General features: G+C 41.2%; 97 protein-coding genes and 3 pseudogenes (2 of these 100 cut by a window edge). 65 read left to right on the forward strand and 35 right to left on the reverse strand.

Going from position 1 to position 115,343, the window contains the following annotated elements; genetic code table 11:
• From VRK_RS00515 to VRK_RS20540, 20 genes and pseudogenes are all read left to right on the forward strand, one after another.
• Positions 1-188, forward strand: partial view of a polysaccharide deacetylase family protein gene (locus VRK_RS00515; RefSeq protein WP_059119609.1) — the 3' portion only. 1,387 nt of this gene lie to the left of the window's left edge; 188 of the gene's 1,575 nt are visible here — the last part of the coding sequence; the start codon falls outside the window, past its left edge; the stop codon is at positions 186-188.
• Positions 185-1,369 carry a glycosyltransferase gene (locus tag VRK_RS00520; RefSeq protein WP_059119610.1) on the forward strand — a complete coding sequence of 395 codons (1,185 nt, stop codon included), beginning with the start codon at positions 185-187 and terminating at the stop codon, positions 1,367-1,369. Before VRK_RS00515 ends, VRK_RS00520 begins: the two co-directional genes overlap by 4 nt.
• Positions 1,370-1,372: 3 nt before the next feature.
• The gene (locus VRK_RS00525; RefSeq protein ID WP_059119611.1) at positions 1,373-2,359 is read left to right on the forward strand and encodes a glycosyltransferase family 4 protein; all 987 of its coding nucleotides are present in this window, start codon (positions 1,373-1,375) and stop codon (positions 2,357-2,359) included.
• 49 nt (positions 2,360-2,408) lie between these two features.
• On the forward strand, positions 2,409-4,565 hold the full coding sequence (locus VRK_RS00530) for a glycosyltransferase (RefSeq protein WP_059119612.1): 2,157 nt from the start codon (positions 2,409-2,411) through the stop codon (positions 4,563-4,565).
• A gap of 4 nt (positions 4,566-4,569) precedes the next feature.
• The gene (locus VRK_RS00535) at positions 4,570-6,225 is read left to right on the forward strand and encodes a glycosyltransferase (protein WP_059119613.1); all 1,656 of its coding nucleotides are present in this window, start codon (positions 4,570-4,572) and stop codon (positions 6,223-6,225) included.
• Between the two features lie 49 nt (positions 6,226-6,274).
• Positions 6,275-7,408, forward strand: a complete 1,134-nt coding sequence (locus tag VRK_RS00540) for a glycosyltransferase (RefSeq protein WP_197413042.1) — start codon at positions 6,275-6,277, stop codon at positions 7,406-7,408.
• Between the two features lie 128 nt (positions 7,409-7,536).
• On the forward strand, positions 7,537-8,511 hold the full coding sequence (locus VRK_RS00545; protein ID WP_157371821.1) for an FAD-binding oxidoreductase: 975 nt from the start codon (positions 7,537-7,539) through the stop codon (positions 8,509-8,511).
• A gap of 412 nt (positions 8,512-8,923) precedes the next feature.
• Positions 8,924-9,694, forward strand: coding sequence for a glucose-1-phosphate cytidylyltransferase (rfbF, locus tag VRK_RS00550; RefSeq protein WP_059119615.1), 771 nt, complete (start codon positions 8,924-8,926; stop codon positions 9,692-9,694).
• Between the two features lie 11 nt (positions 9,695-9,705).
• Complete coding sequence (gene rfbG, locus VRK_RS00555; RefSeq protein WP_059122580.1) at positions 9,706-10,791, forward strand: CDP-glucose 4,6-dehydratase; 1,086 nt, start codon at positions 9,706-9,708, stop codon at positions 10,789-10,791.
• Positions 10,791-12,104 (forward strand): lipopolysaccharide biosynthesis protein RfbH, encoded by a 1,314-nt coding sequence (gene rfbH / locus VRK_RS00560; protein ID WP_059119616.1) that lies wholly within the window; start codon positions 10,791-10,793, stop codon positions 12,102-12,104. Before rfbG ends, rfbH begins: the two co-directional genes overlap by 1 nt.
• A gap of 10 nt (positions 12,105-12,114) precedes the next feature.
• Positions 12,115-12,927 (forward strand): transketolase, encoded by an 813-nt coding sequence (locus tag VRK_RS00565; RefSeq protein ID WP_059119617.1) that lies wholly within the window; start codon positions 12,115-12,117, stop codon positions 12,925-12,927.
• Positions 12,917-13,819 carry a transketolase family protein gene (locus tag VRK_RS00570; RefSeq protein ID WP_059119618.1) on the forward strand — a complete coding sequence of 301 codons (903 nt, stop codon included), beginning with the start codon at positions 12,917-12,919 and terminating at the stop codon, positions 13,817-13,819. The genes VRK_RS00565 and VRK_RS00570 overlap by 11 nt, the downstream gene beginning before the upstream one ends.
• A 1-nt stretch (position 13,820) precedes the next feature.
• Positions 13,821-14,459: a GNAT family N-acetyltransferase gene (locus VRK_RS00575; RefSeq protein ID WP_059119619.1), complete on the forward strand. Its 639-nt coding sequence runs from the start codon at positions 13,821-13,823 to the stop codon at positions 14,457-14,459.
• Positions 14,460-14,464: 5 nt separating this feature from the next.
• Complete coding sequence (locus tag VRK_RS00580; RefSeq protein ID WP_059119620.1) at positions 14,465-15,565, forward strand: DegT/DnrJ/EryC1/StrS family aminotransferase; 1,101 nt, start codon at positions 14,465-14,467, stop codon at positions 15,563-15,565.
• Positions 15,566-15,640: 75 nt separating this feature from the next.
• Entirely contained in the window at positions 15,641-16,024 is a 384-nt protein-coding gene (locus VRK_RS21650) for a GtrA family protein (RefSeq protein WP_059119621.1), read from the forward strand.
• Between the two features lie 23 nt (positions 16,025-16,047).
• A complete protein-coding gene (locus VRK_RS00590) occupies positions 16,048-16,989 on the forward strand; it encodes a glycosyltransferase family 2 protein (RefSeq protein ID WP_059119622.1) in 942 nt (313 codons plus the stop codon).
• A gap of 17 nt (positions 16,990-17,006) precedes the next feature.
• Positions 17,007-19,322, forward strand: a complete 2,316-nt coding sequence (locus tag VRK_RS00595; protein ID WP_059119623.1) for a DUF7024 domain-containing protein — start codon at positions 17,007-17,009, stop codon at positions 19,320-19,322.
• A 151-nt stretch (positions 19,323-19,473) separates the two neighbouring features.
• Positions 19,474-19,566 (forward strand): annotated as a pseudogene (locus tag VRK_RS20530) (IS200/IS605 family transposase); the annotation flags it as partial.
• Between the two features lie 21 nt (positions 19,567-19,587).
• Positions 19,588-19,794: pseudogene (locus VRK_RS20535) on the forward strand (IS66 family transposase); the annotation flags it as partial.
• Positions 19,795-19,839: 45 nt separating this feature from the next.
• Positions 19,840-19,984 (forward strand): annotated as a pseudogene (locus tag VRK_RS20540) (transposase); the annotation flags it as partial.
• Between the two features lie 90 nt (positions 19,985-20,074).
• Here the strand turns inward: VRK_RS20540 and VRK_RS00600 are convergent.
• The 4 genes from VRK_RS00600 to VRK_RS00615 form a co-directional block, all read right to left on the reverse strand.
• Positions 20,075-21,475: a class I SAM-dependent methyltransferase gene (locus tag VRK_RS00600; protein ID WP_059119624.1), complete on the reverse strand. Its 1,401-nt coding sequence runs from the start codon at positions 21,473-21,475 to the stop codon at positions 20,075-20,077.
• 12 nt (positions 21,476-21,487) lie between these two features.
• Positions 21,488-22,858: a hypothetical protein gene (locus VRK_RS00605; RefSeq protein ID WP_059119625.1), complete on the reverse strand. Its 1,371-nt coding sequence runs from the start codon at positions 22,856-22,858 to the stop codon at positions 21,488-21,490.
• A 267-nt stretch (positions 22,859-23,125) separates the two neighbouring features.
• Positions 23,126-24,256, reverse strand: coding sequence for a non-hydrolyzing UDP-N-acetylglucosamine 2-epimerase (gene wecB, locus VRK_RS00610; protein WP_197413043.1), 1,131 nt, complete (start codon positions 24,254-24,256; stop codon positions 23,126-23,128).
• A 5-nt stretch (positions 24,257-24,261) separates the two neighbouring features.
• Positions 24,262-26,136, reverse strand: coding sequence for a polysaccharide biosynthesis protein (locus tag VRK_RS00615; RefSeq protein ID WP_059119626.1), 1,875 nt, complete (start codon positions 26,134-26,136; stop codon positions 24,262-24,264).
• Between the two features lie 196 nt (positions 26,137-26,332).
• Between VRK_RS00615 and VRK_RS00620 the strand changes: the two genes are divergently transcribed.
• Both VRK_RS00620 and VRK_RS00625 read left to right on the forward strand, forming a co-directional pair.
• Entirely contained in the window at positions 26,333-27,286 is a 954-nt protein-coding gene (locus VRK_RS00620) for a UDP-glucose 4-epimerase family protein (protein ID WP_059119627.1), read from the forward strand.
• Positions 27,283-27,828, forward strand: coding sequence for a sugar transferase (locus VRK_RS00625; RefSeq protein ID WP_059119628.1), 546 nt, complete (start codon positions 27,283-27,285; stop codon positions 27,826-27,828). The genes VRK_RS00620 and VRK_RS00625 overlap by 4 nt, the downstream gene beginning before the upstream one ends.
• Before the next feature lie 68 nt (positions 27,829-27,896).
• Here the strand turns inward: VRK_RS00625 and VRK_RS00630 are convergent, their stop codons facing one another.
• The 5 genes from VRK_RS00630 to VRK_RS00650 all read right to left on the reverse strand — a co-directional run bounded on the left by VRK_RS00630 (position 27,897) and on the right by VRK_RS00650 (position 33,041).
• Positions 27,897-28,865 carry a hypothetical protein gene (locus VRK_RS00630; RefSeq protein ID WP_059119629.1) on the reverse strand — a complete coding sequence of 323 codons (969 nt, stop codon included), beginning with the start codon at positions 28,863-28,865 and terminating at the stop codon, positions 27,897-27,899.
• An 83-nt stretch (positions 28,866-28,948) separates the two neighbouring features.
• Positions 28,949-31,159, reverse strand: coding sequence for a YjbH domain-containing protein (locus VRK_RS00635; protein WP_059119630.1), 2,211 nt, complete (start codon positions 31,157-31,159; stop codon positions 28,949-28,951).
• Positions 31,156-31,941 carry a capsule biosynthesis GfcC family protein gene (locus VRK_RS00640; RefSeq protein ID WP_059119631.1) on the reverse strand — a complete coding sequence of 262 codons (786 nt, stop codon included), beginning with the start codon at positions 31,939-31,941 and terminating at the stop codon, positions 31,156-31,158. The genes VRK_RS00635 and VRK_RS00640 overlap by 4 nt, the downstream gene beginning before the upstream one ends.
• A complete protein-coding gene (locus VRK_RS00645; RefSeq protein ID WP_231735719.1) occupies positions 31,938-32,555 on the reverse strand; it encodes a YjbF family lipoprotein in 618 nt (205 codons plus the stop codon). The genes VRK_RS00640 and VRK_RS00645 overlap by 4 nt, the downstream gene beginning before the upstream one ends.
• 174 nt (positions 32,556-32,729) lie before the next feature.
• Positions 32,730-33,041, reverse strand: a complete 312-nt coding sequence (locus VRK_RS00650; protein ID WP_059119633.1) for a hypothetical protein — start codon at positions 33,039-33,041, stop codon at positions 32,730-32,732.
• 892 nt (positions 33,042-33,933) lie between these two features.
• Here VRK_RS00650 and VRK_RS00655 point away from each other — a divergent pair.
• The 17 genes from VRK_RS00655 (at position 33,934) to wbaP (ending at position 53,769) form a co-directional block, all read left to right on the forward strand.
• On the forward strand, positions 33,934-35,307 hold the full coding sequence (locus tag VRK_RS00655; RefSeq protein ID WP_157371822.1) for a capsule assembly Wzi family protein: 1,374 nt from the start codon (positions 33,934-33,936) through the stop codon (positions 35,305-35,307).
• Positions 35,308-35,346: 39 nt separating this feature from the next.
• The gene (locus VRK_RS00660) at positions 35,347-37,995 is read left to right on the forward strand and encodes an SLBB domain-containing protein (protein ID WP_059119635.1); all 2,649 of its coding nucleotides are present in this window, start codon (positions 35,347-35,349) and stop codon (positions 37,993-37,995) included.
• A gap of 42 nt (positions 37,996-38,037) precedes the next feature.
• A complete protein-coding gene (locus VRK_RS00665) occupies positions 38,038-39,006 on the forward strand; it encodes a Wzz/FepE/Etk N-terminal domain-containing protein (RefSeq protein ID WP_082671277.1) in 969 nt (322 codons plus the stop codon).
• Positions 39,007-39,175: 169 nt separating this feature from the next.
• Positions 39,176-40,696 (forward strand): B12-binding domain-containing radical SAM protein, encoded by a 1,521-nt coding sequence (locus VRK_RS00670; RefSeq protein WP_059119636.1) that lies wholly within the window; start codon positions 39,176-39,178, stop codon positions 40,694-40,696.
• Between the two features lie 79 nt (positions 40,697-40,775).
• Positions 40,776-41,765, forward strand: coding sequence for a GHMP family kinase ATP-binding protein (locus tag VRK_RS00675; protein ID WP_059119637.1), 990 nt, complete (start codon positions 40,776-40,778; stop codon positions 41,763-41,765).
• A gap of 2 nt (positions 41,766-41,767) precedes the next feature.
• Positions 41,768-42,715, forward strand: coding sequence for a GDP-L-fucose synthase family protein (locus tag VRK_RS00680; protein ID WP_059119638.1), 948 nt, complete (start codon positions 41,768-41,770; stop codon positions 42,713-42,715).
• On the forward strand, positions 42,702-43,529 hold the full coding sequence (locus VRK_RS00685) for a transketolase (RefSeq protein ID WP_059119639.1): 828 nt from the start codon (positions 42,702-42,704) through the stop codon (positions 43,527-43,529). Before VRK_RS00680 ends, VRK_RS00685 begins: the two co-directional genes overlap by 14 nt.
• On the forward strand, positions 43,522-44,508 hold the full coding sequence (locus VRK_RS00690; protein ID WP_059119640.1) for a transketolase family protein: 987 nt from the start codon (positions 43,522-43,524) through the stop codon (positions 44,506-44,508). Before VRK_RS00685 ends, VRK_RS00690 begins: the two co-directional genes overlap by 8 nt.
• Positions 44,501-45,673, forward strand: a complete 1,173-nt coding sequence (locus tag VRK_RS00695) for a DegT/DnrJ/EryC1/StrS family aminotransferase (RefSeq protein ID WP_082671278.1) — start codon at positions 44,501-44,503, stop codon at positions 45,671-45,673. The genes VRK_RS00690 and VRK_RS00695 overlap by 8 nt, the downstream gene beginning before the upstream one ends.
• Positions 45,674-45,711: 38 nt before the next feature.
• Positions 45,712-46,431 (forward strand): nucleotidyltransferase family protein, encoded by a 720-nt coding sequence (locus tag VRK_RS00700; RefSeq protein ID WP_059119641.1) that lies wholly within the window; start codon positions 45,712-45,714, stop codon positions 46,429-46,431.
• A 3-nt stretch (positions 46,432-46,434) separates the two neighbouring features.
• A complete protein-coding gene (locus VRK_RS00705) occupies positions 46,435-47,019 on the forward strand; it encodes a D-sedoheptulose-7-phosphate isomerase (RefSeq protein WP_059119642.1) in 585 nt (194 codons plus the stop codon).
• 23 nt (positions 47,020-47,042) lie between these two features.
• Positions 47,043-47,981, forward strand: coding sequence for an NAD-dependent epimerase/dehydratase family protein (locus VRK_RS00710; RefSeq protein ID WP_059119643.1), 939 nt, complete (start codon positions 47,043-47,045; stop codon positions 47,979-47,981).
• A gap of 129 nt (positions 47,982-48,110) precedes the next feature.
• Positions 48,111-48,953: a glycosyltransferase family 2 protein gene (locus VRK_RS00715; RefSeq protein WP_059119644.1), complete on the forward strand. Its 843-nt coding sequence runs from the start codon at positions 48,111-48,113 to the stop codon at positions 48,951-48,953.
• Between the two features lie 17 nt (positions 48,954-48,970).
• The gene (locus VRK_RS00720; RefSeq protein ID WP_197413044.1) at positions 48,971-50,221 is read left to right on the forward strand and encodes a lipopolysaccharide biosynthesis protein; all 1,251 of its coding nucleotides are present in this window, start codon (positions 48,971-48,973) and stop codon (positions 50,219-50,221) included.
• Positions 50,193-51,368, forward strand: a complete 1,176-nt coding sequence (locus VRK_RS00725) for an O-antigen ligase family protein (RefSeq protein ID WP_082671279.1) — start codon at positions 50,193-50,195, stop codon at positions 51,366-51,368. Before VRK_RS00720 ends, VRK_RS00725 begins: the two co-directional genes overlap by 29 nt.
• Positions 51,349-52,173, forward strand: coding sequence for a glycosyltransferase (locus tag VRK_RS00730; RefSeq protein ID WP_059119647.1), 825 nt, complete (start codon positions 51,349-51,351; stop codon positions 52,171-52,173). Before VRK_RS00725 ends, VRK_RS00730 begins: the two co-directional genes overlap by 20 nt.
• A 150-nt stretch (positions 52,174-52,323) precedes the next feature.
• Complete coding sequence (gene wbaP / locus VRK_RS00735) at positions 52,324-53,769, forward strand: undecaprenyl-phosphate galactose phosphotransferase WbaP (RefSeq protein ID WP_059119648.1); 1,446 nt, start codon at positions 52,324-52,326, stop codon at positions 53,767-53,769.
• Between the two features lie 50 nt (positions 53,770-53,819).
• Here the strand turns inward: wbaP and VRK_RS00740 are convergent, their stop codons facing one another.
• The gene (locus VRK_RS00740; RefSeq protein WP_059119649.1) at positions 53,820-54,407 is read right to left on the reverse strand and encodes a YjaG family protein; all 588 of its coding nucleotides are present in this window, start codon (positions 54,405-54,407) and stop codon (positions 53,820-53,822) included.
• Positions 54,408-54,633: 226 nt separating this feature from the next.
• On the opposite strand from VRK_RS00740, the gene VRK_RS00745 reads away from it, so the two are divergent.
• From VRK_RS00745 to VRK_RS00760, 4 genes are all read left to right on the forward strand, one after another.
• Positions 54,634-55,551 (forward strand): D-2-hydroxyacid dehydrogenase, encoded by a 918-nt coding sequence (locus tag VRK_RS00745; RefSeq protein ID WP_059119650.1) that lies wholly within the window; start codon positions 54,634-54,636, stop codon positions 55,549-55,551.
• Positions 55,551-56,141, forward strand: a complete 591-nt coding sequence (locus VRK_RS00750; RefSeq protein WP_059119651.1) for a uracil-DNA glycosylase family protein — start codon at positions 55,551-55,553, stop codon at positions 56,139-56,141. Before VRK_RS00745 ends, VRK_RS00750 begins: the two co-directional genes overlap by 1 nt.
• Positions 56,142-56,377: 236 nt before the next feature.
• Positions 56,378-56,650: a nucleoid-associated protein HU-alpha gene (gene hupA / locus VRK_RS00755; protein WP_038178786.1), complete on the forward strand. Its 273-nt coding sequence runs from the start codon at positions 56,378-56,380 to the stop codon at positions 56,648-56,650.
• Between the two features lie 47 nt (positions 56,651-56,697).
• Positions 56,698-57,402: a DUF1481 domain-containing protein gene (locus VRK_RS00760; protein ID WP_059119652.1), complete on the forward strand. Its 705-nt coding sequence runs from the start codon at positions 56,698-56,700 to the stop codon at positions 57,400-57,402.
• A gap of 137 nt (positions 57,403-57,539) precedes the next feature.
• Here the strand turns inward: VRK_RS00760 and VRK_RS00765 are convergent, their stop codons facing one another.
• Positions 57,540-59,186: an RICIN domain-containing protein gene (locus VRK_RS00765; protein ID WP_059119653.1), complete on the reverse strand. Its 1,647-nt coding sequence runs from the start codon at positions 59,184-59,186 to the stop codon at positions 57,540-57,542.
• 389 nt (positions 59,187-59,575) lie between these two features.
• The gene (locus VRK_RS00770) at positions 59,576-60,919 is read right to left on the reverse strand and encodes an aminotransferase-like domain-containing protein (RefSeq protein ID WP_059119654.1); all 1,344 of its coding nucleotides are present in this window, start codon (positions 60,917-60,919) and stop codon (positions 59,576-59,578) included.
• Between the two features lie 195 nt (positions 60,920-61,114).
• On the opposite strand from VRK_RS00770, the gene ompR reads away from it, so the two are divergent.
• Together ompR and envZ are read left to right on the forward strand one after the other, a co-directional pair.
• Complete coding sequence (ompR, locus tag VRK_RS00775) at positions 61,115-61,834, forward strand: osmolarity response regulator transcription factor OmpR (RefSeq protein ID WP_059119655.1); 720 nt, start codon at positions 61,115-61,117, stop codon at positions 61,832-61,834.
• Positions 61,835-61,904: 70 nt separating this feature from the next.
• Complete coding sequence (envZ, locus tag VRK_RS00780; protein ID WP_059122584.1) at positions 61,905-63,224, forward strand: two-component system sensor histidine kinase EnvZ; 1,320 nt, start codon at positions 61,905-61,907, stop codon at positions 63,222-63,224.
• A gap of 23 nt (positions 63,225-63,247) precedes the next feature.
• Here the strand turns inward: envZ and VRK_RS00785 are convergent, their stop codons facing one another.
• From VRK_RS00785 to gmk, 8 genes are all read right to left on the reverse strand, one after another.
• Positions 63,248-64,747: a DHA2 family efflux MFS transporter permease subunit gene (locus VRK_RS00785; RefSeq protein ID WP_059119656.1), complete on the reverse strand. Its 1,500-nt coding sequence runs from the start codon at positions 64,745-64,747 to the stop codon at positions 63,248-63,250.
• Positions 64,748-64,759: 12 nt separating this feature from the next.
• Positions 64,760-65,950 (reverse strand): HlyD family secretion protein, encoded by a 1,191-nt coding sequence (locus VRK_RS00790; protein WP_059122585.1) that lies wholly within the window; start codon positions 65,948-65,950, stop codon positions 64,760-64,762.
• A gap of 21 nt (positions 65,951-65,971) precedes the next feature.
• Positions 65,972-67,420 carry an efflux transporter outer membrane subunit gene (locus VRK_RS00795; RefSeq protein ID WP_059119657.1) on the reverse strand — a complete coding sequence of 483 codons (1,449 nt, stop codon included), beginning with the start codon at positions 67,418-67,420 and terminating at the stop codon, positions 65,972-65,974.
• On the reverse strand, positions 67,417-67,893 hold the full coding sequence (locus tag VRK_RS00800) for a MarR family winged helix-turn-helix transcriptional regulator (protein ID WP_059119658.1): 477 nt from the start codon (positions 67,891-67,893) through the stop codon (positions 67,417-67,419). The genes VRK_RS00795 and VRK_RS00800 overlap by 4 nt, the downstream gene beginning before the upstream one ends.
• 278 nt (positions 67,894-68,171) lie before the next feature.
• Positions 68,172-70,250, reverse strand: a complete 2,079-nt coding sequence (recG, locus tag VRK_RS00805) for an ATP-dependent DNA helicase RecG (RefSeq protein WP_059122586.1) — start codon at positions 70,248-70,250, stop codon at positions 68,172-68,174.
• A gap of 197 nt (positions 70,251-70,447) precedes the next feature.
• Positions 70,448-72,562, reverse strand: coding sequence for a bifunctional GTP diphosphokinase/guanosine-3',5'-bis pyrophosphate 3'-pyrophosphohydrolase (gene spoT, locus VRK_RS00810; RefSeq protein WP_059119659.1), 2,115 nt, complete (start codon positions 72,560-72,562; stop codon positions 70,448-70,450).
• A 34-nt stretch (positions 72,563-72,596) separates the two neighbouring features.
• Positions 72,597-72,869, reverse strand: coding sequence for a DNA-directed RNA polymerase subunit omega (gene rpoZ, locus VRK_RS00815; protein WP_059119660.1), 273 nt, complete (start codon positions 72,867-72,869; stop codon positions 72,597-72,599).
• Positions 72,870-72,965: 96 nt separating this feature from the next.
• The gene (gmk, locus tag VRK_RS00820; RefSeq protein WP_059122587.1) at positions 72,966-73,607 is read right to left on the reverse strand and encodes a guanylate kinase; all 642 of its coding nucleotides are present in this window, start codon (positions 73,605-73,607) and stop codon (positions 72,966-72,968) included.
• Between the two features lie 436 nt (positions 73,608-74,043).
• Between gmk and VRK_RS00825 the strand changes: the two genes are divergently transcribed.
• Positions 74,044-75,327 carry a dicarboxylate/amino acid:cation symporter gene (locus VRK_RS00825; protein ID WP_231735720.1) on the forward strand — a complete coding sequence of 428 codons (1,284 nt, stop codon included), beginning with the start codon at positions 74,044-74,046 and terminating at the stop codon, positions 75,325-75,327.
• Positions 75,328-75,650: 323 nt separating this feature from the next.
• Entirely contained in the window at positions 75,651-76,322 is a 672-nt protein-coding gene (locus VRK_RS00830) for a 7-cyano-7-deazaguanine/7-aminomethyl-7-deazaguanine transporter (RefSeq protein WP_059119661.1), read from the forward strand.
• A gap of 134 nt (positions 76,323-76,456) precedes the next feature.
• On the opposite strand, the gene VRK_RS00835 is transcribed toward VRK_RS00830, so the two are convergent.
• The 6 genes from VRK_RS00835 to VRK_RS00870 form a co-directional block, all read right to left on the reverse strand.
• Complete coding sequence (locus VRK_RS00835; RefSeq protein ID WP_059119662.1) at positions 76,457-78,160, reverse strand: sodium:solute symporter family protein; 1,704 nt, start codon at positions 78,158-78,160, stop codon at positions 76,457-76,459.
• 14 nt (positions 78,161-78,174) lie between these two features.
• Positions 78,175-78,441, reverse strand: a complete 267-nt coding sequence (locus tag VRK_RS00840; RefSeq protein WP_059119663.1) for a DUF4212 domain-containing protein — start codon at positions 78,439-78,441, stop codon at positions 78,175-78,177.
• A gap of 320 nt (positions 78,442-78,761) precedes the next feature.
• Complete coding sequence (locus VRK_RS00850) at positions 78,762-79,391, reverse strand: response regulator (RefSeq protein WP_059119665.1); 630 nt, start codon at positions 79,389-79,391, stop codon at positions 78,762-78,764.
• Positions 79,392-79,629: 238 nt separating this feature from the next.
• On the reverse strand, positions 79,630-81,432 hold the full coding sequence (locus VRK_RS00855; protein WP_082671431.1) for a protein-disulfide reductase DsbD: 1,803 nt from the start codon (positions 81,430-81,432) through the stop codon (positions 79,630-79,632).
• 288 nt (positions 81,433-81,720) lie between these two features.
• Positions 81,721-83,166, reverse strand: a complete 1,446-nt coding sequence (aspA, locus tag VRK_RS00865) for an aspartate ammonia-lyase (RefSeq protein WP_059119668.1) — start codon at positions 83,164-83,166, stop codon at positions 81,721-81,723.
• Between the two features lie 189 nt (positions 83,167-83,355).
• Positions 83,356-85,200, reverse strand: a complete 1,845-nt coding sequence (locus tag VRK_RS00870) for a sensor domain-containing diguanylate cyclase (RefSeq protein ID WP_231735721.1) — start codon at positions 85,198-85,200, stop codon at positions 83,356-83,358.
• A gap of 356 nt (positions 85,201-85,556) precedes the next feature.
• Here VRK_RS00870 and VRK_RS00875 point away from each other — a divergent pair, with 356 nt between their 5' ends.
• From VRK_RS00875 to VRK_RS00905, 7 genes are all read left to right on the forward strand, one after another.
• Complete coding sequence (locus VRK_RS00875) at positions 85,557-86,036, forward strand: FxsA family protein (RefSeq protein WP_059119670.1); 480 nt, start codon at positions 85,557-85,559, stop codon at positions 86,034-86,036.
• Positions 86,037-86,090: 54 nt separating this feature from the next.
• Positions 86,091-86,555 carry a tRNA (cytidine(34)-2'-O)-methyltransferase gene (locus VRK_RS00880; protein WP_059119671.1) on the forward strand — a complete coding sequence of 155 codons (465 nt, stop codon included), beginning with the start codon at positions 86,091-86,093 and terminating at the stop codon, positions 86,553-86,555.
• Positions 86,556-87,204: 649 nt separating this feature from the next.
• The gene (locus VRK_RS00885; protein ID WP_059119672.1) at positions 87,205-87,882 is read left to right on the forward strand and encodes a hypothetical protein; all 678 of its coding nucleotides are present in this window, start codon (positions 87,205-87,207) and stop codon (positions 87,880-87,882) included.
• 26 nt (positions 87,883-87,908) lie between these two features.
• A complete protein-coding gene (locus VRK_RS00890; protein ID WP_059119673.1) occupies positions 87,909-88,790 on the forward strand; it encodes a hypothetical protein in 882 nt (293 codons plus the stop codon).
• A gap of 12 nt (positions 88,791-88,802) precedes the next feature.
• Positions 88,803-90,020: an ATP-grasp domain-containing protein gene (locus VRK_RS00895; RefSeq protein WP_059119674.1), complete on the forward strand. Its 1,218-nt coding sequence runs from the start codon at positions 88,803-88,805 to the stop codon at positions 90,018-90,020.
• Complete coding sequence (locus VRK_RS00900; RefSeq protein WP_059119675.1) at positions 90,017-91,204, forward strand: ATP-grasp domain-containing protein; 1,188 nt, start codon at positions 90,017-90,019, stop codon at positions 91,202-91,204. The genes VRK_RS00895 and VRK_RS00900 overlap by 4 nt, the downstream gene beginning before the upstream one ends.
• On the forward strand, positions 91,197-92,114 hold the full coding sequence (locus tag VRK_RS00905) for a DMT family transporter (RefSeq protein ID WP_059119676.1): 918 nt from the start codon (positions 91,197-91,199) through the stop codon (positions 92,112-92,114). Before VRK_RS00900 ends, VRK_RS00905 begins: the two co-directional genes overlap by 8 nt.
• A 61-nt stretch (positions 92,115-92,175) precedes the next feature.
• Here the strand turns inward: VRK_RS00905 and cpxA are convergent, their stop codons facing one another.
• Positions 92,176-93,597, reverse strand: a complete 1,422-nt coding sequence (cpxA, locus tag VRK_RS00910) for an envelope stress sensor histidine kinase CpxA (RefSeq protein ID WP_059119677.1) — start codon at positions 93,595-93,597, stop codon at positions 92,176-92,178.
• On the reverse strand, positions 93,597-94,292 hold the full coding sequence (locus VRK_RS00915) for a response regulator (protein WP_059119678.1): 696 nt from the start codon (positions 94,290-94,292) through the stop codon (positions 93,597-93,599). Before VRK_RS00915 ends, cpxA begins: the two co-directional genes overlap by 1 nt.
• Positions 94,293-94,512: 220 nt before the next feature.
• Between VRK_RS00915 and VRK_RS00920 the strand changes: the two genes are divergently transcribed.
• A complete protein-coding gene (locus tag VRK_RS00920; protein ID WP_197413046.1) occupies positions 94,513-95,025 on the forward strand; it encodes a Spy/CpxP family protein refolding chaperone in 513 nt (170 codons plus the stop codon).
• Between the two features lie 260 nt (positions 95,026-95,285).
• On the forward strand, positions 95,286-96,197 hold the full coding sequence (gene fieF / locus VRK_RS00925) for a CDF family cation-efflux transporter FieF (protein ID WP_059119680.1): 912 nt from the start codon (positions 95,286-95,288) through the stop codon (positions 96,195-96,197).
• Between the two features lie 113 nt (positions 96,198-96,310).
• Here fieF and VRK_RS00930 read toward each other — a convergent pair whose 3' ends face one another.
• Positions 96,311-97,840, reverse strand: coding sequence for a M28 family metallopeptidase (locus VRK_RS00930; protein WP_059119681.1), 1,530 nt, complete (start codon positions 97,838-97,840; stop codon positions 96,311-96,313).
• Between the two features lie 522 nt (positions 97,841-98,362).
• Here VRK_RS00930 and pfkA point away from each other — a divergent pair.
• Positions 98,363-99,325, forward strand: coding sequence for a 6-phosphofructokinase (gene pfkA, locus VRK_RS00935; protein WP_059119682.1), 963 nt, complete (start codon positions 98,363-98,365; stop codon positions 99,323-99,325).
• A 121-nt stretch (positions 99,326-99,446) separates the two neighbouring features.
• Here the strand turns inward: pfkA and glpX are convergent, their stop codons facing one another.
• A complete protein-coding gene (gene glpX / locus VRK_RS00940; protein WP_059119683.1) occupies positions 99,447-100,454 on the reverse strand; it encodes a class II fructose-bisphosphatase in 1,008 nt (335 codons plus the stop codon).
• A 318-nt stretch (positions 100,455-100,772) separates the two neighbouring features.
• Between glpX and zapB the strand changes: the two genes are divergently transcribed.
• Positions 100,773-101,015, forward strand: coding sequence for a cell division protein ZapB (gene zapB, locus VRK_RS00945; protein WP_038178743.1), 243 nt, complete (start codon positions 100,773-100,775; stop codon positions 101,013-101,015).
• A gap of 131 nt (positions 101,016-101,146) precedes the next feature.
• Here zapB and metF read toward each other — a convergent pair whose 3' ends face one another.
• The 3 genes from metF to VRK_RS00960 form a co-directional block, all read right to left on the reverse strand.
• Positions 101,147-102,037, reverse strand: a complete 891-nt coding sequence (metF, locus tag VRK_RS00950; protein WP_059119684.1) for a methylenetetrahydrofolate reductase — start codon at positions 102,035-102,037, stop codon at positions 101,147-101,149.
• Between the two features lie 229 nt (positions 102,038-102,266).
• On the reverse strand, positions 102,267-104,678 hold the full coding sequence (locus VRK_RS00955; RefSeq protein WP_059119685.1) for a bifunctional aspartate kinase/homoserine dehydrogenase II: 2,412 nt from the start codon (positions 104,676-104,678) through the stop codon (positions 102,267-102,269).
• Complete coding sequence (locus VRK_RS00960) at positions 104,678-105,844, reverse strand: O-succinylhomoserine (thiol)-lyase (protein ID WP_059119686.1); 1,167 nt, start codon at positions 105,842-105,844, stop codon at positions 104,678-104,680. The genes VRK_RS00955 and VRK_RS00960 overlap by 1 nt, the downstream gene beginning before the upstream one ends.
• 214 nt (positions 105,845-106,058) lie before the next feature.
• Here VRK_RS00960 and metJ point away from each other — a divergent pair, with 214 nt between their 5' ends.
• On the forward strand, positions 106,059-106,376 hold the full coding sequence (gene metJ, locus VRK_RS00965) for a met regulon transcriptional regulator MetJ (protein WP_059119687.1): 318 nt from the start codon (positions 106,059-106,061) through the stop codon (positions 106,374-106,376).
• Between the two features lie 166 nt (positions 106,377-106,542).
• Entirely contained in the window at positions 106,543-107,181 is a 639-nt protein-coding gene (locus tag VRK_RS00970) for a glutathione S-transferase (RefSeq protein ID WP_059119688.1), read from the forward strand.
• A 74-nt stretch (positions 107,182-107,255) separates the two neighbouring features.
• On the opposite strand, the gene VRK_RS00975 is transcribed toward VRK_RS00970, so the two are convergent.
• Positions 107,256-108,533 carry a malic enzyme-like NAD(P)-binding protein gene (locus tag VRK_RS00975; protein WP_059119689.1) on the reverse strand — a complete coding sequence of 426 codons (1,278 nt, stop codon included), beginning with the start codon at positions 108,531-108,533 and terminating at the stop codon, positions 107,256-107,258.
• Positions 108,534-108,856: 323 nt separating this feature from the next.
• On the reverse strand, positions 108,857-109,078 hold the full coding sequence (gene rpmE, locus VRK_RS00980; RefSeq protein WP_059119690.1) for a 50S ribosomal protein L31: 222 nt from the start codon (positions 109,076-109,078) through the stop codon (positions 108,857-108,859).
• Between the two features lie 250 nt (positions 109,079-109,328).
• Here rpmE and priA point away from each other — a divergent pair, with 250 nt between their 5' ends.
• From priA to hslU, 5 genes are all read left to right on the forward strand, one after another.
• Positions 109,329-111,533, forward strand: coding sequence for a primosomal protein N' (gene priA / locus VRK_RS00990; protein WP_059122589.1), 2,205 nt, complete (start codon positions 109,329-109,331; stop codon positions 111,531-111,533).
• Between the two features lie 250 nt (positions 111,534-111,783).
• Positions 111,784-112,788, forward strand: coding sequence for a DNA-binding transcriptional regulator CytR (gene cytR / locus VRK_RS00995; RefSeq protein WP_059119692.1), 1,005 nt, complete (start codon positions 111,784-111,786; stop codon positions 112,786-112,788).
• Between the two features lie 105 nt (positions 112,789-112,893).
• Complete coding sequence (locus VRK_RS01000) at positions 112,894-113,442, forward strand: SPOR domain-containing protein (RefSeq protein ID WP_059119693.1); 549 nt, start codon at positions 112,894-112,896, stop codon at positions 113,440-113,442.
• A gap of 142 nt (positions 113,443-113,584) precedes the next feature.
• On the forward strand, positions 113,585-114,124 hold the full coding sequence (gene hslV / locus VRK_RS01005) for an ATP-dependent protease subunit HslV (RefSeq protein WP_038178732.1): 540 nt from the start codon (positions 113,585-113,587) through the stop codon (positions 114,122-114,124).
• 44 nt (positions 114,125-114,168) lie between these two features.
• Positions 114,169-115,343: the 5' portion of an HslU--HslV peptidase ATPase subunit gene (gene hslU / locus VRK_RS01010; protein ID WP_059119694.1), read on the forward strand. The gene runs 157 nt beyond the window's last position; only the first 1,175 of its 1,332 coding nucleotides appear in the window; its start codon is at positions 114,169-114,171; its stop codon lies beyond the right edge, outside the window.

Raw genomic sequence — 115,343 nt, forward strand, 5'->3', positions numbered from 1 at the left:
AAAATGTTTGTTTTCTTAATGAAATAGAAGCAATGAATTTTATCTATGATAGATCTAATATAAGTATGATTCTTGAGAATAATCAGATAAAAATTTCCTATCCTAAAAACTATATTCCTAAATCTATTTATATCCCATCTATAAGATATAAAAAATCTATAATATTAATGGATATAGATAATAAATGAATAATTGTATAATTTTATTTTCAACAGCAGATTGGGATGAACCATACTGGACGAATAAGCAACATACAGCAAAAAATTTAGCTGAGAATGGTTTTGATATTATATATGTTGAAAGTATAGGTTTGAGAGGACCTAAATTAAATAGTTCAAAAGACATTAATCGCATACTGGGGCGTATAAAAACAGGTTTGAAGTGTTTGATGTTTGGTAGTAGAAAAGTGGATGATAAAATTCGTATTATTTCACCGTTATCTATTCCAAATCCCAAAAATAATATTGTATTGAAAAAATTAAATGAGTTAATGATCACTTTTATTCTCAAAAGAGAAAAGAGAAAAATTCAATTTAGTAATATTATTTTGTGGTCTTATCATCCTTATGTCTCATATCTTATTGATAAGATAAGATTTGATAAGGTTATTTATCATTGCGTAGATGACTTATCCCAAGTTCCCGGTATTGAACCTATATCATTTAGAAGAACAGAGGACTTTTTTCTAGAAAAATGTGACAGAATATTTGTAACCACTAAGTCTCTATTAGAACGCTGTGTTTGTATAAACGAAAATACTGAGTATTACTCAAATGTAGTTGATTATAATCATTTTTCTCTACCCAAGAAAATTACTAATAAAAATATACAGTTAATTGAATCATCAGATAAACCTAAAATTGTCTATCATGGAGTGTTATCGGATTTTAAAATTGATTTAGAACTCTTATATGATGTTATGAAGCAATGCAATATCTATGATTTTTTTATCATTGGTGAAGAACGGGAAGGACAGAAGAGTCATATAATTGATATGATGAGAGAATTAGATAATGTCCATTTTCTTGGCTATATATCATATGAAGATATTCCGTCTTACCTACATTTCATGGATGTTGGTATTCTCCCAAGCTTACTTAATAAATATACATATTCTATGTTCCCGATGAAATATTATGAATATGTTGCAGCTAAATTACCTGTTGTATCAACACCTTTAGGGTTTACTGCGTACACAGAAGGCTCTTGGTTAAGAGTGGCAGAAAAAACAGATGATTTTAAAAAAGCTATTAGACAATCTATTATTGCTGGCAAATTAAGTGATGAAGAGTCTAGAAATGCAGTAGGTGATAATACTTGGCAAGGTAGAACTCAAAAAATGTTAGAATCTATATATTCTGGTTCATAAAATATGAAAATATTATTTATAACTTATCCTATGGCTTTTCATACACCTGGTGGTGGTGAAATCCAGTTATTAGCATATAAAGAAGCACTTGAGAAAAAGGGAATTCATGTGGATTTTTTTGATCCATGGAATCCTAGGTTTACTGATTATGATGTAGTTCACTATTTTTCATGTGTTGGTGGCTCTATTCATATCTGTAATTTTGTTAAACAATTAAATATTCCATTAGTCGTAACATCTAGTTTATGGATGACTGAAGAAACAAAAGAATTGTATCCTCTGGGTGAAATAGTTGATCAATTTAATATCGCTGATTTTATTGTGGCTAACTCCGATATTGAATGTAATCAATTATCCAAAATACTTAATATAAATATTAATAAATTTAAAACAGTATATAATGGGATCGATGATACATTTACAAATAAAATTGATGAAAGTTTATTTTTTGAAAAATTTCATATAAAAAATAAATATATATTATCAGTTGCAAACATTGAAGAGAGAAAGAATCAGTTACATTTAGCTGAAGCTATGAAATCGTTTCCTGACTATAAATTAGTTTTAATCGGTCATATTCGAAACAATGATTATTATGAAAATATTAGAGATTTACTTGGTGACCAACTTATTTATATTGGCTCTATAGATCATTCTGATCCTATATTTCGTTCAGCATATTGTGGTGCTAGTGCTTTTGTCTTACCAAGCATTTTGGAAACTCCGGGATTAGCAGCATTAGAAGCTGCAGCAATGGAGATACCTGTGGTTGTTACTGAGGTTGGTTCAACAACAGAGTATTTTTTGAATGATGTATCTTATTCAAAACCTGATGATGTTTCTTCAATTGTATCTGCAATCGATAATGCTTTAAACAATACAAAAGAAGAGAGTTTACGTAATCTTTCACAACGTATTAAAAAATCATTCTCATGGAGTTCTGCAGCAGAGAAATTAATCTCTATATATAATGAGGTAATGATTAAATAATGAAAACATGTTTGTTTTTATGTTAAGTTAAATTATAAAGAAAATGTCTATGAAGAAAATAAATAAATTGAAAAAAGCTAAAATGAATATGGGTATTGTTATCCCACTTTTAGAAAAATATGGTGGTGCAGAGCGATATTTAATAGAGTGTGTCTTTAGATGGCAACATAGGCATGATATTACTATATATTCAACTAGTTTTAACCAGAAGCTATTGGATGAGCATGGAATTTCTAAGGATGTAAGTCTTGTTGAAATATCACCTTATTTTGAAGGTGAAAATTCTATGGTGCTTAATGCATTATTGTTACCAAAGATCTGGAAAGAAGAGATAGGTAATCATGATATATATCATACACACCTTTGGCCGACACATATTATTGATCTGCACCCTATGGTTTGGTACCCGCATGAACCTTTGCGAGTTCTTTATGACTTAAGATATGAGCAAAATGTCGAAGCCGTCGGAAAAAATGCTTCTAGGAATATTCATATATATCCTAAATATAATTATGACCGTATTGGTGATTCTATTTACAATGCGACATTATCTACAATAGATGTTATGGATAAAGCATCTAGACCTGATCATATTGTTGCTAATAGTAAATATACTGCCAGATATTTAGAAGATGTATATAATTGTCCTGTTAAAGATATTGTATATCCAGGAGTTGAACCTGAGAGTTTTATAGAGCTTCCAGTTGATAGAAATTTATTTGTTACAATTAGTCAATTATGGCCTCATAAACGAGTCAATCTATTGCTTGAGTCTATAGCATTAACAGATGAGGCTCAGTTAATGGTTATTGGCAATGGTCCAGAGAAAGAAAGGCTGATAGAAATAGCTGAGAAACTTGGTATCGAAGACCGTGTTTTCTTTTTAAGTGGTTTATCAAACAAAGAATTAAGCTTAGTCTTGGCGAGAGCATGTGCATTTTTGTTCTCACCGATTAAAGAACCTTTCGGTATCGTTGTTCTTGAGGCGATGGCTGCCGGCAAACCTATCATTGCTGTTAATGAAGGCGGTTATACAGAAGTATGCAATGAAAATAACGCCTTCCTAGTTCCAGCTTATCCGTCTGCATTTGCAGAGAAAATATCATTTCTGCAAGAAAATCCTGATATTGCTAGACAGATGGGTGAACATGGTCGAAAAACAGTTCCTTATTACACTTGGTCTAAAGCTGCTGATGAGTTAGAGGATATACTTATTAAAGTTTGGGAAGAGGATAAAGCGAATCAGCAGGTAGATACATTTACAATTGAAGATACATTAGTTGGTATCCAATATTACATGTGGTTTGGAGAAGGTTTTGGGGCTGCTCATTGGAATGATAATCTTAAGAGTGGTCATGTTTCTGATAAACCATATCTTGGCTACTATAGTTCCACAAAAGGGCAAATTATTGAAAAGCATCTCGATTTATTTGAATACATGGGGTTAGACTATATTACAGTTAATCTTCATATTGATGAACAAGGTGTTAATAGTATTGAATTAATGGGTATACAACATTTATTTGATATAATAAAAATTCAGAATAAAAACATAAAAATTGCAATTCAAATCGCCCCTTATAGTAGTAATATGGATGAATTGTCTAAAACAATTAAAATGATTAGTAAGTTGTACTCTGATCATCCAAATTATTTGAGGATAGATGATAAACCGATACTGTTTTGGTTTTGGACGAGTGTTTATGATGGTGAGAAAAATTTAATTGGTGATATTAAAATCGAGACAGAAAAATTCTCAAATATTGCAGTTAGCTTACGTCTTCCCGATGGTGATAAGGAAAAAAATAGTACCTTTGGTTTATTTGATGGATTCACACCATTTTCACCATTAGAGCTATGTGGTGAAGCTAAGTGGAATGAAGTTTGGACTGAAGCATATCATGGTTCTCAAAAGTCAAAAATGAAATATAAAATTGTAACTGTATCTCCTGGTTACGATGATTCTGGAATGGATGATGATATAAGAAACAACAATCCTTATAGAGTCATTAATAGGAAGGATGGTGATACTTATCAAAAAGGGTTTGACTTCATTTTGGGATTAGAAGATAAACCAGATATGGTTATGATATCTACTTTTAATGAGTTTCATGAGAATTCTCATATTGAACCCTCGTTGAAAAATGGAAATTTATATATAGATATGACTAAAGATTTTGTTTCTGAATTAAAAAAAGGTATATAAAGATATGAGTTTAGCATACGGAATAAAAAATGATATCAAGTATAGCTTAGTTCAGAAAAATCTGGTTATACAAGACGAAACAAAATTAAATATTAACCTATCTGATGGATGTGTTAATAAAAATATATCATTAGTTATAGATATTTATGATATGGATAACCCAGTTCACCCTGAAGGACATATAGGTTGGTGGTCTTTCGATATCAGTGAATTAAGTAAAAATGAGTTAGAAGTAGAATTTGATTTAGATTTTGATGCTTGTGAAGTTAACGCTATAGGACGTAATTATAATAACAAATGGTTGAATTTTGAAACTGTAGATTGTAAACGCTATTTAGTGAGTGTTGTTATTCGGGATAACATTACTAACGGGATCATTTTTATTAATAAAGTTCCTGTTTTTACAAAAAAAAGTGATTATTTAAAATATAAGAAAGAATATGTAATAGATGTTTATTCTGAAAAATATGCTACAGTAAAAAATTTATTCTTATCGACTAGTAAAATCCACATAGTATCTAGAAATATTTTTTATGGTGATGCTGTAGGTAATCTATGTATTGATCTTTACAAAATGTTGAAACAGAATGGAATTCAGTGTGAACTTCATGCAGAAGAATATGATATCCATTTAAATGATACGATTAATCATGTTTCAGGTATTAAAGATATAGTTCATCCAGATGATAAGATTTTATATTTTTATTCAACATACGACCCTTATCTTGATACTATTGTTGATTTAGATGTAGAAGAGAAAATTGCTTACTATCATGGCATCACTGATCCCCACTTATTGCAGGTTTTTGATCCTGAATTAAGTATTATATGTAAAAAAGCATATGCGCAATTAGGTAGTTTAAATGTATTTGATTCATTTGCCTCAAATTCTTATGATTCTGCAAAGGTCTTAGTTGAGGCTTGTCATTCCAAATTATTAGCTATGTCAAAACAAGAGAATGATTTGCTTTCTAGTTGTTCTGATACTACTACTCATGAGTCAGAGACTGAGCAAGAACATGGAATTGATCTGCTCAAACTTGAACAGATTAAAATTATTCCGCCTAAGCTTATTGGTAAAAAATCTATTTCATTTGAATTTGATACTATTAATAATGATAAGTTGAAATTTTTATATGTAGGTCGTATTAAAAGTCATAAAAAAATAGAAGATATTTTAGAATTATTTCATGAATACTATAAAATAAACTCTAATTCTCAATTATTAATTGTGGGATCTGGTTCTGATAAGGCTTATAAAGATTACCTTGAGTGGGTTGAAAATAAAGGCCTTAGGCTAAAGAAAGACACTGTGAAATGGCTCGGTAAAATTGATGATGATACTTTGAAGTCAATTTATGAAAAATCTGATATATATATTTCTATGAGCGAACATGAAGGTTTTTGTTTGCCAATTTTAGAAGCTATGCTATCAAATACTCTTGTTTTTAGTTATGATTTAGCGGCTATTCGTGAAGTAACTAATAATTCTGTTGCAATGTTTTCACAGAAGAACTTGCCGGAGTTAGCACAGCATATTCATAGAATTGTGCTAGATCCTGAAAGAGTTAGTTCACTTTTATCTTCTCAGTCAAAGAATGCTGAAGAATTACTCTTAAAAATGGATGGTTCTTCTTTTATTGAATTATTAATTCCATAACTTCATATGCTTCTCTATTTTTTTATAGGGAAGCTATATTTAATTGCTTATGAGTCATATTAAAGTATTACACGTATATAGAACCTTCTTTCCAGATCCTCCTGGGGGTCTACAGGAAGCTATTCGACAAATTTGTATTAATACAAGGCCACATTCCATTATCTCTAAGGTTTTTACACTTTCTCCTGACCCTAGCCCTGAATCTATATTCTTTGATGGTATAGAGGTTATAAGAGCCAAGTCGCATTTAGCTCCGGCATCGTGTGATATATCTGGGATAGATGGAATAAAGAAATTTAAAGAATTATCAGAATGGGCAGATATAATTAATTATCATTATCCTTGGCCGTTTAGTGATGTATTGAATTTTTTTTCTTCTAAAAATAAAATTAAAGTAATTACATATCATTCTGATATTGTTAGGCAAAAATATATACTCCATTTTTACCAGCCGCTGATGTCAAAAATGCTTAGAGAAATGGATAAAGTTATTGTCACCTCAGATAATTATGCAAAAACTAGTAAAACTATTATTAATTATGTTAGTGAAGAGCAATTGAGAACTATTCCCTTAGGGATAAAAGACTTTTCTATTGATTATAATAGTTCTTTGAAGAATGATACTCTCGAAAAATTTGGCTTATATGATACAGAATATGTTCTTTACTTAGGAGTTCTTCGTTATTATAAGGGATTACATGTAGTTATTGATGCTGCTAAAAAGACAGATAAGATTATAGTTATCGCTGGAGCTGGTCCCGAAGAAGAACGTTTAAAGGCTAAAGCTAGAGGAATAAAAAATATAATTTTTACAGGACGAGTTACAGAGCAGCAAAAATTAGATCTTGTAGCCAACTGTAAACTAATGGTTTTAGCATCTCATCTTCGCTCGGAAGCTTTTGGCATGGTTTTGGTTGAAGGTTTAATGTTCTCTAAGCCTTTAATTTCTTGCGAAATAGGAACAGGAACCTCTTATGTTAATGTCGACGGACTCACTGGTGAAGTTATTCCCCCAAATGATTATCAAGCTTTAGCTAAAGCAATAGATAAAATTTCGAATGATCAAGACTTGTATAATGAATATTCAAATAATGCAAGAGCTAGATATCTAAAACTCTTTAGTGATGTTTCATTAGGTAAGTTATATTCTAATCTCTATCTGGAAATTTTAGGAAATAAATGAATTGTGCCATTTGTTTCTGATGAATGATGATCATTGGATATGTAAAGGATATGAGATTGTATTATATTCATGAATTGTATGTTTAAATATTTTTTCTATTGTGAATGATTAAAGGTATTGGATTAAACGTGTCAAATGTTATAACTATTCATCCATCGATGGTAACTTTTGAAAGTGACGATAATATACTCAAAGATGCTCTTCTTAAATCTATTCCTCTTGAACATAGTTGCAAGACAGGAGGATGTGGATTATGTAAGGCTGAAGTTATCTCTGGGACAGCATTAAACGAAGATATGAAGGAAGTTTCGACAGGATCTTATATTCTTACCTGTCAATCTAAGGCCTTGTCTAATTTAAGTTTAAAAGTTAATTATTTTCCAGAATTAGCTAATATAGAGTCTAAAATTATTCCTTGCAAGGTATCTAGTTTAGAACAGGTAACTGAAGACATCGTGATTATTAAGTTACGTTTGCCACCTAATAAAACACTGAATTATATGCCAGGTCAATATATTGATTTAATTTTTAAAGGTATTAGTAGAAGTTATTCAATAGCAAATTTTTCCCCAGATAAAAATGAATTAGAACTTCATATACGTAGGGTTCCTAATGGAAAAATGTCAGGCTTGATTTTTGAACCAATTCATTTAGAACAACTAATGAGGATAGAAGGACCAAAAGGTACTTTCTTTGTCAGAGATGATAATAAAGATCTCATTTTTCTAGCAACAGGTACAGGAATTGCTCCTATAAAATCTATGATTCATGGGCTGATTGAGAAAAAAGACACAAGGAAAAAATACATATATTGGGGGGGGAGATATGATAACGAGATATATTGTAAAGACTTTTATAAATTTGATGCTGATTTTGATAATATAACTTTTGTACCAGTATTGTCTAGAGAGAGTAGTGATATTCGATATGTTCAGCACGCTGTTGATAGAGATTTTGATTCACTGTCAAATGTTAGTGTTTATGCATGTGGTTCATTAAGTATGATCAATGATGCTAGAGAATTATTAGTAGATAAGAATATGTCACTAGATTCATTTTATTATGATGCTTTTATTCCTTCAATAAATAAAAATGCATATTGATAACATGTGAGTATAAATTTGGTTGATATTAGTTTAAATAATATTTTTAGTTAAAAATATTCTAGAATTAAAATAAATTACTAATTCTCATTTCTCTATATATTATTATATAGCTAATTTTTTCTGAAAAATATGTAGACAACATTGTAAAGAAAAACGTGATATTGATTGTAAGTACTGAATATTATGTTTGATTTATGTTTTCATTAATTCAAAATATTACAGAAATTAGTATGAATTTTATATTCAATAAATAATCAAGTAATAGTTCGGTGTTAATGCTATTTATTAGCTCAGCTAAATATGACTGAGATATGAAACAAGATCTTTTCTTCAAGCTTAAGCGAGATAGCGTAGTCCACAGATCTAAATAGATTTAATAAACAAAGCCATTAGGAAATGGAGAACACTAATGAAAGCTGTAATTTTAGCTGGTGGTTTAGGTACTCGTTTGAGCGAGGAAACATCTCTAAAACCTAAACCAATGGTAGAAATTGGAGGTAAGCCAATTCTATGGCATATCATGAAACACTATTCAGTTCATGGCATTAATGATTTTATCATTTGTTGTGGTCATAAAGGTATTATTATTAAGGAGTATTTTGCAAACTATTTTTTGCATATGTCAGATGTAACCTTTGATATGAAATCTAACCAGATGGAAGTTCATCGTAAAAGGGCTGAGCCATGGAGTGTGACACTGGTTGATACTGGTGAGCATTCGATGACTGGTGGCCGTATGAGAAGAGTTGCTGATTATATAAAGAATGATGAAGCTTTTTGTTTTACATACGGTGATGGTGTTAGTGATGTTGACATCACTAAAGCGCTCTCTTTTCATCGTTCTCATGGGAAAATGGCCACATTGACGGGTATCTATCCTCCTGGAAGGTTCGGAGCACTTGAAATTTCTCATGGACAGGTTACAAAGTTTCGAGAAAAGCCTCGAGGGGATGGTGCAATGATTAATGGTGGATTCTTTGTTTTGTCACCAAAAGTACTTGATTATATTGATAATGATCAGTGTGTTTGGGAACAATCACCATTAAATCAATTAGCTAGTGATGGAGAGTTAATGGTTTATGAGCATAGTGGTTTTTGGCAAGCAATGGATACATTGAGAGATAAAAATTATCTCGAGAAGTTATGGGAAACGGGTGAAGCTCCTTGGAAGCTATGGTAGTTGGAGGATATATGGAACCAAGTTTCTGGAAAAGTAAGAGAGTATTAGTAACAGGCAATACTGGTTTTAAGGGAAGCTGGTTGTCTCTATGGTTACATGACTTAGGAGCAAATGTTAGAGGATATTCACTATCAGCAGTACCCACAAGTCCAAGTTTGTTCCAAGAAGCTCGAATTGGTGATGACATACCTACGACTGCACATGATATAAGAGATTTCGATAATCTCTATCGTACGATTAAAGAGTTTAGGCCAGAAATTATCTTTCATATGGCTGCTCAACCGCTAGTTCGTTTATCATATATACAACCTGTCGAAACTTATTCAACAAATGTTATGGGGACGGTTCATTTATTTGAAGCTGTACGGCGAGTTGGTGGAGTAAAAGCCGTTATCAACATTACATCTGATAAGTGCTATGAAAACCGAGAATGGATCTGGGGATATAGAGAAGATGAATCGTTAGGTGGCCATGACCCATATAGTAATAGTAAAGGTTGTGCTGAGTTGGTCACATCATCTTATCGGAACTCATTTTTTAGCCCAGAAAGATACGCTGAACATGAATGTGCTATTGCATCTGTTCGAGCTGGTAATGTAATCGGTGGTGGCGATTGGGCACAAGATCGGCTTATTCCTGATATTTTAAGTGCTTTTGCAGAGAAGTCTGAAGTTAGTATTAGAAATCCGAATGCCATTAGACCATGGCAACATGTCTTAGAACCATTGTCAGGATATATAAGGTTAGCCGAGTTGTTATATGAAAAAGGTTCTGAGTTTGCCGAAGCATGGAATTTTGGCCCCAAAGACGATGATGCAAGACCTGTTAAGTTTTTAATTGAGCGGTTAGCCGATCTGTGGGAAGGCGATGTTCGTTGGCGTATACATGAAGATGCTCAGTATCATGAAGCTCACCATCTCAAATTGGATTGTTCAAAAGCGAAGAGTCGATTGGGATGGCAACCTATTTGGGATTTGGATACGACCCTAGGAAAAATTATTCAGTGGTATAAAGCATGGCTTAACCACGAAGATATGAAGCAGTATACTCTAAATGAAATCCGAGAGTACATAGCAGCAATTAAGAAGGTTAGATAATGTTGAAAGATCAAATAAGAGGACAAATAGCTGATCTTGTTGAGAAATATTCAGATTTAGCTTTTGAACAGAAACCCTTTGTCGCAGGGGAAACACCTGTACCGCCTTCTGGTAAAGTGATTGGCTCTGATGAGTTGAAAATGATGGTAGAGGCGTCTTTAGATGGGTGGTTGACTACGGGACGTTTTAATTCGTTATTTGAAAAAGCATTAGGGAACTATTTGGGTGTGCCCTATGTACTCACAACAACCTCTGGTTCATCTGCAAACTTGTTAGCATTATCGGCTCTGACTTCTCCGAAATTAGGTGACAGAAGATTAAAGCCTGGAGATGAAATCATTACAGTAGCAGCAGGATTTCCAACAACAGTTAATCCCTCGATACAAAATGGATTGATTCCTGTGTTTGTTGATGTCGATATTCCAACATATCAGATAAAACCAGAAATGATAGAAGCTGCAGTTTCTGAAAAAACTAAAGCAATCATGATTGCACATACGCTAGGTAATACTTTCGATTTGACAGAGGTGTGCCGTGTTGCTGATAAGTATAACTTATGGTTAATTGAAGATTGCTGTGATGCTTTAGGATCTACATATAATGGCCAAATGGTTGGTACCTTTGGTGATATTGCAACAGTAAGCTTTTATCCTGCACATCACATTACAATGGGTGAAGGTGGTGCAGTATTTACTAAAAATAAAGAATTGAACAAACTGGTTGAGTCATTTAGAGACTGGGGACGAGACTGCTATTGCGCACCTGGTTGTGATAACACATGTGGTAAGCGCTTTGAACAACAATTAGGTTCTTTACCGTATGGTTATGATCATAAATATACATACTCCCATTTAGGGTATAATTTAAAAATTACTGATATGCAAGCAGCTTGTGGGCTTGCTCAAATGAACCGTGTTGAGGATCTAGTCCAAGCAAGAAAAGATAATTTCGTCTATTTACATGAAGGTCTAAAATCTTGTGAAGAGTTTTTAATTCTTCCTGAAGCAACTAATAATTCAGAACCTTCATGGTTTGGTTTCCCGATTACAATTCGCACTGATTCTGGTATTGAACGTGTAGAGCTATTGAAGTTTCTAGATCAAAATAAAATTGGCACACGTCTTCTATTCGCAGGAAATTTAACTCGCCAGCCGTATTTTGAAAATATTCAATATCGTATTGTTGGGGATTTAACTAATACTGATATTATCATGCATAATACTTTTTGGATTGGAGTATACCCAGGATTACATCGAGAGCATCTAGACTTTGTTATTGAAAAATTCGAAGAGTTCTTTGGATTAAATTTTTAGGTGTAATTATATGGATTCGATATCTCTTGCAAAAAAAGTTAGAGAACATTCAGTTAAAATGGTTCATCGGGGAAGAAGTTCTCACATAGGTTCAGCATTATCAATTGTTGATATTTTAGCTGTCTTATATACCGATATTTTAAATATCTCTCCTGAGACAGTTAATGACCCAGAGAGAGATATTTTTATATTGAGTAAGGGACATGCTGGAGCATCCTTATATGCGACGTTAGCTGAACGAGGTTTTTTCCCAATCAGTAATCTAGACCAGCATTATCAGAATGGTTCTTTATATAGTGGTCATGTATCTCACAAAGGAATACCAGGAGTGGAATTTTCCACAGGTTCATTAGGACATGGTTTACCTGTTGCCGTAGGCATAGCTTTAGCTGCAAAGCTTGATGGGTTAAAGAATAAGGTCTTTGTCTTATTGGGTGATGGTGAAATCCTAGAAGGTTCTAACTGGGAGTCATTAGCTTTTGCATCACATCATAAGCTTGATAACTTATGTATTATTATTGACAGAAATAACTTACAGAGTTTTAAAAATACAGAAGCTACTATAGCTTTGGAACCGATGGTCGATAAGTTCTTAGCTTTTGGTGTTGGATGTCAAAGGATTCATGGACACGATCATATAAAATTGAGAGCTGAATTCTCTTCAATGGAAGATGACAGACCCAAAGTTATTATTGCTGATACCATTAAAGGTAAGGGTGTTTCCTATATGGAAAATCAGGTTGTATGGCATTATAAGTATCCTGATGAAGAACAGCTAAAATTAGCCTTGGAAGAAATCTCTGGAGGTATGAATGAGAGCTAATTTCGTTCAGGCAATTACAGATCTAGCTGAAAAAGACAAGAATGTTATTTTGTTGACTGGTGATCTAGGATTTGGTTCATTTGAAGTATTCGAAGAAAAATTTCCTAATCAATATTTTAATGTAGGTATTGCCGAACAGTCTATGATCGGTATTGCTGCTGGTCTGGCAAAGTCAGGAAAGACAGTTTTTGTTTATTCTATCGGAAACTTTGTGACATTAAGATGCTTAGAGCAAATTAGAAATGATGCTTGCTATCATCATCTCAATATTAATCTTGTGTCTCAGGGAGGAGGGTTTACATATGGTCCGGCAGGAATGTCTCATCATGCTACCGAAGATATTGGTATTATGAGAGTTTTACCATATGTGACTATTTGTGTCCCTTCAAATGGTCATAACTGTTACGAGGCTGTTCATCAGTTAGCTGATTTATCTGGCGTTGGATATCTTCGATTAGAAAAAAGTAATAATATTAATGAAATTAATAATATTTCTTTGAATATCGGTAAGCCAAATATTATACGTGAAGGAAAGGACGCTTTAATTATTAGTATTGGTGGCATTTTATCTGAGGTTTTAAAGGCTGTAGATGAATCAAGTAAAGACATTGCAGTAATAGATTTTCACACCGCGAAACCAATAGATAACACATGGATAGCAGAACAACTGAAATTATTTCCATTAATTATAAGTGTGGAAGAACATCAGAAAACTGGTGGTTTGGGAACTATTTTGTCTGAAGTTATTGCAGATAAACAAATATCTACTAAGTTAGTGAAACTTGGTATTAGTGATGAGATTGTTTCTATTGTTGGCAGTCAGGAATATCTAAGAGAAAAATGTTTAATTGATTCAAAAATGATTAAACATATTTTAAATATGGAATTGTAAAATGAACTCAAGACAATCTTTTTTTGAAAAAAAAAGTAAAGATGTTATCTATAATTTAAAATATAATATTTTAAATTCTAAGATAGAAACAGACAAAGATGATGTATTTTTACAAGTAGTTACTAGTGATTATATAAATGATGATAACATCATAAATTTACTTTCTTATTGGAGAAGTAAATCACAACATGCTTTCTTGAAGATATTCCCTGTTACAGATGAAGGGACAAAGCGATGGCTGAAACACGGTGTAATAGAAAGAGAAGACCGGATATTATTTCTTGTATCTAGGAGAAATGGAGATTTTATTGGTCATATTGGACTTTCTAGCTTTGATTTTTCTCATAACACATGTGAAATAGATAATGTAATAAAATCTCCAGAGTGTGATGATAAAGGAATATTTACTGATGTTACAAATTTCTTATTGAAATGGACTAAAGAAAATTTAGGGCCAGACAAAATAAAATTAAGAGTATTTTCAGATAATGCCAAAGCATTAGCTTTATATACTAGAGTTGGATTTATACCCACAAATTTAATTACATTTAAGAAAGTTATTGATGGTGAAATTATTGAATGGATTGAATCTGACTCAAATGTAGATAGATGTTTTCTAGTTATGGAAAAAAGGATTTAATAAATATGATTAACGAACTTATATTAACGGCTGGACCTAGTGTTACTGATAAAGAAATTAACTATGTTAATGATGCCGTAAGAAATGGTTGGAATAATGATTGGAATAAATATATTGTCCAGTTCGAACACCTAATGGAAGAATATATAGGTGTAAAACACGCGGTTACTACATCCAGTTGTACAGGTGCGCTACATTTATCTTTACTGTCCTGTGGTATTGGACCTGGTGATGAGGTTATTGTTCCTGATATTACATGGGTTGCTTCAGCATCTGCAGTCATGTACGTTGGTGCCACACCTGTCTTTTGTGATATTGAAGAGACAAGTTGGTGTTTAGATATTCGTTCAGCTGAGAAATTATTAAGCCCCAAGACAAAAGCAATTATCCCTGTTCATTTATATGGACACCCAGCTAATATGCCCGCTATTGTCGAATTTGCGAAAAAGAATAATTTAAAAATTATTGAAGATGCCGCACCATCAATTGGAGCTGAAATTGATGGTAAAAAAACGGGATCTTTTGGGGATGCTGCTGCATTTAGTTTTCAAGGAGCTAAGATCTTATCTACTGGTGAAGGTGGTATGTTCTTATGTAATAATGATGAAATCTTTAAGAGGTTCAAATCATTAAGTGATCATGGTAGAGATCCTGAAAAACCATTAGCTGCTGTAGAAGTTGGCTATAAATATAAGATGTCTAATTTACAGGCAGCTATGGGATTAGCACAGTTAGAACGGGTAGATGAACTAGTTAACAGAAAAATTGAGATTAACTCTATTTATCGTGATTTATTAAATGATTGTAAGAAAATTCGTGTCTCTAAAGAGCTATCAGGATGCAAAAGTATACATTGGATGACATCAATTGAGTTAGTTGGGGCTAGCTATGAACAGCGTGCAGATTTCATGGCAAAACTGAAAGGAAATTTAGTTGATTCTCGACCGGTTTTTTCTCCATTGAGCCATTTACCCATGTTTACTCGTACTTTAGAGAATCCTGTTGCTGATAGAATTGGACAGAGCTCTATTAATTTACCAAGTGGACATAATTTAACACTTGAACAGATCGAACATGTAGCTAAGGCTATTAAGTCCCTCATTTAAACTTTTATTCAGTCTATCTATATAAATTAAAATAGATAGACTGAATTTTATTTCAAATTAACGTGATTAATTTTGATGTATAAAGATAATTTAAAAATAATCTTTCAATTTGAATTTATTAAATATTTATTTATTGGTTTAGTTAATACAATTTTTGGATATTCCGTCTATTCTATATTTATTTATATCGGCTTAGATTACTCTATTGCTTTAATGATGGCTACTGTTATAGGTGTTATTTTTAATTATAACACTTATAGACAAATTTTATTTAATAAGAAAAGTAAAAAAACTATTTTTATTAAATTTTTAAGTAGTTATATAATTGTATATTTTGTCAATTTGATTTTGCTAGACCATCTGAATTTACTATTTAATGAATATATTTCTCAAATAATTTGTATACCACCAGTTGTAATATTTAACTGGGTTATATTTAAATATTGGGTTTTTAAGTGAAATATTAATGTAGAAGTATCATTATGAAGAAGATAAGTATTGTTACTCCCTGTTACAATGAAGAAGATAACGTAGAAGAATTATATCGAAGAGTTAAAATTCAGTTTGATGAATTGAAAAATTATAGCTATGAACATATATTTATAGATAATGCATCAGGTGATAAAACAGTAGAAATACTCAAATCTATAGCAGAAAATGACCCAAATGTGAAAATTATTGTAAATAGTAGAAACTTTGGCCCAATAAGATCTCCTCACTATGGATTATTACAAGGCTCTGGTGATGCAACTATGTTAATGGTCGCTGATCTCCAAGACCCTCCGGAGTTAATTCCTGAATTTATACAGAAATGGGAACAAGGTAATGAGTTAGTTATTGGAGTTAAGAATGAAAGTGATGAGTCCCCAGCAATGTATTTTATTAGAAAAATATATTATACCCTTACAGCTAAACTCTCTGAGACAAAGTTGGTAAAAAATTTTTATGGGTTTGGTTTATATGATAAGAAAATTATTGAAATAATTAGAAATATACCTGATCCATATCCTTATTCGCGAGGAATATTAGTTGATTTAGGTTTCAATATAACAAAAATTTACTATCGTCAACCTGTCAGACATCGAGGGGTTACTTCAACAAATTTCTTTTCTCTTTATGATATTGCAATGCTTGGAATATGTAGTCATTCAAAAGTTCCCTTGCGTATAGCAACATTATCTGGATTCATCTTAAGTTTAATTTGTTTTTTAATTGCTTTTGTATATTTTTTATATAAATTATTCTACTGGGATGAATTTCCTCTAGGAACTGCTCCCATCGTAATTGGAATGTTTTTTCTCGGTTCTGTTCAAATATTTTTCATTGGACTCGTTGGAGAATATGTAGGGCATTTAATATCAAAATCATCTAAGTTTCCATTAGTTATTGAAAAAGAAAGGATTAACTTTCATGATGATGTTTAACGTGGCTAGGTGAAATAATGAGATTAGACCTACTTAACCTGACAACTCCATTTAAGAAAGAGTATAAGATATGGCTTTTAGGCAGTATCTTTATATTTTTTATCTCATATATAATAATTTATGGATTTAATCTTGGGTTAGATTACTTCCTTAATGTCCCTGCAATATATTATGGCGATGGAAAATTTGGCTCATGGTATGTTCAAAGAATTTTAGAAGGTTGGGTATACTATAGCCCCCGTAATGGTTATCCATTTGGTGGTGATTTTATTCACTATCCTCTTTCAGATAATGGTAGTTTTCTAATAATAAAACTACTAGGATATATATTTTCTGATTTTTGGGTTGTATTTAAAGTTTATTATTTACTTGGATTTTCATTTGTATTTATTTCATCTTATTTAGTGATAAGAAGTCTCAATATAAATATATTTATTGCCTTTTGCTCATCCATAGTATTTAGTTTACTACCTTATCATATAGATCGAATAGATCATACTTTTCTAAGTTTTTATGTATCTGTCCCCCCTATGTTTTATCTAGCATTCCATCTGTTTAGAAATAAGGGGGTGTTATTTTACGAGAATAGCATTAAGAAGAATATTCTACTATGCGTTGGGTTGGTTGCTCTTTCTTCTTTTGGTGTATATTATGCCTTTTTCGGATGTATTCTTATTTCTTCAGTTGGATTTATTGGGGGAATTTTAAATAAAAAATACACTTATATTATTAAATCATTGTTAATATCATCGGTAATAGCAATTGGTGTGATCATCAATTTTATTCCCAATTATGTACTCTCTAACTCTTATTCTGTAAGTTTAAATAGTAAAGAATTATCTATATATAATAAAGAAGAAAATCAAAAATTAATTAGATACCCTAGTAACTCTGAACTTTTCTCGTTAAAGTTTGCTCAGTTGATCTTGCCTAGAACATCTCACAGAATAGCAGAATTTTCTCATATTAACAGTGTGTATAATAAAACTAGCTATTTCGTTAATGAAAATGTTACATCTTCTCTCGGTATTTTGGGTAGTCTTGGTATTTTATTAATTTTTATGTCTATATCATCTAGTCTCTTGTGTAATAAGGACAGTAAAAATTATTTTGATAATAATACTAAATTGTTTTCGTTTATTTTTATTATCCTCTTTATGTTTGCAACATTTGGAGGACTGGGTTCTGTATTTTCTTATCTATTAACACCACTAATAAGATCATGGAATCGACTTTCTGTTTTTATTGGATTTACGGCAATAGTTCCTTTTTTTATCTTTATTAATTATGTTGTTAACAAGATAAAACTTAAATATATTCGGTATGGAGTTATTTCTATTTTAACATGTTTAGCTATATTGGATCAGACTCCTCGTAACTGTCTTGATTGCCATATACAAAGGAAATCTGATCTAGAAATAGATAGAAAATTTGTATCTGCAATTGAGAAATCGTTACCAAAAGGTAGTGCAATATATCAATTACCTTATATACCATTCCCTGAACCCACACCTCTTATTGATTATTCTGAGGACGCACTAAAATATGGTTTAGGGGCTTATGACAACTTTATTGGATTTCTTCATTCAAAAGATTTGAAGTGGAGCTATGGTGTTGAAAAGGGAAGCTTTGGCGATTTCTTTTTCAAGAAGTTATCTACTTTAAGTCTTAAAGAACAGATAGATATCGCTAGAGAACTAGGTTTTTCAGGAGTATATCTTGATTTAAGGGGATTTTCTGGACAATCTTTACGACAAATAAAGATATTGAAAGAAAGTTTGGGAGAACCAAATATTGTAAGTTCCAAGAATAAGAGATTTTTTTGGAAAATAGAGCCTGATAAATTTATTGGTGATCCTATTGACCATGCTCTAAAAATAGCTAGAGATAAACAGTTTTTTAAAGAATATAAGAACGATGACGAGATAAGTGAGATTGTATATTTCAATCATCCATTCCCTACTAATGGTATAGTTCATGCGGTTGGATTATCTGATGTTGAACCATGGGGACGCTGGTCTGATGGACCGGTTGTGTCTCTTCATTTTGATAGTTCATTACCTAGAAGACTCAAGCTTATTATTAATATCACTCCATATGGTCCTAATGATGGTAAAAAGTTTAAAGTTAAAATTGGGCAGACTGAACACAGTTTTTTTGTATGGAAGACAGAATCAGTATATGAAATTTTATTCGACTTGAATTCAAGCAAAGAAAATCAAATCGATTTTATTATTCCTGAGCCTTCCTCACCTAAAGAATTAGGTATAGGGAGTGATACTCGAAAGCTAGGTATTGGTTTCTCTTCTATTCAAATAGTTAGCCTCCCTTAAATTAGGGTTTCTTGTGCAAAGAAAAACCCCATCTAGGCTGAGGGGCCGTAAAGCTTATATCTATGAGTCAGTTATAAAACCCCTTTCAATCTGTTAAAAATATCTTGTGGTCTGGCAACTACAATAGTTAAAAGATTGAAAGGAGGTCCCAATGTGGAACGAAAAGAGCTTAGCGCACACAAGATGGAATTGTAAATATCACGTTGTATTTGCACCGAAATACAGAAGACAAGTTTCTACGGTGAAAGTGAAGAGCAGTTGGTGAATCAAATCGTTGTTCATTGGCAGAAAGAACTGGTTGTTCGCCAACAATCCAAACGGTGCCGATGCCAGTGCGCTGCTGTACAGTATCATTGAGACAGCGAAAGCTAACGGGTTGGTACTCTACGATTACATGGTCAAATGTATGAAAGAGCTGGCAGAGGCTGAGCCTGATATCAATTCACTGCTTCTCTGGAACTTCTCTCATTAAAACTCAAACGCCCCGTGGGATCATGGGGCGCTTACAATGCTGTATGAGCGATTCGGACATTTGAAGTTCAAATATAGAAATCGAGAATTTTGGTGTCGAGGGTATTGCGTTGATACAGTAGGAAAAAATACCAGCAAGATACAAGATTACATAAAGCACCAGTTGTATTGAGGACAAAATGGGAGAGTAGCAATCGTTCCCATGAAAAACCTCCGGCTATGCCGGAGGATATTTTTTTAAAAGTGTTTGGGTGGACATTTTTATTATTCATCGATTTACTTTATTTCTTTCTTAGTACAATCGCAGTTTGATGATCAGAATAGCCATCTAAAATTGCCTCAATGTGAAAATAGTTTTCCCAGTAACTGGTAATATAATCAATAGTGTGGAATATTCTTCTATAGTATCCTGGTTGTAATACATCAACACCATCTTCTTGCCAGCCTACATCCAGAAAACCATTCTCTTTGAGAGACATATAATTTTCAATTGTAAATTTATCAATAGCTGATGAAAAATCTGCCATAATTGTTACAACTGCTGTTCCTTGGGGTTTAAGAATTCTATTTAATTCTAAGAGCCAAAAGTACTGTTCTGTTTCACTTAGGTGAGTAAAAACTGAATGACCAATTATTAGATTAAACTGATTATCATCAAATGGTGTCGGTATTTGAGGAGAAACCAGTTGAAAGTTAGCTGTTTCAAGATTATTTTTGCACCATTCTATATTTATGGGGTCGATATCAGCACCAGTTACACTTTTGAAATCACTCTTCATTAGATGACGAGTTAATCTACCACAACCGCATCCCCAATCAAGTACATCCCATTCTCTAAAAGATTGTGTGGCGGTTACTTCTGATAACTTGTGAACAAATGATGCACCCGAGAAAAGGAACCAGTCATCAGAAGTTGAACCAATACGTTTTTTATTGCTGTCATCAGGTATTGGGAGTGTATTTGATAGAGGCCATATCCAATCTTGATGACAAGATATTGCCTGAATACCATCTGTTCTATATTCTGTACTGAATCTGATGAATTCATCAGAATTAAAATCGTTAATATTGATTTCTCCCTCGAATCCAACTTCTCCTAATGCCTCATAATCTTTATTGAATAGATTATATCGAATATTATCTATTGCCCTTCCATTAGCAGTTAAAATAATATCTTTTCGTCTTTTGGCTGGTGGATATAAGATACCACTAAACCTCAATGTTCCCTCATCCTGTAATTTTGCAGTCATCCTTAACCATCCTTGAGAGAATATATTATGAATGCTACCTGTAGTTATCCCTTTAGAATCAATGAGAGATGGTACATTGACGCTATTATTTAATATTGGTTCTCGTATCTCTATATTTCTGATTTTAAATGATAAGTCGCGAGACTCACCTTCAATATCTAATTTTTCTTTAAAGATAATATCTAGTGGTGTTTCTGTTTCTTTTATGGGTATAATAATATTGTTATGTCCATTTTTTATTTTTATATCTATATTGAACTTACCAAATATTAAGTTGGCGTTGTTATCTAAGGGGGAGTCACCAGATATTATAATGATACTTTCTTTATGTAATGGTTTAATTTTTACTGTATTACTCGCCCAACAAAAATAACCTATTTCATCATTTTCTACTTGATGGGTTCCAGATAATGATTCTATATTTTTTAACATGAAATCTGTCCCTTATTTGATTATTTTCCAGTTGTTTTCATTGTTTTTTATACATAGCTCTATCGTTTTAGAACCTCGTTCACTAAACCAAAATTTTCCTTCATATACGATATCTAAAATAAGTCTATATTCTTCTTTATTCAACCCATTTAGATCTATACAGAATTTATTCATTATATTGCTTTTTGCGACAAGAGGATCGACTAATCCTAAACGATATTCTCTAACTGGGATATTATTTCCATTCGGTTTTAACAATCTTGCACCGACTTTTATATTCTCATTATCCCAATCTTTTGTTCCAGCATTTTGAGTATCTATTGTTAAGTGAATAGAATTTTTAGATATAGAATAATCTATTATTTTCAATATAGATGAATAATCTTCCTCGTTAGCATAGTCATTTAATAAAAGTGTGTTGCTTGACCGAGATGTACCAACATGTTCTGATACATATTTATTTTCTGCATCTGTATAACCTATGAATCCACGATTATCTTCTCCCATCCATGGTTGAAGGAATACATCAATATCGTATTCTTTGAATATTTTTTTATAGTGGCTAAATAAGTATAACTGTTCGGGCCATCCAACATAATTAATACATCGTAAGTAACCTTCATTTTTTAACATAAGAGCTTTACCTAAGAAAAGATCCCAATTAAAGCCTCGAGATGAAGGATGAAGACTCAAAGTGACAGACAAACCAAAATCATCTTTTTCATTATAAGCTGGCATTTTTTGCCTAACAAGTTCTGTTATTTTAATAGAACCATTAGTGACTAAATTGATAGCCCATTGATCAGACATTAATTTCAAGACAGGAATTGTTGAAGGAGAAAGTAAAGGTTCTCCACCATTGGTTTGTAAATATCCCCAAGGATAGCGTTCTTTAAGAATTTTGAAGACTTCCATCCATTGTTCTTCAGGGGCTTTAGGTTCTGCTGATGGGAACGCAGTAGCTATTTTTTTGTGGCCAGCAGCACAACCACAGTATTCACAGGTGTAGTTGCATTGAAGAGCCGGCGTCCATACGATTGATAGGTATTTAGGGGGAGTGTACGAGCTGATTTCTTGTTCTGACCACGGGTGTTTACTTGTTACGCCATCCCATTCGTTTGCAGGAACTTTAGTAATCACTTGTTCATCTTCGAGTAGCCATTTTGTACTCCAATCTGCATCACAATAGACGTCACATATTCTATGACTACACGGGAGTGGTTTTTTAAATAATTCATCACCGACAATAATTTTATTTATATTTGTAATTGGATCTTTTCTAGTATTATAATCTTTCATACATCTAAATATATCGCCATTTGGATAGATATGGATATAAGAACTACCAGCTGTACAAAGATTACTTTTATTTTGATGTTTCACATTAACTCTCCCCAATTTATGCTTTCTATAAATGATAGAGTCTCAGAGTAAAATAATGGCATTGACTACAGCTACCATCCTTCTCATCAGACCTTTTAATTTTATTATATATAAAGATAAGTATATTGCCACTTCCTATAAATCATGGTAAATAAACAGAGTAGCATATTTGTTCATACAAATTATTGCTTATGTCAATGGCATTGCTAAATTTTGATGCTTTATCCGACAACGCCCCTCTTTCTATTATATATTATGTTGACTATTTTAGTGTGGTTGCTTCTTTAATATACGAAGTATTCGACTCGCTGTATGTCCGTCTCCATAAGGATTTATGGCATTACTCATTGATTTATAAGCATCTTTATCTATTAATAATCGTTTTGTCTCAGATACAATACGTTCTCTATTGGTTCCAACAAGTTGAACTGTTCCCGCTTCAATTGCTTCAGGTCTCTCTGTTGTATCTCTCATAACCAAAACTGGTTTTCCAAGTGAAGGCGCTTCCTCTTGGACTCCACCTGAGTCAGTCAGTATCAGTATTGACTTTGTCATAAGATAGATAAAAGGAAGATAATTTTGAGGAGGAATTAAATAGATATTATCAAAACTACCTAAATGTTTATCTACAATCGTTCTTACGTTTGGATTTAAATGTACAGGATAAATAAAGTTAATATGTTTGAACTCTATAGCTAAATCTTTAATTGCATTACATATGTTTTCAAATCCTTGTCCAAAGTTTTCTCTTCTATGTCCAGTGATAAGAATGAAATTTTGATTTGGATCAAAAGGAAATTGTGCAACTATATTTTTTTGAATATCAGGATCCGATAAAATATTTTCTTTTACTGACAACAAAGCATCGATGACTGAATTCCCTGTTTCATAAATTGTACTTGCTTGAATGTTTTCTTGAATCAGGTTCTTAACTGCTGATTTTGTTGGAGCAAAGTGTATATTACATAAGCTTCCGACAACTTTTCTATTTCCTTCTTCTGGCCAAGGTGAATATAAATTTCCTGTTCTAAGCCCCGCTTCAACATGAGCAACCTTAATTTTTTGAAAGTAACAGGCTATTGTCGTAGACAGAGTTGTTGCTGTGTCTCCATGGACTAAAACATAATCAGGTTGATAGTCTTGTAATATCGGTTCCAATCCTTTAAGAATCGATATAGATATATCAGTTAACCCCTGATTTTTACTCATGATATTTAAATCAAAATCTGGAACTATATGAAATAGACTCAATACCTGATCTAACATTTCTCTATGCTGAGCTGTGACACACACTTTACTAATAAAATCAGAGTCTTGTTCTAGAGCCTTTACAATCGGGGCCATTTTGATCGCTTCTGGCCTTGTACCAAAAACAGATAATACTTTTATTTTATTCACAAGTGTTAATCCTTGTTCTGGGTCGGGTGGTAACCGATAGGAGCATTGAGCAACAGCTGAATAATATCTTCTGTCAGATAATTATGGCAACAGTCATCAAGTTTTGATAAAAGTTGCTGCATATTATCCCAACTCAGTTTCTCCTCTGAAGCGGTCATAATTTTGGGATGAACTGTACCTTGGACATTTTCCCCAATAAGTAATTCTTCATAGAGTTTTTCTCCGGGACGTAGTCCGGTATATCGAATTTCAATATCCCCATCATCATGATGACTATCATAATACTCTTTCATTCCCATAAGGTTAATCATTCGCCGAGCTAGATCTAGAATTTTGATTGGCTCTCCCATGTCAAGAACAAAGACTTGGCCATTTATCCCCATTGCACTTGCTTGAATAACTAATTGGGCCGCTTCGGGAATTAACATAAAGTAACGAATGATATCCGGATGCGTTACTGTAACAGGACCTCCTTTTCGGATCTGTTCCTTAAATAATGGCACAACAGAACCAGAGGAACCTAATACATTGCCAAAGCGAACGATTGTGAAATTAGTATGATATCCATTATCGGCAAGAGACTGTAGGACTAATTCGGCTAAACGTTTACTTGCCCCCATGATATTAGTTGGTCTGACTGCTTTATCTGTTGAGATTAGAGTAAAGTGACTTACGCCAGATTCTATTGCTGCCTGTGCACAAATCAGAGTACCAAAAACATTATTTCTAATCCCTTCGATTGCATTCTCTTCAACAAGAGGAACATGCTTATAAGCCGCTGCATGGTAAATACAGTCAACATTATAACGAATGAGTATATTTTGTAGGCGATTTTTATTTTGTACAGAACCTAAAATAGGGATGACAATACAATCGAGTTTTAAACGTTTTTTTATTGATTGGAGCTCATAGTTTATTGAATACAGATTGAACTCATTTAATTCAAAAAGTATGAGGGTTTTGGGTTCTTGTAATAATATCTGGCGACAGAGTTCCGAACCAATAGAGCCGCCGCCCCCAGTAACCATAACATTTTTTTCATGGATATTCTTACTCATCAATTTGGGATCTGGTTCAATGGGAGCTCTGCCCAACAGATCTGCAATATCAAGGTCTTGTACTTCAGTTGCGTCTGCTCTTCCGGTCGCGATATCTTCTACAGAAGGTACGGATTGAACTTCAATTGGCCATTCTGAAAGTTTATCCAGAAGCCTCAATCGCTCTCCTTTACTGATATTATTAATAGCAAGTAGTAATTTAACGGGTTGATAAAGTGAATTAAGCTTACTGAAGTTTTCACTAGGATGAACTCTGATACCAAAGATGATTTGCCCTATTTTTTGGGGAGAGTCATCAAGTAATGCTACAGGATTATATTCATTACCATGAATGAGAGCATATGCTAACTCTCTTCCTGTTGCACCAGCCCCATAAATAAAGACATTCGGTTTATTTCTTTTGTAATAATGGTAATAAATAGTGCGGAAAATAATTCTAGGACCACCAAGTAGTAAGATCCCAAGTCCCATGTAGATAAATGGTACGCTGCGTGGGACAAAAGCATGAAAAAAATAGCTGCTGAGGGCTAGTGCCAAAGATGAAAGAAATACAGCGAAAAATATGTGACCGATTGCCGGTAACATCATGTAACGCAATACGGTTCGATACATTCCAAAACGAATAAAGGTCACTATAGTGACGAAAATGGTCAGTACAGTACAAGCGATTTCATTAAGGCCCACACTGAAGTGAAACCCGTCTAATCTCAGTACCATTGCAGCCATAAGAGAAAATAACACTGCACATACGTCGTAAATGAGACTAATCAGTCTTTTGTGACGGCGCCGCATTTGAAGTAATAATCTGATTGGAGTAAACATTGCTTTATGCCCAATTAATTCCATGAGATATGGAGGGTTTATGTCTTATTTATCGGTTATATATTTTTGTTCTTGAGCACCGACGGCCTAGTTTAAGTCTTACACTTCATCAGGATCAATTGTAAAATTGAGATTGTTGAAAGTAATCGACGCCATTAGGTCGCTTTTTGAGCATTAACATGTTGTAGGGTATCGCGTGAAAGTTTTAGTTACTGGTAGTTCTGGTTTTGTTGGAAGACGCGTCACACAAATGGCCCGTACTCAAGGCTGGGATGTTTTGACACATGGCAGAAGTGCAGTCGATCATACTCGGCAACCATCCATTGTTTGTTCACTTGAACCTGATACCGATTGGACTCCGGTTCTTGATGGCATTGATTGTGTCGTGCACTGTGCAGCCAGAGTACATCAAATGGACGAATCTCCGGAAGAAGCGCAATATGCTTATCAAGATGCGAATGTGCTTGGTACGCTCAATTTGGCGCGTCAAGCTGCACAAGCTGGTGTGAAACGATTTATTTTTGTCAGCTCAATTAAGGTCAACGGTGAATGGACAAAAGCAGGACAACCTTTTTTGCCGACATTGGATACACAACCAGAAGACCCTTACGGTATCAGCAAATATCAGGCAGAGGTAGGATTATGGCAGTTAGTCGATGAAACAGGACTGGAAGTGGTCGTGATTCGCCCGCCACTGGTTTACGGGCCGGGAGTTAAAGCGAATTTTTTGTCGATGATGAACTGGGTTTATCGGGCTCTCCCGCTACCATTCGGGGCGATTCCGGCAAAGAGAAGTCTGGTCTACCTCGATAATCTGGCTGATCTCATCATCACGTGTTGTACCCATCCGGTTGCTGCGGGGAACACGTTTCTTGTTTCCGATGATCATGATATCTCAATTTCCCAGCTCTTATGCCTTTTAGCGGCGGTCATGAATGTACCGTCTCGTTTGATACCAATCCCACCTCGGCTACTATTATGGGGACTATCATTGCTGGGGAAGCGAGCGGTTGGTCAACGGTTATGTTATCCTCTACAACTCGATATTCGTGCAACAAAAGAGAAGTTAGGTTGGATCCCGCCAGTCTCTCTGGAGGCGGGGCTCAGACAAACGGTTCGGGCATATCAACAGCAGAAAGAGCAACAATGATTAGATTACTGGATTTTGTTTTTGCATTACTGGGGCTCATGGTTTTGTGGCCGGTGATGTTATGTATTTGTATTTTTGGATATTTTGATACAAAGAGCCCTATTTTTACCCAAACCCGGGTTGGTAGGCAGCAAAAGCCATTTACTTTGATTAAGTTCAGAACGATGCCGCCAAATACTCAGTCTGTCGCGACACATCTGGTTGGGGCGACTTCTGTGACAAAGTTGGGGGCATTTTTAAGGAAAACCAAAATCGACGAGTTACCGCAACTTATCAATGTACTGAAAGGTGAGATGAGTTTAGTCGGCCCGAGACCGTGTTTGTTTAACCAGACACAGTTGATAGAAGCAAGAGAAAATCGTGGTGTTTTTAACGTTCTTCCCGGGATTACCGGATTAGCGCAGGTGAACGAAGTTGACATGTCCACGCCCGAATTGGTTGCTGAATTGGATCAGAAAATGATTCAGACCATGAGCATCAGGAACTACTTCTTATACATTATCCAGACAGTTTCTGGCAAAGGAAGCGGGGATAGGGTCTGAGGACCTATCCTGTTGGAGTGGGGGAACTGCTTCCCGTGATAACACGCTTCAGCGACAGTGTTATGTCGCTACAATGACTGATAATACTGGGTCAGGGCATCAATAAAGTAAGCTTTCTGGTCACAGGGCAGGGCATTGATACCGGCCGCAGCTTTTCGCCCGCCACCTGTTGCAAATAGACTACACACTTCATCGGCACCGGTACGATTGTTTAACGGTGCCCGGACACTGACCGTATAATCCTGCTGATTTTCATTGAGTGTTAACACCGCATGAGCCTGTTCGGGGGACTGATTGGCCAGTTCATTGCCGAACACCCCACTGATTCGTCTTGCCCAGGCCGCTCCGGGAAGTTCAAAAATTCGACATGATGGATTTTCAGTCAAAGGGTTGATACGCGTGACTTGAGTATAGTCATCCGCATAGCCTTGCTGTAATTGATAGTAGGGAGAGTCCGGGTCTTCCCGAAGCATGAATGGGTTAGGGTAAATGAGCAGTTGTTGAAACAGTTTTGCTGGTGGAATATGAAGATCATCAAGGGTCGCACCATAGCCGTTGTAGTTGATCAAGGTGCCGAGTTCACAAAGAAAGTCGGTATCTTCCTGGGATAACCCCGCATGATTTGCGAGCGATTGAGCCCGTTGATAGAGATTGTCGCCAAAAGCCCCTGCAATTGCCCAGTGAATAAATTCGCCTTTGAGTTTTTGATTAATCAGCAGGCTGGTACAAGTTTCTGCATCTAAATTGATTAGCGTTTCCAGATAGTCCGAACTTGGAATCGTACCGCTCTGGTGGTGGTCACAGTAGAAAACGGGAATGCGTTGCGTGAGGAGTCGCTGTAATGGCTCCATGTTCTTCATCATTGAGATATCAAGCACGGTCACCGACGTTGCATCACCAAGCTTGATGACTTGATCCAATAGTTTGATATCCCTCTTTACGCCAGTAATCAACTGATGTGACTTTGGTGTACTCAGACGCAATTGCAGCAACGCAATAATACCATCAGCATCACCGTTGAATACGTCATAGTGCATTCCGTTTTTCTCCTCTGCTACAGTATATGAGATGCATGATACTTACCTCGTATGAACGAGATAAGTATCATAATGCATTGTGTTTATTCTGTAATTGATTTTGTAAACCAAGGTGAGCGAGCATCGGTCATGTTGTAAAGCTCGTATTGCCGATTGAGTTTTTGTCCCCCGTCCCGCATCAGTGGCAACCAAGAAATATTGGCACGATGGACACTTGGCTTAATCGTCATTAGGTCGAGCGGAATTGAAATATAGACGCCTTTGGTAAAGCTCCCTTCACCATACTCTGACGCTGATAGATTGGTTTTCGCGGCAAATACACCGGCGATGACACCACTATCAAACTGTTTTGAGAAATCAACCGTGACCCCTTTATCTTCGGTGAGGTATTGACCCGCGCTGATCTTGAGCAAGGTATTATTGAAGAGCGACCAAAATTTCGGTTGCCAGTAAAGTGTTGCGTGGCCGGTAAACGTCCCCGTTTGAACACGGTAGTAACGGGCGGTTTGTGGATCAAAGTGTCTTTCGTCTTTATAAAGACCCAACACACTATCCGGATCGCGCTGTTTGACATAATTTCCGTCGATACCGAAAGCCCAGTTCTGATTAAGCGGACGATAGATGATTTCACCACCGGCTCCGGCAAACATGGATTCCAGATAACCGCCATATGCTTGTCCGTAGACGTTGTCTCCGTAATGATCAAGGTACGTGAGTTGAAGGCTGTCCATACGGAAGGTGTGATCATAATATTGGCGTGCCAGCGTCCTGACCCTTTTTAAATCAGTCCCATCGGGTGGCACGGTATACTTATATTTATCATAGTTATCCGTGATGTTGCCGTATAAGCTGCTGGAGAGGATAAAATGCTGTCCCATCCGATAGCTACTATTGGCTTTTACCCCGATGGCATAGAGGTAGAAATTTTCCGACCCCCCGAAAGATTGTTGTAAGGCTGGGGTGAGACCAAACTGCCAGTTTTTGGAACTTTGGGCCTTCATTTCCCCGGAGATCACAGAGGGTTCACCTGTTGTTTTGGCATCATCGAAATCAGCTCCGGGATAATCGTTTTTAACGACGCGCTCAAACGCATAAGCGTTGATCTGTGTTTCGGTGAGAGGTTGCCCATTCGCGGTCTCAACAATCTTATAGGTATCGGCATCCAGACCACTGTTGGTGATCAGTAATGCGGCACGTTCTTCAGCTTCTTTTTTATTCCGATATTTTTGTTGAGTTCCGGTTAGCGTCACGGTTTTGCTCTTTTGATCTTGTCGGAATGATACCTGTTGATACCCAGCGATTTTTTGCACATCAGTTACGAGTTGTTGCCATTCGTCTTCTGAGAGCGTGTTTTTCTTGGGCTGCGGATGGTACTCCGGACGGGGTTCATCAATCCAGACTGGTCTCAGTGTCGCAAGGTTAGTATTGAGTGAAATACCCGCAGTAAAAGTATTGCCGCGTTCATAGCTCAGCCTTAAACGAGCCCAATCCGTTAATGAATACACCAGACCGACGTTCCAAGGTGTAGACACATTCATGGTTTGCTTGCCCTGAGTGACGGGGAAATCACTTCGATAGTCATTCCCATCATATTCCAGTTTTAAAACCAGTGGTTCGAATGGTGTCTGATACTCGATCCCGCCATAGACTGAAGCACATCCGGTAAACATACTCCCGAGAGAAATACTACCGGTTGTGGCCTGATAGCCAGTACTTCTGCCACAATCGGTAGAAGTTCGGTGATCACCGGAGAGGTTACCTCGGTTACCGATATATCCCCAACCGATACCAAGGGTAAAATCGAGTGGGCCGAACTGTTTGTTGGCCGCGATAAACTCCCCATCGAATAGTCCCGTACCGCCAATATCTCGGAATCCGACAGAAATTTGGGGAAGCCAAAAACCTTCATCTACAAGGCTCAGTTTCACATCGGCCGATTTGTCGGTATATTTTGTGTCGCCGCTAAAAGAGGCATCGTTGCTATAAAGCAAATCATGGATCTGGGTGTAGCGGATGGTTGTTTCCAGCCAAGGGAATAACTGTAGAGACAGTGAATAGTTAATATAGTCATCATTATTGGTGGCATTCAGTTCAAATGCCCCTTCCGACATCATTCTGCCACTCGGCATCTGGATTAATCCGACACCACCGAAATCGGATTGAGAGTGAGTCAGTGACGGAGGGCTAAACTCGTCTGAATAGGCGTTTAGCGATATCAGGCCAAAAACTATCATTGCAATCGTCATGGATGCATAGGTTGGCCCGTTTAAAGAACCGGATAAATGTTTCATCATGGCAATCTGTTTCTTAGTAGCTCGACAACAAGGTTGTTAGGATTCTGGAGGCGATCATTTGGGTAAATGATAGGAAGTTCTTCAACCGGAAGAGGGACATAAATAATCGCCCCCGGGGCGATTTCTGAAAAAGAGTGGTTCCAGTAGCCTGTCTGATGTTCTTCGACTTTGCCATCGGGTTGGATCACCATGACTTTCGAAATGGTCTTGTCAAACAGCCCGGCAGTTTGCACATAGCTTCCTGCATCCAAACGAGGTTGCCAGGTTTGTTTTCCCGGAGCGGTTACCCCACCTAAAACCAGTACATTTTTAGGCGTGTATCTTAGGGTCATGAGCCAGTTGCCGGTCAGTTTAGGATTCAATGGTAGACTGAGGCGAGTGACATCAGGATCAATGGTTTGGAAAATTCGCTTCGCGTAGTGTAAGGATTCGAGTGAATTTCTGAGTTGTGACCAATAGAACCAAGAACCATGATAGCGTTTGCTGGCGATCGATTGCTGCTTAACGATGACACCAAGGACTTGTTGTTTCAACTTTAATTCGATGTTGATGTCATATAGTCCGGATACAAACCAGTCGATCATCCGCCAATCAGCCCCTGCTTTATCCATCGCTTGTAACACAACCTCATCAAGACGAGGTCGATCATTGTAGGTCAGATGTACTGGTGACGACGATTCAAAATGAATTTCAACATTAGTCGATGACGCGGCAAATGAAACGGATGCCAGTCCGGTACTGATGCATAGGGTTAAATAAAAGATGATTTTCCATGGCTTCATCCGCGATTGTCTCCCACATAACGCTTGCCGAGAGAAAGGGTTAGTTTTTCTGAACCCGGAAAAATGTACTGCTCACTTGCAATCACCTCACCCGATTGGGGGCTGATCCAATAGTTGTTTTGATATTGTTGTTTTATCTGGGGAATCTCGACCTGTTCAACAACGTGAAGCAGGGCTTGAGTACCATTGGGCAATTGCTTCTCTTCTGTCTCTTTAACGGTAAATGTAGATAGTGCCTGATAACTGGAGTGATATCCCGGAGACCAAGTCATTTTGTATTTCCAAGTGTGAGGGGTTGTGTCTTTCTGGAGTCCCAGCACCAGAGGATCAATATTTGCTGACTCAAGGTGAATGAGATTGCCCTCTTTTAAATTGACGGTTTTAATCACCCGACCTGCTTGTGTCACCAACATCTCTCGGTTCGCTGACAGCCACTTTAAATTGGCCGGATGCTCTGGTGAATTGGTTGGTTCGGCCCATGTGAGTATCATCAGGGCTAATGGGTTTTCTCCCATCCTGACATATAAACTTGCGTAAGGCAGCTCCTCAACTTGGTCTGGTGAAATGGCATGATTATCCGGTCCCCAGAAAGCTGACTGAATCGTCTCAGACAAGTCTTTCGCATTTTGAGAGCATCCGCCAAGTAAGAGTAATGGTATGAAAAATAAGTAACAATAATGAGAAAAACGAAAAAAATTTGTCATAGAGGCATAATTAAACGAAATAAACAACAACCGCCCAAGACGGCTGCTGTTTTTATTACATTAACAAACAATCAATAACTACTGTTACTGAGCTGAAGTCACTGTTGTTGTTGCAGTGGTGTCATTGGAAGCACTGACCGCGACAGCTGTCGCTGCAACGATCGCTGCAGTTGCTGCTGCAATAGTTGCACTTATTCCACCAACGGCTGCACCAGTTGCTGCTGCCACACTACCAGCGGCACCAGCACCTGCACCAGCACCGGCGGCACCTGCGCCGGCGGCACCAGCACCGCCAGTCCCCCCTGCACTACCGGAAACAACTCCGGTAGCCGGGCCAGCATATGCAATACCACTGAAAGCAAACATTGCCAGTAAAGTAATTGCAGTTTTTTTCATATTTATCTCCTAGGAAATAACGTTAACATCGATGTTGCTCACAAAATACACAAGAGCTTATTAAACATAATACATTTTTGAAGGTTATGTAAACATGCTGTGTGAAATTATCTACTTATATTAAGTTGTTATAAAAAATTCATAATTTGTTCTTGTGATATTTTAAAATGCATCGGGTTGTATGTGGTCGTCTTCAGATTAAATTAATTAGGAAATTGTTATTAACTCATGTGTTTGTTTTATAAGATTTTCTATTGAATGCATACGTTTGTTGATATCGATGAAATTTACGTTTCAAATTTAATTTTATTCTCGCATTAAAATAAATCTAGGTAGATTTTAGATAGATTTATTTTTTTAATTATATTATTGTAATTTTAACCTCATAAAAAATAAGAATTTTTATAATATATTTTGTGGCGTGGTGTGTGATAAGAGTGAGGTGTGAATTTTATGTCTCAATCGTTTAACTCATCATTTGCCAAATTGGTTGTTCTCTACTAATACTATGAAATACAGGTAAAAATATCTGGATGGTTTCGGATAATTCATTGCTTGTTTTTTTATATGGTTGCCCGTTTCTATTGCGTATAAGCAATGAATAACATTAATGTGTGTAGCATATCGATATTTATAGGCTATTCTTTTTCTAGAAAATTTTTAATGTTGATTTAGTTCGAATAAAAATAGAACGGGTATACAGCATATTTTTGAGAGCCTGATAAAGACATGTTTTGATCATGTTTACTTGCGATAAGCGAGTATTTGTTTTGAGTACAAGGATGAGCTCTTAGGCATGCTTTCTGGGAAGCCGACCCAAGGGCGGTAGCGTGCTTGAACGAAATATCTCTTCTAGTTATCATCTGTTTATTGTGATGTGAGTATAATCTTGTTGGCTAAAAATATAACTCTAAGATTTTTTTCATTTTATCTGATTGGTTTACCGTTGCTTTTCTCGTTAAAAAGTGAAGCTGCGCCTTGGTTACCCATGGATGATGCCTATCTTAAGTCTGATCTACAGATGCTGGCGGATGCCGGTCTTATCTCTGTACCTATCAATTCTTATCCAATACGCTGGTCTCGCCTCGATACCGATCTACAGCTAATGCAGATGGTTCAGCTCCCTCCGTCGCTTGAGCAAGCATATCAACATCTCAGTTACGCGTTAAATCAGGATTCTATAAGGAATAGCCGCCGGAAGCATGTCTCGTTGGGGTATGCCCGTGCGCCTCGGGACGACAGGAGTTTTGCCGCACCGTTAACTACACACTGGCAGGTGCAATCAAGTTATGAGTTTGTCGAGAGCGCATATGCTTTCCGTGTTGCTGCAAACTATCAACGTTCGCCAGATAAATTCGGTCATGAAGATACTGACTATGGATTGGATGATAGTTATATTGCCGCCAATTGGGGAAGCCTGAATGTCACTTTTGGCAGCCTGCAGCATTGGTGGGGACCGGCTTCGATTTACAATCTGGCTTGGGGATACACACGTAGCACTGTGCCCGGTTTGAATTTAGCTTATGACGCCTATGACTGGCCAATACTTGGTAGCTGGCATGCTGAAACCTTCTTGGGATTTAATGAAACGCCAAACCGAAATGATAAGCAGTGGTCAAACCGATTTGAGTTTAGCCCGGTTAACCGTTTGAATATTGGTTTGGTTTATCAGAAGTGGTTTGATAAACCCGACTGGGATGGATATTTGACGGGTGCAGTTCAACCACAGGATGGTGAGCAAGAGCAATACAGTGCTGATATTCGCCTGAGTCTGCCAGTATTCAATATGGGAGTCCCCGTGACGCAGAGTATTTATGCGCAGGGAGCCAGTTTAGTCAATGATCGATCACTGGGTTCTTTGGTCATTGGCTGGCAAAGCCAGTTTGACATCGGTGGACAGTCGCTGCGTTGGGTTGCCGAGGTGAAGCAGTTAACCGGGGAGGCAAAGCAACAATGGCGAAACATGTTGTCTGATCGCGCGACAATGGTTGGGCAGCATAACTATCAGTCAATCAGTGGCATGGATGGTGGGGAAGCCAAATCATTGAAACTACTTTGGATCACGCCGGAGAGCTGGGAACTGACATTGCAAGGACAAAGTTATCATCAGACTGATGATGACGAAACCCTGAAAAAACTAACGGCTTATGTGCGTTTGCCGTTGGCAAATAGCCGTCTGACATTGGGCTCTGATTTCATGCCTGATACAAAAAATAATCAAACCGATAAATGGAATTACTGGGTTAACTGGGACTTTCGTTTTTAATCGAATCACTATCAATTGTTTGGACATTGGATGAACTTGATGAGATATATTCTATTCAGATTAATCATAGTTTTTTTTGTTTTCTTTAGTAGTTTTTCTTCTTGGTCTGCCAATTTTACCGCATCACAAATCGCCCAGTTTAAGCAGTTACCACCAGCGCAACAGCAGGCATTGGCTCGGCAATATGGTGTCGATCTGTCCACTTTAATGGGCTCGGGTAAGGCTGAATCCCAGCCTGTTCAGACGATACAGCCGAGAGACGTTGATAAAAAACAAAAAACAGAGGGTGGTACTCAAACAGCTAAAACTGGACAGGGTGGTGGCTCTGAACCATTAGTTAACTTTGGTTATGATTTATTTTCAGGCCAGCCTTCAAGTTATACCCCCGTTGATGACTTACCGGTTCCGAATAATTATCTGATTGCCGCTGGTGACGAAATTCGTGTGCAACTGTTCGGGAGCCAGAATAATAGTTACAGCCTGAATGTTTCACGAGATGGTTCTATTCAGTTTCCCGAACTGGGGCCGATTTATGTTGCAGGTCAGACTTTTAGTGAGCTAAAAACGAATCTGACTGAGCGTATAAATAAACAGATACTCGGTGCAGAAGTATCCATATCTCTTGGTTCTTTACGCATGATGCAAGTTTATGTCGCAGGGGATGTTTATCAGCCGGGGGCCTATAACATTCCGAGTTTGGCGACCGTGACTCAGGCACTGATTGCTGCCGGTGGATTTAGTAAAAGTGGCTCGTTGCGAAATATTACAGTTCGTCGGGAGAATAAAATTATAGCCCATTTGGATTTATATCATTTGCTTTTGGAAGGAAATAAGCTCAGTGATATTCGTCTACAGTCGGGTGACACCGTATTTGTTGCAGCCAAAGGACCATCAGTCAGTATTCGAGGAGAAATTCGTCGTCCTGCCGTGTATGAAATCAAATCAGGGACCACTATTGAGCAACTCATGACGCTTGCCGGAGGGAGTAAAGCCAGCGCTTATTTGTTGCAGCTTCAGATTAAGCGTTACCAGAAAAATGGGATTCATATCCATACACTTGATTTGACCAAAGATAAAGACCAGTCGTTTGTCCTGCAAGATGGTGATGATATTACGATTAACCCCATTAGTGGTGTATTGAAAAATGCCGTGATTGTCAGAGGTGCAGCAATTCGGCAAGGTGCGTATGCATATTCTCAGGGAATGAAAGTTTCGGATTTATTCTCTTCGTTGGATGCTCTTGCACCGAATGCTGATCTTGATTATGCAATCATTGTGCGTGAAACCGGGCATAAACATGACATCAAAGTTTTACAATTTAGCCTGAATCAGGCCATCAAAAATGTGAATTCATCCGATGACCTTGTATTGCAGCCAGATGATCAATTATTTATTTTTGCCTCCGATATCTCCTTGAATGAATGGAAAACTGAGTCGGTCAAGTCGCAACCAGAGACCTCTGGGGATTTATTTTCACATGCGGAAGAACAGAAAGTACAACCCAAAAAACGGGATGCATTAACAGGGATTGAACTGGTTGATAGCGAAAAACCTAAGTTAACGGTACAGGATGGCGATAAAAATCCACAGGAAATACAAAATAGCGATCCTGCGTCTCGCTCGCGGTTACTAGAGCCCTTAATTAGTCGGTTACAACTACAAGCGGTCAATGGTAAGAGAGCGAGAATCTATGAGATCAGTGGCGCTGTTCGTTATCCGGGAGTCTATCCACTCGTCGAAGACGGAAGCCTAAAAGACGCGATTACTGCAGCAGGGGGATTACTGGAGTCTGCCGCCAAAGATGAGGCGGAATTGTCTCGTGTGGTTCCGATGCCTGGTACGATTGCCATTCATCATCAGACATTTGATTTGATCAAAGCGCTGACCAATCCCAATGATAATTTTCTGCTCGAATCTAAAGATCGGATCGTTGTACAACGCAAAACAAACTGGAAGACCAACAATATCGTTGAGATTCAGGGAGAAGTCATGCATCCCGGAAGTTATACGATTAATCAAGGGGAAACAATCAGCGATTTAGTGCAACGTGCCGGAGGACTTTCTCAGTTTGCCTATCCACAAGGGGCGGTATTTAGTCGTGAGGTGCTCCGTTTGCAAGAACAGCAACGGATGAAAATGGTGACCAATAATCTTCGGCAAGAGATCGCTTCACTCACACTCCGGCGGCAAAGTAGTGCTGCAACGTATACTTCATCTCCGACAGAGGCAATGAAAGTTGTCGATGATCTGTTAGATATTCCAGCTGTTGGGCGCTTAGTCATTGACTTGCCAAGTATTCTGTTAGGTAAGTCTCAAGACGACGTGATGCTTGAAGATGGTGACAAGCTTTATATTCCGCCACGAAGAAATACCATTTCGGTACTCGGTCAGGTTCAAATCGCAAGTAATTTCACATTCAAACCAGGCATGTCTGTCGAGAAATACATTAACTTAGCTGGCGGGGAGAAAAAGCAGGCGGATACTGACCGTGTTTATGTGATTCGGGCCAATGGTGCAGTAATGTTACCGAACCAATCTCATTGGTTTGTCCGCTCTGAGAAACCTTTAGAGCCTGGGGATACCATTGTTGTTCCAATCGATACTGATTACCTGGACGGCCTGAGTACATTTAGTACGGCAACACAAATGATGTATCAGATTGGTGTTGCATGGAATGCAATTAAATAACAATTTCTCTAGCTCACAATATAACTTAGGAATGACTTAATAATGAGTGAAATGGAAGATAAAGCATTCAATACTAAATCTGCACCATTCTATTATCCGGCTCCTCGGATTATCGATAGTGAAATTGATTTGCGTGCGATATTCTCTGTTCTATGGGCAGGCAAGTGGTGGATCGTTCTGTGTATGATCTTTTCTGTTCTTGCCGGTGGGAGCTATATTCTATTCTCACATAAGATATATGAATCTCAGGTCCTTGTTGCACCAATATCTGATGATCAACAGATGGGGATGGCATCGGTATTAAACAGTCAATTTGGTGGATTAGCCTCATTAGCAGGAATAAATCTGGGGAAGGGGAATACAGATAAAACTATTTTAGCCCTTCAGGTACTTCAATCACGAAAGTTTATTGGGGGGTTTATTCTGCGTCATCATCTTATGGTTCCGGTAATGGCAATCAATGGGTGGGATAAAAATTCTAATGAGTTTTCTTTTAAAACGAGTGTTTATGATCCAGTAAAAAAACAATGGCTTGTCAAGGATGGTGAGTCTCAGGAGCCAACACTTTTAGAAGCAACACAGCACTTTCTGAAGAAAATAATGGTTGTAAAGTTAGATTCCGATACTGGCATGGTAACCGTGACGGTTCGTTTTTATTCTCCGTATATCACCGAACGTTGGGCTACATGGTTAGTTGCTGATTTAAATGATGAGATTCGTCAACAAGATATGTTAGAAGCACAGAGTCGGATCGCGTATTTAAATAATCAGTTAAATCAGACTAGTCTCGCTGATAGCAGAAACATGCTTTACCAGTTGATAGAGCAACAAACCAAAACCTTAATGCTGACCAAGGTTAGTAAAGAATATGTATTTAAAACGGTTGATCCGGCAGTTGTAGATATTGACGAAATCAGGCCCCAAAAAATAGTCGTGATGATTGCATCAGTAATATTGGGCCTTGTCTTAGGAATGTCGTTTATATTTATAAGGCATCAAATAAGAAAGTAAATTAAAAAACTACACTATATTTACTATATTCAAAATATATTCCTGCAGATAAATGTACCTATATATTTATAAATGCATTTGTATCAACACGATATAAATAAATTATTTTATACAAATTACCTACTATTCATGGAATAGAAAATTATAAATTCGACTAATTGGAGTCAGTATGGTAGATGTTTTATTGATAAATCCCAGTTCATCAGCTCATGTATATCAGGATCTGGCAAAAACATATTCTGCGATTGAGCCACCGACATGGGCTCTGTTATTAGCTGAGTCATGTCGCGCCAAAGGTTTTGATGTCGGTATTCTTGACAGTGATGCAGAACGACTTGATATTCAGTCTTCGGTAAAACGAGTCACTGAGTCAGAAGCAAGATTGGTTGTCTTTGTTGTCTATGGACAAAATCCTAATTCCGGGACAACTAATATGATTGGTGCTTTAGCCTTAGCCGAAGCCTTAAAAGAATCCGGGCTGAAAGCAAAAATAGCCTTTGTCGGTTCCCATACCAGTGCACTGCCCAAAGATGTCTTATCTTATGATTGTGTTGACATTGTTTTGCTCAATGAAGGTGTATATGCACTGCACAATTTGTTAGCCGGTAATCTGGATTCAGATCTGATAAATGTTCGGGGAATTGGATATAAACCGAATATATCGGGCAAACCAGTATTAAATCCCCCGGAAAAAGTAGTTCCTCAAGAGAGGATGGATCAAGATATGCCGGGGTATGCGTGGGACTTACTACCTTATCGGGAATATCCGCTTGACCTTTATCGCGCACATTTCTGGCATGCTGACTTCGATCATGAAAAAAGAACCCCTTTTGCTGCGATATATACAGCACTCGGCTGTAATTTTGCATGCAATTTTTGCATGATCAATATTGTGAACCGAATGGATAACGGGGATGAAGTGAGTGCTGCTGATTCTCGAGGGATGCGTTTTTGGAGTACCGAATGGGTCATTCGGGAAATGAGAAAGTTGTCAGATATGGGAGTGAAAACACTGCGTATCAGTGATGAGATGTTTTTTCTCAACCGGAAACATTATCACCCGATCCTAGAACGCTGTATCGAAGAGAAGTTTGATTTTAACATGTGGGCATATGCGCGTGTTGATACGATTCGGGAAAGAGAACTCGAACTCTTTAAACAGGCTGGCGTCAATTGGCTGGCTCTTGGGGTTGAGTCTGGTAATCAGGTAGTTCGCCAACAAGTATCGAAAGGCACTTTTCGAGATGTCAACATTCGTAAAATATGCCAAATGGTCCAATCATATGACATTAAAATTATCAGTAATTTTATTTTTGGTTTCCCGGAAGATACGCTGGAAACCATGCAGGATACATTAGATTTAGCCATTGAATTGAATACTGAAATGGCCAATATGTATCCATGTCAGGCATTGCCGGGTAGCCCTATTTATTTTGAAGCCAAGCGAAATAATTGGAAATTGCCAGAGACCTATGATGGTTACGCTTTTCTTTCATATCATAGTACGCCATTACCTACCCGTCATGTGAGTGCAGCCGAAGTGCTTAAATTCAGAGATTATGCTTGGCAGACATATTTCTCCAATCCTGATTATTTAAATATGATTGAGAAAAAACTGGGGCTTAAAGAGCGTAATAATATTGAAAATATGGCAAAAATAAAGTTAAAACGCCGAATTTTAGGTGATTGATTGTCTTTTTTGATAAGGATTAATTCTTACAATTAATTCGTTTCATATATGGATAACAGGCTTCAATAGAGGGATTGAAATGATTATTACGAAAACGCCGTTCAGAATTTCTTTTTTTGGTGGGGGCACTGATTTCCCTGACTGGTACAGACAATATGGTGGTAATGTGCTCTCAACATCGATTGATAAGTATTGCTATATAACTTGTCGTCATCTGCCCCCCTTTTTTGAGCATAAACACAGAATCGTTTATTCACTGATTGAAAATATAAAAAGCGCATCAGAAATTAAACATCCAGCGGTGAAAGGGATCTTTGATTATTTAGATATTCAAGAGGGTTTAGAAATTCATCATGACGGCGATTTACCAGCCCGATCAGGACTTGGTTCGAGCTCATCGTTTACAGCTGGTTTATACCTCGCTGTGAAAAGTTTATCCGGTGAAATGATTGATAAATACAATCTTTCCAAAGAAGTCATTCATATCGAACAAAATGTTATTCATGACGTGGTTGGTTCTCAGGATCAGATTGCTACCGTTTACGGTGGACTGAATCGGATCGACTTTATGACCAATGATGATTTTTCTGTTTCCCCGATCATTATCCCTGAAGAGAGAAAGAAAGAGCTCAATGACCATTTGATGTTGTTTTTTACAGGTGTTACTCGATTTTCTTCTGATATTACGGGCAGTCAGATACAGAATATTAATAAAAGAGAATTAGAACTTAAAGCCATGCAAGACATGGTGCCTGAAGCAATTAATATACTTTCTAATCCGAATACATCAATACTTGAATTCGGTAAGTTATTACATGAAAGCTGGAGCTATAAAAAGCAACTATCTGAGAAAATATCAAATAGTACGATCGATGATATTTATCAAGTGGCGAGAGATTTAGGTGCTGAAGGTGGTAAAGTTCTTGGTGCCGGTGGCGGGGGATTTGTGCTTATCTTTGCGAAGCCAGAAATACAACCCAAAATATTAGAAAGGTTGTCTCATCTCATTTGTGTGCCGTTTAAATTTGAAGATAGTGGTGCCAGTATTGCTTATTATAAAAGTGAGTGAATATGCATAAAGATATCAAAATATATATAGCCGGACATCGAGGATTAATTGGGTCGGCTATATATTCAGAATGTCATTCTCGTGGTTATCGAAACCTTGTTGTAAAAGAACACCGAGAACTAGATTTAACAGATAGTCATGCTGTAGAAAAATTTTTCGACCACAACAGACCTGATTATGTATTTCTAGCCGCAGGTAAAGTCGGAGGCATTATTCAAAATCAGGAAACACCTGCCGACTTTCTCACTGAAAATTTAAAAATACAACTCAATGTGATTGAAAATGCACAAAAATTTTCAGTCAAAAAACTCATCTTGTTTGGTTCATCTTGTATGTATCCTCGAGAATGCCTGCAGGCGATGCCAGAAGACATGATATTGACCGCAAAACCAGAGCCAACCAGTTTGCCTTATGCAATGGCAAAGTTAGCTGGCTTACAGTTGTGTGATGCATTTAATCGCCAGTATGGCACGCAGTTTATTTCGGTGATTCCAAACAGTGTCTTTGGCCCCTTTGATAACTTTGATCCGAAATCAGGGCATGTTCTGTCTGCTTTGATGCGCCGCTTTCATGAAGCAAAACAGCAGCGGTTACCTTATGTTGAGTTATGGGGAACGGGGTCTCCCCGAAGAGAATTCGTATTTTCATCTGATGTCGCCAAAGCAGTCCTGACGATCATGGAATCGGATACCGAACATCTTGAAGGACCACTCAACATCAGTAGTGGTGATGAGTATTCAATCAAAGAGCTTGCTGAAATGATTCAGGCGATTGTTGGTTATGACGGTGAAATTCGATGGGATACATCGAAGCCTGACGGAGCCCCCAGAAAGTTACTCGACAGCACAAGATTACGAACATTGGGTTGGCAACCTGAGACCTCATTTCTCGATGGTCTGAAAGAAACATACCGCTGGTATAAGGAGAGTTATTCAGATGCTTCAGATTAGTACCGATGTAGATTTAGAGGAGAAAGCACGTTGGGTATGGCGTGAAACATTAGCCATTAATCGACGTGCACCTGAAACAAGAATTGCTTCTTCTTTATCTCCCGTAGAAATCTTTGTTGCTTTGTATTACGGCAATATTCTTCATTTTAATCCGGCATTGCCCCTCGATGATGAGCGTGATCGTTGCATTATCAGTAAAGGTCACGGCTCTATATGCATGTATCCGATACTGGCCGATCTTGGCTTTTTTGATCGGGAAGAGTTGCAGCGGGTTTGTTGTCAGGGTGGTTTCTTAGGGGGAATTCCTGACCCTGTAATTCCAGGGTATGAAACTGTCAATGGTTCTCTTGGACATGGCCTCGGGGTTGCTTCCGGTATGGCTGTTGGCCTTAAAACGAAACAAAAAACACAACAGGTGTTTGTAATTACCGGTGACGGTGAGTTACATGAAGGCGCTTGTTGGGAAGCGATTATGTTTGCCGCGCAACATCGTTTGGATAACCTGAATCTGATTGTCGATAACAATGCGATCAGTATGTTGGGTTATACCGATGATATTGTGTCTCACCGCAATCTCTGTGAAAAATTACAATCCTTTGGTTGGGATGCGCGTGTGGTGGACGGCCACGATGTAAATTTGCTGAGAGAGCAGTTGGCTGAACTGAAAGCCACACATCAGGAACGACCGAAAGCGCTGATATGTAACACGATTAAAGGAAGAGGTGTTCCTAATTTAGAAAACAAGGAGCTGTCTCATATTCTTGGTGTACATCCAGACGTTATAGATAATTTGATAGAGTCATCATATGAATAATAAACCTATTGCAATGCGGGATGCATTGCTGGAAAAAATATGGCACTCAATGAAAGATGATCCTTCAATATTTTTCGTGACTGCCGATTTTGGTTCTCCGGTACTAGATAAAATCAGAGCTGACTTTCCCGAGCGGTTTAAAAATGTCGGTATTGCCGAACAAAATTTAATTAATGTGGCATCCGGACTTGCGTTGGAAGGATTTAAAGTCTTTGCTTATGCAATTGCACCATTTATTACAATGCGTTGTTATGAACAATTACGGGTATGTCTGGCTCTATTATCAAAAGTTAGAAAAATTAATGTCAATTTAATCGGGGTCGGTGCCGGATATAGCTACGTTGTTTCGGGACCAACACACCAGTGTTATGAAGATTTGACACTGATCCGTTCTTTGGCCAACTTCCAGTTGTTTTCTCCAAGTGATCATCTTTTATCTTCCGAAATATTTGCGAAATGCATCGATGTCGATAAACCTAAATATATTCGTCTTGATGCTCAGGTGTTACCTCAACTCTATGAAAATCAATCCATTGATCTGGATAAAGGGTTCAATTGTTTGACCTCTCAAGGTGATGTTGTCCTTGTGGCGACGGGATATATGGTCCACACAGCACTGAAAGTTGCACACCGGCTTGAAGAAATTGGTGTCTCGGTTGCTGTGATTGATTTGTTTGATATCCAGGATTGTGATGAGTCTTCTCTTATCCGGCAGCTTCAACAGAGTCAGGTGATTATCTCTATGGAAGAAGGGTTCAGAGGCCGTGGGGGAGTGGATGCCCGCATCGGAGAACTGCTACGAACTCATCGTATGAATCAGCCCTTCCTCGGTATTGGTGTTGAACCTGATTATCGCTTTGAGTTGGGTAAACGTGACGAATTACATGAACAGGTTGGTATTGGGACGGAATCTGTTTTTTGTCAGATACGAGACTTTCTTAAAATAAATTTGGAATATAGAGATATCGCTAATGATTAAATTTCCTCTAATGAGAAATAATATTCTTCGAGAAGATTTAGAGCCTGTGATTCAACTGTTACAGGAAGACAATCCGATTTTAACTAATGGGCCACAGTGCCGTGAGTTTGAAGCCGCTTGGTCCGAATGGTTAGGTGTTAAATACTCGGTGTTTGTCAGCTCCGGTTCATCAGCAAATTTGCTGTCTATGGCTGTTCTGAAGATTCGTTATCCTGAAGGTGGTGAAGTGATCGTGCCGCCTTTAACGTGGATTTCTGACATCGCTTCTGTGCTTCATTGTGGTTTCACCCCCGTCTTCGCAGATATTGATCCTCACACGTTAGGGATGGATACCCATCAAATTATCGATAAGATTACCGATAAAACCCGAGCCGTATTTTTATCGCATATTCAGGGCTTCAATGGACTGACCGATAAGCTTTTACATGAGCTGAAGCGCCGTAATATCCCCTTGATTGAAGATGTTTGTGAATCTCACGGTGCAACCCATAACGGTCAGAAAGTCGGTAGTTTCGGTGATATGTCGAATTTCTCATTCTATTATGCCCATCACATGAGCACGATAGAAGGCGGTATGATCTGTACCAATGATTACGAAACTTACCAACAGTTACGGATGTTACGTGGCCATGGCATGGTCAGAGAGTCAACAGAGCAGAGCCTGAAGGATGAATATATTCTTAATTATCCGGAACTGAATAAAGACTTCATCTTTGCATATCCGGCTTATAATGTAAGAAACAATGAGATTGGTGGGATTCTTGGACTGAGCCAGCTCAAGCGATTAGATGACAATGTCAGGATTAGAACTGAGAATCAAACACGTTTTTTTGAAAATTTAGATAGTTCTAAATATAGAAATGATTTTAATTTCGAAGGTTCAAGCAACTACGCTTTTAATGTGGTGCTGAAAGAGAAAGATGATGCCTTGGTAGCAAGAGTAGAAAAAAGATTGCAAGCCGAAGGCATTGAGTATCGGCGAGGGAGTGCAGGGGGCGGAAACCAACTACGTCAGCCTTATTTAAGAGGCGTTGTCCCTGAGTATTTATATGAACAATATCCGCAAACCGAACATATTCATTTTTATGGATTTTATATCGGTAACTTTCCTGATCTAAAACATGATGAAATTGATTATATTTGTAAAGTGCTGAATGAAGCTTAGATAGACTTTATACACATGTATGACAGGGAATTCATCTGATGATAACGGCAATTATTTTGGCTGGAGGGCTGGGGACACGTCTTCGTGAAGTCGTCTCTGACCGTCCTAAGCCAATGGCTTTAATTTCTGGAAAACCATTTTTAGAATATTTATTAGATTATTGGGTCAATCAAGGTGTGAGCCGCTTTATTCTATCTGTCGGTTATAAGTCTTCGGTTATCCAAGAATATTTTGGCTTCGACTATCGAGGATGTGAAATATCATATGCTATCGAGCCTTCCCCACTAGGAACTGGCGGTGGGGTTTTGCTCTCTATTTCACAATTAAAAAATATGGATGAGCCATTTCTATTACTCAATGGCGACACATTTTTTGCGGTTGAACTCGATAAGCTTGTTCACTTCCATAAACATACACAATCCGACTGTACATTTTCGCTTTTCCGGGCCGATGAAGCACGACGGTATATGGGAATAGATATCAATCCATCCGGAAAAATAACAGCATTGAATGCTGAGAAAGGGAATGCCGGAGAGTTGGCTAATGGCGGCGTTTATTTAATCAATCCATCCGTTATTCATCGATACTATTCGGATAGTTCAGGGCAAGTACTATCTCTCGAGTCTGATATTTTCTATCAGCTTCTGGAACATGGTGAGAATATCTATGGTCTTGAATTTGATTCTTGTTTCATTGATATCGGTTTGCCTTATGACTATGCACGAGCACCAACAATCATAGGCTTAGACAAGGTTTAGAGAATGCAAGTTACTAATGTATTAACTCGAAATTTAGAACGATCGATTGCTGCAAAGCAGGACATGCTCAAGGATCACGCTCAAAATGAGATTTTTTCAATTGCAGTGAATAAAGTGATCGAATGTTATAAAAATGGGGGAAGGTTGTACATTGCCGGAAATGGCGGGTCTGCCGCTGATGCACAACATTTGGCAGCGGAGTTTGTGAGTAAGCTTGCATGTGATCGTGCCCCGCTTCCTGCTGAGGCCTTGACCGTTGATAGTTCAATCTTAACGGCTATCGGTAACGATTATGGCTATGAACACACTTTTTCTCGCCAGTTGTTGGGCAAAGCGACGGAAAAAGATATCTTTCTTGGTATTACAACGTCCGGTAACTCGGAAAATATACTCAATGCTTTGAGCGCATGTAAATCACGCCACATCCCATCACTCTTATTTACCGGCCATGATGGCGGAAAAGCTAAAGAACTTGCTGACTATTGCATTATTGCGCCGGGTATTACCACAGCAACGATTCAGGAGCTTCATATCGTTTTGGCTCACAGTCTATGTGAGTGTGTAGAAATCGCACTCTTCAAAGAATAATTTTCAATAATTAGGAGTAATTCATGTCTTTTAATATTTTAGTGACCGGTGGTGCCGGATATCTTGGATCAACATTGGTACCTGATTTGCTGAATTTGGGTCATAAAGTCACCGTTATCGATAACTTTATGTTTCATCAATCCAGCCTGAATCATGTTTGTTATCATGACAATTTTGAGGTCGTACGTGGCGATGTCCGTGTAAAAGATACAATTGCGCCATTGATACGTAAAGCGGATATCATCATTCCTCTTGCTGCATATGTTGGTGCGCCTCTGTGTGCCAGAGATCCGATTGGTGCTGAAACCACAAATCATGATGCAATTTCACTGATGTTGGATCTGGTTTCTAAAGATCAGCGCATTTTGATGCCGACGACCAATAGTGCATATGGATCGGGAGATAAAAACAACTACTGTACTGAAGAGTCAGAGCTCCGCCCCATTTCTAAATATGCGATTGACAAAGTCGCTGTTGAACAGGAACTCATGGCACATGAGAATGCAATTAGCTTCCGTTTAGCAACTGTTTTTGGTATGTCACCAAGAATGCGTATTGACTTACTGGTGAATGATTTTACCTATCGAGCGGTGAATGATAAGGCGGTTGTTCTGTTCGAAAGCCATTTCAAACGGAATTATATTCATGTCCGGGATATCTCACGTGTATTCCAACATGGTATCAATAATTTTGAAGAAATGCGTGGTGAGATCTTTAATGTTGGTCTGAGTGAAGCCAATGTTTCCAAAAAAGAACTGTGTCAAATTATCCAGCGACATGTCGATGGATTTAATTTTATTGAAGCTGAACTAGGTAAAGATCCGGATCAACGAAACTATATCGTGTCGAATGAAAAAATTGAAGCTACAGGATACAAACCTCAATTTTATCTTGATTACGGTATTCAAGAATTGATCAAAGGATATACCATGCTTAAAAATAGTAAATACGGAAATATTTAATCATATAATCGTAATTTTTAATTTCTATGAAAAGCATTAGCACATAAAGAGACATGGCTAATGCTTCTTGTAACATGCTTGGTTTATCACAATTATGCCTATTTAATGATTATTTTAATTTGGTGATATATGAACGAAAATAAGATTTATAAAACATATGATGATTATTTAAATATGGACAATGTCAGAAAAGGTGGTCAGTATCTGAATGGTCAGTATAAAAATAAAGATATTCCGTTAGTTTCAATCATAACCATTTGTCGAAATGCAAGTTTAACACTCGGGAAAACAATCGAGTCCGTCATCGAACAAACCTATCCGAATATCGAATATCTTATTATAGATGGAGACTCTACAGACGGAACTTTAGACATTATCAAACATCATGAAGATTGTATTGATTTCTGGATATCTGAACCTGATGACGGCGCGACTGATGCAATCAACAAAGGTTTTACAATTTGCAGTGGAGAACTCATATTCTTACTGAACGCAGATGACTATATTACATCTGACTTTATATCGAATGCTGTTGAAAGTTTCGATGAGGATTGTGACTTTGTTTTCGGTGATTGTCTGATTGGTAATTTTGGTGGTGATTATAGTAGGCGATTAAAAGGTGATAAAAACTATATAAAAAAAATTGCTTATACTATGCCCAGAGTAAACCAGCCGACAATTGTATTTAAGAAGCAGTGTTTAGATACAGTTGGCCTTTATGATACAGCTAAAAAAGTTGCACCAGATTATGATTGGCTTGTAAGAGGATATGTGAAAAATATTACCGGTAAGTATACAGATAAACTTGTGACTTACTTTGCCTTAGATGGTAATTCTGATAAGTATTACTACAAAGGTTTATCTGAAGTTAGGGAGTCTTCACTTCGATATGCTGGTTCAATATTTATGACTAATTTTTATTTTATAGCTCGGTCTATTAAAAGAATGATTAAGAGATATGTTCTCATATGAATTCAAAAGTGATATCAATGTCAGCAGTACAATTTTTTTTGATACTGCTTCCAATGTCAGTGAATGTATATTTGCTTAAAACGGTTTCTTTTGAATTATACGGTAAGTTTATATTCTTCCTTTCATTGTTTAATTTTCTCTCTATTCTTACCAACTCTGGGTTGGCTAATGATTCTCTTAGGGATTTATCCAGTGCATTTAATCGATATATAGATAAGTTTGAAAGTGAAGAATTCAATAAAAAAATGAGTGAATATATTGGTATTAAATTGTTCTACTTGACTCTCTCATTTTTACTATGTTTTCTTCTTTCTTTCTTTGATGTATTTCATGAGCCTCTATTCTATTGCTTATTCATTTATCTTGTTTATTTTTGTCTGGATTTTTTTATTTTTTACCAAATTATTAATAAGATGATTCATTATGTATTTATTATGATATCTTCTTTCTCAATAAGTATCTTATCGTTATTTTATTTCGTTCATGGTGACAAAGATATATACTATGTTTCTTTTGTTGTGACTCTGCCGTTTATCTGTTTGAACTTTATTTTTTTACTGTATAACCTCTATGTATTAAATTTTCGCATCAATATTAATATGGGATCTTTTGTTCAAAAAGTTAAAAATAATTACAGATTAATGTTTACTAATATAACCAGTGCTTTGGTAACAAAAGGTATTTACTTATTTATCGGGAGTGCGTTAGGTGTCAGAGAAGTTGCAATATATTCTGTATTAGATCAAATATGTAGAGCGCCACTGATATTTATTAATCGACTGAGTACACTCTATACTCCTAAAATTGTTCAAGCGATATCTCAAAATAATAAATTTATGCTACAGGGAATTTTTTCTAAAATATTTTTTAGGATATTGATATTGTCATTATCTGTTTGTGTGTTCTTGGCTTTCTCAAGTAAAATCATCTTGCCATTCTTGATTGATAAGCAATATCTATCTTTTGAACAAGTAATACCATTGTTTTTGTTGATGCTTATTATTATACCATCAATATCTTTGAGTTCTTTATGTGCAATGCAATATTATCTAAATATGAATAATGACTTGATCATATACAGATACTCTATTGTATTATTAATTTTAGGTCTTCCCTTCATTGTTATATGTGCTGCATTATTTAATTTATCTGGCTTGGTTTTATCTTATGTATGTGTTGAGTTATTAGCTTTGTTATATTTCTTATGGTATCTTGATTTTAATCCATTGCAGGTTTGTTATGTCAATTTCGCCAATAAAGGAAAGTAGTTTATTTGTCTCGTTACTACTGTTTTCTATATTCTTTCAGTTTGATTTTTATGAATTACCTAATGGTTCTACTGTAAAATTTTATCATATTTTTATTCCTATCATTTCCATACTCATTTTTATCAGGAGTCGTTTTTTTATATTAAGAAATGATGTTACTATTTTTATATTATTGGCTGTGATGGTTAATACATATAAAATTTATCTATGGGGTGGTAATTTTATTATATTTCAAGCATTATACTGTTTGCTTATTTATTATATAGCATTGGATATTGGGGTCAGAATAGATGCAAAAAAACTTTATATCCTACTGAAGCGAATATTGTTTATTTTTATATTGGCAATAGTGATCAAAGACCTCATTTATATTGATGAACTCTCTCGAGTGTATGCAACGAATCAACAGTCACTGATCGGTGTTTATTTCTTTATTGGTGGTGGACATAATATAGAAGTTACCTATTTATCATTACTTACGATATTTTTTATTTATGAACGCAGAATTTTTTATTTCTCTGTGATGGTTATTTTCATTTTATCTCTGATCTATCTTTCTCGTATTGGAATTATTGAAGTTGCTTTTCTCACATATGCGAGAATTTCATTATTCTTCAGCAGAAAGAAAAAAATTCTAATCTCTGTTTTAATGATATTTTTTGTTATTGCGATCATCTCAATTTTTAATAATGTTACGATTATTCACCGGATGTTACATGCCTTTGACGAATTAGAAGTAACGACTAATGGTCGAGGAATGTTGTGGTTTGCCGCATTTCAATTGTTAAAGACAAACCTAACAGGCTTTGGTATAGGAAATTCCGTCATTTTTGCCAGAGAATTAATTGGAATTAATTTTATTGAAAATAATTTTCATAATATATTGTTACAATATTTTTTAGATATGGGTGTAGTCCCTTTATTATTGTATTTATATCTTTTTTTTAATAGATTATTTAATAATTATATCGTTGAGTTTAGGAAGTTTTTAATTCTGTTCTTTGTTGTTTCTTTATTTCAGTTTACAGGGTATGACATCATATTCTGGTTTTTCTTGGGTATTGGTGATGGCCTCTGTCATCAAAAAAGGTTTCAATATATTGAAACAGTTTTAGGAGAAGGAAAATATGGTTGCAATACCTGTTAGTGTATTAATGTCAACATATAAAGGGAATAAAGCAAAATATCTCGATGAGTCTCTGAAAAGTCTTGCCGAACAGTCCTATATCGCAGATGAAATTATTCTTATTATTGACGGTGAAGTCGATGATGATCAGTTATCAGTTATAGAGAACTTTAAATATAAAGGTAACTTTAAGGTCTATCCTCTACAAGAAAATCATGGTTTGGCCTACTGTATGAATTTAGCAATTCAGTATAGCACTAATGATATCCTAGCTAGGATGGATGCTGATGACTTATCTGATAATCAACGTCTTGAACTTGAATATAAAAAACTAATTTCATTAGAAGATAAAAATCATGTCGTTTGTTCTTGGGCATCTGAATTTTCAGATGAATACTCAGATTTCCATTGTATAAAAAAAACCCCCGAGGATAATAGTCAAATTAAAAAATTGATACCCTATAGGAATGTGATTGTTCATCCTAGTATGATGTTCTATAAGAAAATAATTAATATTCATGGTGGGTATGATGAAAATGTCGGGTTATTAGAAGATTATGAACTTCATTTGAGATTAATTAAGGCAGGGGTTAAATACTATTGTATCCAACAACCATTGCTCCAATTCAGAACATCTCACGAACAGTATGATCGTCGAGGTGGATTTAAATATCTTATCAATGAATATAAATTTAGGATGTTCTGTTATAAGAATAGATATATAAAATTGCACCAATTTATTATACCTTGTATTTTATATTCCTTTCTTCGCTTATCTCCTGTTGTATTAAGAAAATCTATGTATAAGTTAGTGAGAGAAGGTTAATGATAATTCTGTATTTAAGTCGGCTGTGTTAGAAAATTTCGTTATTTGTCTTCAAGGTGAGAATAGAGATGAAAAAATGAACATGAAATTTGATCTTACTATGTTTTGTTTCTATATAGATATATATAAATTATATGACTAGGTATAATTATGACCCAAGTAACATACGGAAATAGTGATAGAATAGACAGGGTAGTCCATTATTCACCAATTATGAATAAGATGGCCCTTATTTTTTTTGATTGCCTGTCTTTTATGCTTTCTATCCTTATTTCACTTGTCCATGTGAATGGATATGAGTCTTTTACTTTATATGAAGATATAAAGGGTCAAGTATTGACACTCATCGTTTCCGGGATCGCTTCTATCGTATGGTTATGGGGAAGTAAGCGCCATTATAGTTATCGCAAGCCTTTTTGGGATGAGTTGAAAGATATATTGTTCATCTTATTATTTATGGCACTGGTGTCGATTTCTGTTCATGCCGCATTTGAATATAATTATTCTACTGATATTTGGTGGTTAACATGGACTGCTGTTATGGTCCTGCTTCCGTTACTCCGTAGCTTCGCAAAAGCGTTGTTGAATAAGTTAGACTTTTGGAAAGTTCCCTGTGTGATCATTGGTGAAGTTGAAGATGCAGAGAGTGTCTATTGTGCTCTCCAAAGTGAGCCCTCAACTGGTTTTGATGTGCTTGCGATTGTTGTCCCGACTGAAGGACATACAAATTCTCAATTTGATATTCCTTGTATTACTCGTACAGAGTTCTTTAATCGGGTTGATGAATTTCACAAAGTGTTTATTGCGCTGCAAAAGGAAGAAGCAGAATTACGTGAATTCTGGATCAGAGAGTCGATGAAAAGGCAACTCTTAGACATCTCCATCGTACCTGCCCTACGTGGTATTCCGCTTTATGGTACGGATATATCTCATTTTTTTAGTCATGAAGTGATGATGTTGCGATTGAAAAACAATCTGCCCCGTAAGTCTTCACGCTTGATTAAACGCTTATTCGATATTGTTGGTTCTGTAACATTACTGGTATTACTTGCGCCATTTTTCTTATTTATCGCTTGGCGAGTCTCGCGTGACGGTGGTTCCGTGACTTATGGGCATGAGCGTATCGGTCTCGACGGGAAAAAGTTCAACTGTCTGAAATTCCGCTCAATGGTGATGAATTCCCAAGAGTTATTGGATGAGCTCTTAGCAACGGATCCTGATGCTAAAGATGAATGGGAGCAATGGTTTAAATTGAAAAACGATCCGCGGATTACTTCGATTGGCCGCTTCTTGCGTGAAACAAGTCTGGATGAACTCCCACAGCTGTGGAATGTGCTAAAAGGTGAAATGAGTCTGGTCGGCCCAAGACCGGTTGTCGATGAAGAATTGGAACGTTATGGGGATGATGTGGACTACTACCTGTGCGCGAAGCCGGGTATTTCAGGGCTTTGGCAAGTCAGCGGCCGTAGTGACATTGATTATAGCACCCGTGTTTATCTGGATTGTTGGTATGTTAAAAACTGGTCGCTTTGGAATGATATCGTGATCTTATTTAAGACCGTGAATGTCGTTCTTCGGCGTGATGGTGCCTATTAACGAATCGCAGACAAATATATCTCAAATGATCAAAATATGGGGATGGGGCGCTACAGACTCACCCCAATATTTGATACCTGCTCTTCTCTCAGTTCATCTCTGAGGGATTTAATCCGCTCAATATCCCGCTCTTCGGCTTCTTTCAGTGCTCTGAAAATGGCCCACTGCACATCCCACTCTGCACAAACCGCTTCATTTTGTTTTTGATTCTCATTGGTGACGGCAGAATCCGTTTGCGCTTCTTCCAGCTGTACGACTGTATTGACAGAAATGGTACTAACCTGTTGGAGCGCTTCTGTAAGCTGTTCTCTATCTAACAGACCATGCAGGAGTGTTGCCAGTGCCTCACAGGCATCGATTGCCGGATAAATTGCATAAATATCGAATGATTCCTGAGATGGAATCAGTTCTTCCAGTTTCTCGAGTTGACGCTCGAAGTCTATCTTGGCACTTTTGACTGTGAGCAACTCCCATACCGTATCTAATATCTGTCGATATGTCGTATGAGAAGCAAACGCGGTATGTTCGCAAAACATTGCATAGTTGGGGTACATTCGTTCACACAGGCAAGTCATAAAAGTGATTTGTTGCCAAGGGATAAGCTTCTGAAGACGTAGCTGAACTGGGTTTTGTAGCATGTTGACGGGTGCTCCGAAATAAGACTTCGGCAGTGTACTTGATAATGCATGTGCAGGCTAGCCTGAGCCTGACATACTTTATAACTCTCCTTTCATGGACATACATGATATTTGACCGTGGCGACTCGTTTGAGTCCGGTTTCCGGAATCAAGAAATTTGTGAGAGTCGGCTGGTTCGATCATGTATGATGAATCACTCTGAAATCATCACAAGGTAGACGAGCGCATGGTACATTCTCTTTATCTGCTCACCGGACAGGATGAGACATACCGGACTCTGATTGAAGGGTACCAAATACCAGAGCTACGGTTCACACAACAGCGACAGGAAGCGACAATTGTTCTGGCTGCCCCACCGCTGGCGGCCAAAGTAATTGATGACTTTCCTGCGCTGCGCTGGTTACAGTCAACATTTGCGGGTGTTGATTCGCTTATTCAATCCAGCGGACGGCAGGACTACCAACTGACGAATGTGAAAGGGATTTTTGGTCAGGCAATTACTGAATATGTACTTGGTTATATGATCGCACACTATCGACATTTTAACCGCTATCGGCAGCAGCAACAGCAGCAGTCTTGGCTGCCGCATCCGTATGAACGGTTGACCGGAAAGACGATGGTGATTCTCGGCACCGGTAATATTGCGACCTTTCTTGCTTTGGCCGCCCGTCATATGGGGCTGATTGTGATTGGGGTTAATCGAACCGGTAAGCAACCCGAACCGTGTCCGTTTGATGATGTATATGCGATACGTGATATTGAAAAAGCGTTAGCAATGGCTGATGTCGTGGTCAACACTTTACCGAATACTCCGGCGACTGAATCATTGCTCGATCTTGATATGCTGAACAACTGTCGTCAGGCGTTATTATTCAATGTCGGGCGTGGTCTTACACTGAAAGAGGCAGATTTAATTGCAGCGATAGAAGCCGGTTCGATACAACATGCATTTCTGGATGTTTTTGTCACGGAACCGCTTCCGTCGTCCCATCCATTTTGGTTACACCCACAAATCACCTTGACACCTCATATTGCGGCAATCAGTTTCCCTGAACAGATTGTCGATATTTTTATCGATAATTTGCGACTATGGATACAAGGCAAACCATTAAATTATGTCATTAATTTTAATAAAGGTTACTGATGAGTAAAGGTGACGGACTAGATATCTTGTTACGGCAAATCAGTCAGTGTCGACTTTGTGAACCGGATTTACCTCTGGGAGCGAATCCTGTGATTCGTGCACATCGCGATGCTCGGATTCTCATTGTCGGACAAGCGCCCGGCATTCGGGTTCATCAGACGTCTATTCCGTGGAATGATCCAAGCGGAGACAGACTCAGAACTTGGCTGAATATTGATCGGGATACTTTTTATGATGAGCGGCAAATCGCCATTATGCCGATGGGGCTGTGCTATCCGGGTAAGGGGCGTTCCGGTGATTTACCACCACGAAAGGAATGTGCGCCACAGTGGCATCAGCGTGTTTTGGATCAGTTACCCAACATTGCGCTGACATTATGCATTGGTCAGTATGCCCAGAACTATTATTTGCCGAATAAACCTAAAACACTGACTGATACGGTACGAAACTGGTCTCATTGGCTCCCTGACGCTGTGCCGTTACCACATCCTTCGCCAAGGAACACATTGTGGTTGAAAAAAAATCCATGGTTTGAAAGTGATGTCATCCCTTTTGTAAGGGAACAAGTTCATAAGTTGCTGGTAAAGTGAGCAAATCTTCCGACTGAAATATCAGGTAAACAGTTGTCAGACCTGATTTGTCGGGATTGTTATGCAGATTTCAGCAACAAAATATCATCGCCAAACCATGAAAATTGTGAGTTGTTACTCAGTTTGTAGCTAAATTTTCATCAAATAAGCAAAAGAACATCGACAAACCTTTGCCAGACGGGGGCTTTATGCTTTAGAGTTGATGAGGTTTGATAACATATTAGAAGGGAAACCGAATGAACAAGACCCAATTAATCGACTTTATTGCAGAAAAAGCAGATCTCTCTAAGGCGCAAGCAAAGTCTGCTCTAGAAGCGACTCTAGGTGCAGTTGAAGAGGCACTCAAATCAGGTGACCAAGTTCAACTAATTGGTTTTGGTACATTTAAAGTCAATCATCGTGCTGCACGTACTGGACGTAATCCAAAAACTGGTGCTGAAATCCAAATCGCTGCGGCAAACGTTCCTGCATTCGTTGCTGGAAAAGCACTGAAAGAATCAGTAAATTAATTTATACTCTACGCCAAGGCAGTTTTGTGTTCTTGGCGTAGTTTTTTATGAAAAAGTTTTTTATTTCCTGTCTCCTTTCCGGGTTAATGCTCGGCTGTTCTTCCTCTCAGCAATCGACATCTGTGCCATTGGAAACGTATTCCGGTGGTGAGCGTATGGGCGATGCGACGAGCCTGTATTGGTACACCGAAGAATCTAACCACCCTTATGCCGCCGATGACTACATTCAGTCCCGTCGTGATGGTTGGTATCAAACCAGCTACCGTTGGGAACATAGTGTTTTAAAAGAACTGGTTCGTGAAGGTGAACAAGTATCCGGTACCGCAGGGAAACAAGAGATGGTGCCTTTTCGGGTACATGTCCGTTTTGATAAAAACGGTGATGCGGTTTATCAGCAGTATCGGGTCAATCATAAAATTTTCCCGTTAACTGCAGAAACACTAGAACATTATAAATCTCAAGCTGAGGCGATTGTTGATACGGTCAAAAAACAGGACAAACAAGGTCAGATGCTTATTCAGGGAGTTTGGGATGGTGAGACGTTTGAGACTTGTAGCGGGCAGGAATACGAAAAAGTCGAGTTTAATAAAACGCTCCCCAGCTTCGTGATTCAACGGCTTTCCAGTCTGGATAACTATATGGCTTTTCTGGGGAATATCAGAAATGATCGGGTCTATATTCAAGAATTACTCATGCTTGCTGACGATGGACATGAGTGTATTTCCCGCCCGAACCTGATTGAAAAACCTTAGCTGTTTGGCTATTCGTTTCGGAACAGTTGAATCCTGTACGCCAGTCAGTTGAAGTTCTCTATCTTTGTCTTCTCATTCACGTCGTCAAGCAGGCCGATTTATTCCGCCTGCTTGACCTACGATACGCGCTTACTTACTTAATTGATGTTGCCTTGTGGGCCGAAGTTGAAGCTACGGACCGTTGCTGTACTCACTGGTTTTGTTGCCTGAAGGCCTGCACTCCAGCCGCCATTTGAGTTCACGGCATTCATCACATTATCGTTGACGGCAAAGTTGTGTTGTCCGTTTTCATCGTAATTTTCAACACAAGCGCGACCGAGCACATTGAAACAGATCGAATTAGCCTGCCCAAGCGTTGAGCTGAGCGGTGCGAAGAGTGTACCTGATTTCACTGAACTAATCGGAGCAAAGTTATTGCCGCGCGTGTAGTAGTTTCCTTCCATCACCATATAGGCATCAACGCCCTGTAGTCCGCCACCATAGTTGCCATCAAAATAATTATTCACCATATGCACAATCCCACCGTCCACTTTTGGTGCTCTTCCGGATGAATTTCGGATGCGGTTGTTTGCCATGGTAATACTTTGGTTTTCAGCAATAAGCAGCATGGTCCAGTAATGCTTGGCGTTACAGTAGTGTCCATAATCGGTTGTGCCGTCGAAGTAATTATTTGAGACAGTCATCTGTTTGGCGGTTCCCCATCCGGTCACCAACATCTGACGTCCGATACGAGCAATATAGTTATGGTCGATCCAGATACGACTGGCGTTATCGACCGTGATCGCATCACCGCCCCAGACAAGCCCATCATTGATATCCGTGAGCGACAAGTTACGGATGATAATGTTAGAGACGCCATCCCGGAGATAAAACCCTTTGCCTTTAATCCCGGAGCGGGCACCGATCCCGATAATCGTTTTGTTTGAACCGACGCGCATTGGTTCTGGTCCGGCAGCATCGTAGGTAATGTTATAGGTACTACGACCATCACAGTAGCCTAAACGGTCAAGAATTTTTTCTTGCTTACCGTTATAACGACAGTTGTTATCAGAATAGGTACAGCCTGCTGACGTCGTTCTGTTTCCCCGGAAATCAATGATGCCATTGACTCGGATGATTCTGGGGGTGTTGCCACGAATTGCATTTTCAAGCTGACTTGGTGTTGAGACCGTCACTACCTGACCACCGGCACCGCCAGTTGTGCCAGAGGCGAAACCAAATGGTGTATTGGTGGTATTGGTTGAGCCGGAAGACGATGAGGATGAAGGAAATGTCCAGCGCTGATTATCAGCCCCGGTCCATGTGTATTGGACGACTCGCGAACCATTCGCTTTTCGTGCGCCATAGACGTCGACGGCCAGCCCGCTATATTTCGAAATAATTGCATACTGGCCGTTGCCTTGGGCGCTGATATTCCAAGTCTGATTCTCGACACCGTTACAGTCCCACTGCTGTAAGTTGGTTCCGGGTTCAACTGACTTGTTGGTGACATCAATACACTGACCACTACCCATGTTTTTAATGGTGGCCCAGTTTGATGCATCAAGGCTGACTTGCCATTTTTGGTAGTCAGACCCACTACAGTTCTGAATCTGTAACTGAGTACCGGAGCTGTTCGATGAGCCACTGACACCCAAACATAAGCCGGAATTCACATCAGTGATCGGTGAAATGGTGCCGTCAGGGACAGTTGCTGCGATTGCTGATTGAGGTAACCCGAGAGGCAATACAGTTGTAAAAAATAGTCCTACAAGGTGAGAACCTATGGTTTTAGTATGTCGCATCGTTCTGAAATCCTTCTCTGTTTATATCGATTGAGCCTAAAAAATAATCAACATTGTGGGCAAAAAGTAGGCATGAATGTTTATAAAACGGACGAATGATTCAAGGTGTGAATTAACATAGAAAATAATGACTTTATGTTTTATAGAATTATTTTTATAAGATGATGTTTTGTTTTTTTTAAAACAAGTTTGAATTATTGACTGAGAAATTGACCAGAAAGGTTGGTTATATGATAGCTAACTTATCGTTGTGTAGTCTTTTCGATAATCGAGTGATGTACTATTCACTAAATATTCCGATGATGTCAGAACATTGGCATCATAGAGACAGGTACTTTTCCTGAATTGAGGAGCAATTAATGATGGGCCATGACACGGACTCATTCTCGTCAAACCTGAAAGGGGAGTGAGCTTGTCGTACTCGTATCCATTAAGGCTTTTAACTGGTGTAATCCCTCCCGGAAACGTGCTTCAGAGTGAATCGACATCAGCGACAAACGAATATGATCGGTTGACTGCCGGACAGCAAAATAGCAGCCACTACTGACGAGGAGATGTCGCTTTGCCGCTTCTAAGACAAAGCGCTCTGGTTGCCAGTGCTGTGGCAGCTTCAGCCAGATATGGTAGCCATGCTGGTGGGGGACGTCTGGGCCGAGGATTTCCTGAACGATCTGCTGACGTTGTTGGGCGAGTTGCTGCTGTCGTTGAGCCAGCTCAAAAGCCATACCGGATGACACTAACTCGACGGCTATTTGATAATTGAATGGCGAAGAAAGCCAAATATTCGCGCGGATATGGGCATTGATGGTGCTGACTTGCGCGTCGGGTGCTTTGATAAACCCGCATCGTAAAGCCGGACTGATTGCTTTTGATAAACTGGTGACGTGGAACCCTTGCTCCGGAAGCCAGTTACAGATTGCTGGAATGGGCTCCGGATTGAGAAATCCATAGATATCATCTTCAATGAGCCAAGCATGTGAATTGCGAATCAGTCGGGCAATGATCTCTCGTCGTGGCGCAGGCATATTGACCCCGGTGGGGTTCTGATGTGAAGGCACCACGATAACCACTTTCGGCTTTGCGGTTTGCAGCACTTGTTGCAAACTATCGGGCGTGATGCCGTGAGCATCCATCTCGATCCCGATCACTTCACGTCTCATGAGACTGGCGATGGCTAGAATCCCCGGATAAGTCAGAGACTCAACCGCGATGGTATCTCCCGGTTTAGTCAAAGCTTCGATCAACAAGGCCAGTGCATTCTGAGCTCCATCGGTTAAAAGCGTATTCTCTAGGGTGCCACCGATGAGGCCGTAGCAGGCAGCCCATTCCACACCGACTTGTCGATGCTGCCGGTGGCCCGAATGTTCGGCATAGCCGATTAATTGAGGTGTGATTCGGGTCGCTGCCTTTTGAAAGGCATCTTGCAGTGCAATGATGTTATGGCTCAGACAGGGCTGGAGAATCGAAAAGTTAAATTCAGTTTCATCTTCCGAGGCATGGATCACCTGAGACAAATTTGATTCACCGCAGACAAAAGTGCCCCGACCAACAAAAGATTCGACCCGATTTTGTTCGGCCAATAGCTTATAAGCCTTCGCCACCGTCACCGGTGTTGTATTCAGCTCGTTGGCCAGTACCCTGTGAGGGGGGAGCTTCGAGTTGGGTGGATAATAGCCTGCGGTGATTCTGGAGATAATCGTCTGGGCTATCTGTTTAAACTTGGCCTCACTCACAACGTACCTATTTCTTGTGCTTAATTTCTGTGGCTTAGTGTACTGGACTCTTCGGGGGATGGAAATATGATGCGTGTCGGTTGTGTGGTTTGCGAGTTGATAAGACATAAACGTTAACAATTCTTTTCGATCTTCGCTGAGAAATGGTGATACATTAAAATCAGAGAATTCGTATCAGATGAACTGAGGTGATGCGTGCAGGAAAGTGAAAAGATATTAGTGGTCGATGATGATGCCCGGCTCCGTTCATTGCTGGAGCGTTATCTTTCAGATCAAGGCTACCATGTCCGGAGTGTTGCCAATAGTGAGCAAATGGATCGTTTGTTGGCTCGTGAGAATTTTCATCTTATGGTTCTGGATCTGATGTTGCCCGGAGAAGATGGTTTATCCATCTGCCACCGCTTACGCCAGTCAAATAATCAACTACCGATTTTGATGTTGACGGCCAAAGGGGATGAAGAGGATCGGATCACCGGGCTTGAACAAGGCGCTGATGATTATCTGCCCAAGCCTTTCAATCCCCGGGAATTACTGGCTCGGATCAAAGCTGTTTTACGCCGTCAGGTCAATGAACTGCCCGGCGCACCGAGTGCCGAAGAAACCATGATTGAATTCGGTGAATTCCGGCTCAATCTCGGGACCCGGGAGATGTTTCGGGGGGATGAGGTGATGCCTCTGACTTCCGGTGAATTTGCGGTCCTGAAAGTCTTGGTATCCAATCCGCGTGAACCGATGTCACGAGATAAACTGATGAATATGGCAAGAGGACGGGAATATTCCGCGATGGAACGTTCTATCGATGTGCAAATTTCTCGTTTGCGTCGCATGTTGGAAGTGGATCCGGCGAAACCCCGCTATATTCAGACCGTTTGGGGATTAGGGTATGTTTTTGTGCCGGATGGTCAGCTCAATTAATCCACTCAACGCGATTGTTTCCATTGGGGAGTCATTGATTTAGGCTGCCCCATGATTCAGGAGTCCCATGATACGTGCCCGCAGCGCTTTTAGCCAAACCATTTTACTCTTCCTCGTCTTGTTGGTAGCCAACCAGCTTTACTCTTATTACGCTGTTTTTCACTACGCGTTACTGCCGAGCTTGCAGCAGTTTAACAAGATTTTAAGTCATGAAATTCATTTAATGTTGGATGACACGATGGATGAGCATCATGATATTCCGTTGAATGCACTCATGCGGCGACAGGTGCTGGAGAAGTTGGGGGTGACGATTCATCCGCTACATAGTCAGGCAGGCGATGCTTATCAGCAAGCTACGTCAATTGATCTGATGAGTGAACAAATGAGCAAGGAGCTAGATTCTCCGACCGATGTTCGGATGAGTCTCGGGAAAAAGAGTTACGTGCTGTGGATGAAAATCGATGCCTTACCGGATGTACTGCTTCGGATACCGCTTTCGGAATTACAGGAAGAAGATTTCTTACCGCTGTTTTGGAACAGCCTCATGATGGCTTGTTTTATTCTATTTGGTGGCTGGCTATTTATCCGCTGGCAAAACCGCCCGTTGATTCGGCTGGAAAAAGCCGCAAAAGCTGTGGGGAAAGGGGAGATTCCGCCACCGCTCGAGGCTAAAGGTTCCTCTGAAATTCGTTCGGTGACTTATGCTTTCAATCAGATGGCGAAAGGGATTCAGGCACTGGGAGAAGACCGGGCACTGCTTATGGCCGGGATTAGTCATGATTTACGCACACCTCTGACGCGTATTCGCTTGGCGACAGAGATGATGTCTGCCGATGATCGCTATCTGGCGGAAGGGATTATCAGTGATACAGAAGAGTGTAATGAAATTATTAGTCAGTTCATGGACTACCTCAAGCCAGTTAATGCCCAGACTTTCCAGCCCGTCAATATTAACGATTTAATTCTGGAAGTTGCCCGCTCCGGAGAGCGAACGGTTGCCGTTGAAACGGAATTAGCCAAGGCGTTGAAACCTGCATTCGGTCATGCAATTGCGATTAAGCGAGCACTAACTAACTTGATTGTCAATGCCAGTCGTTATGGGCACGGTTGGATCAAAGTGAGCTCCGGCATGACGGCTGACAACCGGTTAGTGTGGATCTGCGTGGAAGATAATGGTCCCGGCATCATGGAAGAGCAAATGGGCAAAGTGTTTGAACCTTTCACTCGGGGTGATTCTGCGCGAGGCAGTGAAGGATCCGGACTGGGACTTGCGATCGTCAAACGAATTGTCAGCCAACATCAAGGGCGTGTTTCCATGAATAACCGCTCAGATGGTGGTCTCAAGGTTCAGATCTGCTTCCCGGCGAGCGGGAAGCAGAAACAAGCCTGACAATCGTGGCCGCTTATGATTCGTTATGCCGTTTTAACTGCTTTACGGGTAAAGAATATGAGTGGCACCAATACAGCAAATAGAATCGTCAGGATGGAAAAGAGATCGATTGTGGACATCATAAATGACTGAGACGTGATGATACCATTCCATTGCGTAAGGAAACTCAACGTATCCCCATGATGCAAAGATGGTGCAATTTGCGGGTTATAAGGTGAGATTTGCTCAGTCATGATTGCATGATGCACACCGGCATTTCTCGACCAAATCCAACTAGTGAGTGATGATGCGAAACTGGCACCGATCGTACGGATAAATGTGGAGAGTGACGTTGCGTCCGCAATTTCCGGACCATGGAGATCGGAGAGCAAAATCGTTGTCATTGGCATAAAAAACAGTGCAATACCGATGCCCATGAATAGCTGGACAGATGCAATGGTGGCAAAGTCCACATCGCTATTAAATCGGGCACGCGCATAGCAACTCAGGCCAATCACGACAAATGATAACGACGCAAGTTTGCGCATATCGAGGTGACTGCCGAAGCGGCCTAAAATTGGTGTCATAAAGAGTGGTATAATCCCCATCGGTGCCGCAGCCAGCCCAGCCCAGAGTGCGGTGTAGTCCATTTGACTTTGTAACCACTGTGGCAAGATCAGATTGATACTGAAAAAGCCGGCAAAACCCAAGGTTAGGATGATCGTACCGATACAGAAATTGCGATTGGCAAATAGGCGCAGATTAATGATCGGATTCTCATCGGTTAATTCCCAAATCACCATAAAAACCAGCATGATGACTGAGAAAATGACCCCGCCGACAATCCAGCTATTGGCGAACCAATCCAACTCATTCCCTTTATCGAGCACAATTTGTAGGGCACCAACCCCTAAAGCCATGGTAACTAAACCGACGATATCTAGTTTGGTTTTCATGGGTTGATGAGGGCGGTCTTTCAATTGACTGAGGATGACAATGACCGAGAATATCCCCACGGGAATATTAATGAAGAAAATCCAAGGCCAGCTATAGTCATAGGTGAGCCAGCCACCGAGAATCGGCCCGACAATCGGACCAACCACAGCAACCATCCCGATGAGTGCCAGTGCCATGCTGCGCTTTTCTTTCGGGAATACCGACATCAGTAAGACCTGACTCATCGGAAACAATGGGGCAGCGGCAAGTCCTTGTAGGGTTCGAAACACAACCAGCTCTCCCATCGTCTGAGAGATACCACAAAGAAATGATGTCGCACTGAAAGCAATGAGTGCACCGACATAAAGATGAACTTCACCGATACGACGGCTCAACCAGGCAGTAATCGGCAAACCAATCGCATTACTGACCGTGAATGATGTGATGACCCATGTTCCCTGATTGAGGCTGACACCCATATTCCCGGCAATGGTTGGCAGTGATACGTTAGCAATAGTCGTATCCAGCACCTGCATGAAGACACCCAGCGCGATTGCGAATACACACAGTGCCATATTGGCGGGCTGAAATTCCTGCGATTGACTCATCTCGTCACCTGCTTACTGATTCGCTATGTATTGTTCGGTTGCAATATCATTTTCGGTAATGATCTGGCCGATCAACTGATCGACACCGTCAAGCATTTTGTTATAGACGTTGGTCTGATAACGCGGTGTTTCAGGCGTACTCTGTGATAGTAACTGCCCACTTGTATCTGAAATATCCACATCAACCTTCATCGATAAACCAATTCGGAGCGGGTGTTTTTGCACATCTTCTTTATCTAACTGGATACGCACGGGGAGGCGTTGTACGACTTTGATCCAGTTACCGGTTGCATTTTGGGCCGGCAGAATAGAAAAAGCACTACCTGTCCCGATGCCCAGACTTTCAATAGTGCCGTGAAATACCACATCATCACCGTACAAATCGGACGTCAGGATAACCGGCTGTCCGATACGCATATCTGTTAACTGAGTTTCTTTGAAATTGGCATCAACCCAGACACTCTCTAAAGGAACGACAGCCATCAGAATGGAGCTTTGACTGACCCGTTGCCCAACCTGTACATTGCGTCGGGCAATGTAGCCCGATACAGGGGCAACTAACTGAGTTCGTTGTTTCTCCAGATAGGTTTGTTTGATTTTCGCAATTGCGGTCTTGACTAAAGGATGTGTCTCGACGGTGGTATTGTGGATCATCGCTTGCTGAGATTTGAGTTGCTGTTCTGCAACTGCCAATGCTTTCTCCGCCGAGTTCATCATATCTTGCGCATGACTGAGTTCTTCCTGAGACAGGCCGCCGGCTGCTACCATATTTTTACGTCGGTCAAAGTCAGTTTTTGCCTTATTCAGGGCAATTTTTCTTTCTTCTACAACGGCTTTGGCTTGTTGAACATTATTGAATAAACCACGCACCTTGCGAACGGTCTGAGCAAGATTTGCCGTTGCATTCTCGAATGCTAACTTAGCATCGGCGTCATCGAGATGGACTAAAACCTGACCCTGTTTGACATAGTCGCCATCTTCAGCTGCTATTTGAGTGACAGTGCCGCTAATTTCCGGTGTGATTTGTACCAAGTTACCTTTCACATAAGCATCTTCGGTATCCTGATGACCAATCACATAGTGAGTGTAATAAAATCCCACCCCAATGGCCGCAATCAGAATGACAACCAGCAAAGTCGCTAAGCTTTTTTTGCGTTGCCCTTTGCGAGGTGAATCAACCATTTCATTTGTATGATCTTGCATATTCATAAACCTTCATCATGATTAGTTTGCTGTGGTCGTGAGATGATCGTTTGGAGACGAATCATGGAAGCCGCCTCCCAATGAACGTATTAAGTGAACTTGTTGTTCTTGTTGCTGGTTTTTCAACTGTGTGAATGATGATTCTGCTTGAATCAGTTGCTGTTCAGCCAGGAGGACTTCAAGATGACTGCCCATTCCTGCTTCATAACGTTTTTCTGTAATATGATAGCTTTTGTCTGCCAGACGCATACTTTGCTGAGCATCTTTGATCTGTAACGCAATTGATTTGATGATCAGAACGTTATCGCTCACTTCACCCAGAGCCTTAATCAATGTGTCATTGTAGTGTGCGACGGCACGATCATAGCCTGCTGTCTTCTCAATCAGATTAGCTTTTAAATCTCTGGTAAATAGGGGCAGGGAAATCGCAGGTCCGACTCGCCATGAACGACTGACATCCTCAAATACGGCATCCCCGAGCATGGCTTTGAAGCCAGCCCAGAAGCTTAAATTCACATTCGGATAGAAACGTGTTCTTGCCGCATCGATTTCTTTGCTCATTGCTTCAATACGCCACTTGGCGGCGACAATATCGGGGCGATGAGACAACAGGCTGGCCGGGAGATTTTGCGGGAGTGATAGTGCCGTTTCCATCTGTATGGAAGGGCGTTGGATCGTGGTCGCAATATCCGGTCCTTGGCCGACCAATGTTGCCAGTGCATTTTTCAATTGGCTAATCGTCAGAGAACGTTTTTTCAGGATTTGTTTTGCCGCTGCTGTGCTGCTTTGAGCGGTGTATAAACGATCTTCTGAGGTTAACCCATTCTTCAGCAGACGCTGAGTGATATCCACAATGCGTTGGGTTCGCTGAAGATCTTGCTGGGCTAAATCTTGCAGCGCGTAAGCGTTGGACAACTGAATATAGGTCTGAACAATCGCAGTGGAGAGTGTAATTTTCGCTGCTTGATGATCGATTTCGGCTGCAAGCTGATTATTGACAGTTGCTTCCCAGACATCACGGTTGCCGCCCCACAGATCGAATGCATAGTTTCCCGTCAGGCCCAAAGTGTAAAGTGTGCCGTAACGATTGCCTTGCAGTGTGGAATCTTCAGAACGGGAAAGTCTGGAGCGGGTGGCACCGGCGGTTGCAGACAGTGTCGGATCAAATTGTGCGTTGGCTGCCATGACCATTGCCGATGCATTGACCAGATTCGCATCCGCCAGCTGCATCGTCGGACTATGGTTTAAGGCTGTCTGGATCAGATGCTCCAACTGAGTATCCCCTAATGATTGCCACCATGTTTGAGCGGGCCAATTGGCCGGTGACAGTTTGGGATGATTCAACTGGTGACTGTGGGCTAACACTGATTGATCCGCGAGGTGATTTTTCGGCTGAATGTTATTCGGCGCAGCACAACCACACAAGATCAAGGTGATGGCAATGGACAAGCACTTCAGTAAATTTTTCATGCTTCTCCCTCGATAAGCTTATCTTTACAATTGTCTGGCATACCTGACAGGACAATTTTTTTCAGACAGTGGTGCAGTTGGGCAAGCTCTTCTTGAGTGAGCGCTTGGGTGAGTTCATCAAGAGAATTCATTGCCAGTGGCGTGGCGCGTTCGACAACTTCAACACCTTTGGGCGTCAAGGCCACGCGTATCGAGCGCCGATCATTCGGATCCGGCAGACGCTGAATGAGTTCTTTTTTCTCCAAACGATCAAGTGTCCGGGTAATTGCACTGTTATCGACATTTAAAGATTTGCCGATGAGCGAAGGGCGGTCACAGTCAAAATGGTAGATTTTAAACAGCACCTTACATTGGGTTGATGTGATGTCTTCCGGCATTAAATGAGCATCAAGAATTCGATCTTTAATTTGCCCGGCCTTCGTTAATAGAAAGCCGAGGTTCTCAAATATATATTCTGGTTTTTTCTCTAGCATGACGCCCACTACCTCAATATCTACCAAATGTTAACCCATACACCCCATGTCATATGGGATTGATGATCATATCGCTCACTGACATATAATTTGTTTGTCGTATCATTTATTGTCGCGGCATTAATTGACTATGCATCTATTATTGAGTACGTCATGGCAGGAGTCAACCCTAATGTAACGTTGCCCGTCATTCCGGGTGATGACATGATTGATGTTGAATGAATTATTTTTAAAATGAATGGGATAGCGAATATTGAACCATGTCGGTTCAACACTCATTAGGCTTTTGCATAAACATCCCGTTCACCCAGCCAGCGATCAATGATAGCTGTCGCATTGTCTGGGTAACGTTCGTGAATATGTCTTGCGATACGTTGTACTTCCGGAATGAGTTGTTGGTCCCGCACCAAATCTGCAATCTTAAAATCAGCGAGTCCGGTCTGTTTGGTACCGAGCAGCTCGCCAGGGCCACGGATTTCCAGATCGCGCTGAGCAATAATAAAACCATCGTTACTCTCGCGCATGACACCTAAGCGCTTCTGAGCTGTTTTCGACAGCGGGGGGTGATAGAGAAGTACGCAGTGACTTGCGACAGAGCCACGCCCGACACGGCCTCTCAACTGGTGGAGTTGAGCTAGCCCGAGTCGTTCCGGATTTTCGATGATCATCAGGCTTGCGTTGGGCACATCAACCCCAACCTCGATCACGGTTGTTGCAACGAGTAGGTGGATCTGATTTGCTTTAAAATCTTGCATGACTTGTTGTTTCTCTGCCGATTTCATCCGTCCGTGTACCAGACCGATCCGAACGCCGGGCAACTGTTGCTGAAGTAACTGACTAACTTCTTCAGCAGCCTGAGCTTCAAGAATCTCAGATTCATCGATGAGGGTACAAACCCAGTAAGTTTGTTTGCCTTCAGTCAGGCAAGCGTGACGCACCCGTTCAATGACATCATCTCGCTTGGTATCCGGGATAGCTACAGTTTGAATCGGCGTTCGGCCCGGTGGTAGCTCATCGATGATGGATGTTTCCAGATCGGCATAGGCTGTCATTGCCAGTGTACGTGGAATCGGGGTCGCAGTCATAATCAGCTGGTGAGGGAAACACCCATTTTTTACGCCTTTTTCCCGCAGTTCCAGACGTTGATGAACACCAAAGCGGTGCTGTTCGTCAATAATGATCAACGCAAGATGATGAAACGTGACCTGTTCCTGAAACAGGGCATGGGTACCGACGATCATGTGAATGGCACCGGATGCAATATCAGCTAATGCTTGCTCTTTTGCTTTGCCTTTCAGTTTTCCCGCCAGCCAGCCCACACGCAGGCCCATACTGGCGAACCAGTTGTTGAAATTGAGTGTATGTTGTTCCGCCAGCAGCTCCGTGGGTGCCATGAGTGCAACCTGATAGCCATGTTCAATGGCTCGGAGCGCGGCCATGGCCGCGACCAGTGTTTTTCCTGACCCGACATCACCTTGAACTAAGCGCATCATCGGATGTTTCTTTTCCAGATCCGATTCGATTTCGCGAACTACACGCTCTTGTGCACCCGTCGGCCGGAAAGGAAGTTGAGACAGGAACTGTTGCTTGTATTGATCGGCATGAGGCAGCGGTAGTGCCAAGTCTTGTTGACCACGGTGTCGTACTGCCAGCATGGATAGGTTTTGCGCAAGTAGTTCTTCCATAATCAGGCGCAGTTGTGCCGGATGACTCCCCTGATCAAATAACTCAAGCTCTATATCTGCCGCAGGCCGATGAATTGTGTGTAGAGCTTGCGATAAAGAAATTTGGTGATGGTACAGTCCTTCAGGTAAGAGTTCTTGTATGGCGGCTTTATCAAGGAGCGCCAGAGCCTGATCGGTTAATTGTCGGAGTGTGAGCTGCCTGAGACCATCAGTTGTCGGGTAAACCGGTGTCAGGCTGGCTTCCGTGTCGATCGGTTGCTGTGGCGTGTAAAACTTATATTCCGGATGAATAATTTCAAGACCGATACTACCGCGTTTAATTTCTCCGTATGCATGAACAAATTTACCCTCGGAAAAGTTATTTTTCATCGCTGCGGTGAAATTGAAGAAGCGGAGTGTCAGTGAACCGTGCCCGTCGCTAATTTTCACGGTCAGCATTTTCTTGCGTCCGAAAACGGTACTCGTTTGCATGACCTCGCCCTGAGTCGCGCACCACAATCCGGGATGAAGTTGAGCGATAGGGTAAACCCGGGTTCTGTCTTCATAGCGGAGGGGGAGATGAAACAGCAGATCTTGTACGGTATTCAAACCGATCCGGCTGAGTTTTTCAGCGACTTTGGCCCCGACGCCTGACAGTGATGTTAACGGAATAGCTGAAAGCAATTGCGACATGATCGGTTGTTTATAATGCATTGAGTTAGCAAATATTCAACCATTGAACTGTTTTTTTGTACAGGTTTTTTATGCTTTTATTTTAAGATAAGTCGCATTGTGGTGAGCTCATCAATTGGATTGGTCGTTGATGAGCAAAGCAGAAAGAACAAAAACCAGTATCAGTGTCGATATCTGGTCATGCTTTGGCGAATTGATTAGCTACGTTTGCGCCGGACTTTCAGTGCATGGGGCATGACGCGGATTTTACGCATGATTCCCGCAAGATGAACCCGATCTTTGGTTGTCAGTAGTACCGTGATGGTGTACAGACGTCCGTCTCTTTCTTCGGTTGAGATACCGTGAATATTGGAGCCCGTATGGGAAATGACATTTGTCAGCTCTGCCAGCGCACCCTGATGATTCTGCATGTCGATTTTCAATTCGGTAATGAATTCCTGATCATAGTCATTTGACCACTCGACAGCCATATACCTTTCAGGTTCACGTTGGTAACCCCGGACATTGGCACAGGTTTCACGATGAACAACAAGACCTTTTCCCGGAGAAATATGCGCCACAATATGATCATCTGGAATCGGGTGACAGCAGTTAGCAAAATTCAGCAAAATGCCGTCAGCACCGCGGATCGGCAGTTTTCGTTTTGCCCTGTTGCTCTCATTTGTCGTCATGCCATCAGTATTGCCTAATAAGCGCCGGGCAATCACGATACTCATCAGTTCCCCTAAACCAATCGCTGCCAGCATATCGTCCAGTTGTTCCATTTTCAGTTCGGTAAGAACTTTCTGGATACTTTCCGGATCAATGCTGGTGATGGTTTGTTCACCCAAAGCGTGATTGAGTAGGCGTCGTCCCAGAGTCACCGACTCTTCTCTGCGCATGGTTTTGAGTACCTGACGAATCTTTGTCCGTGCTCGGGAGGTCACCACATAATTGAGCCATGCCGCGTTTGGACGAGCCCCCGGTGCACTGATGATTTCTACGGTTTGTCCGTTCTTTAACGATTTACTCAGCGGATATGGATTCCGGTCTACCCGGGCTCCGACACAGGTATTGCCGACATCGGTGTGTACCGCATAGGCAAAATCAACTGCAGTCGCGTCCGCCGGGAGTTCGACAATCCGTCCTTTCGGGGTGAATACGTAAATCTCATCTGGGAATAAATCAGATTTGACGTTTTCAATGAATTCAAATGAATTACCGGCACTTTGCTGAAGTTCCAGCAAACTTTGCATCCAGCGTTGCGCTTTGACTTGCGCGGTGGTTCCGGTCCGTTCCCCATTGCCTTTGTAAGACCAGTGCGCTGCCACACCTTTGTCGGCCATTTGATCCATGTCGTCCGTTCGGATCTGAACTTCCACCGGGACACCATGTGGGCCGACCATTGAGGTATGAATCGACTGATAGCCGTTGGCTTTCGGCACGGCGATATAATCTTTGATACGTCCCGGACGAGGTTTGTACAGGCTATGGACCTGACCAAGTACCCGATAACAAGTGTCCGCAGTATCGACGATAATCCGGAAGGCATAAATATCCATAATACTATGAAAGCGCTGCTCTTTTGTTTTCATCTTGTTGTAGATAGAAAACAGATTTTTCTCGCGTCCGACGACTTTGGCTGTCAGCCCGACTTCTTTCAGGCGGCCTTCTATCTCGGTATGGATACGCTGGATCATCTCTTTACGATTGCCCCGTGCTGATTTGACAACATTTTTCAGCACGCGGAAGCGATTGGGATAAAGGGCTTCAAAGCCAAGCTCTTCCAACTCAACTTTAATATTGTGTATCCCGAGGCGGTGAGCCAGTGGCGCATAGATTTCCAGCGTTTCTCTGGCGATTCGGCGTTTCTTGTCTGGGCGCAACGCACCGAGGGTCCGCATATTATGGGTTCGGTCAGACAGTTTAATCAGAATGACTCGGATATCCTGAACCATGGCCAGCACCATTTTGCGGAAATTTTCCGCTTGTGCTTCTTTGCGATCACGAAATTTTAGTTTGTCGAGCTTTGAAACCCCGTCAACAAGTTCGGCAACAGCGGTACCGAATTTTGTCTCCAGTTCTTCTTTCGTGACTTCTGTATCTTCGATGACATCGTGGAGGAGCGCAGCTTGCAGTGTTTCTAAATCCAAACGCATTTCTGCCAGAATTCGGGCAACTGCGACCGGATGGATAATATAAGGTTCTCCGCTGGAACGTGTCTGACCCTCGTGAGCATCTCTCGCGACGACATAAGAGTGACGTAGAGCCTCAATTTGAGGCTCTGTCAGATATTCCTGGGCAACGGCTTTGAGGCTATCGAATAGATACAAATTTTAGGCCCGTATGTTGTGTTACCTGCAAAAATTAACGGTTATGAGCGATACTGCTCACTGCTGCCAATTCTGCAGCTTCTTGTTCTTGTTGCTCTTGACGCTCACGAGCATCAAGCACGTCTTTTGTAATCAGACCATCTTCGATTTCGCGTAGTGCGATAACGGTCGTTTTATCGTTTTCTTCTGGCACCAATGGATCTTTTCCACCTGTTTGCATTTGACGAGCGCGGCGGGCCGCAATAAGAACCAAATCGAAACGGTTACCAACTTTTTCAACTGCGTCTTGAACAGTTACGCGTGCCATGAGAACTCCAACTTGTTAATAAAAATCTATAAATGACCAGAAATTATACAACCGAACCGAATGAATTGTAAACTTCATGAGGTATCTCGCCGGGTTTTATTGTCCAGTGGTTGTTCCTGTGGACAACAATTCCGATAGCATACTGCTATATTTAGCAGCTTGCTTGTCTTGCTTCAATCTTTCTGCTCGAATGATTGCTTTAAAATCCATCAATGCAGCATCAAATTCGTCATTGATGATGAGATAGTCATATTCGGAATAGTGAGAGGTTTCTGATTGAGCTTCACTCATTCTTTTCTCAATCACTTCCTGATTGTCTTGCCCACGGGCGTTCAGGCGTCGTTCCAGCTCTTCTTTTGAGGGCGGAAGAATAAAGATACTTCGGGCTTCCGGCATTTTTTGCCGAATTTGCCGTGCACCTTGCCAGTCAATATCAAGGAAAATATCGATCCCTTTCTTTAAGGTGTTTTCGATCCAGACTTGAGAGGTGCCGTAGTAGTTACCGAAGACTTCGGCATATTCGAGAAATTCACCTTTGGCAATCAGTGCTTCAAAATGGGCTTTATCGACAAAATGATAATGAATGCCATCCTGCTCACCCGGTCTGGGCTGGCGGGTTGTGTGCGATACGGAAACTTTCATGGCATAGGTCGGATTTTTTTCCAATAAGGCAGCGATCAGGCTTGATTTTCCTGCACCACTAGGGGCTGAGACGATGTAAAGCGTACCTTGACCCATCATGTCTATTTCACTCTCACTATCAGTTAAAACGTGATCACCAAGCAGAATGCTCAGGATCTTTTGAACCCATGTGACTCATTTTAAACCGATCATAAGGAGAATACCGAGATTTATTTTGAGTAGAAACATGGGCAGAAAAATGGAGGCGAAGGGTATCACAAACCGTTCTTATCGCTCAAGTCTGGCTGGTAGCGTTTGGTTGATTATTCTGAATACATGAGTTGGGTGAAGCAGAATAATGTGTAAAATCCCCCTTTCCATCACAGTCTATCGTAGTTTGCTATTGATTAATGTGATAATGTCGCGCGAGTTTGTGTAGCACAAACTATACAATAAACAAGGTCTATCGTTCTATTTTGAATAGACAGATAAAAAGAGCAGTCATAGACGATAATACGGGCGATGTCATCTATAGAAAACAATGAGGAACATCATGAAAAAAATGAAGTTGACCACCAAAATCTTCATTGGTCTTGCTGCCGGGGTCGCAGTCGGATTGCTTCTGCAAGGGGCACCGGATATTGCGAATACTTATATTAAACCCATCGGAACGTTATTCATCAACTTGATCAAAATGCTAATCGTCCCTTTAGTATTTTCATCGTTAATTGTTGGTGCCGCCAGTATTGGCGATATTAAAACACTCGGAAGAATCGGAGGAAAAACACTTAGTTACTACCTGTTAACAACCGCTTTTGCTGTGACAATCGGTCTATTTTTGGCAACAATCTTTACACCGGGGGCAGGATTGACCATTCCGGTGAGTGATACGAGTAAAGCCGTAGAAAGTGTCAGTCTGGTGGATACATTTTTAAATATTATCCCGAAGAACCCACTAAAAGGACTTGTTGAAGGCAATATGCTCCAGATTATTGCTTTCGCTTTATTTCTTGGTATGGGAGCGACTTCTCTTCCGGAAAATAAAGCACAGCCATTTATTTCGTTTTTCGAAAGCGTGGCTGAAATTATGTATAAAATTACCGGCTTTATTATGTCATTAGCACCTTATGGTGTGTTTGGCCTGATTGTCCCTGTTGTCGCCTCAAATGGCGCTGCTGTCCTGATTCCTTTGATTAAGGTGATTGCTGCGGTATATGTCGGTTGTATTATACAGATGGCGCTTGTCTATGCACTGACCGTCAAGGGATTTGCGGGTATTTCGCCATTACGGTTTATGAAAGGCATTCTACCTGCGGCTGCCACGGCATTCAGTACGTCTAGCAGCTCCGGCACTTTGCCTGTCAGTATCCGGACGATTAAGGAAAACTTCGGTGTATCGGACAAGATAGCGAGTTTTGTTCTGCCATTAGGGGCGACTATCAATATGGGAGGAACATCCCTCTACCAAGGGGTTTGTGCGCTCTTTATTGCTCAGGTTTATGGCATCGATTTAACCTTCGCACAAATGGGAACCATCATTCTGACGGCAACGTTAGGAGCGATTGGGACTGCTGGTGTTCCCGGTGGTGGCTTAATTATGCTGTCCATTGTTTTAACGTCAGTGGGACTGCCGTTAGAAGGTTTAACACTGATTGCGGGAATCGATCGCATACTGGATATGGCAAGAACATCGATTAACGTGATTGGCGATCTGGCTGCATCGATTGTGGTTGGCGCTTCAGAAAAAGAAATTCAGTATCCTCAAGGACAAGAGCAAACATCTAAACAAGGAAGAGAACAAGAACGGGAAGTGGAATCAGCAACTTCACTTTCATAATCATCTTATCTCTGTCCCCTGCATAGACCTACCTGCGCAGGGGCTGATTGCTACAGTCAAGACATCGCCCGTCTTTTGTCTGCTTTTAGCGAAAAATATTCCGGCTTGTCCGTTAGGATGAGCCGGAATATTCTCTCACTAACCTCTTATGCTTTTCTTTCTTTTTTACTTTATTTATCCATCTTGCACTCATGGGTCGTTGCTGTATAATCCGCCCTCTTTTTGCGCAAGATTGGCTCAAAAAGAGTATTGAACCGAGGCAAATTGTCTCGGATGCATAGATTTGGGTTCCCTCACCCCAAACCAAAAGAAAAAGGTACATCATGAGTATTTTTACCATAGCACAGCAACGCAAGGCGCTGAGTTTTCTTGTTTTATTCCACTTACTGATTATTGCTTCCAGTAACTACTTAGTGCAGATCCCCTTTACTGTCATGGGCTATCACACGACTTGGGGAGCATTTACATTCCCGTTTATTTTTCTCGCGACGGATCTGACGGTCAGAATCTTTGGTGCTTCACTGGCGCGGCGAATTATCTTGTTAGTGATGCTCCCGGCTTTAGCCGTTTCATATCTTTTATCGGTACTGTTCTTTCAAGGCCATTTTCAGGGCGTTGAACCACTGAGTCAGATCAACTGGTTTGTGGCCCGAATCGCGATTGCCAGTTTTATGGCCTATCTGTTCGGGCAAGTGTTGGATGTTCAAGTCTTTAACCGCTTACGCCAGCTGAAGCAGTGGTGGGTTGCACCAACCTGTTCGACACTGTTTGGTAATGCGCTGGATACTGTGGCCTTTTTTGGGATTGCTTTCTATCAGAGTCCAGACCCGTTTATGGCACAGCATTGGCAGGAAATCGCTATGGTCGATTATGGTTTTAAACTGGTGATTAGTTTAGGGCTGTTTGTGCCAATGTATGGGGTATTACTGAACTATTTGGTGAGCCGTATTACTGCAATCAATCCGAACTTTTCACTGACGGGCGCGCAGGCTTAAAGACGCAAGTTGACTGAGAGATATCGTTACAGCTCTCAGGATAACGGCAAGGCCCCGATGAATGTGTATTCATCGGGGCCAGAGAGAAGTGACCCGATACGCTTCAAGTCACATCAGTTTCTCGTGGTCATTAATTAATGGTTATGTGCTGTCCCCGCACCTTTCGGATAGCGAATGGATTCCACCATTTCCTGCACATCATCGGGGACTTCTGCCGTAAATTTATTGACCACAATGGCGACCACAAAATTCAGACACATCCCTAATGTTCCGATACCTTCCGGGCTGATACCGAACCACCAGTTGTCCGGTGTATTGTCTGCCGGATTGATGAACTTAAAGTAGATGATGTATGCCGCAGTGAAAAGTATCCCGGATAGCATGCCTGCAATCGCCCCTTCTTTATTCATCTTCTTATAAAAAATCCCCATAATAATTGCCGGGAAGAAGGACGCAGCAGCAAGGCCGAAGGCAAAGGCGACCACCTGCGCCACGAATCCCGGTGGGTTGATGCCCAGATAGCCGGCCCCGATAACGGCCAGCGCAGCACCGATCCGCGCTGCGAGTAGTTCTTGCTTGTCGGTCATGTCTGGCTTGAAGCCTTTTTTGAGCAAATCATGTGAGATAGAGGTGGAGATAACCAGCAGCAGACCGGCGGCAGTCGAGAGTGCCGCTGCCAGACCTCCGGCTGCCAGTAAGGCAACGACCCAATTTGGCAGTTTGGCTAACTCCGGAGATGCTAGAACGATGATATCCCGGTTGATCTTCACTTCATTACGCGCATCCCCTGCATAGAACATGCGACCATCACCATTTTTATCTTCCCATGAAACCAATCCGGTGCTTTCCCAGTTTTTAAACCAACTCGGCGCATCCGTAGACTGAACTCCTTTCATGTCCGGACCATTGATCGTATCGATCATGTTTACTCGGGCAAATGCCGCAACGGCAGGCGCTGTCGTATAGAGCAGGGCGATAAACACCAGTGCCCATCCGGCAGAAATCCGTGCATCAGAGACCTTCGGTACTGTAAAGAAGCGGATAATAACGTGGGGGAGGCCAGCCGTACCAACCATCAAGGCCGCACAGATAAAGAAGACATCCACCATACTTTTCGAACCGTCAGTATATGCGGTAAAACCCAATTCTTGAGTTAAACCATCTAATCGATCCAAGAGATAAGTATCGGTACCTGAAATAGTTGAACCGAATCCCAGTTGCGGAACCGGTGTCCCCGTCATCATCAGTGAGGTGAAAATGGCCGGAACCAGAAATGCAAAAATCAGCACGCAATATTGAGCGACCTGCGTGTAAGTGATGCCTTTCATGCCGCCCATGACCGCATAGAAGAATACGATCGCCATCCCGATAATAATGCCCATGTTGATATCGACTTCAAGAAAGCGCGCGAAAACGACGCCAACACCACGCATCTGGCCGGCAACATAGGTAAAAGAGACGAAAATGGCACAGAATACCGCAACCATTCGTGCTGTTCTGGAATAATATCGGTCACCGATAAAATCCGGGACTGTAAATTTACCGAATTTTCTAAGATAGGGGGCGAGGCAAAGTGCAAGTAAGACATAGCCACCGGTCCAACCCATCAGGTAGACACCGCCGTCATAGCCAATAAAAGAAATGATCCCCGCCATAGAAATAAATGATGCCGCAGACATCCAGTCAGCAGCGGTTGCCATCCCGTTTGCCACCGGATGTACGCCTCCACCGGCGACATAAAATTCACTGGTTGAAGCCGCTCTTGCCCAGATCGCAATGCCGATGTACAAGGTAAAAGTCAGGCCCACGAGGATAAATGTCCAAGTTTGAATATCCATACGTCACTCCTTGATTAGTCTTCATGGACGTTATATTTCTTGTCGAGTGAGTTCATTCGCCAGACATAGATGAAAATGAGGGCAACAAAGACATAGATCGACCCCTGTTGGGAAAACCAAAAACCGAGTTTAAAACCACCGAACTGAATGGTGTTCAGTGCGTCTACAAATAAAACCCCGGCACCGTAAGAAACCAGAAACCAAATTGCCAGCAGGGTTCCCATGATTCCCAAATTCTCTTTCCAGTAAGCTTGTGCGTGCTCTGATGATTCGAACGCCATAGCTGTCTCCTTCCTGTTATCGGTATTATTGTTAATACAATGTTACAATTATAAAATAGCAGGTCGTTATGGTTTGATCTTTGCAACTTTAGTCGGGTACTGACTTTCGGAGGTATAAATGGATTGGCAGATTTTTATTGAGGCAACGAATGTAAATAATATGTTAAATGATATAGTTGTTAGCCAAAAGTATATACAGAGAGCCTCATCGGATGTGTATTTGCATTCAATTGAATGGGATTCTCACATCAAATCAGGCTCAGCTAGAAGATATGGGAGCGAGCGCGAGTTCGGTGTCAATCAATGAAATAATGGATGATTTAGTCGTTTATTTCATTCAGTAGGATGACGGCTTGAGTTCGATTTTTAACCCCGAGTTTGCGAAAAATGGCGGTCATGTGAGCTTTGATAGTTGCTTCGGAAACATTCAACTCATAGGCGATCTGTTTATTGAGTAAGCCATCCGACAGCATCCCTAATACTTTGTATTGTTGTGGGGTTAATGCCGCAATTTTTTCAGCCAGATCGTTGCCGGGCTGATTGGTCACAATCAGATCTTCAGGGAAGTACGGGTCACCATTGAGCACTTTATTGAGTGCATTGACGAGGGTGCGCATATCGCTGGATTTAGGAATAAAGCCAAAAGCACCATGCTTTTTCACTTGTGCAACGACAGCTGGTTCTTCACTGGCTGATACCACCACAATCGGTAAATCCGGATAGGTATTTTTAAGGTGAATTAAACCAGAGATCCCATTACTGCCCGGCATTTTTAGATCGAGTAAAACCAGATCCGGTTCTGGTTCTTTTGCCAAAAGGGTAAGTAGTGCATCGAGTGTATCGGCTTCTTGTAGATTGGCTCCGCTCACGGCCATATGCACCGATTGAAACAGTGCATTACGGAAGAGTGGATGATCATCTGCAATGATAATGGTGTAGGTTGCGTCCATTACAATTCATATTTTTACAAGCTGTTAACCAAATTATTGTTCCGTTTATAGTTTTGAACAATATCGGAGCATGAAAACTCTGAACTCTATCCCCTTTTTTGCAGACATCTGTGTGCATTGTGTCGCGATTGTATGTTGATACATTGATCGTGTGATCCAGATTGCTTTGTATAGCGTGAAAGGATAACAAGGACTCATCCATTGCGACTTGGGTTGTTTTGATCATTCTGACCGAGCGTTATAAAGCATACTGATGAAGATGTTGCAAGAACTCATCGGCAGACATAAAGCCGGTAATCCGGGCTTGCGGAACTCGTTCTCCAGTGCTATTCCAAAAACTGAGGGTTGGTAATCCAAGCACCCCTAAGTGGTTCAGCAGGGCTTTATTTTGCGCATTGTTTGCCGTGACATCAGCCTGAATGAGACGATAATTGGCGAGTTTTTGCTGTACGTCATGATCTGAAAAAGTGTATTTTTCGAACTCTTTACAGGCGACGCACCAGTCAGCATAAAAGTCGATCATGACGGGTTGTTGCTCCGCTTTGGCTAAAGCAAGTTGTTGTGCCAGTTCATCGACATTCTGAACTTGGGCAAAAGACAGCGACTCCGCATTTGCTGTGGAAGTGATGATGCCGGAATACAACGCGACTGGTGTCAGCGAAAACCCGATGCCGGCCAGAGAAAAGACAAGCAGCAATGTTTTTTTGAGCTGGCTGGCTGCGGAACGGAGGCTGGTCAGCAATATCCATAGGAAAAGACTCACACCAAGTAGAGCCCATAAGCTGACTGACCATAATTCGGGGATGATTCGCTCCAGAAGGAAGATGGGGGCGGCAAGGAGGATGAATCCGAACAGCGTTTTCATTTTTTCCATCCATGGACCGGATCTCGGTAGAAAACGCTGACCGAAAACAGCAATCATGATCAAAGGTATCCCCATACCGAGCCCTAACAGATAAAGCGCGACACCGCCGAGCATCAAATCCCCGGTCTGAGCAACATACAGTAAAGCACCAGAGAGTGGGGCGGTGGTACAGGGTGAACAGATCAGGCCGGAGATTGCGCCCATGATAAAGACACCAAACTGACGACCTCCGGATTGCCGCTGACTCAGGTTATTCAGGGCTGTCTGCAAAGAGGACGGCATTTGAATCGTATAGAGCCCGAACATGGAGAGTGACAGCAGAATGAAAAGCAGGCTGAAAGTAATGAGGATCATCGGGCTTTGAAGTGCTGCCTGAAATTGCAATCCCGCTGAGGCGACCACAAGCCCGAGTAGGGTATAGGTGAGGGCCATGCCTTGAACATAAATTACGGCCAGTCCGAAAGCTTGTTTCTTATTGAGGTTGTTCTGACCCAGCACGATACTGGTAACAATCGGATACATGGGGAAAACACAAGGTGTGAAGGCTAATCCAATGCCGAGAAACAGGAATAGTACCACCGTCCATAGATCTTCTCCCAGTGCGTCAGCTAACCGATTTTGTTCGGCCTGAGGCAACACTGGTCGTATCGGCTGGCTGTTTGGCTTCTGTAACTGCTGACTTGACGGAGATGTGACTCCGTTTGATTCTGAAGCCATAGTCGCCGTCGGAAGCGGTGCAATCGGCACCGTGCGCACTTCTGGCGGATAACAAAACCCTTGTTCGGCACAGCCTTGATATCCGACTTGAATCTCGGCATTTTTTCCCGCATCAGCCAGTTCCAGTGTGATTTGCAGCGGGGTGTTATAGATATTCACATCACCGAAAAATTCGTCATGGTGCGATTCACCCTGACGCATATGCGTTGAAAGGATACGGACCTGTTGTGGGTCGAAATTTAGTTTATGTTGATACAGATAATAGCCCGGCTTAATCTCCCAACTCAGCGTTAATTGATTTCCTTGTTGATAAGCGAGAAAGGGAAATGCTTGATCTACAGCCACAAATCGCGATTGATTCGGGGTAAAAGCAGAGGACAACGGCGGATCAAATTGCTGAGCCTGAAGTGGTAATAAGGCCGATACCAGCACTGTCAAAATGAGAAAAATTGTCCGCATAATTGTCTGCATTAAAAGATATGTTTGACTTGAATGGACTCATCATAACGCAAGTTTTCCGAGAAATGCGAGTGATAGAAGTCAGTCTTGGACAGATAGATGTAAGTATTCGACCAAAAGCCAAAAAAGCCGATGACTTTCTGATGATATTCTCAGAATACAGGAGAAAATTTGTGTGGAAAGACAGAAATTTGAGTTTGCGGGGCTGGAAACTCATACTGCGATATCCATTAGGGATACCGCAGTATGTTTAGCGAAAAACTATAATGTTTAGCGCAAAATAATCACTTATTCGTAGCGTTTCGCTTTATATTGAGGGTGTCTCAGGTTTTCGATGGATAGAATTTCATCCACCTCTGCTTCGGTCAGCAAGCCGCGTTCCAGAACGACTTCACGGACACTTTTACCAGTCTGAGCACAGATTTTGCCGACAATATCACCTTCATGGTGACCGATATATGGGTTCAGGTAGGTCACAATTCCGATAGAGTTGAACACATAGTTCTCACAAACTTCTTTGTTGACTGTAATCCCGTCAATACATTTATCGCGCAGATTGATACATGCATTGGACAGAATCGAGATTGACTCAAACATTGCCTGACCGATAACCGGTTCCATCACGTTCAGTTGGAGTTGTCCTCCTTCCGCAGCGAAAGAAATGGTATTGTCGTTACCCAATACTTTAAAGCAGACCTGATTGACGACTTCAGGAACCACTGGGTTCACCTTCGCTGGCATAATGGATGATCCGGCTTGAAGTTCTGGCAGGTTCAGTTCATTCAGTCCTGCTCTTGGTCCGGAAGAAAGCAGACGTAAATCGTTACAGATTTTAGAAAGCTTCACTGCGAGACGTTTAAGGGCACCATGTGTCATTACATAAGCACCACAGTCAGACGTCGCTTCAATCAAGTCTTCTGCCGGAACAACGTCCAGTCCGGTAACGGCTGCCAGATGTTTTACTGCCAGCGCCTGATAGCCTTCAGCGGCATTCAGACCTGTACCGATAGCGGTTGCACCCAAGTTAACTTCAAGCAGAAGCTTTGAAGTATATTCCAGCGCACGGATCTCTTCATTCAATGTCACCGCCCAAGCGTGGAACTCCTGACCAACAGTCATTGGTACGGCGTCCTGAAGCTGAGTCCGCCCCATCTTGAGGATGTTGCTAAACTCATGACTCTTAATTTCAAATGCTTCTTTGAGGTAACTGACTGCGCTGACGAGCTTTTGTACGCTGTTAAACACAGCAATACGGAACCCGGTTGGATAAGCACAGTTTGTTGATTGGCTCTTGTTGACATGATCATTGGGATTGATCACATCGTATTGTCCTTTTTCTTTACCCATCAGTTCCAGAGCAAGGTTGGCAATGACTTCGTTGGTATTCATATTGACCGAAGTCCCTGCGCCGCCCTGAAATACATCTGACGGGAATTGATCCATACACTTCCCTGTTTCGAGCATTACATCACATGCTTGGATAATATAAGATGCAATCTCTTTTGGAATCACGCCTAGTTCTTTGTTAGCAAGGGCTGCCGCTTTTTTGGTCATGACCATGCCACGAACAAATTCAGGAACATCTGAAATGGTGACATTGGAGATATTGAAGTTTTCTACAGCTCGTAAAGTATGGATGCCGTAATATGCATCGGCAGGGACATGACGTTCACCGAGTAAATCTTCTTCCAGACGGGTAGCGGTTTCAGCAACTGCTTCAGATAGGGTAGTCATAGTATAGGATCCTTAGGTAACTCAACTTCGTAGTTATCAATTTATAGGGATTAATTCTTCAAAGAATCCATTCTGGTAGTGTTAACGTTTGGAAATCCGACCGAAACGCGTAGAACATCATACTAAGTCTACTGGATAAAAAAAGTAACTTGATCACCTTTTTCACTACCGACAATAACTTTATTGTCTTTAGTTGTTTTGCACAACGGTCAATTGTTCGATTCCATGAGCGGAAACACAATTTTTTCCTTTTCTCTTAGAACGATAGAGCGCTTTATCTGCATTGACGAAGGATTGGTGATGACTGGATGTGATTTCAGCAATTCCGATACTGATTGTGGTGTCGTATTCTTGCCACGACTCGATAGCAAGACAGATCCGTTCCATCAATTTCTGCGATGTTTTGACATCGGCATGTTGAATGATGACGGCGAATTCATCGCCGCCAATGCGCGAGACAAAATCAGTATCGCGTAGGATCGACAGCATTTGATTAGCTAAACGAAGCAGTACCTGATCACCGATCGCATGGCCGTAGGTATCATTGATGCGTTTGAAATCATCGACATCAATGATTGCCAGACTACTTTTAGGTTGATTGCTATACCGTTCCTGCAATCTTGAATAGTGCAGTAACGTTTGGTTGAATTTTTTCTTATTCCACAGTCCGGTCATGATGTCCCGTTCATTTTTCTCCTTGAGCTCTAAAATCGCGTTGTAGTGCTCAGAGATATCGCTGAATGAATACACATAATGACTGATCTGTCTGATGGAACCTTCCAAAGCCCGGACTTCAACTTTACAGACATGAGGTGGATCCTCATTACCAATCCTCACCTGGCCTTGCCATTCCCCACTCGTTTTGAGTTGTCTGAGAATATTTTGGTACTTTGCTTTGGCAGGTTGTAAATCGAGAATATTTTTTCCTTGAATTTCAGACTGTTCGGTGCCAAAAAGCTCACAAAAACGTATATTGGCCCGAAGAATGATATGGTGTGCGTTGGTTAGAGCGACTGCAACACTGTTGTCGAGCACGACCTGATTGAATGTTTGTTCCAGTCGGTTGATTAAATAACTTTCCCAGAGTAGGGCAAAAAAACCGGCAATAATGCCAAAGAAGAGCAACAGAATGATGACGGTCATCCGAATTTCTTCATCTCTCTGAGCAAAGCCTTGCTTAATGAGGTGCTGCGGATACATCGTCAGCAGTGTCATATCATGGCTATTACCGAATAGTGAAGTCTGAAATGGTTGAAATACATATAAACCGTCAGCGGTTTGGAGGCTGCCGGATTGATAGGGCGTCTGATGAATATATTCCCATAATTGGGGATTCTCATAGGCAAGGTTGATGTTTTCCCGCTCTTTGAGCAGCCGGCCAAAGAGTTTATTTTTATGATTACTGAGAATGTAGTACCCACTCTTATCAATAAAATCAACCGAGTAGCCGAGATCATTGGCTGTGATATTTTTGATAATGCCTAATACTTCAAGATTAGCAATGAAATAACCCAAGCGCCGTTGATCATAATCGATTGGATAGATCATGCGAAATCCCGGTTTGTATGGGGTTACGATTTGGCCGAATTCTCGTTCCAGATCGATACCGAAATAACCCTGCTCTCCTGAAGCGAGTCGTTGTGCGTAATAAAAATAATCTCGTTTCCCTTTATACTGTAACGCATTGTCCGGAACAACATAGGGTTGACTCATCTGCGGTGTATAATCGACACGGATGATTTCTTTCCCTTGATGATCGAGGTAACGCAACTGGTAAAAAAATTCGACATTTGCAGCGGTCAGATACCATTGATTTTTAAGATAATTACGATAGGTCGAATTGCCTGTTTTTGCGAAGTCGAGGAGCAGGGGAGATTGGCTCAGTTGTGCAAAATTCTGTTGGATGAGTTTACTCAGTTGGGTCGCTTTGGCTTCGACATGTTCAAGATATTGTTGACTCTGTGTTTTGAGCTGTTGAACAAAAAACTGATGGGCTTCATGGCTGAGGTGGAGGTAGTATCCGAAAGGGATCACGGATAGACACAGCCATATGAATATTATCTTTCTGATGGTTCTTTTTGCTCTTTTCATTATGCCACTAACTGACTATTTATTTCTTAAAACTTAGATCAGGATCAGCGAGGATACCAGAGAGTATGAGCTGTTTTGGGTGATTATTTGGCCACTTTGATTAATTTCGTTGGTAAAACAGGCCAGTGGAAAATCCCCGTGACAGAGTGTTATCTCTCATTTTTCTGGGAGAGTCTGTCAGTGGGAGGATTTCGGGCAGGAGCACTTTCAAAATAGTAAGGAAGTGAAACACAGGGGTCGGTTTTATGGATAGATTTCGTTACACTCGACAGGTTTGCGGACCTATAACAGGAGGCGCTGTGTTTCCCCTTATCTTATTTTTGTTTATTGCAGTTCCAATCATTGAGATTGGTTTATTTATTCAGGTCGGTGGATATCTGGGATTGTGGCCGACCATCGGTTTGGTGTTGATCACTGCGTTTGTCGGGGCATCTTTAGTACGAAGTCAGGGATTACAGACCTTGCTGACCATGCAACAGCGACTTCAGGATGGCGAAATACCAGCCCAACAAATTCTTGAAGGGGTACTTCTGGCGGTTGCCGGGGTACTGTTATTGACGCCGGGTTTTATGACGGATCTGATGGGGATGTTTGTTCTGCTTCCGGGACCGCGCGCGATGCTGGCACGTAAACTGATGGATAAAGTTGTTATTCAAGGGAATGTCCAACAGCCATTTGGTCCCGGAGGATCTCATGATCGGCAATCCCATCGCGGCAACACGTACGAAGGTGAATATGATCGCAAAGACGACGATGACGATCATGATAAATTAAATTAACGTACAACGGCATTTAGAAAATATCACTAAAAATAAAAAATAGGCGTCAATTTCATGTTTCACATTGCATTATATTGTCCGAATATTGCCCAAAATACGGGGAACATCATTCGGTTATCAACCAACAATGGTTGTCATCTGCACCTGATCGAGCCATTGGGGTTTGATCTTGAAGAAAAAAATCTGCGTCGAGCAGCACTCGATTACCGAGATATGGCGAAGGTGAGTGTTCACCCGAACTACGAAGCATTTTTAGCTGCGATTGGTGATCAACGAATCTTTGCACTGACGACCAAAGGTTCCAGACCTCATGATGAGCCAACCTATCAAGCTGGCGATGTATTGTTATTTGGATCTGAGACAGCTGGTTTACCGGATGACATCCGCAATGGTTTCCCTGAAGAGCGCAGAATCCGGATCCCCATGCTGCCTAACGCGCGGAGCATGAATCTCTCGAACTCTGTGGCTGTTGTAAGCTACGAAGCATGGCGTCAACTCGGCTTCCCCGGTGGGAAGTAATTTCGGTTCCAATAGATAAATAATCATAGCCAGAGTCGGTGTCCCTGACGTTGTGTTGTTCAGGGATACTTGGTCGCTTATCTCTATCTAATTCCTCTCTTTAACCTTTATATCAAGATATAAAGCAATCCGATCTTTCCTCATCATATACAACCAATTGTTTATTATTTTGTTGAATTGTTATTAATGTTGTAGCATGTTATGCAAATTGTTGCTATTTTGTTGTTATAAATGTGTTGCTGTTGAAACAATGTGTAATCTACTAGTGAATTGAAAAAATGCAAAAAGTGTTCATTTGTAATCACTGATTGAGAACTCGGAGAGCTAAGCATGACGCAGTCTGATTTCCAGAGTTTATGATTTCATAAAAATGGAAAGTAGATATATGAGTGTGAAATAATTTTAAATATCACTGATGAAATCAATAAGAAGTTTGATGTGCTATCTGAATCGAATAGTTATTGAGGACTAATTATTTCCGGTAAAAATTATCTTTGTTTATTGATAGAAATAGACTAATTGTAGTTTATTAATTTCATAGTGATTTTTATTATTATAAGCTGTGATATTTGGTTTGAAATATGGTTTGTTAATATGAAAATTCAATATTAAATTATTTTAATTATATTTAATAATAGAGGAGTTGGTTATGTTTATTAATAAAGATGTTATAAAATTATTAGAAAATAAGGTTCAAAGTCTGTTAGATAAAGAGTTTGAAAAAGACTCTGTAACGAGTGAATTCCATCAAACGGATTGGTTTAATAAAGAGTATTACAAACGTCACATTCTTGAGTGTGTTATTCGTATTAATATGAATAATGAATTGGATGCAAGAGCAGTTGCTGTTGCATGTAAAGGAAATATTCCAGCAGCAAAGAAACTCTCATATTATCTATATGATGAATTAGGTCATGACGAGATGTTTGCTCAGGACTTAACTAAGTACGGTTATTCCATATCTGATATAAAAGATGAAAATGCATTTCCTTCTACACTTAAATTAATGGGGTATCTGAATTATAGTGTTGAACGATTTGGTCCATTAAGTGCAATTATTTGGGATTGGTTCCTAGAATATTATGGCGATAATTATAATCCTTTTATCACTCAGAAAGCAGGAGCTTATTTAGGTGAAGAGGAAGTTAGTGGTGCTGCATCACATGTTGCATTTGATGAAGCTGAAGATCATAGTGGTATGATGACGGAAATGTTATCAACGGTTATTAAAAATGAACATGATCTAAAGAATGCAATTCAACATATTGAAACATTTATACCTATGATTGGTGAATACTTCAGTGAGTTAAAAGAAAATACTTTATAATTATTAATAAATAATAGTGATGTAATATGCCTGAGGTTGAAATTAAAATAGCTGATTTAAATATAACAGCTAGTATTGACGATAATTTAATCGATCATATCCCAAGTAATTACATTACAAAGGGGTGTCTAAATGGTGTATGCCGAGTCTGTCGATGTAAGCTTGTCTCTGGTCAAGTTATAGAGAATGGTAAGATAATAAACACCCCGAATATATTTTTACCTTGTATTAGCAAACCATTGACAGATATCTCCATCGAGTCTCATGTTGGTAATTTTTCTATTGGTTCAATTAAGAGTGTTGAATATATTGATAACTCCATTATAGAGATAAAGATAAATGTGAAAAAACAGTTTTTCACTTCAAAGTCTATAGTGAATATTTTTCATAATGACTACTCTATTTCTCGAAGTTACTCATTGGTAACAATGTATAAAGATGGATTTAACCTCCTCCGTATACATGTAAAGCTTAAAGAGAATGGTATTTTTTCTAACTGGTTTATGACCTTGAAACCTGATGATCAGATCAAATATCAAATCATCAATATACCTGTGCCAAGATATCAGAAGATGAGTAAATATATAAATATTATTTCTGCTGGGAGTGGCATGGGGGCAGCACTCTCAAGAGGGATTGAGCTTTCAGAAAAACATAAATTAGATGGAATAAATATAGTTGCAATAAATAGAAATAATTTGAGCACTTATCATGAGAATTGTATTAATGACTTAAAGCATCGCGTTAATTGTGGCGTTCATGTTAGAAACGTTCATTTTACTGATTGGATTCATCATGATATCGAGCAATTTATAGAGAAGAATATTTTCACAGTGTCTGTAGGTTCGACAATTATTACAAAAAAAGTTGTACAGCTTGATGAAAAAGAAATTGAGTCTTTTGGCTAGTAGGATAAAAATATGAGCATTGTCGTAATTGATCCGGTTTCATCTGGAATCGCCTATATACATGCAGCTGTAGAAATGGAAGTTGATTTACATGTTCTTTGTCTTGATGAGGGGGAAAGGAAGGTGTCTCCTGAGTTGAGGAATTTAGTAAAATCAGTTGTCAAGGTTGATTCAAGAGATATTGAATCACTAATAAGTGCGATTGAAAATATTGGAGATGTTCAAGCCATTCTTCCTGGTTCTGAGTATACCGTTCCAGTTTGTTCTCAACTGGCGAAACATTTTTTATTACCCGGTTTAAATCGTGATACTGTAGCATTTGTACGTGATAAATATGCTTTTAGAAATAAGATAAAAGAACAAAAATTGAGTCATATTCGGTATTTCTTGGTTGATATTAACACTGATTTACAAGCATTGAATGTACCGATGGAATTTGATTTTCCAGCAGTTATAAAACCAGTTGATATGTCTGGTAGTATTGAAGTTAAACGAATTGATAGCTTTGATGATTTGGTTTCATTTATGCTGAATTTATCGCAGCGTGAAATTAGTGATTTGGACTACATATCATCAGGGAAATTTATTGTTGAGGAGTATATCCCAGGGGATGAGTTTAGTGTCGAGGGCGTTGTTATTGATGATAAGATAGAAATATTATCAATTACAGAGAAAATATTGGGTGAAGAGCCTTATTTTGTCGAGCTTGGGCATATTGTTGGAAATCAACTATGTGAAACAATCTCAAATCGTATAAGTCAATATGCAAAGTTTATTGTTCAAGCGATAGGAATCAACATAGGTCCTTTTCATTTGGAGTTGAGAGTTCGTCCAGATGGCCAGCCTGTTGCTATTGAAATCGCGGCAAGAATGCCAGGCGATAAGATTGTGGAACTAATTAAACAATCTAGTGGTATAGATTTAGCTCAAATGACTATTGCTGCGTATGTAAATAAAAAAATGTCCAAGGAACCTTGTTCCAATGGTATTTCTGCTATTTCATTTATATTCAGGGGAAGAAAAGAACGTTTTACAGAATTAAATTCAATTGATAAATATAAGAATCATAAATATTTCAAGAACTGTGAAATATACTTTAATCGTGGGGATATGTTGGGGAGTAATCAAGACTGGACTTCTCGTATTGGACACTTTATTTTCTTTGGTGATAATTATCATGAAATTAAAGATGTAGCATATGAGTTAAATCGTAAAGTGGGGTTAATATGAAGCATGTTTTAATCATTAATCGTTATGATGATATATTTTCTAATTATAGTCTATATATAAATTCTGATGATTTTCATATGTCATTTATTACATTGAAAGGTAAAGAAAAACATATTAACCCCAAATATTGCTTGAATGTGAAAAATCTTGATGAATTAAAAAGTAAAGATGTGCTAGATGCAGCAATTGAAATCAACGAACGTGATCATGTTGATTTAGTCATTGCACACTCTGAATATGATTTGGATAGTGCTGCAATGATTCGAGAGGCTTTAGGAATATCGGGTGCTAAAATAGAGGATAATGAACTTCATCGAAACAAAGTATTAATGAAGTCTACACTAATGAATTCTAATATTCCTTTCCCGATATTTAAGAAATTACAGAGTAAAGATGATATTTATAAATTCATATCTGAGTATAATTACCCTTGTATCATTAAGCCAGAAGTCGGTGCAGCATCAGAAGGTGTCTATAAGATTTTTTCACATGATGATATACCTTCTGTGGAAAGTGTTGAAGGTCTTCAAATTGAACAATTTATTGATGGTGATATTTACCATATCGATGCAATAATATCTTGTGATGATATGCCATATTTTAAAGTGTCTAAATATATTAATACTTGTCTTGATTTTAGATATAAAGTTCCATTGGGATCGTTTACTATTGATGATATTTCCGTGAATGAACGTTTGAAAAAACTTGCATTTAATGTTGCAGATTTACTGAGAATAAATCATCAGGCAATGCATTTAGAAGTTATTGAACATGATGATGAATTCTACTTCTTAGAAATAGGGGCAAGAGTTGGTGGTGGCGAGATTCCTTTTGTTGCTTATAATAATGAAGGTGTTGACCTTTTTGAACTATGGACGAAAGTCTCTCTGGGAAAAAATGTGGATACGGTCAAGACGAAAGTAACAGGTTTTTTAATGGTTCCAAATCCATTTGAATCTGGTTATCAGTTCGCTGATGGATTTCAGTTAGAACACCCTAATATTACATATCGGAAATTGAATTTAAATGGCGAAAACAAAGGGTTCTCATATGATGATATACCTGCAATCGTCCACTTTGAGGGTGAGAATTCTATTGAAGTTCGAGATGCAATTGTTCAGTGTATGTCCTTGGTAAGCTCTGCAATAATCCCACTAACATGTGAAGTTGGCTCTCATGAATAAAAAACATTGGTATGGTGTCCTTCTGGCGCTATTGGCTGCATTTTTTAATGGTATGGTTGGTATTTTTAGTGTCAACTTATTCAATTCAGGGATGACTCCTGAAGCGGTTGCTTTTTATAAGTGTGCGGTCGCATTTTTTATAATTGTTATCGTTTTAGTGGCGACGAATAAACTCAGTACAATGTTGCACTATTTGAGAGAAAAATGGCAAGCACTCATCGTTTGTAGTTTCTTTGGATTTTTCATGCTGTATTTCTTCGAAACCGCTGCTTACGGGAATCTAAATGTTGCTGTGGTCGTGTTCTTGTTGTTCGGTGTTTCGACGTTGGTAACATTCATTGCCAATGCAATCTTTGAACGTCGAATCCTGACAGGAAAGGAATGGATGTCAGTTCTGTTTGCCATTTTAGGTTTGTATTTGATTTTTATAGAAAATGAGCACATTGAAGCTTCAGTGGACATCGGCTTTATTTATGCTGTATTGGCTGGTGTTGGTTACGGCTTATTTTTGGTGCTGAATAAGAAATTGAATATAGGTGGTGGATTGATTCCCGTATGTGGATTACTGTTTTTTGGATTGATATATTTACTGATTCCATTTTCGCTATCTGGTCCTGTAGGTATTGATGGCAGTGCATGGTTCACGTTGGTGCTTTTAGCTTTGCTTCCAACCATTGGTGGTTTTTGGTGTACCACTAAATCTTTAACGATTATGAAAAGTCAGACTGTACAATTGATTGAATTATCTGAGCCAATCTTTGCTTTAATTCTTGGTTTTATATTTCTTGAGCAACTGGTAACTCCGATGCAGATGCTGGGTGGCGTTTGCATTTTAGCTGCAATTTTGATTCATGAGTTTAGATTATCTCTGTGCCGTAAAGCTAAAATAGCGACGGATACAATGCCTTAAGCTGACCACTCATATATTTCTTTCAAGCTGGTAACTCGAGCTTACCGGGAGAATTGAGGGATCAGACCGATATATCCAGCGGCAGTGTGATGGTAATCATCAGCCCGCCCATTGCGCTGCGACTGGCTTGAATCGTGCCACGATGTTGGCGGACGGCATTTTCGGTAATGGCGAGCCCCAGTCCAGTCCCTCCGCTGTGGCGTTCTCTTGTGGTTGAAACGCGATAGAACGGCCGAAATATGTTAGCGAATTCATCATCCGGCACACCTTCGCCATTATCTTCGACACAGAGGGTCAACTGCTGTGGTGTGTCACTGAAGGTTACCCGAATATGATCTTTGCTGTAGTAGATCGCGTTACGCACGATATTTTCGACAGCACTCATAAGCTGTTGTGGGTTGCCCGATATCCGTCGCTCCGGAATGATGGAATAGCTGAGCGTCTTTGCCATCTGTTCCGCTTCGAAGACGGCATCTTCAAGCAAAGCTTCCCATAAACTGGACAGGGGTTGAGTTTCTTGACTTGAGTGACTGTTGAGCTGCATTCTGGACAGTTCCAACAGCTCACCAATCATCTGTTCCAAACGTTGGGCTTCGGTATCAATTCTTTCCAGTTCAGGGCTTGTCCCTTGTTTGCGATTGGCGAGTGCTGTTGCCATCCTTAAACGGGTCAGCGGTGAACGAAGTTCATGAGAAATATCGGATAAAAGCCGTTGCTGTCCTGAAATCATTTCATTAACGGCTTCGACCATATGGTTAAAGCTCTGCCCGGCTTGACGAAATTCAGTGGTTCCCTGTTCTAGGGAGCGATCAACCTGAAACTCGCCTTGAGCAACACGTTGTGATGCCTGAGCCAGCTTTTGAGCCGGTTGGCTTAATGCCCATGCCAGCCAGAGCAGTAACGGTGTACTAATCAACATGACCACCAGTAACAGAGAAATCGGGTGGTCCAGCAAGCGAATAAAAAATGGTGGCAGTTGATTGTCAGGGAAGGCGACGTAGAGTAACAACGGTTGCTGGGCAAGATGAATCGGCATCGGACCTGTCATCAGAAAATGGCCGTACAGGCGTTGCTGAGGTTGTTCGGCTGATTCGATGCCGGTGAGAAAATTTTGGAGAATCCGGCTGTTGATCATCTGATTGCCATTCACCATCAGAATGTTCCCTGCCATATCGGTCAGAAACAGATGAGGCTTGTCCTGATTGTCCCTGAGTGGTTGAGAATGCATATTGTGTCGGGGTTGGCGGATAAACCGAGCAGATAACGTTCTGAGAATAATGGTGAGGTTTTGCTCTCCGGCAAATCTGGTTTCGAGGTTCTCTTTGATTGTAGCCAGACGTTGACGTTCCGAATTCGGTAAATCTCTGGCTTTTCTCGGATCAAGATTCGGCAACAAAAGCACAACGATCAAAATCAGTAACATCGTGAACCAGAAAATGGCAAAGATTCGACCATAGAGGCTATTTAACTTGGGAAGATGCATTAGTCCTCCGCGATCATCAGATAGCCGCGTCCGCGCAGTGTCTTGATTCTCTCCCGACCATCATGACGGGCCGGGAGTTTTTTCCTCAGGTTGGAGACATGCATATCAATGGCTCGGTCAAATGCTGCCAGTCGTTTACCGAGCACATCCAGACTCAGAGTCTCTTTCGTGAGCGTCTCTCCCGGATGCTGTACAAAGTGTGTGAGCAGCGCAAATTCTGTGGAGGTTAACTCCAGCAGTTCATCGTGGCAGTACGCTTCTTGTTTTTTTGGATAGAGGCGTAAGTCCTCACACTCGATCACTTCACTCGATTTATGAACCGGTGTTTGTTGGGTGCGACGGAGAATGGCACGGATGCGGGCCAGTAGTTCCCGGTCACTGAACGGTTTTGGCAGATAGTCATCAGCACCCAGCTCAAGACCGATGACCCGATCGATTTCTTCGCCTTTGGCAGTCAGCATCAGCACTGGTGTTTGCGCATATTGAGAAGAGGAACGGATTCTTTTCAGTGTTTCCATCCCATTCAGTTTGGGCATCATGACATCCAATAAGACGATGTCCGTCTGTTCGTCCAGCATGTTTAGACCAGCTTCCCCATCATGGGCTTCTGCAACACTGAATCCTTCAAAGCTAAGCACTTCGTTGAGTAGTGCGGTTAACTCAGTATCATCATCAATGATTAGGATATGGGGCATCAGTTGTTCTCCGCAGCGTTCTATGAATATTTTGTCTTTGCAAGCCAGTGACTGTTACCAATAGTTTACCTTTAAAATTCACGGATAAAGATCGTTCGGTGCCTCATTTACACTCTTTTACCTACGCTATACACCAGTTGACCTTACAGAATGTAAGCTTAATTTACCGATACATGAAAGGCTGATGTTTATTCAGTCTGTCCACCAAGAGGTAACAGAGATGAGCACTTTAACAAAAGTAATATTGGCAGCAGCTGTTCTCCCGTTAACACTCGGCAGTATGGCTGTTTTTGCCGGATATCAGAACCATCATGGCGGTGGTTATTGGGGAAATCAACGTTTCGAATGCCAGCGTTATGATCACCGTGGGATGTTGCGATCATTCAACCTTACATCGGAACAGCAAAATCAACTGACGGCACTGCGACAAAAACATTGGGAGCAAAGGCAGGCTCGGATGCAAGATTTTCATCAAGAGATGGTACCGATTGTAATGGCAAAAAATTTTGATGAACAAGCCGCGCAGAAACTGGCTGACAAAATGGAAAATGCGCGTGTTGACAGACGTGTAGAGATGATGCGTCAACGGCATGACATGCTGAGTATTTTGACGCCAGAACAACAACAACAATGGCAAAAAATGTTTCAAGAAAGACCTTACAACAATATGACCGGACCCGGTCAAGGCGGTGGTGGTGGTAATGGCCCTGGCTTCATGATGAACCAATGGTAGGATAACATCCGCGATTGTTGAGTTGTGAGCATTGTGAAAACAGCATGTTATTGGATAGCGCTTTGGTGAAACCAATGACGTCAGTGAAGAAAGAGGTGACAGGGATGCGCCTCTTTCTTGTGACTACTACTAATAATTATTATCACTTTCATGTTAAAAATCAGCTAATTATATTATCTGTTGATAAATAAATCGCCTGCAATGAAGCGGATTTCGTTATATAGTTAACCATCAGTGATGACATTCATTCAGAGTTTTTAATGCACGCAAATTATATTCGCTTAGTGAAATCAGCAGCATGGAGTGCGACCATTATCGCGATGACGTTGCTGGTAATTAAAATGTTTGCTTGGTGGCATACCGGGTCAGTCAGTTTACTCGCATCGGTGATTGACTCTTTGCTGGATATTGCCGCATCGGTGGTCAACCTTTTGGTGGTTCGTTATGCGCTTCAGCCGGCTGATCGCGAACATACATTTGGTCATGGGAAAGCAGAATCTTTGGCTGCACTGGCACAGGCAATGTTTATTTCGGGCTCCGCCTGCTTTCTGCTGCTCAACGGGGTTGACCGTTTCTTTCGGCCTCAGCCGCTACAAACACCGGAGCTTGGGATTTATGTCAGTGCGCTGGCGATAGTGGTGACCTTCCTGTTGGTTCGGTATCAAAAATATGTGGTTCGTAAAACAGGGAGTCAGGCGATTGCAGCGGACTCCTTGCACTATCAGTCTGATTTATGGATGAATATTGCGATTATGATCGCATTAGCAATGAGCTGGCAAGGGGTGACCCAAGCCGATGCGATTTTTGCCGTCGGGATCGGTGTTTATATTTTATATAGTGCCTATCAGATTATTCACGAAGCGATTCAGACGTTATTGGATCGCAAACTGCCGGATGAAGAAATCAGTCACATTCGTCAGTTGAGTTTATCGGTTGACGGGGTATTAGGAATTCATGGGCTACGCACGCGCATGTCTGGTCCGGTGCGTTTTATTCAGCTTCATCTGGAATTAGATGATCATTTACCGCTGATTCAGGCACATGAGATTTCTGATCAGGTTGAAGCGTTATTACTGGCACAGTTTCCCGGCTCAGATGTGCTTGTCCACCAAGACCCTTATTCGGTGATCCTGAAATCAGAATATGAGCAGAAAGTAGCAGAATGGTCGTAATGACCGACAGAGATATGCTTGAGTGAGGCCGTGTATTGGCTATTACATCCGTTGAGAAACAGATAACCTGAAAACTATGTTTCAGGTTATCTGTATGAGTTTTTTCACTTATATCAGAACTTGGCTTCCAGCCTGACGCCCGAATAGTCAGAATAACCGCGTAGCATGATTGAGTAAGTCCCCGCAGCTGCGCGATCAAACGAGCATGACTCGTTATTACCCGCTTTGTAAGGACGACAATCATAAGAACGGGTTCCCGCTTTCGCGCCATACTTCACATAAAGATCGGCATCACCTTGGCCGCCCGACATCGCGATCGAAAAAGAGCGGGATTCAGGCAATTCAAATGTATACCAACTCTGGCCCGATGCCTGACCACTTAACCCGGTCAGTGGCTGACCGATCTTCAAAATCGGATCCTGTGGTTGTTCCGCCGTTGAATTTGCCATTTCTACCACATAAGCGAGGCCGAGCCGGGCAAATTTTTGTGCGTGCTTTCCTTCACGGTCAGAATTGGAGAGCGTATCCCGTGGGGTATGAATATTCGGATTGTATTCAGCGAATTTTGCTTCGAAAGGCATTGACGCAGGATATCCGGCACCATGCCATGATGCGTGATCCGAGCAGCCATAACCACATCGGTCAAAGCCGTATTTCAGGTTGGGGAGGTATTCATCGAGCAGCTTTGCCAAGAATGAATTCAGGTTACTGTCGGTATAATCGGTCATAAAGACAATATCTTCAGCAGAACCGGGATAGTTTGTCATGTCCAACTGGAGGGCGGAAAGTACGTTTTTGCCGTCATTCTTATATTGGTTAGCGATGTCCTGAGAGCCGCGTAGCCCGACTTCTTCTGCTGCATAAGCCATAAAAGCAATCGTACGTTTCGGTTTAAAGTTATTTTCTGCCAGTACCCTGATGATTTCAGTCACACTGGCGATGCCTGATGCATCGTCATCAGCACCGGGAGCAACGCTCTGGGCGTTGGTTCTTGAACCGATTGTTGAATCTAAGTGACCGCCAATGACCACTATTTCATCGGGTTTTTCCGTCCCCCGGATCGTCAGGATCACGGATTTTTGCCGATAACCTGAATGACTAAACTGCTGCACAGAAGCATTGCGCCATGCAGAAGCGAGTCCTCGCCATTCATCTGCAATCCAGTCAGAAGCTTGTGCCCCGGTGTGGGTGGTATAAAAGCGATTGGTAAAGCCCGATAAGCTGGTGATTGTATCGGTAATTTGGTCGGCACTGACGAGTGGGATCAACGGTTTGACAATATCTTGTTGATGAATACCGACTGCAGCAAATGAACTGCTGGTTAATGGAACCCGGCTTGCTTCAATCGCACTTTGTTTAGAGTCATGGACAATATAACCACCGCAGCGATGATGTTCTTCGTGCATGTTGTGTGATAGCTCAGCAAGATCTTGTTGATCAACTTGTCCAACCCAAACGAGCGGGTTATCAACAATCGACTGAGCCTGAATCGGTTGGGTGGCGGATTCCAGCAAGGTGCCTTTTGCATCAGCGCCAATCGATATCCAGACTTTGTTGTCGTCAGTCTGCAAATTTTCTGCCGCAATGAGCGATGTACTGAACAGTGTCAGTATGACGGCCAGACTGGTTTTTGTGTATTTCATTATCCTGATCTCCCTATCGTAGGCGCTTGATCTGAGTGGTAAAAGGCCTTAAAGGCCAGCGTTACTAAACTAACAAAACAAAGCAAGATTAGGGATGAATTGATGCAAATTAATTCATAATCAGAATGTAAACAACAGTGAGCATAAGAATGTTAATAAATATTTGCATTATTTATATTTATGTAAATGATTATGCAAATGTGAGGGAAATAAGTCCTGCCGGAAATCCTGTTGTCAGGGGAGGGCAGTGATTTTTTAGATTATTTTATCTTCGATATTGGCTGTTACTATTGTTGATTCGCATAAGAAAAAAACTATACCCTGATGTGAATCAACAAAGAGTAATGACAAAATTGCAATACTCATCCACAATATGAACACTTAATCTTCAGTGCAAAAAAAGATCGAGTAACTTTGCAAAAAAAGTGACATGATGTGCTGAGAAGATCGGTTTGTTTTGACATAAACAACCGGATACAACTATCTATTAGAATGACATTCCCAATATTTTAGAGGGTGAGCATGATTAAAAAGATCGGGATATTAACAAGTGGCGGTGATGCTCCAGGGATGAACGCTGCGATTCGTGGCGTTGTACGCACTGCATTAGGCGCTGGTTTAGAAGTTTTCGGCATCTATGATGGCTATCTGGGGCTTTATGAAGACCGGATTGCTCGCTTAGAGCGTTCGAGTGTTTCTGACGTGATTAACCGAGGTGGTACATTCCTTGGTTCAGCTCGTTTTCCTGAATTTAAAGAGGTTCACGTTCGTGAAAAAGCGATTGAGAATCTGAAGAAGCATGGTATCGAGGCACTGGTTGTCATCGGTGGTGATGGTTCTTATATGGGAGCCAAGAAGCTGACAGAGATGGGATATCCATGTATCGGCCTGCCGGGCACCATTGATAACGATATTGCCGGCACCGATTATACCATCGGTTATCTGACCGCTTTGAATACCGTCATTGATGCCATCGACCGCTTGCGCGATACATCATCATCTCATCAACGGATTTCTATTGTTGAAATCATGGGACGTCATTGTGGTGATTTAACACTCATGTCAGCCATCGCTGGTGGATGTGAATATATCATTACCCCGGAGACGGGATTGAATATGGATGAGCTGATTTCCAATCTGAAAGACGGCATCGCGAAAGGTAAGAAACATGCCATCATTGCTTTGACTGAGCTGATGATGGATGCCAATGTTCTGGCCAAGAAGATTGAAGAAGCGACGAAACGTGAAACACGAGCGACCGTGCTTGGTCATATTCAGCGTGGTGGTCGTCCGACAGCATTTGACCGGGTTTTAGCGTCTCGCATGGGGAACTATGCGGTTCACCTTCTGCTGGAAGGTCATGGTGGTCGTTGTGTTGGTATTCAGAAAGAAGATCTGGTTCATCACGATATCATCGATGCGATCGAGAATATGAAGCGTCCTGTCCGTAAAGATTTGTATAAAGTTGCTGAAGAACTGTTTTAAGGTTTTTTCGTAGCACATATTAATAAAGACCGCAGTGCGCGGTCTTTTTTTGTATCGGATATTAAGTTAGATTCTTTTGGCTAACGGATATCATCATCCTGATGAAAGATCGGCATATATATCAGAGAATCCACATCCGTTCTTCCGGATCTTTTCTGTTCAGATAATGTGTAGATTGAATCCGACGAATCGTCCGGCATTTGCCGCGGATGAGCAGGGTTTCGGTGACGGCAATATCCCCTTGGCGAGTAACGCCATCCAGTAAGTCACCTTTAGTGATTCCCGTTGCTGAGAAAATTACATTATCACTGCGGACCATATCTTCCATCTTCAGCACCTTACCGGCTTCAACGCCCATTTTCTGACAGCGTTCTATTTCCTGCTGGCCGATCTGTCGGTTTTCATCAGTATCACCTTTCACTTCGTAACGAGGCAGAAGACGGCCGTGCATATCACCGTCTAAGGCGCGAATGACGGCTGCGGAGACTACGCCTTCCGGTGCGCCACCGATACAATACATCACATCCACTTCACTATTGGGCATACAGGTTAAAATTGAAGCTGCCACGTCACCATCGGGCACGGCAAATACGCGTATTCCCCACTGTTGCATCTCGGCAATGATTCGCTCATGACGAGGTTTAGCCAATGTAATCACGACCAGATTATCCAGTGATTTACCTAGTGCCTGCGCGACATGTTCGAGATTCTGTTTAAGAGGCTGATTGAGATCGATACATCCTTTGGCTCCCGGTCCGACGACTAGTTTTTCCATGTACATATCGGGCGCTTTCAAAAAGCTACCTTTTTCCGCTGCTGCCAATACGGAGAGCGCATTCGACTGCCCCATGGCTGTCATGCGAGTTCCTTCTATCGGATCAACTGCGATATCTACTTCATCGCCTCCCAAACCGACCTTCTCGCCAATATAAAGCATCGGGGCATCATCAATTTCCCCTTCTCCAATCACAATCTCCCCCGTGATCTCTGTCTTATTCAACAGGCTCCGCATGACTTCGACAGCTGCACCATCCGCGGCATTTTTATCACCGCGCCCAAGCCATTTATACCCTGCTAAAGCCGCACCTTCGGTCACTCGGGAAAAGGCCATTGCTAAATCACGTTTCATGTGAACTCCATCTTGACGGAAAACTGAGAAATTTGCGTCAAATATTAGCATATCCCGACGAAAACGTTTGCTGAAATGCTTGCGGATTATTGCACTTGATCAAAGCGATCTCAGATCTTCAGCGGTATCTCAGGGCTCAAGATGGATTAAACCTGTCACGAAGAACAATAAAAGTAAGAATTGTGTCAATTCACGTCGGTTTTTTAATCGAATGGTGAAAATATTCAATATAGAGCGTGTTTCTCCAGCCATGGCTGAGTAGAATGAGCAACTAGGTACAATCATTATTGCAAGCGCAGAATCGTAAAGGATATAAGCATGTCTTTTGAAGTGTTAGAGAAATTAGAAGCCAAAATTCAAACTGCCGTTGATACAATCACACTCCTTCAAATGGAAGTTGAAGAATTAAAAGAAGAAAAACAGAAATTGATTGAAGAAGCGACTCAGCTGAAAACCAGCCGTGATGAACTGGAACAGCGCGTACAGGACATTCAGCAAGAGCAAACCGCATGGCAGGAACGCATTCGCAATTTGCTTGGTAAGATGGAAGATATGGAGTAAGGCTGGACCTTCTATCTCAAAGCGATTTGGTTCAAACTTTCTATATCACAAGTGCGGTATCAAAAATAACGCGATATTAAAAATGCCGACGAGAATGTCGGCATTTTTGATGGGAGAGTTTGAAATATGTTTTATACTTGCGGCCGGATGCCCAGTGTATGACACAATGCATAAGTCATTTCTGCCCGATTCAGCGTATAGAAATGAAAGTCTTTCACCCCTTCACGACTGAGTATCCGGACCATGTCAATGGCTTGGCTTGCACCGACAAGCTGACGTGTCACCGGATCATCGTCTAATCCGTCGAATTGCTTATTCATCCATCCCGGTACTTTGACGTGGTTTTGCGCGGCAAAGCGAGATGCTTGTTTAAAGTTGGATACCGGTAGAATACCCGGTACGATTTCGACATCAATGCCGGCACTGACACAACGGTCCCTGAATCGTAGATAACACTCAATATCAAAGAAAAACTGAGTGATGGCACGATTGGCACCTGCATCAACTTTACGTTTGAGGTTCAGTAAGTCAGCCTGAGCACTTTTGGCTTCCGGGTGGACTTCAGGAAAGGCTGCGACAGAAATATCAAAGTCATGACGGGATTTGAGTAACGTGACCAGATCAGCAGCATACATATCCGGTTTACCGCCGCCCGGTGGAATATCACCACGGAGCGCAACAATGTTCTCGATGCCGTTGTTCCAGTAGTCATCGGCAATTTGAGCCAATTCATCTCGACTGGCATCAATACAAGTGAGGTGAGGCGCTGCGACTAAGCCTGTCTGGGATTTGATTTCTTTAATGATGGAATGGGTTCTGTCTCGCTCTCCGGAGTTAGCCCCGTAGGTGACAGAGACGAATTTGGGCTGTAAGGTTTTTAAGCGATGAACTGAGTTCCAGAGCGTTTCTTCCATTTGTGGTGAGCTTGGCGGGAAAAACTCAAAAGAGACATTGATGTCTCCGGATAATTCACTAATATTTTGATTCAGTGCATCAATATGTCCAGCATATGAGTATCCCATCTTCTCTCTCCCGTGAATGATGGCTAATCGGATAGCAATCGACGTTTAGACGTCTATATGTCTAGATATTCTATTGAATTGTTTTACATGTCAACAATATAAACATGAATATTATTCATGTTTATATGAAGGCTTTTCACATCTCTTAGTTTAGAAACAAATAGTTTAGAAACAAATCAGGAGCCAAAAGGCTCCTGATATATTGAATGTGTGATCAACGATGGGTTTATTATAATAAGCTGGAAAGTAAGTTGATGTCTGACTGAATCGCGCCCGCAGTGACGTCTCGCCCGGCACCGGGACCGCGAATCACTAACGGATTGTCTTTATACCATTTACTTTCGATCGCAAAGATATTATCGCACGGGAGCAGATTGGCTAATGGATGCTCCCGATGCAATGCTTCCACACCGACGGAGGCTTTTCCGGACTTCTCCAAACGAGCGACATAACGCAGAACTTTATCTTCCCGCTGCGCTTTTGCCAGACGTTCAGCAAGCTGAATGTCGAGCAGAGTGCTTTGATCAAGAAAGTCATCCAGAGAGAGGCGTTGTAATTCTTCCGGGACCAGTGATTCGACAGAGACCTGATCGGGCTCAATATCCAGACCGGATTCACGCGCCAGAATCACCAATTTTCTCATGACGTCGGAACCATCCAGATCATTTCTCGGATCGGGCTCGGTTAAGCCTTGTTGCCATGCCAGATCAACCAATTCACTAAATGGAACGGTGCCATCATATTGCTGGAACAACCAAGACAGTGTTCCTGAGAAAATCCCGGAAAGCGCGACAATCTCATCTCCGCTTTCCCGCAGATCTCTCACCGTATGGTTAATCGGCAGACCGGCACCGACCGTCGCATTGTAAAACCAGTGACGACTGATCTTTGCAAAAGAGTCTTTGACTTGATAGTAGTATTCACTACTGGAAGAACCCGCGACCTTGTTTGCGGAAATAAGGTGCATCCCTTGTTCTGCGATCTGAATATACTGTGAAGCGAGTTCGGCACTGGCTGTCACATCCAGCACGATGACATCATCATAGCCGCGGATCTGCCCCAGTTTGAGCAGCCATTCTTGACCGTCATTGGGGATAGATTCTTCAAGAAAATGGTGTTCGACCTTTGTCGGGTCTATCCCTTGTTCATCAAACCAGTAGGTCTGACTATCGATCACCGCGACCAGTTCAAAATTCATCCCGCGGCGTTTTTCCAGCTCGGCTTTCTGTTCCGTGAATAGCTTGAGCCAACTCGAACCGATATTGCCTTTGCCACAGAGTGCGAGTGCCACACGTTTCTGCGCCTGAAAAAGGTGGGTATGCAGTTGATTGACAAGCGTATCTACGGATGTCTGACGAAGTATCGCGACCAGACTCAATTCCGATTCAGATTCACAGAGGAACTCAATCGGAGCTTGTTTGAGTTGCTGATAAAAGCCGAAACAGTGGTTGGCATTTTTGGTCACTCCGGCGCCGACGGCTGCGACGAGTGAGTAGCCTTCTTTGAGACGAATTTCTGCTTCAATAGCGGCATCTTGCAAATAAGACAAGGCACCAGAAGCGATTTCAGCCGTGTAAGCAAGCTGTATGCGATACTGGTCATCTTGTTTATCATAAGCAAGCGGCGTGAGCTGGGCTCGCTTGAGTTGCTCGATCACCTGTTTGTACAGGCGCTGAAAATCGTGTCCGCGCGCGAAACTGAGCTCAATCAGCAAGACTTCATCCAGAGACGTGATGATTTTGGCACCCCGTCCGGAAGCGAGTACCCGTTCGATATGAGTTGATCCGGCTTCAGGGTCATAGCTACACCGGAGATGCAGATCAATTGCACTCTGTGCCACGGGCTGTAATGTTCGACTATGTAAAACCGGTGCGGCAAGGCGAGCCAGCTCGCTGGCTTCATCCAGACGAAGTAACGGCAGCAGGCAGGCATCAGTGACAACTCTTGGGTCAGCACTGTAGACTCCGGCGACATCACTCCAAATTGTTACCCGTTCTACTTCTGCCAGCGCACCAATGATGGTCGCAGAGTAATCGGAACCATTTCGACCCAGCAGAACCGTTTCTCCGGCTTCATCTTGAGCGATAAAGCCAGTGATCACGATCCGCTGATGACCGTGTTGAGCCAAAATTTCCTTGAGCAATGGATAGGACTGAGCACGGTCAATTTCCGGCTGTGTTTCTCTGTGAGCGCGTAAGAATGCTCTGGCGTCTTGTGAAATCGCCATTAATCCTTGCTGATTGAGTAACGCAGCCATTAAACGGGATGACCAAATTTCGCCATGAGCCAGCACGAAGGCCTGTTGGGCGGCGGTCAGTGGGGAAGTGAGTTCTGCAAGAGTCATGCATTCATCATTGAGCCGATTCGTCAGTGCCTGCGCGGCTTCTCCTTCGAGCAAATCTGCAATCAACTGGCGTTGAAACTGTTGAATTTGCTCCAAAACATCTTGGGCCTGTTGCGGTTCGACGGTTAAATTTTCAATAAAAGCAATGAGTTGATTGGTTGTTTTGCCCGCGGCAGAGACCACAACCAGATCGTGACTTTGCGAATACTCTTTGAGAATTTGAGCAACGCGGCGATAACATGCCGGATCAGCCAGACTACTTCCTCCGAATTTATGGAGGTGGCGTACGGTGTGCATCAACGATTCTCCTTTACCCAATTCAGGGATTGATCCAGATCTGCAATCAAGTCATCGGCATCTTCTAAGCCGACTGATAGCCGTAATAATTGTAGAGAAATACCTGCTTTGTGGAGCGCTTCCTCACCCATCGCACGATGGGTCATCGTTGCCGGGTGACAAATTAAACTTTCGACACCACCGAGTGACTCCGCTAATGAAAACAGATTGAGCCGACTGACAAATTGTTGTAGCTCTTCATAGCTCCCCGCAAATTCAAAGCTGAGCATCGAGCCAAATCCACTTTGCTGCTTTTTCGCAATGTCATGACCGGGATGAGTCGATAAGCTCGGATGATAAATCGTCCCGATGAGGTCTTGAGACTGCAAGTAAGTAAGAATTTTCAGCGCGCTCTCTTCATGGCAACGCATTCTTGGATTCAAGGTGCGAAGCCCTCTGAGTGTCATATAACTATCGAATGGTGTGCCGGATGCGCCGATACAGTTAGCCCACCAAGCGAGTTGTTCTGCGTGTTCTTTGGTTTTACTGATGATCACGCCGCCAATTACATCGGAGTGGCCATTGATATACTTGGTCGTAGAATGGATCACAAAGTCAGCACCAAGCAATAAAGGTTGTTGGTAGACCGGGGTCAGAAAGGTATTATCAACCGCAACTAAAGCACCGACTTGTTTAGCTTGTTGACAGATTTTTTCGATATCGACAACCCGAACGAGCGGATTGGATGGGGTTTCCAGCAAAATGAGTTTGGGTTTCTGGGCTAGAGCTTCAGCAAGCGCGGTATCGTCGCATTGATCAACGAATAGTACCCGGAAGTCGCCTTTGTTGGCGCGGGTATTGAATAAACGATACGTGCCGCCATAGCAATCATTGGGTGCGACGATGAGATCATCGGGGCCGATAAAAGCAGAGAGCCATAGATTGAGCGCTGAGGTACCGCAGTTGGTAATCACCGCACCCTGACCACCTTCCAGTTCGTAAAGTGCTTGTTCCAGAAGTCCACGGTTCGGATTACCCGAACGGGTATAATCATATTGCGGGACTTCACCGAATGCCGGAAATCCATAATTCGTTGAGAGATAAATCGGCGGAACGACAGCATGGTACTGCGTGTCTGACTCAATACCCGTTCGAACGGCGATGGTTGCAGGTTTGCGAGTGCGCATATGTGATTCCTTCCTACTTGATGACAAATGTCGTTCATGACTGAAAATCTCAATCGACACCGATTGGATATAATTGCTCACTGTACTGATTTTTTTATGAGACGTCAATACTTCTAGACGTCTATATGTCTTTGCTTATAGCAGTAAATAAAGCTAAAATTAACACCTACTTTTTTTGATAATAATGACGGGTTCCGGGCAATGAGGGGAAGCAATGGCTGATTGGAATGGTGAATACATAAGTCCTTATGCTGAACATGGTAAGAAAAGCGAGCAGGTCAAGAAAATTACGGTCTCTATCCCGTTGAAAGTGCTTAAAGTATTGACTGATGAACGGACAAGACGCCAGATCAATAATTTACGTCATGCAACAAATAGTGAGCTTTTGTGTGAGGCGTTTTTACATGCATATACCGGTCAGCCTTTGCCGACGGATGAAGACCTGCGTAAAGATCGTCCGGATGATATTCCAACCGAAGCAAAAGCAATCATGACTGCGATGGGTATCGAATTTGAATCTTATGATGATTAATCGGAAGGTGCCTGACTTCTCAGATAGATAAAGCATTCTTTTCTGTACGCTGGCTGATTTGGCCGGATTGTTTTAAGCTCAAATTAATATGAAATTAATTTCTTTTTAGAAAGAGAACGATGTAGAAGGTTTTGGTTGTTTTCTTTGAAGATAAGGAACGTCTGATATGATCTATGTTCACTACCTTGAGCAGTCTCGGGCATTACGTGTGGTCTGGTTGTTGGAAGCTCTCGAACTCGAATATGAAATTGTTCATTACAGTAGAGATCCAAAGACTTGGGGTGCACCGGATACTTTGAAGGCGGTTCATCCGTTAGGCAAGTCTCCGACGATTGTTGATGGCGAGCAAACTATTGCCGAGTCAGGTGCCATTATTGAGTATCTGATCGATACCTATGACCATCAACGTCGTTTCCGGCCTGAATCGGGTCAGGCATTGCTGGATTACCGCTACTGGTTACATGCCGCTGAGGGGTCTTTCATGATGTGGTTGGTGATGCGGCTGATCTTTATCAAATCGAAAGAAAAACTCCCATTCTTGCTGCGTCCGTTGATTGGTTCTTTTCTCAACAAGATGGAGCAGATTGTGATTGAGCCCCGTGTATCTACTTTTTTGCGTTATATCGATGATACGCTTGCGCACCGTTCATGGTTTGCCGGAGAGCAGCTCAGTGGCGCTGACTTTCAGATGAATTTAGTATTACAGCTTGCCGACGTGTCTGGCTATCCAAATATTCAACGTTATATGAAACAAATTGCTAAATTGGCGAGCTATCAGCAAGCCTTGCAAAAGATACCGGCTTGAATAAAGTGATAAAAAAGAGGATGCACACAATGCATCCTCTTTTTTATCAGTAAGACACTTGCCAGTGTGTCATATTAATCTTGCATATAGCCTTCCGGCATTGCAATACGAGCAACACCTGAATCAACGGCTGCCTGCGCAACGGCTCTGGCGACCCGGGGCAACAAGCGTGGATCCATCGGTTTTGGAATAATGTACTCGGGCCCGAATGAGAGGCTATCAACACTGGCCGCTTTCAGGACCTCTGCCGGCACTTCTTCTTTTGCGAGTTTGCGAATGGCTTCAACCGCTGCAATTTTCATTTCATCGTTAATTTCGCTCGCCCGAATATCCAAGGCACCACGGAAAATGAACGGGAAGCATAGAACATTGTTGACCTGATTCGGGTAGTCAGAGCGACCCGTCCCCATGATCAAATCATTGCGGACTTGATAAGCTAGTTCCGGTTTAATTTCTGGATCCGGATTTGAGCAGGCAAATACGATCGGTTTTTCTGCCATCAGTGCTAATGCTTCCGGTGGCAGCAGATTCGGACCGGAAACGCCAAGGAATAGATCGGCATCTTGAATGACGTCTTCCAAGGTTCTCTTATCTGTATTATTGGCAAATAACTGTTTGTATTCGTTCAGATCAGTGCGGCGAGTGTGAATCACACCTTTACGGTCAAGCATATAGATTTTCTCACGCATTGCACCGCATTTGATCAGCAGTTCCATACAGGCAACGGCCGCTGCGCCGGCACCTAGGCAAACGATAGTACACTCTTTCAGATCCTTTCCTTGTAGTTCAATCGCATTGAGCATGCCTGCAGCAGTGACGATGGCTGTACCGTGTTGATCATCGTGGAAGACTGGAACATCACAACGTTCGATAAGACGTCGTTCGATTTCAAAACAATCCGGTGCTTTGATATCTTCCAGATTAATACCACCAAACGTATCGGCAATATTCGCGACAGTCTCAACGAACTCATCGATAGTCCGGTGTTTCACTTGAATGTCGAATGAGTCCAGACCTGCGAATCGTTTGAAAAGTAATGCTTTTCCTTCCATCACGGGTTTGGATGCCATCGGCCCCAGATTGCCTAATCCAAGGATGGCTGTACCGTTAGAGATGACTGCGACAGTGTTTCCTTTCGCGGTATACTTGTAAATATTATCGACATCCTGCGCAATCTCACGCACGGGTTCTGCCACACCGGGGCTATAGGCTAAAGCCAGATCTGTCGCTGTGTCGGCAGGTTTTGTGAGTGTGACTGCGATTTTTCCTGCGGTCGGAATGGCGTGATAATCCAAAGCTTTCTGGCGAAATGCTTCTTCAGGCGTTAAATCTTGGCGATTGTCTTCAGACATAAGGGTAGCGTCTCGTTGTAATGTTTATAGGGAAAGTTATAGGGAAAGAGACTTCATTCTAATGGATGTCCGAGTATCTGCCTAGGGCGATTATGGCATTATGTATTTAAAAATTGCATAAATATGTAGAGGTTGGAGGAGTTTATGCTGGTATATTCTGTTTTATGCAAGGATTACGTTGACGTCGCGAAGATGACGATATACCGATAGGCCGTGACCATCAACGGGCTGAATGGCTGCAAAGGGCTGAGAAAAATAAAAAGCATTTTGGAAAATAAAAAGGACACCGAATGGTGTCCTTTTTGAAATTCTCAGCGAAGAGATTATTTTTTACTGCTGCTAAGCGCACCGAAACGCTTGTTGAAGCGATCTACACGGCCACCGGTATCAACGATACGTTGTTTACCAGTATAGAATGGGTGACATTTGTCACAAACATCCAAGTGCAGAGAATCTTTGCTCAGTGTTGATCTGAATTCGAAAGCGTTGCCGCAAGAACAGGTTGCGCTTACAACTTTGTATTCTGGGTGGATACCAGTTTTCATGGGAGAACCTCAAAATCGGGCCATGTCGCTATCCGGATCGTTGCCGGACACCACATGTCAGTTAATCATATCGTCTTACATCGGTTGTGATACGGGCGTCCGTATCATCAAGGCGCGCTATATTAAAGAATCCATGAGCGGGGATCAACTAGTTTTGCTGTTATTTTCACCATTTCTATTGGTGCCTCGAATTTCATGATGGCTTCGATTAGACTGGTGTCCATGATTTTGACATCTGATGTTCAGTGATATGCATCCATCCATTGCCCGAGTGGCATTACCTGTTCCTTTGGATAAACAGTTCGACTATCTGATACCAGCGCATTGTCAGCCTGTTATCGGTGGACGGGTTTCCGTGCCGTTCGGGCGACAGACATTGATTGGTATTGTGACCGAACTCGTCCATAACTCTGAAATGAGCCCCGATGTACTGAAACCGATTCGCTCTGTGCTGGATGAGCGGCCAGTCTGGTCCGCCAGCCTGTTTCGGCTATTCACATGGTGCAGCCAATATTATCAGTATCCACTCGGTGATACCTTGTCAAATGCGTTACCCGCAGCACTGAGAAAAGGAAAAACTGCTGATTTCGCTACCTTGCGGGAGTGGTGTCTGACAACTTCCGGACGAAATCAACTGATGCAGGGGCTTGGCCGTGCCGTCCAGCAGGCGAAGGTTTTACGTTTATTGGAAAACGGCACACAAAGCCATCAAGCATTGTTAGATGAAGATATCAGTCGTCAGGTTTTGAACACGCTTGAGGGAAAAGGGTGGATTGAAGCGATTGACCGGAAGCCAGACCGCCAACCGTGGCCTGAATTACTGGAAGACGAAGATGAGAAGCCGCAACTGAATATGGAGCAGTCCGTTGCAATTGCGACGATCAATAGCCAGTATGAATTTGGTTGCTACCTGTTGGAAGGGGTCACCGGATCCGGAAAAACGGAAGTCTACTTGAACTTGATTGCACCAGTCCTGAAACAAGGAAAACAAGCGCTGGTTCTGGTGCCTGAAATCGGTTTAACACCACAAACGATTCAGCGTTTTCGCTCACGGTTTATGGTACCGGTAGTGGTCATGCATTCCGGGCTCAATGAGACGGAAAGACTCAATGCATGGTTGTCTGCCCGGGATGGTCATGCCGGTGTGATTATTGGCACGCGTTCGGCGTTGTTTACACCGTTTGCTGATTTGGGAATCATTATTGTTGATGAAGAACATGATGCCTCATATAAACAGCAGGATAGCTTGCGTTATCATGCGCGGGATGTGGCAGTCATGCGTGCCAGCCTTGAACAGATTCCGATTGTTTTGGGGTCAGCGACGCCTGCACTTGAGACTTTACAAAATGCGCTCAGTGGTAAATATCACCATTTAACGTTGACACAACGGGCGGGGGATGCCGTTCCGGCTACCAATCGGGTTTTGGATGTCAAAGGGCTCTATCTTGAAGGTGGGTTGTCAGCACCGTTGATTGCTGAAATGAGAAAGCATTTACAGGTCGGAAATCAGGTTTTGTTATTTCTCAACCGACGGGGATATGCTCCGGTGCTGATGTGTCATGAGTGTGGCTGGGTGGCACACTGTCAGCGTTGTGATGCACGTTATACCTATCATCAGGTGACACAGGAGCTTCGCTGTCACCACTGCGGTTCTCAGCGCCCGGTGTTACATCAATGCCATGATTGTGGCTCGACGCAGATGGCGACGGTTGGTGTCGGTACTGAACAGTTGGAAACACAACTGGCGCAGATCTTCCCCCAATACCGCACCATCCGGATTGACCGGGACAGTACCCGCAGAAAAGGCACGCTGGAATCTGCCCTCAATGCGGTCCACCGGGGGGAATATCATATTTTAATCGGGACGCAGATGCTGGCGAAAGGTCATCATTTCCCAAGGGTGACACTGGTTGGCTTACTGGATGTAGACAGTGCTTTGTATAGTCATGACTTTCGGGCATCCGAACGATTGGCACAGTTATTTATTCAGGTCGCAGGTCGTGCCGGACGAGCCAGTCAGCCCGGTGAAGTCATCCTTCAGACACATCATCCGGAGCACAGTTTACTGCAAGCATTACTCCAAAAGGATTACCGTCACTTTGCCATGAGCGCGTTACATGAGCGGAAACTGGCATTATTACCCCCTTTCAGCTATTTAACCTTATTTAAAGCTGAATCAAATCAAGCCGAGCTTGGCGAGGATTTTCTCAGGCAGGTGAAGCAGACCTTGGAAGTTCATCCCTTGTTTGATCATGCAACCTGTGCCGTTTTAGGGCCATCTCCGGCACCGATGGCGAAACGAGCCGGGAAATATCGCTGGCAGCTATTGATGCAAACGATGAGTCGCCCGATGATGCAGAAACTGTTGATGAGTGCCAAACCTGTCATTCAACGCTTACCTCTCGCGGGGAAAGTTCGTTGGTCGCTCGATGTTGAACCCCATGATTTGTCATAATCCCCCGATCTCTATTCGGTAAGTCGGAAGGACATCGACTTGATTTGTATCTTTGCCACGATATAAAACCTATGTATCGTGATCTATTTCTCGTTTATGATGTAAGAAGTGTTAAATAGACCGTAACTTTATTTGTAGAAATGCTTAAACTATGGAAGCACATACATCAAGCTCTTGATAGATATATCAAAAGTGTTGTGCAATGAATCAGTTTTATAGCAAATACTATTTTGAAAGAGGGTTTTAATGTATGGCGACAATGAAGGATGTTGCTCAACTAGCGGGAGTGTCAACCGCGACCGTATCTAGGGCATTGATGAATCCCGAAAAAGTGTCGCCTACGACAAGAAAACGGGTTGAAGATGCAGTACTCGAAGCCGGATACTCTCCGAATTCACTGGCACGAAATTTAAGACGTAACGAATCAAAGACGATTGTTGCTATCGTTCCCGATATTTGTGACCCGTACTTTTCTGAAATTATTCGGGGTATCGAGGATGCGGCTGTTGAGCATGGTTATTTAGTGCTACTTGGTGATAGTGGACAACAGAAGAAACGAGAAAGTTCTTTTGTCAATCTGGTCTTCACCAAGCAAGCCGACGGAATGCTACTCCTTGGTACCGATTTACCGTTTGATGCCAGTAAATCAGAGCAGAAAAATTTACCGCCGATGGTGATGGCCTGTGAGTACGCACCGGAACTGGAACTACCGACCGTCCATATTGATAATCTGACCTCTGCGTTTGAAGTGGTTAATTATCTCACTCAGATGGGCCATAAAAAAATTGGTGAGATTGCCGGACCCGATTCAGCAGCGTTGTGTCATTTCCGTCATCAGGGATACATGCAGGCTTTAAGACGCGCCGGAATTACTATGAATCCTGCTTACCATTACAAAGGCGATTTTAGTTTTGAAGCTGGTGTGAAAGCGATTCGGCACCTTTTAGGGTTGGCCGAACCGCCGGGAGCTGTTTTCTGCCACAATGACATGATGGCTATCGGTGCCATTCAAGAAGCGAAACGCTTGGGCGTCAGAGTACCTCAGGACCTATCAGTGGTTGGTTTTGACGATATTAACTTTGCTCAGTATTGTGATCCGCCGTTAACAACAGTCTCTCAGCCTCGATATGAGATTGGCCGTCAGGCGATGCTGATGATGTTAGAAGTTCTCCGGGGACACGATGTTCGGGCCGGTTCTCGTTTGCTGGAAACAAAACTGGTGATTCGTGAAAGTGTTGCTGCTCCTCGTGGATGACATTACCTGAATTGCAACAATGCCGATGCGTATTGTACTCAGAGTTGTGCTTCCGGATGGTCTTCTTTAACATACAGTCATTGTTTGTAAGGTAAGCGTAATTTAGTGGCTAATAAAGACTATGTGAAACGGGGTAGTGCAGCGAAGAAAACTGCGCGTAAAACTTCGAAGAAACGCCCTTGGTTGAGTGGTACGCTCGCTGTGATTGTGGTGGCTGTGTTTGGATATGGCTTGTATACACTGAGTATACAGCCGTCTCCGCCGGTGAATTATGCACCAGTGGTTCAGAAAACCGAAGTCAAGCAATCTACGCATGATAATCAAAAGACACTTCCTCCGCCACCGACTGAAAAGTGGGACTATGTCGATATCTTACCTCAGCGTGAAATCGAGGTTACTCCGAAAGCGTTGAAAGTATCGGAAATTCCGTACATTATGCAGTGCGGTGCGTATAAAACGATGACTCAGGCTGACAAACGGAAACTGGACATCGCTTTTCAGGGCATTAAAAGTAAAATTCGCAAGAAAGAAGATAGTAGCTGGTATCGTGTAGTGATCGGTCCTTACAAATTTAAACGCGATGCTGAACGTGATCGGCACAAACTTCAGCGTGCTAAGATCGAACCATGTGCGATTTGGAAAGAAAAACAATAAACACGTTTCTCCCTATCCTCCGGAGCCGGTCACCGAATTCCGGAGGAAATAACAACAATATCCCGCCTTTTGACTTGAATTCAAACAAGCTTGTCCTTATATAGTTCCCTAACACACTTTATAAAATGGAAGAGGTCCTCTCGTGACTACAATCGTATCCGTCCGTCGTGATAATAAAGTTGTTATTGCCGGAGATGGTCAAGTTTCTCTGGGTAATACCGTGATGAAAGGAAATGCCCGCAAGGTGCGCCGCCTGTACAACGATAAGATACTAGCTGGGTTTGCTGGTGGCACAGCGGATGCATTTACATTGTTTGAGCGTTTTGAAAGCAAGTTGCAAATGCATCAAGGACATCTAGTGAAGGCGGCTGTTGAACTGGCCAAAGATTGGCGAAGTGATCGAGCATTGCGTCGTTTGGAAGCGATTTTAGCCGTTGCAGATGAGACTGCTTCACTGATTATTACCGGTAATGGTGATGTTGTTCAGCCAGAACATGATCTGATCGCAATTGGTTCCGGTGGCAATTATGCACAGGCTGCTGCGACGGCTTTGCTAGAAAATACCGATCTGGACGCTCAGGAGATTGCTGAGAAAGCGCTGCAAATTGCAGGTGACATCTGTGTGTTCACTAACCATTTCCAGACTATCGAAGTGCTTGATATTCCTCAAAGTGAATCATAGAAACTATTCGATAGCGTCTGCAATACGGAACAAAGGAAATAAGCATGTCTGAAATGACTCCTCGTGAAATTGTTCATGAACTCAATCGTCATATCATCGGTCAGGACAAAGCGAAAAGAGCGGTCGCGATTGCTTTACGTAATCGCTGGCGTCGAATGCAACTGGAAGAAAGTCTGCGTGTCGAAGTGACGCCCAAAAATATTTTGATGATCGGCCCGACAGGGGTAGGTAAAACCGAAATTGCTCGGCGTTTGGCAAAGCTGGCGAATGCGCCATTTATGAAAATTGAAGCCACAAAATTTACTGAAGTCGGTTATGTCGGTAAAGAAGTTGAATCGATTATCCGTGATCTGACAGATGTTGCGGTAAAGATGACCCATCAGCAAGCCATGGAAAAAGTGAAGTTCCGGGCTGAAGAGTTAGCTGAAGAGCGCATTCTTGATGTATTAATTCCGCCACCGCGTGATTCTTGGGGTGAAGAAGAGCGAGTCGAAGATAATTCTCATACCAGACAGGTATTCCGTAAAAAATTACGTGAAGGTCAGCTCGATGATAAAGAGATTGAAATCGATGTCGCTGCGCCGCAAATGGGCGTTGAAATTATGGCGCCTCCGGGTATGGAAGAAATGACCAACCAGTTACAGGGCATGTTCCAAAATCTGGCCGGGAACACGCAAAAGAAACGCAAGCTGAAGATTAAAGATGCGTTTAAGGCGCTGACGGAAGAAGAAGCCGCGAAACTGGTCAATCAAGATGAACTGAAAGAACAAGCCATCTTTAATGTTGAGAACCACGGTATTGTGTTTGTTGATGAAATCGACAAAATCTGTAAGCGTGGTGAAGTCTCCGGACCGGATGTTTCCCGAGAAGGGGTGCAGCGCGATCTGTTGCCACTGATCGAAGGCAGCACCGTATCGACCAAACATGGTATGGTCAGGACGGATCATATTCTATTTATTGCTTCCGGGGCCTTTCAGGTTGCCAAACCGTCGGATTTGATTCCTGAATTACAAGGGCGTTTACCGATTCGGGTTGAGCTGGAAGCGCTGAGCAGTGATGATTTCAAACGCATCCTGACTGAACCGAAAGCATCTTTGACAGAGCAATATCAGGCGTTGATGGCAACAGAAAATGTTGCTATTGAATTCACAGAAGAGGGGATTGCACAGATTGCGGATGCCGCTTGGCAGGTGAATGAAACCACTGAAAATATCGGGGC

The organism is Vibrio sp. MEBiC08052 (genome assembly GCF_001506075.1).
In the GTDB taxonomy this organism is placed as follows: domain Bacteria; phylum Pseudomonadota; class Gammaproteobacteria; order Enterobacterales; family Vibrionaceae; genus Vibrio.

Coding starts and splice junctions, on each gene's coding strand:
- VRK_RS00520 (WP_059119610.1), top strand. CDS start 185: ATGAATAATTGTATAATTTTATTTTCAACAGCAGATTGGGATGAACCA.
- VRK_RS00525 (WP_059119611.1), top strand. CDS start 1,373: ATGAAAATATTATTTATAACTTATCCTATGGCTTTTCATACACCTGGT.
- VRK_RS00530 (WP_059119612.1), top strand. CDS start 2,409: ATGAAGAAAATAAATAAATTGAAAAAAGCTAAAATGAATATGGGTATT.
- VRK_RS00535 (WP_059119613.1), top strand. CDS start 4,570: ATGAGTTTAGCATACGGAATAAAAAATGATATCAAGTATAGCTTAGTT.
- VRK_RS00540 (WP_197413042.1), top strand. CDS start 6,275: ATGAGTCATATTAAAGTATTACACGTATATAGAACCTTCTTTCCAGAT.
- rfbF (WP_059119615.1), top strand. CDS start 8,924: ATGAAAGCTGTAATTTTAGCTGGTGGTTTAGGTACTCGTTTGAGCGAG.
- rfbG (WP_059122580.1), top strand. CDS start 9,706: ATGGAACCAAGTTTCTGGAAAAGTAAGAGAGTATTAGTAACAGGCAAT.
- rfbH (WP_059119616.1), top strand. CDS start 10,791: ATGTTGAAAGATCAAATAAGAGGACAAATAGCTGATCTTGTTGAGAAA.
- VRK_RS00565 (WP_059119617.1), top strand. CDS start 12,115: ATGGATTCGATATCTCTTGCAAAAAAAGTTAGAGAACATTCAGTTAAA.
- VRK_RS00570 (WP_059119618.1), top strand. CDS start 12,917: ATGAGAGCTAATTTCGTTCAGGCAATTACAGATCTAGCTGAAAAAGAC.
- VRK_RS00575 (WP_059119619.1), top strand. CDS start 13,821: ATGAACTCAAGACAATCTTTTTTTGAAAAAAAAAGTAAAGATGTTATC.
- VRK_RS00580 (WP_059119620.1), top strand. CDS start 14,465: ATGATTAACGAACTTATATTAACGGCTGGACCTAGTGTTACTGATAAA.
- VRK_RS21650 (WP_059119621.1), top strand. CDS start 15,641: ATGTATAAAGATAATTTAAAAATAATCTTTCAATTTGAATTTATTAAA.
- VRK_RS00590 (WP_059119622.1), top strand. CDS start 16,048: ATGAAGAAGATAAGTATTGTTACTCCCTGTTACAATGAAGAAGATAAC.
- VRK_RS00595 (WP_059119623.1), top strand. CDS start 17,007: ATGAGATTAGACCTACTTAACCTGACAACTCCATTTAAGAAAGAGTAT.
- VRK_RS00600 (WP_059119624.1), bottom strand. CDS start 21,475: ATGTTAAAAAATATAGAATCATTATCTGGAACCCATCAAGTAGAAAAT.
- VRK_RS00615 (WP_059119626.1), bottom strand. CDS start 26,136: ATGTTTACTCCAATCAGATTATTACTTCAAATGCGGCGCCGTCACAAA.
- VRK_RS00625 (WP_059119628.1), top strand. CDS start 27,283: ATGATTAGATTACTGGATTTTGTTTTTGCATTACTGGGGCTCATGGTT.
- VRK_RS00630 (WP_059119629.1), bottom strand. CDS start 28,865: ATGCACTATGACGTATTCAACGGTGATGCTGATGGTATTATTGCGTTG.
- VRK_RS00635 (WP_059119630.1), bottom strand. CDS start 31,159: ATGATGAAACATTTATCCGGTTCTTTAAACGGGCCAACCTATGCATCC.
- VRK_RS00640 (WP_059119631.1), bottom strand. CDS start 31,941: ATGAAGCCATGGAAAATCATCTTTTATTTAACCCTATGCATCAGTACC.
- VRK_RS00650 (WP_059119633.1), bottom strand. CDS start 33,041: ATGAAAAAAACTGCAATTACTTTACTGGCAATGTTTGCTTTCAGTGGT.
- VRK_RS00660 (WP_059119635.1), top strand. CDS start 35,347: ATGAGATATATTCTATTCAGATTAATCATAGTTTTTTTTGTTTTCTTT.
- VRK_RS00665 (WP_082671277.1), top strand. CDS start 38,038: ATGAGTGAAATGGAAGATAAAGCATTCAATACTAAATCTGCACCATTC.
- VRK_RS00670 (WP_059119636.1), top strand. CDS start 39,176: ATGGTAGATGTTTTATTGATAAATCCCAGTTCATCAGCTCATGTATAT.
- VRK_RS00675 (WP_059119637.1), top strand. CDS start 40,776: ATGATTATTACGAAAACGCCGTTCAGAATTTCTTTTTTTGGTGGGGGC.
- VRK_RS00680 (WP_059119638.1), top strand. CDS start 41,768: ATGCATAAAGATATCAAAATATATATAGCCGGACATCGAGGATTAATT.
- VRK_RS00685 (WP_059119639.1), top strand. CDS start 42,702: ATGCTTCAGATTAGTACCGATGTAGATTTAGAGGAGAAAGCACGTTGG.
- VRK_RS00690 (WP_059119640.1), top strand. CDS start 43,522: ATGAATAATAAACCTATTGCAATGCGGGATGCATTGCTGGAAAAAATA.
- VRK_RS00695 (WP_082671278.1), top strand. CDS start 44,501: ATGATTAAATTTCCTCTAATGAGAAATAATATTCTTCGAGAAGATTTA.
- VRK_RS00700 (WP_059119641.1), top strand. CDS start 45,712: ATGATAACGGCAATTATTTTGGCTGGAGGGCTGGGGACACGTCTTCGT.
- VRK_RS00705 (WP_059119642.1), top strand. CDS start 46,435: ATGCAAGTTACTAATGTATTAACTCGAAATTTAGAACGATCGATTGCT.
- VRK_RS00710 (WP_059119643.1), top strand. CDS start 47,043: ATGTCTTTTAATATTTTAGTGACCGGTGGTGCCGGATATCTTGGATCA.
- VRK_RS00715 (WP_059119644.1), top strand. CDS start 48,111: ATGAACGAAAATAAGATTTATAAAACATATGATGATTATTTAAATATG.
- VRK_RS00720 (WP_197413044.1), top strand. CDS start 48,971: ATGTCAGCAGTACAATTTTTTTTGATACTGCTTCCAATGTCAGTGAAT.
- VRK_RS00725 (WP_082671279.1), top strand. CDS start 50,193: ATGTCAATTTCGCCAATAAAGGAAAGTAGTTTATTTGTCTCGTTACTA.
- VRK_RS00730 (WP_059119647.1), top strand. CDS start 51,349: ATGGTTGCAATACCTGTTAGTGTATTAATGTCAACATATAAAGGGAAT.
- wbaP (WP_059119648.1), top strand. CDS start 52,324: ATGACCCAAGTAACATACGGAAATAGTGATAGAATAGACAGGGTAGTC.
- VRK_RS00740 (WP_059119649.1), bottom strand. CDS start 54,407: ATGCTACAAAACCCAGTTCAGCTACGTCTTCAGAAGCTTATCCCTTGG.
- VRK_RS00745 (WP_059119650.1), top strand. CDS start 54,634: ATGGTACATTCTCTTTATCTGCTCACCGGACAGGATGAGACATACCGG.
- VRK_RS00750 (WP_059119651.1), top strand. CDS start 55,551: ATGAGTAAAGGTGACGGACTAGATATCTTGTTACGGCAAATCAGTCAG.
- hupA (WP_038178786.1), top strand. CDS start 56,378: ATGAACAAGACCCAATTAATCGACTTTATTGCAGAAAAAGCAGATCTC.
- VRK_RS00760 (WP_059119652.1), top strand. CDS start 56,698: ATGAAAAAGTTTTTTATTTCCTGTCTCCTTTCCGGGTTAATGCTCGGC.
- VRK_RS00765 (WP_059119653.1), bottom strand. CDS start 59,186: ATGCGACATACTAAAACCATAGGTTCTCACCTTGTAGGACTATTTTTT.
- VRK_RS00785 (WP_059119656.1), bottom strand. CDS start 64,747: ATGAGTCAATCGCAGGAATTTCAGCCCGCCAATATGGCACTGTGTGTA.
- VRK_RS00790 (WP_059122585.1), bottom strand. CDS start 65,950: ATGCAAGATCATACAAATGAAATGGTTGATTCACCTCGCAAAGGGCAA.
- VRK_RS00795 (WP_059119657.1), bottom strand. CDS start 67,420: ATGAAAAATTTACTGAAGTGCTTGTCCATTGCCATCACCTTGATCTTG.
- VRK_RS00800 (WP_059119658.1), bottom strand. CDS start 67,893: ATGCTAGAGAAAAAACCAGAATATATATTTGAGAACCTCGGCTTTCTA.
- recG (WP_059122586.1), bottom strand. CDS start 70,250: ATGTCGCAATTGCTTTCAGCTATTCCGTTAACATCACTGTCAGGCGTC.
- rpoZ (WP_059119660.1), bottom strand. CDS start 72,869: ATGGCACGCGTAACTGTTCAAGACGCAGTTGAAAAAGTTGGTAACCGT.
- gmk (WP_059122587.1), bottom strand. CDS start 73,607: ATGGGTCAAGGTACGCTTTACATCGTCTCAGCCCCTAGTGGTGCAGGA.
- VRK_RS00825 (WP_231735720.1), top strand. CDS start 74,044: ATGAAAAAAATGAAGTTGACCACCAAAATCTTCATTGGTCTTGCTGCC.
- VRK_RS00830 (WP_059119661.1), top strand. CDS start 75,651: ATGAGTATTTTTACCATAGCACAGCAACGCAAGGCGCTGAGTTTTCTT.
- VRK_RS00835 (WP_059119662.1), bottom strand. CDS start 78,160: ATGGATATTCAAACTTGGACATTTATCCTCGTGGGCCTGACTTTTACC.
- VRK_RS00840 (WP_059119663.1), bottom strand. CDS start 78,441: ATGGCGTTCGAATCATCAGAGCACGCACAAGCTTACTGGAAAGAGAAT.
- VRK_RS00850 (WP_059119665.1), bottom strand. CDS start 79,391: ATGGACGCAACCTACACCATTATCATTGCAGATGATCATCCACTCTTC.
- VRK_RS00855 (WP_082671431.1), bottom strand. CDS start 81,432: ATGCGGACAATTTTTCTCATTTTGACAGTGCTGGTATCGGCCTTATTA.
- aspA (WP_059119668.1), bottom strand. CDS start 83,166: ATGACTACCCTATCTGAAGCAGTTGCTGAAACCGCTACCCGTCTGGAA.
- VRK_RS00880 (WP_059119671.1), top strand. CDS start 86,091: ATGTTTCACATTGCATTATATTGTCCGAATATTGCCCAAAATACGGGG.
- VRK_RS00885 (WP_059119672.1), top strand. CDS start 87,205: ATGTTTATTAATAAAGATGTTATAAAATTATTAGAAAATAAGGTTCAA.
- VRK_RS00890 (WP_059119673.1), top strand. CDS start 87,909: ATGCCTGAGGTTGAAATTAAAATAGCTGATTTAAATATAACAGCTAGT.
- VRK_RS00895 (WP_059119674.1), top strand. CDS start 88,803: ATGAGCATTGTCGTAATTGATCCGGTTTCATCTGGAATCGCCTATATA.
- VRK_RS00900 (WP_059119675.1), top strand. CDS start 90,017: ATGAAGCATGTTTTAATCATTAATCGTTATGATGATATATTTTCTAAT.
- VRK_RS00905 (WP_059119676.1), top strand. CDS start 91,197: ATGAATAAAAAACATTGGTATGGTGTCCTTCTGGCGCTATTGGCTGCA.
- cpxA (WP_059119677.1), bottom strand. CDS start 93,597: ATGCATCTTCCCAAGTTAAATAGCCTCTATGGTCGAATCTTTGCCATT.
- VRK_RS00915 (WP_059119678.1), bottom strand. CDS start 94,292: ATGCCCCATATCCTAATCATTGATGATGATACTGAGTTAACCGCACTA.
- VRK_RS00920 (WP_197413046.1), top strand. CDS start 94,513: ATGAGCACTTTAACAAAAGTAATATTGGCAGCAGCTGTTCTCCCGTTA.
- fieF (WP_059119680.1), top strand. CDS start 95,286: ATGCACGCAAATTATATTCGCTTAGTGAAATCAGCAGCATGGAGTGCG.
- VRK_RS00930 (WP_059119681.1), bottom strand. CDS start 97,840: ATGAAATACACAAAAACCAGTCTGGCCGTCATACTGACACTGTTCAGT.
- pfkA (WP_059119682.1), top strand. CDS start 98,363: ATGATTAAAAAGATCGGGATATTAACAAGTGGCGGTGATGCTCCAGGG.
- glpX (WP_059119683.1), bottom strand. CDS start 100,454: ATGAAACGTGATTTAGCAATGGCCTTTTCCCGAGTGACCGAAGGTGCG.
- zapB (WP_038178743.1), top strand. CDS start 100,773: ATGTCTTTTGAAGTGTTAGAGAAATTAGAAGCCAAAATTCAAACTGCC.
- metF (WP_059119684.1), bottom strand. CDS start 102,037: ATGGGATACTCATATGCTGGACATATTGATGCACTGAATCAAAATATT.
- VRK_RS00955 (WP_059119685.1), bottom strand. CDS start 104,678: ATGCACACCGTACGCCACCTCCATAAATTCGGAGGAAGTAGTCTGGCT.
- VRK_RS00960 (WP_059119686.1), bottom strand. CDS start 105,844: ATGCGCACTCGCAAACCTGCAACCATCGCCGTTCGAACGGGTATTGAG.
- metJ (WP_059119687.1), top strand. CDS start 106,059: ATGGCTGATTGGAATGGTGAATACATAAGTCCTTATGCTGAACATGGT.
- VRK_RS00970 (WP_059119688.1), top strand. CDS start 106,543: ATGATCTATGTTCACTACCTTGAGCAGTCTCGGGCATTACGTGTGGTC.
- VRK_RS00975 (WP_059119689.1), bottom strand. CDS start 108,533: ATGTCTGAAGACAATCGCCAAGATTTAACGCCTGAAGAAGCATTTCGC.
- rpmE (WP_059119690.1), bottom strand. CDS start 109,078: ATGAAAACTGGTATCCACCCAGAATACAAAGTTGTAAGCGCAACCTGT.
- priA (WP_059122589.1), top strand. CDS start 109,329: ATGCATCCATCCATTGCCCGAGTGGCATTACCTGTTCCTTTGGATAAA.
- cytR (WP_059119692.1), top strand. CDS start 111,784: ATGGCGACAATGAAGGATGTTGCTCAACTAGCGGGAGTGTCAACCGCG.